General features: G+C 72.1%; 110 protein-coding genes, 2 tRNA genes and 1 other RNA gene (1 of these 113 running past the window's edge). 62 read left to right on the top strand and 51 right to left on the bottom strand.

The features are described from left to right. Window positions 1–941: the 5' portion of a zinc-dependent metalloprotease gene (locus ACQUQ1_RS08380; RefSeq protein WP_435063826.1), read on the bottom strand. The gene continues 61 nt to the left of window position 1, outside the view; the window shows 941 of its 1,002 coding nt (coding positions 1–941); it begins with the start codon at window positions 939–941; its stop codon lies beyond the left edge, outside the window. Window positions 942–1,062: 121 nt separating this feature from the next. Between ACQUQ1_RS08380 and ACQUQ1_RS08375 the strand changes: the two genes are divergently transcribed. Both ACQUQ1_RS08375 and ACQUQ1_RS08370 read left to right on the top strand, forming a co-directional pair. Next, window positions 1,063–2,451 carry an NAD(P)/FAD-dependent oxidoreductase gene (locus ACQUQ1_RS08375; RefSeq protein WP_435063825.1) on the top strand — a complete coding sequence of 463 codons (1,389 nt, stop codon included), beginning with the start codon at window positions 1,063–1,065 and terminating at the stop codon, window positions 2,449–2,451. Between the two features lie 91 nt (window positions 2,452–2,542). After that, on the top strand, window positions 2,543–3,145 hold the full coding sequence (locus ACQUQ1_RS08370; protein ID WP_435063824.1) for a GNAT family N-acetyltransferase: 603 nt from the start codon (window positions 2,543–2,545) through the stop codon (window positions 3,143–3,145). Between the two features lie 51 nt (window positions 3,146–3,196). Here ACQUQ1_RS08370 and ACQUQ1_RS08365 read toward each other — a convergent pair whose 3' ends face one another. From ACQUQ1_RS08365 to ACQUQ1_RS08355, 3 genes are all read right to left on the bottom strand, one after another. Further along, window positions 3,197–3,469 carry a DUF7111 family protein gene (locus ACQUQ1_RS08365; protein WP_435063823.1) on the bottom strand — a complete coding sequence of 91 codons (273 nt, stop codon included), beginning with the start codon at window positions 3,467–3,469 and terminating at the stop codon, window positions 3,197–3,199. 115 nt (window positions 3,470–3,584) lie between these two features. Beyond that, window positions 3,585–3,899: signal recognition particle sRNA (ffs, locus tag ACQUQ1_RS08360), an RNA gene on the bottom strand. Between the two features lie 173 nt (window positions 3,900–4,072). Then, on the bottom strand, window positions 4,073–4,486 hold the full coding sequence (locus ACQUQ1_RS08355) for a DUF7548 family protein (protein ID WP_435063822.1): 414 nt from the start codon (window positions 4,484–4,486) through the stop codon (window positions 4,073–4,075). A 144-nt stretch (window positions 4,487–4,630) separates the two neighbouring features. Here ACQUQ1_RS08355 and ACQUQ1_RS08350 point away from each other — a divergent pair, with 144 nt between their 5' ends. The 3 genes from ACQUQ1_RS08350 to ACQUQ1_RS08340 are packed head-to-tail and all read left to right on the top strand — an operon-like array spanning window position 4,631 to window position 6,634. After that, on the top strand, window positions 4,631–5,788 hold the full coding sequence (locus ACQUQ1_RS08350) for a thiolase C-terminal domain-containing protein (RefSeq protein WP_435063821.1): 1,158 nt from the start codon (window positions 4,631–4,633) through the stop codon (window positions 5,786–5,788). Continuing rightward, entirely contained in the window at window positions 5,785–6,225 is a 441-nt protein-coding gene (locus ACQUQ1_RS08345) for a nucleic acid-binding protein (protein ID WP_435063820.1), read from the top strand. The genes ACQUQ1_RS08350 and ACQUQ1_RS08345 overlap by 4 nt, the downstream gene beginning before the upstream one ends. Window positions 6,226–6,229: 4 nt before the next feature. Beyond that, window positions 6,230–6,634 (top strand): hypothetical protein, encoded by a 405-nt coding sequence (locus ACQUQ1_RS08340; protein ID WP_435063819.1) that lies wholly within the window; start codon window positions 6,230–6,232, stop codon window positions 6,632–6,634. Here ACQUQ1_RS08340 and ACQUQ1_RS08335 read toward each other — a convergent pair whose 3' ends face one another. Both ACQUQ1_RS08335 and ACQUQ1_RS08330 read right to left on the bottom strand, forming a co-directional pair. Beyond that, window positions 6,635–7,594: a DUF7547 family protein gene (locus ACQUQ1_RS08335; protein ID WP_435063818.1), complete on the bottom strand. Its 960-nt coding sequence runs from the start codon at window positions 7,592–7,594 to the stop codon at window positions 6,635–6,637. 185 nt (window positions 7,595–7,779) lie between these two features. Continuing rightward, on the bottom strand, window positions 7,780–8,877 hold the full coding sequence (locus ACQUQ1_RS08330) for an NADH:flavin oxidoreductase/NADH oxidase (RefSeq protein ID WP_435063817.1): 1,098 nt from the start codon (window positions 8,875–8,877) through the stop codon (window positions 7,780–7,782). A 224-nt stretch (window positions 8,878–9,101) separates the two neighbouring features. Here ACQUQ1_RS08330 and ACQUQ1_RS08325 point away from each other — a divergent pair, with 224 nt between their 5' ends. Both ACQUQ1_RS08325 and ACQUQ1_RS08320 read left to right on the top strand, forming a co-directional pair. Beyond that, the gene (locus ACQUQ1_RS08325) at window positions 9,102–9,941 is read left to right on the top strand and encodes a hypothetical protein (protein WP_435063816.1); all 840 of its coding nucleotides are present in this window, start codon (window positions 9,102–9,104) and stop codon (window positions 9,939–9,941) included. Between the two features lie 79 nt (window positions 9,942–10,020). Then, window positions 10,021–10,194, top strand: a complete 174-nt coding sequence (locus tag ACQUQ1_RS08320) for a hypothetical protein (protein WP_435063815.1) — start codon at window positions 10,021–10,023, stop codon at window positions 10,192–10,194. A 175-nt stretch (window positions 10,195–10,369) separates the two neighbouring features. Here ACQUQ1_RS08320 and dpsA read toward each other — a convergent pair whose 3' ends face one another. Both dpsA and ACQUQ1_RS08310 read right to left on the bottom strand, forming a co-directional pair. Next, complete coding sequence (gene dpsA, locus ACQUQ1_RS08315; RefSeq protein ID WP_435063814.1) at window positions 10,370–10,918, bottom strand: DNA starvation/stationary phase protection protein DpsA; 549 nt, start codon at window positions 10,916–10,918, stop codon at window positions 10,370–10,372. 123 nt (window positions 10,919–11,041) lie between these two features. Next, a complete protein-coding gene (locus ACQUQ1_RS08310) occupies window positions 11,042–11,905 on the bottom strand; it encodes a carbon-nitrogen hydrolase family protein (RefSeq protein ID WP_435063813.1) in 864 nt (287 codons plus the stop codon). A 171-nt stretch (window positions 11,906–12,076) separates the two neighbouring features. On the opposite strand from ACQUQ1_RS08310, the gene ACQUQ1_RS08305 reads away from it, so the two are divergent. After that, the gene (locus ACQUQ1_RS08305) at window positions 12,077–13,384 is read left to right on the top strand and encodes a HEAT repeat domain-containing protein (protein WP_435063812.1); all 1,308 of its coding nucleotides are present in this window, start codon (window positions 12,077–12,079) and stop codon (window positions 13,382–13,384) included. Between the two features lie 93 nt (window positions 13,385–13,477). On the opposite strand, the gene ACQUQ1_RS08300 is transcribed toward ACQUQ1_RS08305, so the two are convergent. Beyond that, a complete protein-coding gene (locus ACQUQ1_RS08300) occupies window positions 13,478–13,717 on the bottom strand; it encodes a hypothetical protein (protein WP_435063811.1) in 240 nt (79 codons plus the stop codon). Window positions 13,718–13,835: 118 nt separating this feature from the next. Between ACQUQ1_RS08300 and ACQUQ1_RS08295 the strand changes: the two genes are divergently transcribed. After that, complete coding sequence (locus tag ACQUQ1_RS08295) at window positions 13,836–15,554, top strand: phospholipase D-like domain-containing protein (protein WP_435063810.1); 1,719 nt, start codon at window positions 13,836–13,838, stop codon at window positions 15,552–15,554. A 48-nt stretch (window positions 15,555–15,602) separates the two neighbouring features. Here the strand turns inward: ACQUQ1_RS08295 and ACQUQ1_RS08290 are convergent, their stop codons facing one another. Continuing rightward, window positions 15,603–17,519, bottom strand: a complete 1,917-nt coding sequence (locus ACQUQ1_RS08290) for a DHH family phosphoesterase (protein ID WP_435063809.1) — start codon at window positions 17,517–17,519, stop codon at window positions 15,603–15,605. Between the two features lie 181 nt (window positions 17,520–17,700). Here ACQUQ1_RS08290 and ACQUQ1_RS08285 point away from each other — a divergent pair, with 181 nt between their 5' ends. Both ACQUQ1_RS08285 and ACQUQ1_RS08280 read left to right on the top strand, forming a co-directional pair. After that, window positions 17,701–18,189 carry a Mov34/MPN/PAD-1 family protein gene (locus ACQUQ1_RS08285; protein ID WP_435063808.1) on the top strand — a complete coding sequence of 163 codons (489 nt, stop codon included), beginning with the start codon at window positions 17,701–17,703 and terminating at the stop codon, window positions 18,187–18,189. Further along, the gene (locus ACQUQ1_RS08280; protein ID WP_435063807.1) at window positions 18,182–18,685 is read left to right on the top strand and encodes an adenylyltransferase/cytidyltransferase family protein; all 504 of its coding nucleotides are present in this window, start codon (window positions 18,182–18,184) and stop codon (window positions 18,683–18,685) included. Before ACQUQ1_RS08285 ends, ACQUQ1_RS08280 begins: the two co-directional genes overlap by 8 nt. Before the next feature lie 40 nt (window positions 18,686–18,725). On the opposite strand, the gene ACQUQ1_RS08275 is transcribed toward ACQUQ1_RS08280, so the two are convergent. From ACQUQ1_RS08275 to ACQUQ1_RS08260, 4 genes are all read right to left on the bottom strand, one after another. Beyond that, window positions 18,726–19,052 carry a hypothetical protein gene (locus ACQUQ1_RS08275; RefSeq protein WP_435063806.1) on the bottom strand — a complete coding sequence of 109 codons (327 nt, stop codon included), beginning with the start codon at window positions 19,050–19,052 and terminating at the stop codon, window positions 18,726–18,728. A 107-nt stretch (window positions 19,053–19,159) separates the two neighbouring features. Then, window positions 19,160–20,071 carry a DUF1028 domain-containing protein gene (locus tag ACQUQ1_RS08270; RefSeq protein ID WP_435063805.1) on the bottom strand — a complete coding sequence of 304 codons (912 nt, stop codon included), beginning with the start codon at window positions 20,069–20,071 and terminating at the stop codon, window positions 19,160–19,162. An 84-nt stretch (window positions 20,072–20,155) separates the two neighbouring features. Further along, a complete protein-coding gene (locus tag ACQUQ1_RS08265) occupies window positions 20,156–20,566 on the bottom strand; it encodes a DUF7528 family protein (protein ID WP_435063804.1) in 411 nt (136 codons plus the stop codon). A 308-nt stretch (window positions 20,567–20,874) separates the two neighbouring features. Beyond that, window positions 20,875–21,276 carry a VOC family protein gene (locus tag ACQUQ1_RS08260; protein ID WP_435063803.1) on the bottom strand — a complete coding sequence of 134 codons (402 nt, stop codon included), beginning with the start codon at window positions 21,274–21,276 and terminating at the stop codon, window positions 20,875–20,877. A 122-nt stretch (window positions 21,277–21,398) separates the two neighbouring features. Here ACQUQ1_RS08260 and ACQUQ1_RS08255 point away from each other — a divergent pair, with 122 nt between their 5' ends. After that, window positions 21,399–22,163: a DUF7117 family protein gene (locus ACQUQ1_RS08255; RefSeq protein ID WP_435063802.1), complete on the top strand. Its 765-nt coding sequence runs from the start codon at window positions 21,399–21,401 to the stop codon at window positions 22,161–22,163. Between the two features lie 18 nt (window positions 22,164–22,181). On the opposite strand, the gene ACQUQ1_RS08250 is transcribed toward ACQUQ1_RS08255, so the two are convergent. From ACQUQ1_RS08250 to glyA, 5 genes are all read right to left on the bottom strand, one after another. Next, on the bottom strand, window positions 22,182–22,973 hold the full coding sequence (locus ACQUQ1_RS08250) for a methyltransferase domain-containing protein (RefSeq protein ID WP_435063801.1): 792 nt from the start codon (window positions 22,971–22,973) through the stop codon (window positions 22,182–22,184). Next, window positions 22,970–23,971 carry an alpha/beta hydrolase gene (locus ACQUQ1_RS08245; RefSeq protein WP_435063800.1) on the bottom strand — a complete coding sequence of 334 codons (1,002 nt, stop codon included), beginning with the start codon at window positions 23,969–23,971 and terminating at the stop codon, window positions 22,970–22,972. Before ACQUQ1_RS08245 ends, ACQUQ1_RS08250 begins: the two co-directional genes overlap by 4 nt. A gap of 79 nt (window positions 23,972–24,050) precedes the next feature. Continuing rightward, a complete protein-coding gene (locus ACQUQ1_RS08240) occupies window positions 24,051–24,821 on the bottom strand; it encodes an enoyl-CoA hydratase/isomerase family protein (protein WP_435063799.1) in 771 nt (256 codons plus the stop codon). A 189-nt stretch (window positions 24,822–25,010) separates the two neighbouring features. Continuing rightward, complete coding sequence (locus ACQUQ1_RS08235) at window positions 25,011–25,895, bottom strand: tetrahydrofolate dehydrogenase/cyclohydrolase catalytic domain-containing protein (RefSeq protein WP_435063798.1); 885 nt, start codon at window positions 25,893–25,895, stop codon at window positions 25,011–25,013. 115 nt (window positions 25,896–26,010) lie between these two features. Next, window positions 26,011–27,258 (bottom strand): serine hydroxymethyltransferase, encoded by a 1,248-nt coding sequence (glyA, locus tag ACQUQ1_RS08230; RefSeq protein WP_435063797.1) that lies wholly within the window; start codon window positions 27,256–27,258, stop codon window positions 26,011–26,013. Between the two features lie 99 nt (window positions 27,259–27,357). Here glyA and ACQUQ1_RS08225 point away from each other — a divergent pair, with 99 nt between their 5' ends. After that, the gene (locus ACQUQ1_RS08225) at window positions 27,358–29,439 is read left to right on the top strand and encodes a hypothetical protein (RefSeq protein WP_435063796.1); all 2,082 of its coding nucleotides are present in this window, start codon (window positions 27,358–27,360) and stop codon (window positions 29,437–29,439) included. A gap of 65 nt (window positions 29,440–29,504) precedes the next feature. Here the strand turns inward: ACQUQ1_RS08225 and ACQUQ1_RS08220 are convergent, their stop codons facing one another. Then, entirely contained in the window at window positions 29,505–29,687 is a 183-nt protein-coding gene (locus ACQUQ1_RS08220; protein WP_435063795.1) for a hypothetical protein, read from the bottom strand. Between the two features lie 150 nt (window positions 29,688–29,837). Here ACQUQ1_RS08220 and tbsP point away from each other — a divergent pair, with 150 nt between their 5' ends. The 5 genes from tbsP to ACQUQ1_RS08195 all read left to right on the top strand — a co-directional run bounded on the left by tbsP (window position 29,838) and on the right by ACQUQ1_RS08195 (window position 35,747). Next, window positions 29,838–30,656 (top strand): transcriptional regulator TbsP, encoded by an 819-nt coding sequence (gene tbsP, locus ACQUQ1_RS08215; protein ID WP_435063794.1) that lies wholly within the window; start codon window positions 29,838–29,840, stop codon window positions 30,654–30,656. Between the two features lie 119 nt (window positions 30,657–30,775). After that, window positions 30,776–32,494 carry a YcaO-like family protein gene (locus ACQUQ1_RS08210; RefSeq protein ID WP_435063793.1) on the top strand — a complete coding sequence of 573 codons (1,719 nt, stop codon included), beginning with the start codon at window positions 30,776–30,778 and terminating at the stop codon, window positions 32,492–32,494. Window positions 32,495–32,584: 90 nt separating this feature from the next. Next, on the top strand, window positions 32,585–34,123 hold the full coding sequence (locus ACQUQ1_RS08205) for a bifunctional metallophosphatase/5'-nucleotidase (protein WP_435063792.1): 1,539 nt from the start codon (window positions 32,585–32,587) through the stop codon (window positions 34,121–34,123). Between the two features lie 146 nt (window positions 34,124–34,269). Next, window positions 34,270–34,722, top strand: a complete 453-nt coding sequence (locus tag ACQUQ1_RS08200; protein ID WP_435063791.1) for a universal stress protein — start codon at window positions 34,270–34,272, stop codon at window positions 34,720–34,722. Between the two features lie 83 nt (window positions 34,723–34,805). Next, entirely contained in the window at window positions 34,806–35,747 is a 942-nt protein-coding gene (locus ACQUQ1_RS08195; RefSeq protein ID WP_435064124.1) for a biotin--[acetyl-CoA-carboxylase] ligase, read from the top strand. 39 nt (window positions 35,748–35,786) lie between these two features. On the opposite strand, the gene ACQUQ1_RS08190 is transcribed toward ACQUQ1_RS08195, so the two are convergent. The 8 genes from ACQUQ1_RS08190 to ACQUQ1_RS08155 all read right to left on the bottom strand — a co-directional run bounded on the left by ACQUQ1_RS08190 (window position 35,787) and on the right by ACQUQ1_RS08155 (window position 41,280). Continuing rightward, entirely contained in the window at window positions 35,787–36,233 is a 447-nt protein-coding gene (locus tag ACQUQ1_RS08190) for a universal stress protein (protein WP_435063790.1), read from the bottom strand. Between the two features lie 258 nt (window positions 36,234–36,491). Further along, window positions 36,492–36,758, bottom strand: a complete 267-nt coding sequence (locus ACQUQ1_RS08185) for an elongation factor 1-beta (RefSeq protein ID WP_435063789.1) — start codon at window positions 36,756–36,758, stop codon at window positions 36,492–36,494. Window positions 36,759–36,760: 2 nt separating this feature from the next. Further along, window positions 36,761–36,946, bottom strand: a complete 186-nt coding sequence (locus ACQUQ1_RS08180) for an HVO_2753 family zinc finger protein (RefSeq protein ID WP_435063788.1) — start codon at window positions 36,944–36,946, stop codon at window positions 36,761–36,763. Between the two features lie 139 nt (window positions 36,947–37,085). Continuing rightward, window positions 37,086–38,318: a tripartite tricarboxylate transporter permease gene (locus tag ACQUQ1_RS08175; protein WP_435063787.1), complete on the bottom strand. Its 1,233-nt coding sequence runs from the start codon at window positions 38,316–38,318 to the stop codon at window positions 37,086–37,088. Window positions 38,319–38,444: 126 nt separating this feature from the next. Beyond that, complete coding sequence (gene rpl12p, locus ACQUQ1_RS08170; RefSeq protein WP_435063786.1) at window positions 38,445–38,792, bottom strand: 50S ribosomal protein P1; 348 nt, start codon at window positions 38,790–38,792, stop codon at window positions 38,445–38,447. A gap of 18 nt (window positions 38,793–38,810) precedes the next feature. Next, window positions 38,811–39,863 carry a 50S ribosomal protein L10 gene (locus ACQUQ1_RS08165; RefSeq protein WP_435063785.1) on the bottom strand — a complete coding sequence of 351 codons (1,053 nt, stop codon included), beginning with the start codon at window positions 39,861–39,863 and terminating at the stop codon, window positions 38,811–38,813. Continuing rightward, window positions 39,860–40,498 carry a 50S ribosomal protein L1 gene (locus ACQUQ1_RS08160; protein WP_435063784.1) on the bottom strand — a complete coding sequence of 213 codons (639 nt, stop codon included), beginning with the start codon at window positions 40,496–40,498 and terminating at the stop codon, window positions 39,860–39,862. The genes ACQUQ1_RS08165 and ACQUQ1_RS08160 overlap by 4 nt, the downstream gene beginning before the upstream one ends. Window positions 40,499–40,782: 284 nt before the next feature. After that, window positions 40,783–41,280, bottom strand: a complete 498-nt coding sequence (locus ACQUQ1_RS08155; RefSeq protein ID WP_435063783.1) for a 50S ribosomal protein L11 — start codon at window positions 41,278–41,280, stop codon at window positions 40,783–40,785. 162 nt (window positions 41,281–41,442) lie between these two features. On the opposite strand from ACQUQ1_RS08155, the gene ACQUQ1_RS08150 reads away from it, so the two are divergent. The 13 genes from ACQUQ1_RS08150 (at window position 41,443) to ACQUQ1_RS08090 (ending at window position 55,052) form a co-directional block, all read left to right on the top strand. Beyond that, a complete protein-coding gene (locus ACQUQ1_RS08150; RefSeq protein WP_435064123.1) occupies window positions 41,443–42,411 on the top strand; it encodes an aldo/keto reductase in 969 nt (322 codons plus the stop codon). 145 nt (window positions 42,412–42,556) lie between these two features. Then, complete coding sequence (locus ACQUQ1_RS08145) at window positions 42,557–43,534, top strand: aldo/keto reductase (RefSeq protein ID WP_435064122.1); 978 nt, start codon at window positions 42,557–42,559, stop codon at window positions 43,532–43,534. Window positions 43,535–43,641: 107 nt separating this feature from the next. Then, window positions 43,642–44,709 carry a TrmB family transcriptional regulator gene (locus tag ACQUQ1_RS08140; protein ID WP_435063782.1) on the top strand — a complete coding sequence of 356 codons (1,068 nt, stop codon included), beginning with the start codon at window positions 43,642–43,644 and terminating at the stop codon, window positions 44,707–44,709. Between the two features lie 154 nt (window positions 44,710–44,863). Further along, window positions 44,864–46,351 carry an extracellular solute-binding protein gene (locus ACQUQ1_RS08135; protein ID WP_435063781.1) on the top strand — a complete coding sequence of 496 codons (1,488 nt, stop codon included), beginning with the start codon at window positions 44,864–44,866 and terminating at the stop codon, window positions 46,349–46,351. A 162-nt stretch (window positions 46,352–46,513) separates the two neighbouring features. Continuing rightward, complete coding sequence (locus tag ACQUQ1_RS08130) at window positions 46,514–47,449, top strand: carbohydrate ABC transporter permease (protein WP_435064121.1); 936 nt, start codon at window positions 46,514–46,516, stop codon at window positions 47,447–47,449. Continuing rightward, a complete protein-coding gene (locus ACQUQ1_RS08125; RefSeq protein ID WP_435063780.1) occupies window positions 47,446–48,384 on the top strand; it encodes a carbohydrate ABC transporter permease in 939 nt (312 codons plus the stop codon). Before ACQUQ1_RS08130 ends, ACQUQ1_RS08125 begins: the two co-directional genes overlap by 4 nt. Before the next feature lie 4 nt (window positions 48,385–48,388). Next, window positions 48,389–49,567 carry an ABC transporter ATP-binding protein gene (locus ACQUQ1_RS08120; protein ID WP_435063779.1) on the top strand — a complete coding sequence of 393 codons (1,179 nt, stop codon included), beginning with the start codon at window positions 48,389–48,391 and terminating at the stop codon, window positions 49,565–49,567. A gap of 1 nt (window position 49,568) precedes the next feature. Further along, a complete protein-coding gene (locus ACQUQ1_RS08115; protein ID WP_435063778.1) occupies window positions 49,569–49,763 on the top strand; it encodes a hypothetical protein in 195 nt (64 codons plus the stop codon). 63 nt (window positions 49,764–49,826) lie between these two features. After that, entirely contained in the window at window positions 49,827–50,909 is a 1,083-nt protein-coding gene (locus ACQUQ1_RS08110) for a Gfo/Idh/MocA family protein (protein ID WP_435063777.1), read from the top strand. A gap of 146 nt (window positions 50,910–51,055) precedes the next feature. Beyond that, window positions 51,056–52,141 (top strand): CNNM domain-containing protein, encoded by a 1,086-nt coding sequence (locus ACQUQ1_RS08105; RefSeq protein WP_435064120.1) that lies wholly within the window; start codon window positions 51,056–51,058, stop codon window positions 52,139–52,141. Between the two features lie 138 nt (window positions 52,142–52,279). Further along, entirely contained in the window at window positions 52,280–53,248 is a 969-nt protein-coding gene (locus ACQUQ1_RS08100; RefSeq protein WP_435063776.1) for a sugar phosphate isomerase/epimerase family protein, read from the top strand. 27 nt (window positions 53,249–53,275) lie between these two features. Beyond that, window positions 53,276–54,400: a Gfo/Idh/MocA family protein gene (locus tag ACQUQ1_RS08095; RefSeq protein ID WP_435063775.1), complete on the top strand. Its 1,125-nt coding sequence runs from the start codon at window positions 53,276–53,278 to the stop codon at window positions 54,398–54,400. 166 nt (window positions 54,401–54,566) lie between these two features. Further along, a complete protein-coding gene (locus tag ACQUQ1_RS08090; protein WP_435063774.1) occupies window positions 54,567–55,052 on the top strand; it encodes a hypothetical protein in 486 nt (161 codons plus the stop codon). A 46-nt stretch (window positions 55,053–55,098) separates the two neighbouring features. On the opposite strand, the gene ACQUQ1_RS08085 is transcribed toward ACQUQ1_RS08090, so the two are convergent. After that, window positions 55,099–55,953 (bottom strand): translation initiation factor eIF-2B, encoded by an 855-nt coding sequence (locus ACQUQ1_RS08085; RefSeq protein ID WP_435063773.1) that lies wholly within the window; start codon window positions 55,951–55,953, stop codon window positions 55,099–55,101. 170 nt (window positions 55,954–56,123) lie between these two features. Between ACQUQ1_RS08085 and priS the strand changes: the two genes are divergently transcribed. The 3 genes from priS (at window position 56,124) to bcp (ending at window position 58,927) form a co-directional block, all read left to right on the top strand. Further along, window positions 56,124–57,290: a DNA primase small subunit PriS gene (priS, locus tag ACQUQ1_RS08080; RefSeq protein ID WP_435063772.1), complete on the top strand. Its 1,167-nt coding sequence runs from the start codon at window positions 56,124–56,126 to the stop codon at window positions 57,288–57,290. 1 nt (window position 57,291) lies between these two features. After that, window positions 57,292–58,344, top strand: a complete 1,053-nt coding sequence (locus tag ACQUQ1_RS08075; protein ID WP_435063771.1) for a hypothetical protein — start codon at window positions 57,292–57,294, stop codon at window positions 58,342–58,344. A 112-nt stretch (window positions 58,345–58,456) separates the two neighbouring features. Then, window positions 58,457–58,927, top strand: a complete 471-nt coding sequence (gene bcp, locus ACQUQ1_RS08070; RefSeq protein ID WP_435063770.1) for a thioredoxin-dependent thiol peroxidase — start codon at window positions 58,457–58,459, stop codon at window positions 58,925–58,927. Window positions 58,928–58,972: 45 nt separating this feature from the next. Here the strand turns inward: bcp and ACQUQ1_RS08065 are convergent, their stop codons facing one another. From ACQUQ1_RS08065 to ACQUQ1_RS08055, 3 genes are all read right to left on the bottom strand, one after another. After that, a complete protein-coding gene (locus ACQUQ1_RS08065; protein ID WP_435063769.1) occupies window positions 58,973–59,884 on the bottom strand; it encodes a DMT family transporter in 912 nt (303 codons plus the stop codon). A gap of 130 nt (window positions 59,885–60,014) precedes the next feature. Then, window positions 60,015–61,064, bottom strand: a complete 1,050-nt coding sequence (idsA3, locus tag ACQUQ1_RS08060) for a geranylfarnesyl diphosphate synthase (protein WP_435063768.1) — start codon at window positions 61,062–61,064, stop codon at window positions 60,015–60,017. A gap of 2 nt (window positions 61,065–61,066) precedes the next feature. Then, complete coding sequence (locus ACQUQ1_RS08055; protein WP_435063767.1) at window positions 61,067–62,419, bottom strand: RNase J family beta-CASP ribonuclease; 1,353 nt, start codon at window positions 62,417–62,419, stop codon at window positions 61,067–61,069. Window positions 62,420–62,745: 326 nt separating this feature from the next. On the opposite strand from ACQUQ1_RS08055, the gene ACQUQ1_RS08050 reads away from it, so the two are divergent. The 3 genes from ACQUQ1_RS08050 (at window position 62,746) to purF (ending at window position 64,949) form a co-directional block, all read left to right on the top strand. Next, window positions 62,746–62,961, top strand: coding sequence for an LSM domain-containing protein (locus ACQUQ1_RS08050; protein ID WP_435063766.1), 216 nt, complete (start codon window positions 62,746–62,748; stop codon window positions 62,959–62,961). Further along, window positions 62,958–63,134, top strand: coding sequence for a 50S ribosomal protein L37e (locus tag ACQUQ1_RS08045; RefSeq protein ID WP_435063765.1), 177 nt, complete (start codon window positions 62,958–62,960; stop codon window positions 63,132–63,134). Before ACQUQ1_RS08050 ends, ACQUQ1_RS08045 begins: the two co-directional genes overlap by 4 nt. A gap of 276 nt (window positions 63,135–63,410) precedes the next feature. After that, on the top strand, window positions 63,411–64,949 hold the full coding sequence (purF, locus tag ACQUQ1_RS08040) for an amidophosphoribosyltransferase (RefSeq protein ID WP_435063764.1): 1,539 nt from the start codon (window positions 63,411–63,413) through the stop codon (window positions 64,947–64,949). A gap of 383 nt (window positions 64,950–65,332) precedes the next feature. On the opposite strand, the gene ACQUQ1_RS08035 is transcribed toward purF, so the two are convergent. After that, a complete protein-coding gene (locus ACQUQ1_RS08035; protein WP_435063763.1) occupies window positions 65,333–65,926 on the bottom strand; it encodes a DUF420 domain-containing protein in 594 nt (197 codons plus the stop codon). A gap of 244 nt (window positions 65,927–66,170) precedes the next feature. On the opposite strand from ACQUQ1_RS08035, the gene ACQUQ1_RS08030 reads away from it, so the two are divergent. The 7 genes from ACQUQ1_RS08030 to ACQUQ1_RS08000 all read left to right on the top strand — a co-directional run bounded on the left by ACQUQ1_RS08030 (window position 66,171) and on the right by ACQUQ1_RS08000 (window position 74,201). Then, a tRNA-Leu gene (locus ACQUQ1_RS08030) sits at window positions 66,171–66,255 on the top strand. A gap of 189 nt (window positions 66,256–66,444) precedes the next feature. Continuing rightward, window positions 66,445–67,032 (top strand): thymidine kinase, encoded by a 588-nt coding sequence (locus tag ACQUQ1_RS08025; protein ID WP_435063762.1) that lies wholly within the window; start codon window positions 66,445–66,447, stop codon window positions 67,030–67,032. Window positions 67,033–67,116: 84 nt separating this feature from the next. Next, window positions 67,117–67,719 carry a YIP1 family protein gene (locus ACQUQ1_RS08020; RefSeq protein ID WP_435063761.1) on the top strand — a complete coding sequence of 201 codons (603 nt, stop codon included), beginning with the start codon at window positions 67,117–67,119 and terminating at the stop codon, window positions 67,717–67,719. A 189-nt stretch (window positions 67,720–67,908) separates the two neighbouring features. Then, entirely contained in the window at window positions 67,909–70,068 is a 2,160-nt protein-coding gene (locus ACQUQ1_RS08015) for a DHH family phosphoesterase (protein WP_435063760.1), read from the top strand. 166 nt (window positions 70,069–70,234) lie between these two features. Further along, window positions 70,235–71,974 carry a tRNA uridine(34) 5-carboxymethylaminomethyl modification radical SAM/GNAT enzyme Elp3 gene (locus tag ACQUQ1_RS08010; RefSeq protein WP_435063759.1) on the top strand — a complete coding sequence of 580 codons (1,740 nt, stop codon included), beginning with the start codon at window positions 70,235–70,237 and terminating at the stop codon, window positions 71,972–71,974. Window positions 71,975–72,090: 116 nt separating this feature from the next. After that, on the top strand, window positions 72,091–73,287 hold the full coding sequence (locus ACQUQ1_RS08005) for a mechanosensitive ion channel family protein (RefSeq protein WP_435063758.1): 1,197 nt from the start codon (window positions 72,091–72,093) through the stop codon (window positions 73,285–73,287). Between the two features lie 74 nt (window positions 73,288–73,361). Further along, window positions 73,362–74,201 (top strand): ZIP family metal transporter, encoded by an 840-nt coding sequence (locus ACQUQ1_RS08000; protein ID WP_435063757.1) that lies wholly within the window; start codon window positions 73,362–73,364, stop codon window positions 74,199–74,201. A 122-nt stretch (window positions 74,202–74,323) separates the two neighbouring features. Here the strand turns inward: ACQUQ1_RS08000 and ACQUQ1_RS07995 are convergent, their stop codons facing one another. Together ACQUQ1_RS07995 and ACQUQ1_RS07990 are read right to left on the bottom strand one after the other, a co-directional pair. Continuing rightward, the gene (locus ACQUQ1_RS07995) at window positions 74,324–74,623 is read right to left on the bottom strand and encodes a DUF4242 domain-containing protein (RefSeq protein WP_435063756.1); all 300 of its coding nucleotides are present in this window, start codon (window positions 74,621–74,623) and stop codon (window positions 74,324–74,326) included. A gap of 79 nt (window positions 74,624–74,702) precedes the next feature. Beyond that, a complete protein-coding gene (locus ACQUQ1_RS07990) occupies window positions 74,703–75,968 on the bottom strand; it encodes a M20 family metallo-hydrolase (protein ID WP_435063755.1) in 1,266 nt (421 codons plus the stop codon). 188 nt (window positions 75,969–76,156) lie between these two features. Between ACQUQ1_RS07990 and thrS the strand changes: the two genes are divergently transcribed. Both thrS and ACQUQ1_RS07980 read left to right on the top strand, forming a co-directional pair. After that, the gene (gene thrS, locus ACQUQ1_RS07985) at window positions 76,157–78,091 is read left to right on the top strand and encodes a threonine--tRNA ligase (protein ID WP_435063754.1); all 1,935 of its coding nucleotides are present in this window, start codon (window positions 76,157–76,159) and stop codon (window positions 78,089–78,091) included. Window positions 78,092–78,433: 342 nt separating this feature from the next. Continuing rightward, window positions 78,434–78,796 carry a hypothetical protein gene (locus ACQUQ1_RS07980; protein WP_435063753.1) on the top strand — a complete coding sequence of 121 codons (363 nt, stop codon included), beginning with the start codon at window positions 78,434–78,436 and terminating at the stop codon, window positions 78,794–78,796. Window positions 78,797–78,807: 11 nt separating this feature from the next. Here ACQUQ1_RS07980 and ACQUQ1_RS07975 read toward each other — a convergent pair whose 3' ends face one another. The 3 genes from ACQUQ1_RS07975 to ACQUQ1_RS07965 form a co-directional block, all read right to left on the bottom strand. After that, the gene (locus tag ACQUQ1_RS07975) at window positions 78,808–79,002 is read right to left on the bottom strand and encodes a cold-shock protein (protein ID WP_435063752.1); all 195 of its coding nucleotides are present in this window, start codon (window positions 79,000–79,002) and stop codon (window positions 78,808–78,810) included. Between the two features lie 407 nt (window positions 79,003–79,409). Continuing rightward, window positions 79,410–80,948 (bottom strand): zinc ribbon domain-containing protein, encoded by a 1,539-nt coding sequence (locus tag ACQUQ1_RS07970; protein WP_435063751.1) that lies wholly within the window; start codon window positions 80,946–80,948, stop codon window positions 79,410–79,412. Next, window positions 80,945–82,117, bottom strand: coding sequence for a thiolase C-terminal domain-containing protein (locus ACQUQ1_RS07965; RefSeq protein WP_435063750.1), 1,173 nt, complete (start codon window positions 82,115–82,117; stop codon window positions 80,945–80,947). Before ACQUQ1_RS07965 ends, ACQUQ1_RS07970 begins: the two co-directional genes overlap by 4 nt. Window positions 82,118–82,549: 432 nt before the next feature. Here ACQUQ1_RS07965 and ACQUQ1_RS07960 point away from each other — a divergent pair, with 432 nt between their 5' ends. Both ACQUQ1_RS07960 and ACQUQ1_RS07955 read left to right on the top strand, forming a co-directional pair. Continuing rightward, complete coding sequence (locus tag ACQUQ1_RS07960) at window positions 82,550–83,557, top strand: transcription initiation factor IIB (protein ID WP_435063749.1); 1,008 nt, start codon at window positions 82,550–82,552, stop codon at window positions 83,555–83,557. A gap of 176 nt (window positions 83,558–83,733) precedes the next feature. Continuing rightward, window positions 83,734–83,913 (top strand): hypothetical protein, encoded by a 180-nt coding sequence (locus ACQUQ1_RS07955; protein ID WP_435063748.1) that lies wholly within the window; start codon window positions 83,734–83,736, stop codon window positions 83,911–83,913. A 24-nt stretch (window positions 83,914–83,937) separates the two neighbouring features. On the opposite strand, the gene ACQUQ1_RS07950 is transcribed toward ACQUQ1_RS07955, so the two are convergent. Beyond that, window positions 83,938–84,342: a translation initiation factor IF-2 subunit beta gene (locus ACQUQ1_RS07950; RefSeq protein WP_435063747.1), complete on the bottom strand. Its 405-nt coding sequence runs from the start codon at window positions 84,340–84,342 to the stop codon at window positions 83,938–83,940. A gap of 258 nt (window positions 84,343–84,600) precedes the next feature. Between ACQUQ1_RS07950 and ACQUQ1_RS07945 the strand changes: the two genes are divergently transcribed. Then, window positions 84,601–84,840, top strand: coding sequence for a UPF0058 family protein (locus tag ACQUQ1_RS07945; RefSeq protein WP_435063746.1), 240 nt, complete (start codon window positions 84,601–84,603; stop codon window positions 84,838–84,840). A gap of 111 nt (window positions 84,841–84,951) precedes the next feature. Here ACQUQ1_RS07945 and ACQUQ1_RS07940 read toward each other — a convergent pair whose 3' ends face one another. Beyond that, window positions 84,952–85,428 (bottom strand): DUF555 domain-containing protein, encoded by a 477-nt coding sequence (locus ACQUQ1_RS07940; protein WP_435063745.1) that lies wholly within the window; start codon window positions 85,426–85,428, stop codon window positions 84,952–84,954. A 90-nt stretch (window positions 85,429–85,518) separates the two neighbouring features. On the opposite strand from ACQUQ1_RS07940, the gene ACQUQ1_RS07935 reads away from it, so the two are divergent. Continuing rightward, window positions 85,519–86,433: a sulfide-dependent adenosine diphosphate thiazole synthase gene (locus ACQUQ1_RS07935; protein WP_435063744.1), complete on the top strand. Its 915-nt coding sequence runs from the start codon at window positions 85,519–85,521 to the stop codon at window positions 86,431–86,433. A gap of 8 nt (window positions 86,434–86,441) precedes the next feature. Here ACQUQ1_RS07935 and ACQUQ1_RS07930 read toward each other — a convergent pair whose 3' ends face one another. The 3 genes from ACQUQ1_RS07930 to ACQUQ1_RS07920 all read right to left on the bottom strand — a co-directional run bounded on the left by ACQUQ1_RS07930 (window position 86,442) and on the right by ACQUQ1_RS07920 (window position 90,002). Next, entirely contained in the window at window positions 86,442–87,353 is a 912-nt protein-coding gene (locus ACQUQ1_RS07930; RefSeq protein ID WP_435063743.1) for a DNA-3-methyladenine glycosylase family protein, read from the bottom strand. A gap of 32 nt (window positions 87,354–87,385) precedes the next feature. Next, on the bottom strand, window positions 87,386–88,966 hold the full coding sequence (locus ACQUQ1_RS07925) for a hypothetical protein (protein ID WP_435063742.1): 1,581 nt from the start codon (window positions 88,964–88,966) through the stop codon (window positions 87,386–87,388). 73 nt (window positions 88,967–89,039) lie between these two features. Further along, entirely contained in the window at window positions 89,040–90,002 is a 963-nt protein-coding gene (locus tag ACQUQ1_RS07920) for a mechanosensitive ion channel family protein (RefSeq protein WP_435063741.1), read from the bottom strand. A 161-nt stretch (window positions 90,003–90,163) separates the two neighbouring features. Here ACQUQ1_RS07920 and ACQUQ1_RS07915 point away from each other — a divergent pair, with 161 nt between their 5' ends. From ACQUQ1_RS07915 to ACQUQ1_RS07905, 3 genes are all read left to right on the top strand, one after another. Beyond that, on the top strand, window positions 90,164–90,406 hold the full coding sequence (locus ACQUQ1_RS07915) for a hypothetical protein (protein WP_435063740.1): 243 nt from the start codon (window positions 90,164–90,166) through the stop codon (window positions 90,404–90,406). Between the two features lie 99 nt (window positions 90,407–90,505). Beyond that, window positions 90,506–91,510 (top strand): ornithine cyclodeaminase family protein, encoded by a 1,005-nt coding sequence (locus tag ACQUQ1_RS07910; protein WP_435063739.1) that lies wholly within the window; start codon window positions 90,506–90,508, stop codon window positions 91,508–91,510. Window positions 91,511–91,549: 39 nt separating this feature from the next. Further along, window positions 91,550–92,017: a hypothetical protein gene (locus ACQUQ1_RS07905; RefSeq protein WP_435063738.1), complete on the top strand. Its 468-nt coding sequence runs from the start codon at window positions 91,550–91,552 to the stop codon at window positions 92,015–92,017. A 33-nt stretch (window positions 92,018–92,050) separates the two neighbouring features. Here ACQUQ1_RS07905 and ACQUQ1_RS07900 read toward each other — a convergent pair whose 3' ends face one another. The 7 genes from ACQUQ1_RS07900 to ACQUQ1_RS07870 form a co-directional block, all read right to left on the bottom strand. After that, entirely contained in the window at window positions 92,051–93,361 is a 1,311-nt protein-coding gene (locus tag ACQUQ1_RS07900; RefSeq protein ID WP_435063737.1) for an MFS transporter, read from the bottom strand. 112 nt (window positions 93,362–93,473) lie between these two features. Then, on the bottom strand, window positions 93,474–94,025 hold the full coding sequence (locus tag ACQUQ1_RS07895; RefSeq protein WP_435064119.1) for a GNAT family N-acetyltransferase: 552 nt from the start codon (window positions 94,023–94,025) through the stop codon (window positions 93,474–93,476). A 2-nt stretch (window positions 94,026–94,027) separates the two neighbouring features. Beyond that, a complete protein-coding gene (locus ACQUQ1_RS07890; protein WP_435063736.1) occupies window positions 94,028–95,095 on the bottom strand; it encodes an mRNA surveillance protein pelota in 1,068 nt (355 codons plus the stop codon). Window positions 95,096–95,200: 105 nt separating this feature from the next. Further along, window positions 95,201–95,896: a DUF4013 domain-containing protein gene (locus ACQUQ1_RS07885; RefSeq protein WP_435063735.1), complete on the bottom strand. Its 696-nt coding sequence runs from the start codon at window positions 95,894–95,896 to the stop codon at window positions 95,201–95,203. Window positions 95,897–95,921: 25 nt separating this feature from the next. After that, complete coding sequence (locus tag ACQUQ1_RS07880) at window positions 95,922–96,617, bottom strand: DUF4013 domain-containing protein (protein WP_435063734.1); 696 nt, start codon at window positions 96,615–96,617, stop codon at window positions 95,922–95,924. Window positions 96,618–96,620: 3 nt separating this feature from the next. Beyond that, the gene (gene rqcH, locus ACQUQ1_RS07875) at window positions 96,621–98,732 is read right to left on the bottom strand and encodes a ribosome rescue protein RqcH (RefSeq protein WP_435063733.1); all 2,112 of its coding nucleotides are present in this window, start codon (window positions 98,730–98,732) and stop codon (window positions 96,621–96,623) included. 115 nt (window positions 98,733–98,847) lie between these two features. Next, a complete protein-coding gene (locus ACQUQ1_RS07870) occupies window positions 98,848–100,188 on the bottom strand; it encodes an MFS transporter (RefSeq protein WP_435063732.1) in 1,341 nt (446 codons plus the stop codon). A gap of 220 nt (window positions 100,189–100,408) precedes the next feature. On the opposite strand from ACQUQ1_RS07870, the gene ACQUQ1_RS07865 reads away from it, so the two are divergent. Further along, entirely contained in the window at window positions 100,409–100,777 is a 369-nt protein-coding gene (locus tag ACQUQ1_RS07865) for a hypothetical protein (protein WP_435063731.1), read from the top strand. A gap of 140 nt (window positions 100,778–100,917) precedes the next feature. Then, a complete protein-coding gene (locus ACQUQ1_RS07860; protein WP_435063730.1) occupies window positions 100,918–101,247 on the top strand; it encodes a DUF5785 family protein in 330 nt (109 codons plus the stop codon). Between the two features lie 15 nt (window positions 101,248–101,262). Here the strand turns inward: ACQUQ1_RS07860 and udk are convergent, their stop codons facing one another. Then, complete coding sequence (gene udk / locus ACQUQ1_RS07855) at window positions 101,263–101,970, bottom strand: uridine kinase (protein ID WP_435063729.1); 708 nt, start codon at window positions 101,968–101,970, stop codon at window positions 101,263–101,265. A 183-nt stretch (window positions 101,971–102,153) separates the two neighbouring features. Here udk and ACQUQ1_RS07850 point away from each other — a divergent pair, with 183 nt between their 5' ends. The 7 genes from ACQUQ1_RS07850 (at window position 102,154) to ACQUQ1_RS07820 (ending at window position 108,478) form a co-directional block, all read left to right on the top strand. Further along, entirely contained in the window at window positions 102,154–103,497 is a 1,344-nt protein-coding gene (locus ACQUQ1_RS07850; protein ID WP_435063728.1) for an ABC transporter substrate-binding protein, read from the top strand. 168 nt (window positions 103,498–103,665) lie between these two features. Next, the gene (locus ACQUQ1_RS07845; RefSeq protein WP_435063727.1) at window positions 103,666–104,814 is read left to right on the top strand and encodes an amidohydrolase family protein; all 1,149 of its coding nucleotides are present in this window, start codon (window positions 103,666–103,668) and stop codon (window positions 104,812–104,814) included. Between the two features lie 79 nt (window positions 104,815–104,893). Further along, the gene (locus ACQUQ1_RS07840) at window positions 104,894–105,049 is read left to right on the top strand and encodes a DUF7563 family protein (RefSeq protein WP_435063726.1); all 156 of its coding nucleotides are present in this window, start codon (window positions 104,894–104,896) and stop codon (window positions 105,047–105,049) included. Between the two features lie 128 nt (window positions 105,050–105,177). Beyond that, window positions 105,178–106,578: an amidase family protein gene (locus tag ACQUQ1_RS07835; protein ID WP_435063725.1), complete on the top strand. Its 1,401-nt coding sequence runs from the start codon at window positions 105,178–105,180 to the stop codon at window positions 106,576–106,578. 128 nt (window positions 106,579–106,706) lie between these two features. Then, a tRNA-Glu gene (locus ACQUQ1_RS07830) sits at window positions 106,707–106,781 on the top strand. A gap of 154 nt (window positions 106,782–106,935) precedes the next feature. Further along, on the top strand, window positions 106,936–107,160 hold the full coding sequence (locus ACQUQ1_RS07825; protein WP_435063724.1) for a DUF1328 domain-containing protein: 225 nt from the start codon (window positions 106,936–106,938) through the stop codon (window positions 107,158–107,160). Between the two features lie 118 nt (window positions 107,161–107,278). After that, complete coding sequence (locus tag ACQUQ1_RS07820) at window positions 107,279–108,478, top strand: alpha-hydroxy-acid oxidizing protein (protein ID WP_435063723.1); 1,200 nt, start codon at window positions 107,279–107,281, stop codon at window positions 108,476–108,478. The last annotated feature ends 163 nt before the right edge of the window (window positions 108,479–108,641 follow it).

The raw sequence follows: 108,641 nt of genomic DNA, 5'->3' as shown, positions 1-108,641 counted from the left end.
TCCGGACGCTCCCACACCAGCGAGGCCGTTCGGAGGTCCGTGGCGTCGGCGACGGCCGAGAAGAACTCCGCGCCGCGCTCGTACTGCCGGCGCTTCATCCCGAACCCGAGCAGGCGCTTGAGGAGGTTCGTGAGCGGGTCGCCGCCGCGGCGACGGGCGTCGAGTTTCGCGCGGAGGTCGTCGTACTCGTCGTCGAACGCGCGGTCCATCAGGAGCTCCGCGTACCCCTCGACGGCCGTCATCGCCGTGTTGAGCTCCGCGAACGCCTCCCTCGGTCCGCGGCCGTCGCCCCCGCCGGTACGGTCGATCACGTCGATGAGCGACGATCCGTCCGTCATCGACGCGATACCCTCCTCGACCCGCTCCTCCAGGTAGCCGGGCAGCCACGGGGCGGCGCCGAACTCGGCGGCGTGTGCCACCTCGTGGAAGGCGATCCAGCGGCGGAACCGCGGGTAGCCGACGTCGAGTTCGACGGCCGCGCTCCGGATGTTCGGCCGGACGAAGTACAGGCCGTGGTCGTCGCCGTCGGCGAGCAGCAGCGGGTCGTACTGCCCGAGGACGTTGCGCGCGAGGAAGGCGAGGGTGATCGCCATCGTCCCGGAGTTGACCGAGCGGGCGACGCCGGGGAAGACGCCGGCGCCGTGCTCCTCAAGCGGGCGCATCACCCGCCGGAAGGTGTCGACGTTGGCGTCGATCCAGTGGTGTCTGTGCTGCACCTCGACGCTCTCGGGCAGGTCGAACTCGACGCCCGAGGCGGTCCGGAGCCCGTCGCGGGCGGCGCGCACGTCGTCGGCGAACGCCTCGCGCTCGGCCGGCTCCATCCGCAGGTCGCCCGGCTCGCAGCCCCCCTTCGCCGCCTCCGCGACGGCGTCCCAGTCGACGACGCCGTCCGGCGCGTCGGCGGCGTCCGCGATCGCGCGAACGCTCCGCGAGAGATCCATACCCGAGTTCGGGGAGGCGTCGGGATAGGCCTTCTCCCCGTCGCTGCTCCGGAGGTGGGGGCGTCGGGGGATCCGGGCGCGCTTCGGGCGATTTAAGAGCGTTTGGCGGCCCCCTTGGGGCATGCACCGAGTCGACGTCGCCATCGTCGGCGGCGGGCCGGCGGGGTCGGCCGCCGCCCACGCCGCCGCCTCGCGCGGTGCCGACGCGCTCGTCCTCGAGAAGGGGGTGCCGCGCGCCGACCGCGACCGCCTCGGCCCCGACTCGACGGACGCCGCCGGCATCCTCGACTACTGGGTGGACATCATGGGCATCCACCCCGACGAGTTCCCCGAGGGCGTCCTCCAGGGGGAACTCGACCGCGCCGAGTTCGTCGGCCCGACCGAGGCGTGCACCCTCCGGTCGACGGGCATCGAGTCGAGCTACGACAACTTCGGCTACACGATGCACCGGGCCCGCTTCGACGACTTCCTGCGCGACCGGGCGGAGGAGGCCGGCGCCGAGTACCGCGTGCAGGCGTCGGTGAAGGACGTCGAGACGGACCTCTCGGTCGGCGGCGACGGCCCGCGTCACGTCCTCTCGGTCGCCTCCGGGGAGGAGGTCGGCGCCGACTTCCTGGTGCTCGCCGACGGCCCACAGCGGACCGTGACGAACCGGGTGCTCGACCGCTTCCTCCCCGAGGGCCGCGAGGCCTCCGAGCGCCTCGCCTCGACGAAGGCCAACCACATCGCCTACCAGGAGTACCGGCGCTTCCCCGAGGAGGTGTACGACGAGGTCGAGGGGGCCATCACGTTCTGGTGGGGCGTCATGCCCGGCCACACCGCGTATCCGTGGGTGTTCCCGAACGCCGACCGCGTCTGCCGCGTCGGGCTGACGATGCCCATCGGCCTCGACCTGGACGAGGTCGACGACCCCGGGGCGTACGCGCTGCTCCGCGAGGACGACGAGCGCGTCCCCTCGGGCGGCGAGTACGTCCGCCGCCTCCTCGAGCGCGAGTGGGGCGACGAGTACGACGTCGAGGAGGACTTCCCCGTCGTCGAGGACGCCGGGAAGTCGAAGGGAACCGAGACGTACCCCATCTCCTCGACGAGACCCATCGAGAGCCCCGTCGACGCCGGCGTCTGCGTGACGGGCGGGGCGATGGGTGCCACGAGCGCGTTCCACGAGGGCGGCGACCACGTCGCCGTCCGCACGGGCGCCATCGCGGGCGAGCTCGCCGCCGCTGGCGACGTCTCGGCCTACAACGACCGCTGGCAGGAGGCCATCGGCGACGAGGTGCTGCGCAACGTCGCCCTCGCGGAGCTGTGCCGCGACTACGACCCCGAGGACTGGGACGACGCCTTCCGGATCGCCCGGCGGATGCTCGCCGAGGAGCGGGGGTTCCGCATGTTCGAACAGAAGTTCGGCGCGGGGTGGGGGGCGACGAAGCTCCTCCTGCAGTACAAGTGGATCAAGTGGCAGCACCGCGACGGCGGGTACGTTCAGTTGACCGAGGACGAGTACGCGTACTGACGTCCCGTCTCACGTCTCTCCCGGGAGGTCCGCCGTCGCCTCGACGACCCCGGTGCGTGACGTTTTTCGTCCGCCCGCGCGGGCGGTGCGTATGGATATCGTCCCCCTCCGCGCCGACGAGGCGGCCGTCCGCCGGTTCGTCGCCGACCTGTGGCTCCCGCACCACCGCGACCTCGCCGCCGCCGTCGACCGGCACGCGCTGGCGGACCTCCCCGAGGAGGAACTCGTCGACGCCGAGACCGAGTTCCGCCTCGACCGCCTCTCCGACGACGGGTTCGCGACGTGGGTGGCCGTCCGCGACGCCCCCGACGGGGACGGGTCGGAGCGAGCGGACGGAGCCGGCAGAGCCGACGACGCGGTCGACAGGGCCGACGGGGATCCGGGCGGGACTGCCATCGCGGCGACCGACGCGCCGCTCGTCGGCTTCGTCACCTGCGAGACGGACCGCGCGCCGCGCGTGTTCGACCGCCCGGACCGCCTCGTCGTCGGCGACCTCTACGTCGACGCGGAACACCGGGGGACCGGGGTGGCGCGCGACCTGATCGACCGGGTCCGGGAACGGGCCGAGGAGACTGCCTGCGCGGAGCTGGCGCTCGACGTCGACGCGGACAACGACCGCGCGCTCGCGTTCTACCGAAAACTGGGCTTCGAACCGTATCGGCACCGGATGGCGGTCGGGACCGACGACCTGTAACAGCGGGAACGCGACCGCGGCGGCGCCGAGGGGCGGAGCCCCCGACCCGGCTTACATCCCCATGTCCTCGGCGTCCTCCGGGATCGGCAGGTCGTGGACCGCGACGCCGAGGAGTTCGGCGACGTGGTCCAGGGCCATGTCGAGGCCGTAGTAGCGCTCCAGTTCGTCGCCGTCGGCGCCGCCATCGCGCACCTTCAGCATGGCGTACCCCTCGAGGTTCTGTGCGACCGCGGCGCGGCGGCCGTCCCGTTCGAACGTCAGCAGGCGCTCGGCGTCGGTCTCGCGGTACGTCGCGGCGACGTCGTCGGACTCGGCGCTGCTCATACCCGTGCCTGGGCCGGGAGGTACTCGGCGGTTGCGGTCCGGCGCGGCGGGCGTCGCCGCTCGGCGGTCCGCACGCGTGACGGCCGCGTCGCTGGCGCGGTGAAAACGGGATGAATGGCGGACGGGCCGGCGTTGCCCGGGAGTTCCGCCGGGGGGAGTCCCGGTCGCTGACTCCGCCCCGCGACCCGACGAGCGACGAACGTTCGGCGGTGGGCTGCTCGCTTCCGCGCCTGACCCGGTGCCGCCGACGAACCGCGGGCGGGCACCCCTGCGGGTGCGGCCCGGCGGACCGCCGTCCCCGGCGGACGAGGCTTCTCCGCCAGCTTCCGGGGCCCCCGGCGGGCTCCCCGGACGCGTCCGGCGTTCGGTCCCCGCTGAAGACTCTATGGCGGGAGACGAGCAGGGCCTAACTGCCCGACCTAGTCCATCCGAACGTTACCCGGAGTCACTTATGGGCCTTGCGGTCCGCCGCGAGGGTCGGCGGACGAAACCGAGAGAGGGAACGGCGGTAGAACCCCGTCGACACGCGGCCGGCGCGGGAACGCTCGGCCCGCCGTTCCGTCCGCGGCACCGGCGTCGTCCACCTCAGCGGCGTCGCCCCGGCTACAGCACAGCTCGCGCGTACGCGCCGGCGCTGGCGGGCACCAGCGCCGCCAGCGCGAGGACGACCCACCGGTGGTTAAGGATCCAGCTGGCCGAGGCGGGGAACGAGTAGAGGTTCTGCACGTCGACCGCGAGCGCCCAGGCGGCCGTGAGCGCGAACAGGGCGAGGCTCGCGACGACGGCGACGCCCGCGACCGTGTCCGGGGGGCGCCGCTCCTGCTTGCCCGAGAGGAACACGACGATCAGCAGGAGCGCGAGGAAGCCGACGCCGCCGACCCCGAGCGCTCCGGAGGCGTAGTAGACGCCGAGCCCGGTTCCCGGGTCGGCGACGAGCACGAACGGCGCGACCAGCGCGAGCAGGAGGGCGACGCAGGCGGCGATGCCGGCGGTCGGCGCGACGTCGGCGAGGTCCATATCCCCGGCTCGGGGCGGGTCACACTTAACGGCCGTCGATCCCGGCGCGCCACCGCCGTCGGGCGGCAGACGGACGCCGCGTCGCCGGGCTGCCGCGTCACCGGAAGGGGAACGCCGAAGTGGTCCGCCGCGGAGGGGGGAGGTATGGAAGACGTCGCGATCATCGGCGCGTCCATGACCCGGTTCGGGGAACGCGACGCGTGGATACGGGAGCTGTTGGCCGAGGCGGGCCAGGCCTGCCTCGCGGACGCCGGCGTGCCCGCCGACGCCGTCGAGCACCTCTACGTCTCGAACATGGCCAGCGGCGAGTTCGAGGGACAGACGGGCGTCCCGAACGCGCTCGCACACGACCTGCAGGCGGTACCGGCCTACACCGCCCGCGTCGACCAGACCTCCTCCTCGGGCGGCGCGGGCATCTACGCCGCGTGGCAGTCGGTCGCCTCCGGCGCCTCCGACATGACGCTGCTCGTCGGCGGCGAGAAGATGACCCACCGCACGACCGCGGAGGCGACGGACGTGATCGCCTCGCTCACCCACCCCTGCGAGTATAAGCACGGCCTCACCCTCCCGAGCTTCGCCGGGCTCACCGCGCGGCTGTACCTCGACACCTACGACGCGCCCCGGGAGAGCCTCGGCAAGGTGGCCGTGAAGAACCACCGCAACGGGGTCGACAACCCCCACGCGCAGTTCCGCAAGGAGGTCGACCTGGAGACGGTGCTGGAGTCGCCCATCGTCGCCGACCCGCTGCGCCTGTACGACTTCTGTCCCATCACGGACGGCTCGGCGGCGCTGCTGCTGTGCCCGGCCTCGGTCGCCGAGGAGCACGCCGACGAGTACGTCCGAATCTCGGGCATCGGCGGCGCCACCGACACCCACGTGGTCCACGAGCGCGCGGACCCGACGACGATGCGCGGCGTCGTCGAGTCCAGCGACCGGGCCTACGAGATGGCCGACCTGTCGCCCGAGGACGTGGACGTGGCCGAGCTCCACGACATGTTCACGATCCTGGAGTTCCTCCAGTTCGAGGACCTCGGCTTCGCCGAGAAGGGCGAGGGCTGGAAGGCGGTCGAGGAGGGACGCACCGCCCGCGACGGCGACCTCCCGATCAACACCTCCGGCGGCCTGAAATCGAAGGGCCACCCGCTGGGAGCCTCGGGCGTCGCGCAGGCGTACGAGGTCGTCCAGCAGCTCCGCGGCAACGCCGGGAAGCGACAGGTCGACGCCGACGTCGGCCTCGCGTGCAACGTCGGCGGGTTCGGGAACTGCGTCACCACCGCCGTCTTCGAGGGGGTGGACGCATGAGCGACGACGACCCGACGGGGACCGACGCGGTCGCCACGGACGGCGGCGAGGCGGGCGAGGACGCCGACGACGCCCCCGCCTTCGAGGCGGCGCGCTACCCGGACGGCTCGATCACCTACCCGCCGCACCCGGTCGGCCCGGACGGCGAGGAGCCCGTGGGGACGGTCGACCTGAGCGCGTACACCGCCGAGGTCGTCACCTGGACCACGTCGACGGCGACGCCGCCGGGCGTCCGCGAGCCGAACCACGTCGTCGTCGTGGAGTTCGACGTGGACGGCGTGCCCGTCCGCGCCATCGGACAGGCGACGACGGGGGATCTGGCGATCGGCGACGAGGTCGAGCCGGTGTACTGCGAGGAGCTACGGGACCCGGAGGCCGGCATCCGCGAGCCCGCGAGCCAGGAGTGGGACGGCTTCCGGTTCCGACCGGTGGAGTAGGACCGTGTCCGAGGGAGACGGCGCGCGGATCCGCGTGCGAACGGCCGTGCTCGTCGGCGTCCTCGTCTCGCTAGTCGCCGTCCGCCTCGCGCTGGCGCTGTTCGTCCCGGTCGACCCCGGCCCGGCGATGGGCCTGTACCTGCTCGTCGGCGCGGTCGTCGCCGGCGCGGTCGGCGGGTGGGCGCGCGCGAGCCGCGGGCTGATCGCACCCGCGGCCGTCCCGTCCGTCGTCTTCCTCGGGGCCGCTGTCGCGACCTGGGGGCAGTACGTCGCCCCCGCGACGACGCCGACGCCGGCCGACCGGACGCCGCTGTGGTGGGTACTGCTCGCCTGGCCGGCGGTCGTCCTCGTCGGCGCCGCCGTCGGGGCCGTCGAACTGTTCACCGGGACGCGCGACGGCGACGATTGATCAGGGGGACGGACCGTCGCCGTCGGTTCCGTTCCCCCCGCCGTCGCGCTCCTCGGCGTCCTCGACGTCCCCGCCGTCGGTGCCGTCCCCGACGCCGCCCCGTTCCTCCTCGCCGTCGGCGTCCGCGTTCACCTGCCGCTTGATCGACTCCAGTTCCGCGTCCACATCCACCTCGGGAGCGTCGCCGTCCCCGCCGTCTTCCGATCGCTCGGCTTCTTCGTCGCCGTCGTTCCCGTCGGAGGGCCCCTCGTCCGCCGAGTGGCCGGGTTCGCCGACGGCGATGGTGACCGGGCCGCCGTCGTCTCCCCCGTCGCCGCCGCGGTCCGCGCGCCGTTCGCGTTCGCGCTCCCGGTCGACCGCGTCGCGGGACTCCCGGACCCGCCGCTCCAGTTCGGCGCTCAGCTCGCGGGCGTCGGCGACGAGGTCGCGGCTCTCCCCGTCCTCGGGGAGGTCCGCCTCCGAGAGCGTGTCCCGGAGCCGGGCGAGCGCGTCGGCCGCGTCCGTGGCCGCCCGGTCGGTCGCGGAGGTGACGCCGTCGGCCAGCGCGTCCGAGAGCATCGACCGGCCGGCCCCGCGGCCGCCGCGCCCGCGTCGGCGCGTGCGCCGCTCCGGCGTCTCTCCGGGCGCGGCCAGGTCCATCACCCCCTGAAGCAGTTCCAGCGCCTCGATGGTCGCCTCCAGCACGGCGACGACCGTGGGGATCGTGTAGTCCGAAGTGAACCGGAACAGCTCGCCGACCCGGGGCGGGCGCGGACGGTTCCTTCCCCGGCTACGGTCCCGTCGGACGGTTCGATCCCGGCTCTCAGGGTCGTTCCATCCGTCGCCGCCGTCGCGGGGGGAGCGACGCTCCCGGGGTTCGTCGAGTTCGGCCCGGAGTTCCGAGAGCGTCGCCTCCAACTCGGAGACGAGCGTCCGCAGGTCCTCGACGTCCCGGTCGCCGCCGCGGGAGGGGGATGTCATTGCCCCGGTCTTGTGCGCGTCCGAACAAAAGGGTTCACTCAGCGGGGGTGCTGGCTGTCGAGGACGGTCACTCGGTGAGGGCGGTCGCCGTCGAGGGCGTCCACCCTCCGGTTCGACCTCGCCGGCGTCGCCGCCCGCGACACTCACCGAGGGCGGTTCGACACTCACGGCGGCCCCGCTCGCCGCTACTGCGGCTTCGCCCGTCGGTACTGTACCGGCCACTCGATCTCCTCGTCGAGTTCGTGGGCCGCGTGCAGGGGCCAGTACGGCGACCGGAGGAACTCCCGCGCCATGAGCACCGCGTCGGCACGCCCGTTGGCGACGATCTCCTGTGCCTGCTTGGGCTCGCTAATCCCCCCGACCGAGGCGACGGCGATGTCCGCGTCGGTCTCCTCGACGTGCTCGCGGATGACCTCCGCGTAGGGGAGTTGGTAGCTCGGGCCCGTGTACGGCACCTCCTGTGCGGGCGAGATGCCGCCGGAGCTCACGTCCACGAGATCCGCCCCGGCCTCCGCGAGCAGGGGAGCCAGCCTGGCGGACTGCTCGACGTCCCACGACTCGCGGCCGTCGATCCAGTCGGTCACGGAGATCCGGACGAACACCGGTTTGTCGTCGGGCCACGCCGACCGGACCGCGCTCGTCACCTCGCGCAGCAGGCGCGTTCGGTTCTCGAAGGAGCCGCCGTACTCGTCGTCGCGGTCGTTCGCCACGGGCGAGAGGAACTCGTGGAGGAGGTAGCCGTGTGCCGCGTGGACCTCCGCGACCTCGAAGCCCGCCTCGAGCGCGCGCTCGGCGGCGTCGGCGAAGTCGGCGACCACGTCCTCGATCTCGCCCGTCGTGAGGCTCCGAGTCGGCTGTTCGTCGCCCCCGCGGGGATACGGCCCCGACGGGGCGACGACCTTCCAGCCGCCGTCCTCCGGCGGGATCGGGTCCCCGCCCTCCCACGGGCGGCGAGTGGACGCCTTCCGCCCGGCGTGGGCGAGCTGGATCGCCGGGACGGACCCCTGCGAGCGGACGAACTCGGCGATCGGCGCGAGCGCGTCGCGCTGCTCGTCGGTCCAGATCCCGAGGTCCTGCGGCGTGATCCGGCCCTCCGGCGACACGGCCGTCGCCTCGGACATCACGAGGCCGGCGCCGCCGACGGCGCGCGACCCGAGGTGGACCAAGTGCCAGTCGGTGGCCAGGCCCTCCGGTGAGGAGTACTGGCACATCGGGGAGACGAACACGCGGTTCGGGATCTCCGTCCCGCGGAGCGTCAGCGGCGAGAACAGCGTATCGACCATGGGAACGGTACGCCCGTATCGGTACAAACCCCTGGCGACGAGCGACGGGCTTGCCACTTCCGGGGACGGAGCGGCGGCGGCCCCGCGGGGACGAGGCGACACCCGTGTCGGGCTCCCCGCCCGGACCCCTCCCCGCAGGTCGCTCCCGCGCGGGCACTGGGCGGTAGCCCGCACGGACTTCCCCTACCCGTGTGTTTTCACTATGCGTCCCGATGGTGGTCGGTATGGGTCTTTCGACCGCCGAGATCATGCAGATCAGCCTCGACCTGGTCGGCTGGGACGACGTGCCCGCCGACAGCACCGTGTACGTCCCCGGCGAGGACGTCGAGACGGCGCTGGTCGGCATCGACCTCGAGTCCGCGGAGATCAAACTCGCGCACGACCTCGGGTACGACCTGGCGCTGGCACACCACCCGACGGGGATGTCCGCGCGACTGGACTTCCCCGAGGTGCTCGACACGCAGGTCGAGTTCATGACCGACCACGGCGTCCCCCGGGAGGTCGCCGAGGACGCCGTCTCCGACCTCCGGTCGCGGATGGACCACGGGGCCCACTCCGACAACTACCGACACGACCCCAGCGTCGCGGAGCTACTCGACCAGCCGTACCTCAACACCCACCTCGCGCCCGACGAGTACGGCCGCCGCGTCTTCCGCGAGGTAGCCGACGGGATGGCCGACGACGCCACGGCCGGCGACTTCGTCGACGCGCTCGGCGGGATTCCCGAACTGGCCGCGGCCGACACGGAGGTCCGCCTTCGCGTCGGCGACCGGGGCAACGACCTCGGGGAGGTGGCCGTCCACCACGCCGCCGGCACGAACGGCGGCGCGTCCGTCGCGCGGGCGTACTTCGAGCACGGCGTCGACACCGTCCTCTACATCCACGTCGGCGCCGGCGACACTGCCGACCTCCGCGAGGAGTTCGGCGACGAGGGGAAGAACCTGGTCGTCACCGGCCACGTCGCCAGCGACGCGATCGGCATGAACGCGCTCGTCGACGCGCTCGAGGAGCGCGGCGTCGAGTGCGACACCATCTCGGGGTGCGGCATCGGCCGCGACGAGTGACGGTCGCCGGTCGTTTAGGTCGGCCTACCGTTTAGGGGTACCAAAACCTATATGCCCTCGGGGGCGTGAGACACCGGTAATGACGCACGATGTGCTCGCAGGTCGGGAGGAAGCGGAGACGCCCGAGCGCGGCTCCGCCCCGGAGACCGACGTCGCCGCCCTCCGCACGTGCCCGGACAGGACCGTGTTCACGGAGAACGGTAACTCGGACGGCTGGATATCCACGGACCTGACGGTCGACCTCGAACGGTAGCCGGGCCGTCGTTCCCGCGTCACCCGAGGCCGAACGAACGGCGTCGACTGCTTCTCGCGCGGTCCTTCTCCCCCGTCACGGCAGCGACCGCTCTCGCGGGCCCCACGGCTCTCGGGGTCGGGTAGAAAACGAAGAGAACGGAGGCGAGGGAACGACCCGCGATCCGGTCGCCGGCTTAGTGCATCGCGCCCTCGAAGACGAGGGTGTCGTCCTCGAGGTAGTGCTCGATGTGGTGTGCGTCCTCCTCGACCTGCACGATGTTCTTGCGCAGGATCTCGCCGGTCGCGGGGTCGCCGAGGCCGTCCGCGAGCTCGACGTGCTCGCGGAGCGTCTCGATGATGTCGCCGTACATCTCCATGTCGTTCTCCAGCGACGTGCGGATGTCGTAGACGTCCTCGTCCTCGGGCTCGACGGGGGCCTCCTCCTGCAGCGTCTCCATCGACGCGTGCGGGACGCCGCCCAGCGCCTGCAGGCGCTCTGCGATCTCGTCGGCGAACGCCTCGGCGTTCTCGGCGGCCTCGCCGAGGAAGATGTGCAGGTCGCGGAACTCCGCGCCCTCCACGTTCCAGTGGTGCTTGCGGAGCTGGTGGTAGAGGACGTACGTCGCCGCCAGATCCGTGTTCAGTGCGTCGACGACCTGCTCGGCCTTCTCGGCGTCCATCCGCAGCGCTTCGCTTCCTTCCACGTCGCCGGCCGATTTGAGTACGCGCTTCTGTGTGCTCATCTGTACCCCGACGTAGGGGCCGGACCCCCATAAAACCCGGTGTCACGTGAACTTCTTTTTCGGAATCCCTAAATTCAGTTTCTTGTGAGACAATGACGTGGGGGTGCCGCCGGGGACCGCGCGTCACCCGGTCGGCTCGTCGAGCACGGGGATGAACGCGCGCTGCTCGGCCAGCACCCCGGGGTCGAGCTCGGCGATCAGGTCGCGCTCGTCGCGGTTGCACGCGGCCGCGACGTGTCCGTCCGGGCGCACGACCGCCGAGCGACCCGCGTACTCCGTCCGGGGCGCGTCGGCGACCTCGCGGGCGCCGGTCCGGCCGGCGCCGACGACCCAGCGGACGCCGTCGAGCGCCCTGGCCCGCAGGAGGAGCCGCCAGTTCTCCGAGTGCGCCGCCGGCCACGCGCCGGCGACGAACAGCGCGTCGACGCGGTCGGCGGCGAAGGCCGCGCTGTCGGCGACGAAGTTGAGGTCGTAGCAGGTGAGCAGGCCCGTCCGGCCGACCGGCGTCTCGACGGTCACGCGTCCCTGGCCCCGTGCCAGTACGGACGACTCGTTCCCCCAGAGGTGGCGCTTGCGGTAGACCGTCGTCCCACCGTCGGGCGCGACGTACGCGAGCGCGTTATACAGCGGCGGGTCCACGTCGGCGTCCGCGTCGTCGACGTCCGGGCCCTCGGCGTCCGCCTCGTCGTCGGTCCGCTCGTTCCCGCCCGGAGCTACCGATCCGGATCCCCGTTCGACGAACCCGGCGAGCACGGCGGTGTCGTAGGTTCCCGCGATGTCGCGGACCCTGTCTAGCTCCGGGCCGTCGCGGTCGAGCGCGACCGCCCGCGCGCGGCCGTCGGCCACGAAGCCGGTGAGCGCGTACTCCGGGAACAGCGCGACCTCGACGTCGTCGGGGAGGCCGGCGACCCGATCGGCGACGGTCGCGAGGTTGGCCTCGACGTCGAGATCCGAGACGGACACCTGCGGGACGGCGACGGTCGGCATGCCCCGACGCTCGCCGTCAACCGAAATAACATCCATGGTTGACCGGCGGCGTCCGCGGTCGACTGGGACCGCGCCCGGCGTGGGTGATCCCGGCTCGGTCCCCGCCCGCGCGGACGACGCCTCGCCCGGAATATGGAAACGCCCTTGTAGGCGACACGCCCACCATCGGGCATGAGCGACGACGATCCGGCCGAGGAGTCCAGCGACCCCGAGGACGGCGACGGGACGGACATCGTCCCCGAGGTGTCCGCCGAGGACCTGGAGGCCCGCCTGGACGAGGCCGCCGAGGCGCTGGAGGCCGCCGAGACCGAGTCGGACCTGGACGACGTGGAGGCCGACCTCGACGAGATCGAATCGGACCTCGAGCGCGCCGACCTCCCGGAACCGGACGAGGACGACGACGACGCCGAGGACCCCCGCGAGGAACTGGAGTCGCGCCTCTCGGACCTGCGCGACGACCTGGCCGACCAGCGTGGCCCGTACGCCTCGGACGTCGTGGACGACGTCGAGTCCGCGCAGGCGACGATCCGCGACACCCGGTGGACGGAGTCCGGGGAGGCCGACCTGCCGGCCGTCGTGGACGCCTTCCTCGCGGACGTGAACGAGGCGCTGGGGGCAGACCTCGACCGGACGGGCGAGGACGACCCCGAGTCGCTCGCGGACGCCCTCGCCGACGCCGTCGAGGCCGTCGAGGACGCCGACCTGGACGCCGACGAGGACGCCGAGACCATCGCCGCGCTGCTGGAGGCGACGGACGACCTGGAGGCCGGCGTCGAGGACGCCGAGGAGTGGGACGACCTCGAGACCCACGAACAGCTGCAGGCGCAGGGCTTCTACGACGTGCTCGGCCACTACAAGGACTTCCCGCCGGAGCTGGCGGCCCTGAAGGAACACGAGCAGCAGGGCAACGTGGAGATGGTGCTGCTCGCGCTCGACTCGCTCCAGTCGGAGTTCATGGAGGAGCACTGCCTCGACGCGCTGACGCGGATGAACGACCAGGGGGCCTTCGAGGCGATGCACCAGCGCGCCGGGAAGCGCGACCGACCGGCGATCCGCGCGCTCGGAAAGATGGCCGCCGAGGACGCCGTCGAGACGCTCGTCGAGTACGTTGACGCCGACTCCGACCCGGCGCTGCAGAAGGTGACGTTCAAGGCGCTCGGGGAGATCGGCCACCCCGACGCGGTCCAGCCGCTCGCGAACAAGCTGGCGATGGACAACGACGACGTCCGCCCCTACGCCGCCCGCGCGCTCGGCCTGATCGGCGACACCCGCGCGGTCGAGCCGCTGGCGGACGCCGCCGCCGAGGACGACGCCGACACCGTCCGCGCGGCCGCCCTCTGGGCGCTCCGGCAGATCGGAACCGAGGGGGCGCTGGAGGCCGCCGCGGAGTTCGACGACGACCGCGCGTTCATCGTCCAGACCGAGGCCGAGAAGGCCCGCGACGCGCTCGGCGCCGACGCCGAGGAAGCCGCGGCCTGAGGCGCTCGATCGGGTCCGTCGCGGCGTCCCCCCGCGCGCTCCGCCCCTGTTCCCTCCGTTCGTGCCGTCCTCCCGACCGCGTACTCGCGACGGTTACATCAGCTCTCCGAGGAACAGCAACGCGAACCCCAGCGAGACGAGCAGCCCGCCGACGCGTCCGAGGTTCGTGTGCTCGGTTACCTCGTCGGGCGCGATGTCGATGTCGTAGCTGTTCCACTCCTCCTGATAACTGACGTACGAGGGCATCTGGAAGAACTCCAGCGCGACGAGGGCGCCGCCGACGGCACCCAGGGCGGCGCCGGTCAGCCGGATCCCTTCGGCGAGAGCGACCATACCGACTCCCGCCGTCGTCGGGGCAAAAACGCTCCGGAGCGCGCTCGCCCGTCGCGAGGGGTCGGACGGCGTTCGACGGACGAACGTTCAAGTACGAACCCGGGCCCAGACCGTCGCGGTGACACGTGCCGCCGCCGCGCTCGCGCTCGCGCTCCTCCTCGCAGCGCTCGCTCCGGTCGGCGCGGCCGCGACCGCACCCGTTGCCGCGTCCGTCGACGGTGCCGGCGCCGCGCTCGCGACCGGGCCGTCCGGACCGCCCGCCGGACCCGTCCCGGCCGTCGATGAATCACGCATCGTCGAGCTCCTGCCGAACCCCGTCGCCGCCGGCGACGCCGGCGAGTACGTCCTCGTGGCGCTCCCGGTCGGGAACTGGACCGTCGACGACGGCGAATCGCGCGTCACGGTTCGACAGAACCGCGCCGGCCGGGTGGTCCTCACGGACGACCCCGACGCGCCGGTCGCCCCCCCGGAGGGGCGCGTCGTCGGCTCCGGACTGTCGCTGTCGAACGCGGGCGAGCGGGTCGCCCTCCGCCGGGGCGGCCCCGACGGCCCGGTCGTCGACGCCGTCGAGTACGGCCGCGCGCCGGAGGGTGAGCGGTGGCTCCGGTGGACGGACCCCCCGTGGCGGCCGGTCGGCCTCGAGCCGCGACCGCCGGTCGACTTCCGTCCGACGAACGCGACCGCCTTCCTGCTTCCGGACGCGCCGGGTCCGCCGGTCGAGGCGATCCGGAACGCCGACCGCAGGGTGCTGCTCGCGGGGTACACCTTCGGCTCCGAGCGCGTCGCGGACGAACTGATCGCCGCACACCGCCGCGGTGCCCGCGTTCGGGTGTTGGTCGAGGGCGACCCCGTCGGCGGGACCGACGCGCGACAGGCGCGCCTCCTCGACCGCCTCGCCGCCGGCGGCGTCGAGGTCCGCGTCGTCGCCGGTCCGCACGCGCGGGTCCGGTTCCACCACGCGAAGTACGCCGTCGCCGACGGCCGGGCCGTCGTGCTCACGGAGAACTGGAAGCCGAGCGGGACCGGCGGCGCCGACAGCCGCGGGTGGGGCGTGGTCCTCCGTTCGCCTGCGGCGGCGGACGCGCTCGCGTCGCTGTTCCGCGCCGACGCCGGCTGGCGGGACGCCGTCGCGTGGCGGGAATTCCGTGCGGGCCGGACGTTCCGGGTCGACGAGCCGGCGACCGGACGCTATCCGACGCGGCATCCGCCAGCCGACGTTCGGGTCGAGCGGACGACGCTCCTGACCGCCCCCGGAAACGCCGAGGACGGGGTCGTGTCGGTCGTCGACGCCGCGGACGACCGCGTCGACGTGATCCAGCCGACGGTCGCCGACGGCCCGCTGCTCGCGTCGGTCCGGCGGGCGGCCGAACGCGGCGTGACGGTCCGGCTGCTGCTGTCGAACGCGTGGTACGTCCGCGAGGAGAACGAGGCGCTCGCGGGTCGGCTGAACAGGTGGGCCGACGGCGCGGGCGTCCCGTTCGAGGCGCGCGTCGCCGACCCGGCGGGGCGATACGGGAAGGTCCACGCGAAGGGCGTCGTCGCGGACGACGTGGCCGTCGTGGGATCGCTCAACTGGAACCCCACGAGCGCGCGCGAGAACCGCGAGGTCGTCGTCGCGCTGGAGGGCGAGGCGGTCGCCGACTACTACCGCGAGAGCTTCGCGGCCGACTGGCGCGCGAGCGGCGAACGTGGCGGCCTCCGGTCGCTCTCGCCCTCGCTGGCGGTCGCGGCAGTGGCAGGGGCCGCGGCGGCGACGCTGTTCGTGCGGCGGCGCTTCGAACTCGCGAGCGGCCGGTCGGGCGACGGGGAATCCGAGGAGACCGGGCCGATCGGATGAACCGCGAGAGCGGAAGACGCAGGCCGAGCGGGGTCGCCTCCGCGTCGCTCAGTCGTCGAGGTCGACCGTCGTCGACAGCTCCTCGTCGAGTTCGGCGTCGGCCATCTTCTCGACGAGCGCGTCGATGACGTCCTCGCGGCGCCCCTCGACGAACTTGATCGAGCCGACGACGAGGTGGCCGCCGCCCGAGACGCCCCCGCCGACGACCTCCTCGTTGAGTTCGGTGACCATCTGCGGGATGTCGAGGCGGACCCCGTCGCTGCGGAGGACGGCGAAGTCCGGCCCGTAGCCGATGGTGATCACCGGCTCGCCCGTCGCGCGGACCTTCCGGTCGTGGAGTTCGCCGGTGGTCTTCCCGGGCGCGGGGTAGGTGAACCGCTTGGCGAAGTTCTCCAGGTCGATGCGGTAGAGGTGCGCCTCGGAGTCGAGGCGCTCGTGTTCGACGTGGGGCTCGACGGCGTCGAGCTGTTCCTCCACGTCCTCCTCGGCGCTCTCGGCGAGGAACTCGACCAGCTCGCGGTGGCGCTCGGAGTCGTCACAGCCCACGTCGAGCACGTCGCCGACGAGCGTCTTGCCCTCGCTGTAGCGGAGCCAGTGGGCGGCGTAGTCGAGCGCCTCGCCGATGTCCTCGATGTGCCCGCGGTCGTAGCCGGCATCCGAGGCGAGCGCGAGGTACTCGTCCATGACCTCGGCCTTCGAGCGGTCCGACAGCCCCGCGACCGCCGGGACGTGGCGGAGTTCGTCGGTCACGTCGGGGTCGATCAGGCGCGCGAGCTCGACGCACATCATCCCGGTCGTGATCCGGTAGTCCTCGTCGTGGATGTACGGGTTGACGTGGTGGTCGAGCAGGTCGTTCACCGCCTCCGGGTCGGGGTGGTGGTGGTCGACGACCGCGATGGGCACGTCGTAGTGGGCGAGGTTCTTGTAGGCGGGAACGTCCTCCTCCGTCGAGCCGTTGTCGAGCATCAGGAGGAACGGGAGCTTCTGCCCGTGCCGGGCGCGCCCCTCCAGCGCGAAGTTCAGGTCGCGGGTGACGTCCTCCATCTCGTAGAACGGCGCCTTGCTCGGGAGGCGCTTGAGGTTGTGTCGGGCCGCGTCGTCGCCCTCGTGGACCTCCTCGATGAAGTTCTCCAGCGCGAGCTGCAGCGGGATCGACGCGCACATCCCGTCGCCGTCGGCGTGATGTCGGATCCGGATCGGCCGCCCCTCCAGCACTGTCCGGCGCAGCGTCCGCGCCAGGTCCTCCAGTTCGGGTCGGAGCTTTTCGAACGCCTCCCACTCGACGAGCGGGTCGACCGGATCCGGCTCCGAACGCTCGGCCAGCGCCTCGTCGAGGCGCTCGCGGGCGGCCTCGGCCGTCTCCCCCTCGAGGCGGGTCACGTCGCCGACCTCCAGTTGGGTGGCGCCGTCGTGGCGCTCGACGCTCCCGGAGACGCGGACGACGTCGCCGATCTCCACCTCGGGGTACGCGCGCACGCCGGCCTCCTCGAAGGCGGCGGCCGCGAGGACGCCCGACTCGTCGGCGACGTGGAGGATGGTCGGGCCGCCCGTCTGCTTGATCTGGACGACCTCGCCCTCGACGGTCACGTCGTCGCCGACGGCGACGTCGCCGGCCAGGGTGATCTCCGGTTCGTGCTCGACGGCGAGCACGTCGGCCTCCGAGAGGTCGACGTCGGCGAGGTCGAAGGAGACGTCGCCGTTGTCCTTCAGTTCCTCGAGGCGGACGACCAGTTCGTCGCCGACCTCGAAGGACTCGCCGTCGAGGTTGGACTCGTGGACCAGCCCCGAGACGTGCTCGGAGACGTCGACGAAGACGCCGTAGTCGACCACGCCGTTGACGACGGCGCGGTAGCGGGCCCCCACGTCCACGTCGGTGCGTGTACACGCGGGGTCGAGATCGTGAACCACGGGGCGGGAACCCCCCTCCCCGTTCTCGCCGGGATCTCCGGCGGCGGAATCGGTCATGTCACACGGTGAGTGACGGCCGGTGTTAAGGGTTGTAGTATCGATCGAGCGGGTCGTTCGCGGCGCGCCGGGCGGACGACGGGGACGGCGTCAGCCGGGGCGGCGGCGGGCGTCGTCGCCCGACGGGAGGGGAGGTGACCGCATCGACACCCTTAGTTGTCGCGCCGACCGAGTTCGGCCAATGCGACTGTTCCGGTCGAGCGAGCTGCTCGGCATCGCGTCCGAGACGCTCACGTTCGCGCTGGAGGCCTCCCGGGACACCCACCCGAACGAGTACATGGGTTTCCTGCGCGCGACCGACGCCCGCGACCTCGGACTGGACCGGCGGGGGCAGGTGATCACCGACGTGCTCGTCATCCCCGGCACCACCTCGACGCCGGAGTCGGCCACCGTCAAGGAGAACATGCGGCCGAACTCGACGAACGCCGTCGGCTCGGTTCACTCCCACCCCAACGGCGTCCTCCGGCCGTCCGACGCCGACCTCGCGACGTTCCACGCCGGCGAGGTCCACATCATCATCGGCGCGCCGTACGACCGGGACTGCTGGCGGGCGTTCGACTCGAACGGCGACCCCCGCGACCTCGACGTGATCGACGTGGCGCTGCCCGACGACGAGGCGTTCTTCGACTTCGACCAGACGGACATCGACGCGGAGCTGTACGATGAGTGAGGACGGGGACGACCACGGAGGCGAGGACGGAACCGCCGGGGGCGGGGACAGGGCCGACCCCGACGCCCCCCGGATCGCGCTCGCGCAGGGGACCTTCGACATCGTCCACCCGGGGCACCTCCACTACCTCGAGGACGCCGCCGCCCGCGGCGACGAGCTCCACGTCATCGTCGCCCGACGGGAGAACGTCACCCACAAGCCGAAGCCGGTGTGCCCCGACAGACAGCGCCGCGACGTGGTCGCCGCCCTCGAGGTGGTCGACGAGGCGCACCTCGGCCACCCGGAGGACTTCTTCGTCCCCGTGCGTGCGATCGACCCCGACGTGATCGTGCTGGGGTTCGACCAGCACCACGACGAGACGGCGATCGCCGAGGCGCTCGCGGCCGAGGGGATCGACGCGGAGGTCGCCCGCGCGAGCGGGCGCGAACCCCGATACGAGGGCGAACTGCTCTCCACCGGGGAGATCATCGACAGGCTGCTCGAACAGCGCGGGTGAGCTGACGGCGACGACGGCGACGGGACGGCCGGGGAGACGGTCACGGGGCGTCGAGCGTCGCCCGCCAGAGGTACGCGGGTGCGGCGCACACGGCGGCCAGGCCCGCGACGACGCCGACGAGACCGAGCGCCCGCGCCGTCGGCGCCCCGGCGAGCGTCGACCGGAAGACCGCGGGGACACCGGTCGCCAGCAGGACCGCGCCGACCGACCACAGCCCGTAGGCCCGCCGGGTCGTCGCCTCGGCGACGCCGTCCCCGAGGCGGGCCGACACCGCGACGAGGCCGATCCCGCCGGCGAGCGCGATTCCGGCGCCCACGAACGCCAGAAGGACGGTGAGGAGGCCGACCGTCGGCAGGTGTCCGGTCATCTCATCGCCCCGCCGCCGCGGCGACGCGGCTCCCTCGCCGAGGCGGCGGCGCCCCGGTCGACCGCAGCCGTGTCGCGTCGGCGGTCGCGGTACGGTCGGTCACTGCGTTACGTGCGGGCGTAGTGCCGGAGGCCGTGCCAGATGGCGTCGACCATCCTGACCTCGCCCTCCCCGTCGGCGTCGTCCCACCCCCGCGCGAGGGCGTCCTCCACGACCGCGAGCGAGTGGTTCTCGAAGTTGTTCATCCCGCGGAAGTCCTCCAGCGCCGCCCGCTCGGCCTCGTCGAACGTCGCAGAGGGCGAGCCGTCGAGGAAGCCCAGATCCGCGAGCACCTCCGACACCGCCCGCGCCCGCTCGCCCGCGAGTTCCCGCGGGTCGTCGGGCTCCTCGCGCGACAGGAGGGTCACGTCGTACAGCTTGAACACCCGCTCCAGTTCGTCGATCGGCGCGTCGTGGTCGTCGACGCGCACGTCCACCCAGCGGTCGTTCTTCCCGTCGTAGCCGCCCTCGGGCTTGGCGACGTACAGCGCCGCGGACTGCTCGCCGCGGGAGTCGCCCCCCGCCTCGTTGCCGGCGTGCAGCGCCGCGATCAGCCGCTCGGGGAGGCCGCCCTCGCCGTCCTCGAACGCGTCAGCCATCGCGGTCAGCGTCTCCTCGTTCTCCAGGATGTTGCCCTGGACGGTGTAGTGCTCGCCCTGCAGGTCGCCGGCGACGTCGAAGCACTCCGCGCCGGTGAAGGCGGCCGGCTCCCCGTCGAGCCCGACGACGCCGACCTGCCGCCGTGGGTCCTCCTCGTCGGCGTCGGTGAGCCGCTCGACCACCTCGGCGGCGTCGTGGCCCTCCCGGAGCAGGTCGAGGCCGTCGGGGCCGTAGGCGACGTTGGCGAAGCTCTGCGTGGCGACGGCGCCGGCGTCGGCCGACACGAAGGGGACGACCGCGCCGACGGCGATGAACTTCGAGTGGACGGCGACCCCGACGGCGTCCGTCTCGGGGTCGCGCGCGGCGATGGAGAACGTCATTCGATCGCGTCTCCGCCGGGGGCGGCAAAAACGTGCCGGGGCGCGGCCGGCGACGCCGCCCCACCGGGACACCGCGGCCGCGCGCTACGCCTCGCCGGCGACACCCCCGCGTCCGGAGTCGCTCCCGCGCTTGCGGGCGGTGAGCGGCTGCCGGGAGACCAGCTCGCAGTCGAACGCCGGGTGCTCGGCGAGGTGGCGCACGAGCAGGTGGCGCCTGCCGCCGGTGAGGCCGGTCCGGCCGACCGCCTCGGCGGTGAACTCAGCGGGGAGCCGGTCGTACAGTCGGCGGAGCGCGGCGAACCGCTCGAACACCTTGCTGTGACCCGCCGAGTCGGCGGCGCGCCGCTCGACCACGTAGCTGCCGTCGGGGCGGTGCTCCCCCGCCGTGTGGAGGAACTCCCGGCGCGCCGTGAGCGCGTCGGCGAGGCCGTCCCGCAGGGCTATCGCCGCCTCGCGGTCCAGCCGGTGCGTCTCGCCGTCGAGCGTGACCGTCACGCACGTGCCGTCCGGCGTCGCGGCCGCCTCCGGTTGCGTGTCCGGCGCGCGCGTCGCGCCCGCGGCCGTCGCCGCCGCGGTCGAGTCGGGGTCGGCCTCGGACGTCGCCGTCGCTGTCCGGTCCGTAGCGTCGTCGCGAGAACCCCCGCGTCGCGCTCGCTCGTCGGCGGATCCGTCGCTACCGTCGAATTTCGCGGCCAGCCGCCTCGCGGCGACTTGGCCTATCCTCCCGCGTCGGTGGGACCGACATGGCGGCCGGTCGTAGCGGCCGCCGCGTGATAAGTCCGCCGGCGGACCGACCCGGAGGATCAGGAGACGTGCTCGATCAGTTCGACGACGGTCCCCGTCGGGTCGAGGAGGAACGCGATGCGGAGGTCGCCGAACCGCTCCGGGCCCATCACCCAGTCCACGTCCGGGCCGTCGACCGCCTCGCGGGCGGCGTCGACGTCGTCGACGACGAAGCCGAAGTGGAGCAGGCCGGTCGGCATCGGCTCCACGTCGCCGGTCGCCTCGTACGGCGCGCGGTCGAACACGTACACGCGCTTGTCGGCCACCTCCAGGGCGGCGTGCTCGACGGCGGTCGCGCCCTCGCCCTCGTCGGCGTGTCCCCGCTCGATCAGCGTCCCGTCGAACGCCTCCTCGTAGAACGCCGCGGTCGCGTCGACGTCGTCCGCTTTCAGCGCCACGTGAAAGAACGAGTTCGGTGTCACGGGCGGTTCGTCGGGCCCCGGGACCAAGGCGTTGCCGGCGGGGAGGAGCTCCCCGGCCGCGACGCGGACGGCGGCGCCGCGGCGACCGGGCGCTTTTCACCGTACCGACGGTACGGACGGGTATGGAAGTCCGCGGCGAGCGCGAGTGCACCGAGTGCGGCACCCGGTGGTCGTACTTCGAGACGGGGAGCGTCGCCTGCCCGGAGTGCGGGAGCCTCCGCAGCGTGGGCACGGGCGAGCGCCGCAGGCACACCGACGCGCCGGCGGAACTGGACCTCACGTCGGTGCTTGCGGCCCTCGACGAGGAGCCGCTGTCGGGGCTGGTCGAGGAGGTCAAGGAGGCCTGCAGGGGATACCTCCGCAGGCGGGGGTTCATCCGCGCGGGCGAGCTCGCCCCGCTGGACGACGCCTACCTCGCGGCCGCGGAGCTGAAGCACGCCGCCGACGTGTACGGTCGGATCGCCGGTCCAGGCGGCGGGCGCGCGGACGCGACCGTGGGCGGCCCCGACGGCGACGCGGGCGTCACCGACGACGAGGAGTGGTACGTGACGACCCTGCTGCGCGCCGCCGACACCGGCGAGCGGCCGAGCGCCCGCGAGGTGCCCCCGCGGATGCACGAGGCCCGCGGGCTGGCCGCCGCGGAGGCGGTGCTGGAGTACCGGACGGACGTGGCGACGTACCTCGACGACCACCCGGACCGCGAGGCCGCGCGGACGCTCGGCGCCGTCCGCGACCGCGCGAAGCGCGTCGAGGCGCTGGAGGGCGACGTGGCGCCCGCGGAGGCGGACGCGCTCGTCGACGCGGCGGTCGAGCTGGGTCGGTACCTCATCGCGGACGACCTCGACGCGCTGGCGAGCGCCCGCGACCGCCTCAACGACGCCGAGTGAGGCGAGCCGAGGCCGCGGTCAGTTCCCGGCCGGCGTCGGTTCGAGGAGGTAACAGTGTCCGGTGAGGCTCACGAAGGCTTCCCCGTCGTCCGCGGCCTCCCGGAGCGACTCGCGCCACGACGCCGCCTCGTCGGCGCCGACGGCGTCGTGGTCGGCGACGAACTCGGCGACGAACCCGAGCAGGTGCCGGGCGAACGCGTCGCCGGTCGGGTCGGGCTCCGAGAGCGCGTACGGCTCGACCGACGAGACCGCGAGGTCGACGCCGTCGAGGTGCTCGGGTAGCCGTGACCCCAGTGTCGGCCGGACGCAGTGGTCCGACCACGCCCCGAGGACGCGGTCCGTCCGGTCGGGGTCGGCGCCCCGGACGACGAACGTGTCCCAGTCGGCGAGGAACACCGCCGCCCGGCCGTCCGGAGCGAGCACCCTGGACAGCTCGGCGAGCGCGGGGTCGACCCGGTCGAGGTACTGGAACACCTGGACCGCGACCGCGGCGTCGGCGACGCCGTCGGCGACGGGCAGCCGCGTCGCGTCGCCCGCGACGACGCCGGCGTTCGGGACGGGAGCGAGTCGCTCCCGGGCGAGTGCGGTCATCGCTGGCGAGCGGTCGACGCCGAGCACCGAGCCGTCGGGACCGACAGCCTCGGCCAGTTCGCGCGGCTCGAACCCCGGGCCGCAGCCGACGGAGAGGATCCGGTCCCCGGTCGCCGGGTCCAGCGAGTCGCGGACGAACCGTCGTCGCTGCGCGGCCCCCGCCGTCTCGTAAGCCGCCTCCTCCGCCCGGGCGTCGGCCTCGTCGTAGTCCCCAGTCACGCGCGCTCCCCCGGCGCCCCGCCGAAGCCGTCGCGCAGCGCCGCGGCCGCGTCCGCCAGCACCTCGCGCGCCGCGCTCACGCCGGGGTCGCCGAGCATCCCCGCGACGCCGTGGATGAGCGACGGGTAGTGGAGGTGGTCGACGGGGACGCCGTCGTCCGCGAGCGCCTCGGCGTAGGCGACGCCCTCGTCGCGCAGCGGGTCGAACCCGCAGGTGACGACCGTCGCGGGCGGGAGGTCCGCGTGGCTGCAGGCCGTCAGCGGGCACGCGTAGGGGTTCGCGCGTTCGAGGTCGCTGCGCCAGTAGTGGTCCCCGAAGTAGTCGATGTCCCCGCGTTCGAGGTAGTATCCTTCCCCGTTCTCCTCGTACGACGGCCAGTCGGTCCCCGGGTCCACGACCGGGTAGATCAGCGTCTGATGGGCCAGATCCGGTCCGCCCCCGTCGCCCGCGCCCGCGCCCCCGTCGCGTGCGTGGAGCGCGACCGCGGCCGCGAGGTTCCCGCCCGCGCTGTCGCCGCCGACGGCGACGCGCCCGTCCACGTCCAGTTCGCCGGGGTCGCTCGCGGCCCACTCGGTCGCCGCGACGGCGTCCTCCAGTCCCGCGGGGAAGGGGTGCTCGGGGGCGAGTCGGTAGTCGACCGAGACGACGACGCAGTCGGCCTCGTCCGCGAGGACCCGGCAGATGCCGTCGGCCGTGTCGAGCGAGCCGATCACCCAGCCGCCCCCGTGGAAGTACACGAGCGTCGGGAACGGACCCGTCCCATCGGGGGTGTACGTTCTGACAGGCACTTCGGACGGGTCGCCGGCGCCGCCGTACCCGGGTATCGTCCGGTCCTCGACGGACGCGAGGTCGGGAACGTCGGTCGGTTCGCCGCGCCACTCGGCGAAGAACTCCCGCGCCTCCGGCGGCGAGAGGTCGCGGAGGTCTGGCATGTCCGCCGCTGCCATCGTCTCCAGCAGGTCCCGCGCCTCCGGGTGGAGGTCGTCGGCTCGGTCCATGTGGGATGCCGGCACCCCACGGGGATAAATCGGGGGTCCGCCGCGGTGCCCGGGAGTCGCACCGCGAGACGCTGGCCGTCTACCGCCACTCGGGTTCCCGGTCCTCCCGGTAGGCGGCCATCGCCTCCTCGAAATCGTGCGAGTCGTGTGCCTCCGCCTGTAGCTCCAGATACCGGTCGAGGAACGCCTCGTGATCGAGGTCGAACGCGCCGACCATCGCCTGTTTGGAGAGCCGACACCCCTCCGAGTTGGCGTCCATGTACCGGTCGATCCACCCGTCGAACTCGGCGCTCGGATCCTCGTCGTCGACCAGATGGTCGACCAGCCCGATCCGATGTGCCTCCTCCCCGTCGATGTCGTCCCCCAGGAGGGTCAGCCGCTTGGCGCGACCCATCCCGACGTAGCGCGCGAGCCGCATCGTCGCCAGCCCGGGGATGAGGCTCTCCTTGGTCGCGGGCAGGCCGAGCCGCGCCGAGGGGGTGGCGACGCGGATGTCGCAGGACAGCGCGAGTTGCAGGCCCCCGCCCAGCCCGTATCCGTGGACGAGACAGAGCACGAGCTTGTCCATCGTCTCGAACCGCCGCTTCGCCCGCTCGAACACGACGTGATAGCCGTGGTCGATCGCTCCGCTCGACAGCTCCTTGAGGTCGATCCCCGTACTGAACGCACGACCGGCCCCCCGGATCGCGACGAGTCTGATCTCCTCGTCGTCCGCGAGGAGTTGCGAGACCGCGTCCAGATCGCGGACGGTGGGGTAGTGCATGGCGTTGAGCCGGCCCGGTCGATCGAGCGTCACTCGCGCGACCGCGCCGTCCGTCTCGACTGTGAGGTGTTCGAGGTCGACGTGCATCGGGGATCACTCCGTCCGGAGACACGGTAGCATACCCCATGAATTTCTCTGCCGGGACCGGTCCGTCGGCGTCCCACGTCGTCCGTCTCGAACCCGTTCACCCCGTCTCAGCCAGCTCAGGGCCGTCTGCCGACCGGTTCGCGCCGACTGGCGTTCCCCCCCTATGATCGAGAACTCGCGGCGACGGGGCTACGGCAGGTCGATGTCGACGCCGTGCTGCTCGCTCGCGGCCTTCACCGTGTTGTACAGCAGCATCGCGCGCGTCATCGGACCGACGCCGCCGGGGACGGGGGTGATGGCGCCGGCTTTCTCCTTCACCTCGTCGTAGGCGACGTCGCCGACGAGCGTCGACTCGCCGTCGCGCTCGACGCGGTTGATCCCCACGTCGATGACGGTCGCGCCCTCGCGCACCATGTCGGCGGTGATCATCTCCGGGACGCCCGCGGCGGCGACGACGATGTCCGCCCGCCGGGTGTGCTCGGCGAGGTCCTCGGTCCGCGAGTGACACACCGTGGTCGTGGCGTTGCCGCCCTCGCCGCGGCCGAACAGGAGGTTCGCCATCGGCTTGCCGACGATGTCCGAGCGGCCGACGACGACCGCCTCCTTCCCCTCGGGATCCACGTCGGCCGACGCGAGCAGGCGCTGGATGCCGTGGGGCGTGCAGGGCTTGAACCGGGGGTTGCCCGCGACGAGGCGGCCGACGTTCTCCGGGTGGAAGCCGTCCACGTCCTTGGCGGGGTCGACCGAGCGGAGCACCCGGCGGGTGTCGACGTGGTCGACGACGGGCATCTGGACGAGGATGCCGTGGACCCCGTCGTCGGCGTTCAGGTCGTCGACGGTGTCGTACAGCTCCTCGGCGGGCGCGTCCTCGTCGATGTCGACGTGGATCCCCCGGATCCCGACCTCCTCGCAGTCGTCCTGCTTCATCGAGACGTACGTCTCGCTGGCGGGGTCGTCGCTCATCAGCACGGTCGCGAGCGCCGGCTCGACGCCCGCGTCCGTCAGCGTCTCCACGCAGTCGGCGACCCCCGAGCGGACCTCGGCGGCGACGGCGTTCCCGTCGATGTCGGTCATGTCCGAGGAGGGAACGCCGAGGCGTAAGAATCCTCGGATTCGTGCACACCTACGCGCTACTATTCCTCATTATACACAAGAACGTGTATATCCTCGCGGCCGGCTCCCGCGCGCCTCAGTCGTACAGCGGGTACTCGTCGGTCAGTTCGTCGACGCGCTCGCGCACCTCGGCGACGACGGACTCGTCCTCGACGTCGTCGACGACGCGGTAGATGAGGTCGCCGACCTCGCGCAGGGCCGCCTCGTCGAAGCCGCGGGTGGTGAGCGCCGGGGTCCCCGCGCGGATGCCGGAGGGGTCGAACGGCGAGCGCGTCTCGCCGGGCACCGTGTTCGCGTTCAGGACGATGCCGGCGTCGGCGAGGGCGTCCTCCGCGTCGCCGCCGGAGACGTCGGGGTGGGACTCGCGCAGGTCGACCAGCACGAGGTGGGTGTCGGTGCCGCCGGAGACGACCTCGAAGCCGTTGTCCGCGAACGACTCGGCCAGCGCCTCGGCGTTGTCGACGACCTGCCGCGCGTACTCCTCGAACTCCGGCTCCAGCGCCTCCTTGAAGCCGACGGCCTTGCCCGCGATGTTGTGCATGAGCGGGCCGCCCTGCCCGCCGGGGAACACCGCGGCGTCGACGTCGTCGGCGTGCTCCTCGCCGCACATGACGATGCCGCCGCGGCCCGCCCGGATCGTCTTGTGGGTGGAGCCGGTGACGAAGTCGGCGACGCCGACCGGCGAGTCGTGGACGCCGGCGGCGACGAGGCCGGTGATGTGGGCGATGTCCGCGAGGTGGTAGGCGTCGACCGACTCGGCCACCTCCTGGATGCGCCCCCACTCGACCTCGCGGGGGTACGCCGAGTAGCCCGAGACGACGATGTCCGGGTCGAACTCCGCCGCCTGCGCCGACAGCGCCTCGTAGTCGATGTAGCCCGTCTCCGGGTCGACGCGATACTGCTCCACGTCGAACAGCTGCCCGGTGAAGTTCGCGGGGTGGCCGTGGCTGAGGTGGCCGCCGTGCTCCAGTTCCAGCGAGAGGATCTTATCGCCCGGCTCCAGCGTCGCGAGGTACACCGCCATGTTCGCCTGCGTGCCCGAGTGGGGCTGGACGTTGACGTGCTCGGCGCCCCACAGCTCCTTCGCACGCTCGATGGCCAGTTCCTCGACCTCGTCGGCGTGCTCGCAGCCGGCGTAGTAGCGCTTGCCGGGGTAGCCCTCGGCGTACTTGTTCGTCAGCGCGCTGCCCTGCGCCTCCAGCACGGCCTCCGAGACGTGGTTCTCGGAGGCGATCATCGCCAGCGTGTCCTGCTGTCGCTCCACCTCGCCGGCGAGCGCGTCGGCGACGGCCGGGTCCGTCTCGCGTACCTCGGGGTACTCCATACGAACGCTCCGGTCAGCGGTCACAAAAAGGCATCCGTACCCGCCCGACCCGCCGGCGACAGGGCTAAATGGAGCGACTCCGGACCTGTTCCCAGTCGGATGAAGGTGGAGACGACCGAGGAGGGCCTGCGCGCGGTCGACGCCGCGAAGAACTCGTTGACGGTCCACACCGAGGGGTGGAGTCCCGGGGGGTCCGCCCCGTCGCTGGACGCCGCGCTGCGGTCCCTCGGGCTGGCCGACTCGTGGGCCCCCGACGTGGTGCTGTCCGGGACGGTCGAACGGCTCGGCTTCCCGGCCGTGTACACCCCGGTCCACGACGTCGACACCGGCGAGACGTACGACCTCGGGAGCGGGACGGGCCCCCTGACCGTCCCGGACGGCTCGTACGTGCTCCACGCGGAGACCCGCGTCGACGCCTACGTCCGCTTCGACGGGCGCGCGACGCTGGAGAAGCCGGACTACGAGCGCGTCACCGTGACCTTTCCCGAGGAGACCGCCGTCTCCGTGGGCTTCCGGACGGTCCTGCAGGCCGACCCGGACGTCGTCACGGTGCCCCGGACGGTCGAGGGGGTCGCGACGGCGCTGTCGACGTTCCCGGCCGGCCACCGGACCGCGACGGCCGACCGGTCGTTCGCCACGATGCGCGGGCGTCCGCCGCGCGTGGAGTTCGGCGAGTCGACGGGGATCCCCGACGCGGTCGACGAGCGGTGCGACGACGCCGACGTGCGGGTCGTCGTGCCGGACGACCTCGGGTACCTGTTCCCCGTCGCCTCGTTCGCCCACTACGTCGGCGCGGAGGTCGCCGTCGAACCGGGCGCGCAGCCGCGGGTCGAGACGCCGGGGAGAACACGCCTACTGCCGACGCTGCCGGCGTTCCAGGACGAGGTCGGGAGGCTGCTCGAACGGACGTTCTACCTCGACTGCGTCGTCCGCGACGCGGGGCCGCACGGCTCCGGGCTGTCGGTGGTCTCCGTCGCCGACGACCTCGGCCTCGACGCCGACTCCCTGTACGCCGCCTCGCCCGGGGGGCGGCTGGAGGCGTACCTCGACGTGCCGTTCGAGGAGGCGTCCGACCGCTTTCCCGAGTGGCACCTCTCGATGGCGATCGACCCCCGGTACGAGCACGTCCCGACGCTCTCGCACCTCCTCTCCAACGTGCCGCACGTCCGCCTCGCGTCGTCGACGGCGCTGGCCGAGACGGAGTGGCTGGACAACTCGCTGTCGGACTTCTACCGCGGCGGCGCCCGCGAGGTCGCCTCGGTGGAGCTGGTCCAGCCGGACCTCGGGCCGGGGAGAACCCACGGCTGGCTGGCCGACGGCGTCCCGATAGACACGTTCAAGACGCTCACCGAGGCGTACGACAACCGAGCGCGGTACCTCGACGCCGCCGGCGACCCCATCTCGGTCGTCGCCATCCTGAACGACACCGAGATGCGCGAGGAGCACGACGAGGTCGCCGACCACTACCGCCGGCGGGCCGAGGCGCTGGACCTGGACATCACGCTCCGGGAGCACCTCACGGTCGACGAACTCGCGTCCGTGTTCGAGTCGCGGACGGACCTCGTCCACTACGTCGGCCACTGCGAGCGCGACGGGCTCCGGTGTGCCGACGGCTACCTCTCGGCGTCGAGCCTGTCGGAGTCGAACGCCCAGACGTTCTTCCTGAACGCCTGCGGCTCCTACCACGAGGGGATCGAGCTGATCCGGAAGGGGAGCGTCGCCGGCGGCGTCACGTTCGACGAGGTGCTCGACAGCCAGGCGGCGACGGTCGGCGCGATGTTCGCGCGCCTGATGATGAACGGCTACTGCGTGGAGCGGGCGCTCGACAAGTCGCGCCGCCGCATCATGACCGGGAAGGACTACGCGGTCGTCGGCGACGGCACCCACGTGCTGACCCAGACGGACGACCTGGTGGGCACGGACATCCGGGTCGACCGGCGCGACGACGGCCGCTACGACGTGCGCCTCCGAATGGGGGCGCCGTGGATCGCCGGCGGGTTCTACCGACCGTACATTCAGGACGGCGACGAGACCCACCTGATGGGGACCGAACTGGAGTTCACGGTGTCCCGGACCGTCCTGCTGGACTACCTCTCGTACGCGGACGGTCCGGTCGTGTTCGACGGCGATCTCCGGTGGTCGGACGCCGTGGCCGACGCGCTCGATTCGTCCGACCGCTGAGAGCGTCTCCTCCCCGCGGGACCGGTTCCCGCGCGGGCTCCCCGGCTACGGACCCGTGTTCGCGGCTACGGACCCTTGCTCGCGTCGCCCGAACCCGTCGTGCCGACGTCGATCTCCGCCGCGGCCGTGTCCCCCGCGGCGAGGAACGCGAACACAAGCACGAGCGTGAGGACCGCCCTCGGACGGCGGCAGAGGGCGGCGACGATACCCGACCCGACCACGCGACTGGCTAACGTACGACGTGACATGGCAGGGTCCAACGCGTGAACTCACTTAAAATTCACGCAGAGCGCGGGTTCCATACACCGGCTCGCCGCTCGTATTCTCGGGGTAGAGCGCTTGATTCCCCTGTATTCCCGTTAGTATTAAATATGTTCCAACCGTCGTGACGTGTAGAAATGACCGCGAACCTGCTCGAACGATCCACGCCGGACATCCTCCGCGCGCTGCTGGACCGGACGGCCGGCGACCTCGTGATCGTCGACCCCAACGCCGACGTGATGGAGTCGCTCGTCGATATCGCCGCCGACTACGGCGACGACCTGCCGACGCTGAACGTCCTCGCGGACGGCCGCCTGCTGAAGGACGTGATGGACGACTTCCTCGTGGCCGCCGACGCCGCCGACCTCGTCGACGCCGGGCACATGACCCTGCGGGAACTGGAGACCGAGGCGGACAACACCCTCGTCGTCGGCGGGGACGACCTGTACGCGCTCGTCTCGGCCGGCGAGCACGTCGCCGCGCTGGCGGCCGACGACGAGGAGTTCGTCGCCGACGCCTACGAGACGTACCGCGGCCGGTGGGAGGAGGCCGAGGCGTTCAACCTCCGGACCCCGGCGCTGTCGCGCGTCCGCTCGACGCTCGACGAGGACATCGGCGAGGCCGTTCGCGCCGACTTCGACAGCGTCCTCGACTCGCTTGAGACGGCCCGCGGCGACGGCGACGGCCTCGACGAGGTGACCATCTCGCTGCTCGTGGCCGCCAAGAACGACGTGCTCCTGTACGACATCAGCAAGTGGGGCGAGGACGTCGGCATCGCCTCGAAGGCGACGTTCTCGCGGACGAAGACCCGCCTGGAGGACATGGGCCTCATCGACACCGAGAAGGTGCCCATCGACGTGGGGCGTCCGCGCCTGCGCCTGAAGCTCGGCGACGACCGCCTCCGCGAGGCCGACGGCGACGAGCTCGCGAGCGTCGCCTACCGGATGCTGAACTGAGCGGGATCGGACCGAGCGGGAACGACGTGGCCGGCCGACCGGCCCCGGTCGCCGCACGGAGCGGGTCGCGGTCGCCGTGACCGACCACCTTTTTGTGCGAATCGCACCACGGGCGCCGCATGGACATCGCCATCGTCGGCCCCGAGCCCGCGGTCGAGCCCCTGCGCGGCGCGTTCGCCGACATCGAGGCGAACGTGATGGAGGTCGAGGTCGGGCTGCTGGACGGCTTCGACTTCGCGGTCGTCGCGGGGACGACCGGCGACGACGCGTTCCGCACCGCGACGCGCCTCGTCGACGACTGGGTCGCCGTCGAGGTCGGCGGGGTCGGCGGCCGGGCGATCGAGGAGGTCGACGCCGCCGTCTCGGTGTTCTCGCCGGAGACGGGGTGCTACGACTGCCTCCGCGACCGCGTCCGCGCCAACGTCCCCGCGACCGACGCGACACCGCGGGGCACCCGCAGCGCCGTCCGCTTCGCCGGCGCGCTGGCGGGGCGGCGCGCCATCCAGCACCTGTCGGACGAGCCGGTCGCCGGCACCGTCACCGAGATCGACGGGCTCGAACGGCGGTTCCTCCCCTCGCCCGACTGCGACTGCGGCGCGGTGTCGACGGGGTTCGACCTCCGCGCGGCCGACCCCGAGGTCGACCTCGACGACGCGGTCGACCGGATGGACCGGGCCGTCGACGACCGCCTCGGCCTGGTCACCGAGGTCGGGGAGCGGGAGTCGGTGCCGGCGCCGTACTACATCGCGCGGACGACCGACACGGCCGCGTTCGCTGACACGCGGTGCGCGGAGTTCGCCGCCGGCGTCGCCGAGGGGTGGGACGCCGCCTACGCAAAGGCCGTGGGCGAGGCGCTGGAGCGCTACTGCGCCGGCGTGTACCGCGCGTCCGCCTTCCGGTCGGCGCCGACGGAGGGCGTCATCGACGCCGTCCCGGTCGACCGGTTCGTCCGCCCCGACGGCGCGGCGACGCCGGCCCCGGACGACCACATCCCGTGGGTGGACGGAACGGACCTCGCCACGCGGGAGTCGGCGTCGCTGCCGGCGGAGTTCGTCGTGTTCCCGCCGCCCGAGGAGCGGTACGCCCCCGCGATCACGACCGGGCTGGGCCTGGGGAACTCGACGGCCGAGGCGGTGCTGTCGGGGCTGTACGAGACGGTCGAGCGCGACGCGACGATGCTGTCGTGGTACTCGACGTTCGAGCCCATGGGGCTCGCCGTCGCGGACGAGGGGTTCGAGGCGCTCCGCAAGCGGGCGCGCTCGGAGGACCTCTCGGCGACCGCCCTCCTGCTCACCCAGGACGTGGACGTGCCCGTCGTCGGTGTGGCGGTCCACCGCGACCCGGAGGAGGGCGACTGGCCGCGGTTCGCGATGGGGTCGGCCGCGGACCTGGACGCCGCGGCGGCCGCCCGCGGGGCGCTGGCGGAGGCCCTCCAGAACTGGATGGAGCTTCGCGCGATGGGCCCGGAACAGGCCGACTCGGAGGAGGGCGCCATCGGCGCGTACGCCGGCTTCCCCGAACGCGTCCGGGAGTTCGTCGACCCGGAGGTGACCGTTCCCGCAGCGGACGTGACCGACGACGCCGCCGCGGCGCTGTCGGGCGTCGAGGAGGTCGAGGCGGTGGTCGAGCGCCTCGGGGCCGCCGACCTCGACGCCTACGCCGCCCGGCTGACGACCCGCGACGTGGCCGCCCTCGGGTTCGAGGGCGTGCGCGTGCTCGTCCCCGAGGCGCAGCCGCTGTTCACCGGGGAGCCGTACTTCGGCGACCGGCTGGCGGCCGTCTCGGCGTCGATGGGGTTTGAGCCGCGGCCGGGGCGGGCGTACCACCCGTTCCCGTGAGGCGACGGCCGGGTCCCGCCCGGACGACCGGCCCGATCGGCGGAAGCCGGAGCGTTCTTCCCCGCCACCCCCCACCACACGGTCACTCGAATGCCGCGCTTCGTCCACTACTCCGACATCGAGAACGTCTACGACGACCCCGAGCGCGCGGGGCGCCTCGCCGGCCTGATCGCCGGCCTCGACGGGCCGGGCGCGCTCGTCGTCGGCGCCGGCGACGACACCTCGCCGGGGGTCGCCGCGACCGTCTCGGAGGGCCGGCAGGCGGTCGACTTCTACCGCGCCGTCGACACGGACGTGGAGACGTTCGGCAACCACGACTTCGACTTCGGCGCCGACGCGGCCCGCGCGGTCGTCGCCGACTCCCCGCAGACGTGGGTCTCGGCGAACGTGTACGACGCGGACGGCGAGCGGTTCGGCCGCGAGGAGGGCGTCGTCCCGTGGACCGTGACGCGAGTCGACGGCGAGCGCGTCGGCCTGTTCGGCGTCACCGACCCGACGACCGACTCGCTGAACCCGATGGCCGCCGACCTCGGCTTCGGCGACCCGTACGAGGCCGCCCGCGAGGCCGTCGCCGACCTCCGCGCCGAGGGGGTCGACCGGATCGTCGCCGTCTCCCACCTCGGCGGCGGCGACGACGACCTCGCGCGGATCGACGGCGTCGACCTCGTCCTCGGCGGCCACGTCCACAGCGAGCGCGTCGACGCGGTCGACGGCACCCCCTGTACCCGGCCCGGCGTCAACGGCGAGGCCGTGCTTGAGGTGACGGTCGGCGGGGACGAGGACCCGGTCGTGAGCGACGACGCCGACGACGCCGGCGGCGACGCCGACACCCGGACCGTGGGCGGCGCCCGCGTGACCCGTCACACGCCCGAAGGCGCGCCCGTGGACGAGCGCGTCGCCGACGCCCTGCGCGAGCGCATCGCCGCCGCCGGCCTGGACGAGCCGGTCGGCCACGTCGACGAGCCGATCGAGCGCACCGAGGCCGCGATCCACGGGGGAGAGTGTCGGATCGGCAACCTCGTCGCCGACGCCTACCGGGAGGCGGCCGACGCGGACGTGGGCCTCCAGAACGCCGGGGGGCTCCGGCTGGGGCACGACCTCGCGGGCGAGGTCACCGAGGCCGACCTCCTCTCGGTGCTCCCGTTCGAGGAGCCGATCGTCCTGGTGGAGGTCACGGGCGAGGAACTGCTCGACGTCTTCCGCCAGATGTCCGCCGCCGTCGTCGACTTCGGCGAGGACGACTGGTGGCACGGCCACCTCAGCGGCGCCGCGGTCGTCTGGGACGACGACCGCGAGGAACTCGTCTCGGCGACCGTCGGCGGCGAGGCAGTCGACCCGGACCGGCTGTACCGCGTCGCGACCCCGGAGTACATCCTCCACTCCGATCACGAGTTCCCGGCCATCGACGAGCGCCACCGCGCCGGCGAGCACGGCATCCAGCACGAGGTGCTGGCCGCGTACGTCCGCGAGCACGGCATCGACCCGCGGGTCGAGGGACGAATCCGGCGCGTCTCGGAAGTCGACGGCGACGAGCCCGGCGACGCCGCGGAGGAACCCGTCGGCTCCGCCGCCGACCGGGACGGGCCCGCCGGCGGGTCCGCCGGCGTCGGGACCGGCGCCGACGAGTGAGTGGTCGGCGCGACCGAGCAGGGGGTCGGCAGATCGGCGAGTCGCCGACCCGGCCGGGCGACGACCCGACCGGCCGGCGAGACGACGAGTGGCACGGCAGTGAGACAAGAGGAAGTGTTTACACGTCCGCCCGCGAGGATCCGGCAATGACGTTGGTCGTCGTGCCGGTCCGGTACCCCCTCTCGAAACACTCCAAGGCGACACTCGGGGAGGCGATCCGGATCGCGGAGGAGCGTGACGCGGAGCTGACGGTGCTCCACGTCAACCTGTATCAGGACGGCAAGGAAGTGACCCGGACGGACCTGAAGCGGGCCGTCGAGCGGGAGTTCGGCCGCCTGCCGAACGTCCGGTACGTCGTCCGGCGGGGCTTCCTCGTCGAGGAGACCATCCTCGACGAGGTGGCCGCCGAGGAGGCGGACGTGGTCGTCATCGGCGCCAAGCAGGCGAGCCGGTGGCGCCGCACCCTCCGGAAACTGTTCTCCGACCCCGACATCGAGTCGTTCCTGAAGGGGAAGCTCGACGCGACGGTCATCACGGTCGACGTGAACGGGGGGACGGCCGAGTACGCATCCGCGAACGGCGGACGGGAGGACCGGTGACCGGGGGCGACGACGCGACGGCGGACCCGGCCGGGAACGCGCACACGCCGGAGGGCGTCGGGGTCCCGGCGACGCGCCGGGCGCTGCTCGACGCGCTCGCGGACGGACCGGTCGCCGGTCCGGAGCTGGCGGCCGACCTCGACGTGTCGCGGGCGGCGGTGTGGAACCACGTCGAGGCGCTGCGCGAGGCGGGCGTCGCCGTCGAGAGCACCGACGACGGCTACGCGGTGACGGACGTGACCGGCTACTCCGCGGAGGCGCTCGCGTTCGGGCTGGACGCGCCGTTCGCCGTCGAGTACCGCGACAGCGTCGGCTCCACGAACGACCTGGCGCGCGACCTCGCCGCCGAGGGCGCCGGCGACGTTGCCGTCGTCGCCGACGAGCAGACCGCCTCCCGCGGCCGGCTCGACCGCGAGTGGGTGTCGCCGCCGGGCGGCGTCTGGCTGTCGGTCGTCTGCCGGCCCGACGTGCCGCCGGCGCACGCGCCAGCCTACACCCTCGCGATGGCCGTCGCCGTCGCGCGCGCCTGCCGGGAGGCCGGCGTCGACGCACGGATCAAGTGGCCCAACGACGTGCTCGCCGGCGACGACGGCGGCGCCCGGGGCGGGCGGAAGCTGTGCGGCGTCCTCACCGAGATGGAGGGGGAAGCGGACCGGATCTCGTGGCTCGTCGTCGGCGTCGGCCTGAACGCGAACGTCGACCCCGACGACCTCCCGGCGGGCGCCGACGCGACGAGCCTGCTCGCCGAGCGCGGCGACCCCGTCGACCGCCGGGTGCTCGTCCAGCGGGTGCTCGAGGGGTTCGACGACCTCCGCGGCGACCTCCGCGGCGCGGTGTCGGCGTGGGAGGAGTACGCCGACACGGTGGGCCGCCGCGTCCGGGTCGACACGCCCGGCGGCGTCGTCGAGGGCGAGGCCGTCGGGGTGGAGTTCCCCGGCGCGCTCGTCGTCGACACCGGCGCGGAGACGGTGCGGGTGACCGCCGGCGACTGCGAGCACCTCCGGCCGGTCGACGGCGGGGACTGACTCGGTCGGCGGCCACGGGACCCACCGCCGGCCGTCGAGTCAGGCGTTCTCGGTGACCCGAACCGTGAGGACCGGGACCGAGGAGCTGCGGACGACCTTCTCGGCGACGCTCCCCAGCAGGAGGCGGTCGATGCCGCCGCGGCCGTGGGTGCCCATCACGATCAGGTCGCAGTCGTTGTCCTCGGCGTAGCGGACGATCTCCGCGCTCGGGGAACCGTCGACGATAGCCGTCTCGACGGGCACCTCGTAGTCGTCGCCCAGTCCCTCGACCAGCGCGACGGCGTCCTCGGCGTCGCGTCTGAGCATCTCGTCGATCCCCTCCCAGCTCGACTCCATCGGCATCCCGGCGTAGGAGGCCGAGTTGACGACGTACAGCGCGTGGACGGTCGCCCCGTGCTGGACCGCGAGGTCGACCGCGTGGCGCACCGCCCGCTCCACGCCGTCGGAGCCGTCCGTCGGGACGAGGATCCGGTCGTACATCCCCATGTGAACGTCTGACGTACCCCTGACCCGGGGCCGCATTAAGCCTTCCCACGACCGAGCCGCCGTCTCGCGGTTTCGATTCGTAACTTCCCGTACGACCCGGCGGCGGCGCGACCGGGCTCGGGACCGGGATCGACCGCTACCGGGCGGGGATCGATCGAGGTCGGACGGGACACGATCGACGACGAACGGCGCCGCGGCTACGTCGTTCGCGGACGACGGGAGAAGTTCGGAACCTGGTCCCGGTTCCGGCGCGGCCGGCTACAGGCGGCCGACTTCCTCGACCTTCACGCTCTCGACGCCCTCGACGCCGGAGAACGCCTCCTCGACGGCCTCGGTGCCGCCGGCGTCGTCGGGGACGACGACCATCGGCAGGAGCGCGACGAGGCCGAACGCGACGTCGTCGCGCTCGACGTTCCGGATCTCCGCACCGCCCGGGAGCGACTCCTCCAGTTTCTGCTGGAGCTCGTCGAGGTCGATCTCGGGGCTCTGCGGCATGACCTTCATCTTCGCGGCGACCTTCCCCATGGTCAGGGCCCCCGGAAGCCGCAGTCGGGACACTCGTAGAGGTTGCTCTGCTTGCGGCACTTCGAACAGCGGCTGATCTGCGTGCCGCAGTCGGGGCATTTGAACGTCGCCGCGGCCGTCCCGGCGACGTTGATGCCACAGGAGACGCAGCGCCGCTCGGAGCGCCGGTCCGACTCTGACTGGCTCATACGCTCTTGAACCGGCGCGCGGGTTTTAACGGTTGTCTTTCACCCGGCGCGAACCCCGGTACGCGGGTCGCAGCCGTGCGGTCAGTTCCCGTAGTCGTTCGTGTCCGGCCGGAGGACCGGTTCCCGCCACGCGGCGCGCTCACGCGAGGATCAGCGGCCCGAGCAGCACGCCCATCAGGTGGACGCGGCGACACCGGAGGCGGACCGGAACGAACCCGACGACGGCCGCCGCGCCGAGGACGGCGACCCCGAACGCCCCGGCGAACAGCCACGAGAGCGCTACCAGCCCGAGGAGGACTGTCGCGACGAGCGGGGCGTACGGGAGCGCCCCGACCGCGCGCAGCGTCGCGTCGCCGAGCACGACCACCCCGACCGTTCCGGCGGCCCCTGCGAACACGGCGACAGCGAGCAGGGGCGGGAGCGCGGCCGGGACCCCGGCGTCGCGCATCGCCACGAGCACGCCCGAGCGGGGCGCGTCGAACGCGTGATACGCGAACAGCGCGAACACCGCGGTCGCCGTGTTCGCCCCGCTGGTCGCGACGACGTACTCCCGGGCCGGGTCGCGGCCGGCGGTCGCCGGGAGCGCGAGCACGGCCGCGACGCCCGCCGAGACCCCGGGCAGGTAGCCGACCGCGGCCCCGCCGCCGGCGCCCGCGGCCGCCGCGGCGCCCAGTTCCCGGCCCGATAGCCCGAGTCGCGCGTCGGCCTGCGGCGGCACCCCGTCGCCGCCGAGCGCGTCGACCAGCACGGGGACGCCGAACAGGCCCGCGAACAGCGGCGCGAGGATACCGCCCGCGGAGACGAGCGGATCGGTCGGCGCGTCGAGCGCGACGACCCCCAGCGCGGCCGCGAGCGCGAACGCGACGGCGCCGGCCGCCCGCCGGCGGTTCGTCGACTCCGTGAGCACCAGCAGGAGCGCCACGCCCGCGAGGACGACGGGGAGCCACGCCCGGAGGTGCGGGTACGCGACCCGCATCGCCGCGGTGACGCCGACGGCGGCCGGGAGCGCGAGCAGCAGCGCCAGCCCCGAGCCGACGGCCGACAGCCTGAGCGCCTCGCGCCCGCGCCCCTCCGCGACCAGGCGGTGGCCGGGGAGCGCCGCCGCCGCCATCGCGGCGTCGGGGACGCCGAACGCGAACGAGGGCACCACGTCGAGGAACGTGTGGACGACGCCGGCGGCCAACATGGCACAGCCGAGCGGCAGCGGCGGCGCATCCAGCGACGGGGCCGCCGCCGCCAGCAGGAACGCGAAGTTGTTCGCGTGTAGGCCGGGGAGCAGACCGCTACAGCAGCCGAGGACGCAGCCGCCGAGCGTGTACGCGAGGAGGGTCGCGCCCGGTACGCCCGGCGCGACGCCCGTGATCGGGAACACCGGACCGGAGTGGAGCCGGCATGGGATTTGAACCCTCGTCGTCGCCGGCGCCGCCGCTGGGGGTCGCGGCGTCGAAAGAAGTCGTGATCTGCGGGTGGAGCGAACGGGAGGAGCTGAGCCCCGGCGTCAGCCGAAGAGCTCGCCCAGGCCCTCGCCCGAGGCGTCCTCGTCGTCGTCATCGTCCTCGGCGGCCTCGTCGGCGGCCTCCTCCTCGTCGGCCTCGTCGTCGCCGTCGTCGGCCTCGGCCTCGTCGGCGGAGCCTGCGGCGGCGCCGCCCGCGGCGCCCGCGGCGGGCGCGGCGGCGGCCGTGTCGATGGCCTCCTCGATGTCGACGTCCTCCAGCGCGGCCACGAGGGCCTTCACGCGGGACTCCTCGACGTCGACGCCGGCGGCTTCCAGCACCGCCGTGACGTTGTCCTCGTTGATCTCCTCGCCCGTCTCGTTCAGGATGAGTGCAGCGTAAACGTATTCCATTGTCCTGTGTAGTTGTGTTTATCCGAACATCGCGCCGAGGCCCTCGGCACCGTCGCCGCCGTCGTCGTCATCGTCGTCGGCGTCGGTGTCGTCGGGCTCGGCTTCCGTGTCCTCGTCGTCGCTCGATTCGTCCGTCTCCTCGGCCTCGGCGGCCGGCTCGGCCGCGGGCGCCTCGACGCCGCGGAGCTCCTCGGGGAGCGCCTCGTCGTCGTCGATGGCGGCCGCGAGCGAGCGCAGCTGCGCGTCCGCGCGGGCCACGAGGTCGGGGAGCAGCTCCTCGTCCTCGATGGCGGCGAACAGGCCGACGGCCTTCGCGTCGCCGGCGGCCTTGCCGAGCAGGGTGCCCGCGGTGCGGGCGGTCGGGTAGGCGGCGTTGACCGAGAGGTTGCGCGCCGCCGTCGCGGCGGACTCGACGTCCGCGCGGTACTCGTCCACGTCGATGGCGAGCTCGTCCGGCTCGAACACCACGCCGTCGGCGAAGACGGCGCGCAGGTCGAGCCCGACCTCCTTCGGCTCGATGCCGAGCTCGCCCAGCACGTTGGCGAGCTCGTCGGAGACCTCCTCGCCGGCGTCGAGGACGTGCGAGTCCGAGAGCACCTGGATGGAGCCCTCCTGGATGCGCGCGTCCGCGCCGACCTGCTGGAGCTCGCCGACGAACGGCCCGGGGTCGACCCCCGTGTCGCCCTCCGGGATGACGATGTCGTTCGGGGCGACCTCGCCCGCGCCGATGGGGGCGGAGGTCTTCGACGCCTCGAGCTGCTTGAACAGCCCGAAGGGGTTGTCGTTCGTCCCGATGAGGCCGACGTGGCCCGAGACGAACGCCTTCAGCTCCTCGACGCCCTCGTCCACCTCGTCGAGCGCGCGCTCGATGAGGGTGTTGCGGGACATCCGCAGCTCGGCCTGCCCGTGCAGGTCGCGCCGCATGTCCTGGAGCTGCCGGCTCGGGATGCCGGTGAGGTCGACGACGCCGACGGCGTCGTAGGAGCCGACGAACTCGGTCAGCTCGGCGACCTCCTCGCGCTTCCACTCCGGGATCGTCTCGGTCTTGCGCGCCTCTGCGGAACTGCTCATACGGGCACCTCCACGGACGGCCCCATCGTCGTCTTGACGTAGATGCCGTCGATGTTGAGCGGCCCCTTCTCGAGGTCCGCCTCCAGCCGCCGGACGATCACGTCGATGTTGTCGGCGATCTCGTCGGCGGTCATGTCCTCGGCGCCGACGCGCGTGTGGAACGTGCGGCGGTCGCGGGACCGAAGCTGGACGGTGTTTTTCATGCGGTTGACGGTCTCGACGACGTCGTCGTCGGGCTGGAGCGGCGTCGGCATCTTGCCGCGCGGCCCCAGGATGCGTCCGAGGTTGGACGCGACGTCCTGCATCATGTCGGCCTCGGCGATGAAGAAGTCGGTCTCCTCGGCGAGGTCCTTGGCTTCGTCCTCGTCGGATGCCAGCTCCGAGAGGTCGTCGCCCGACAGGACGTCGTCCGCGACGTCTTCCGCACGGAGGGCTGTCTCACCCTCCGCGATGACGACGATCTGTGTCTCCTGGCCGGTTCCGGCCGGGAGCACCACTTCGTCGTCGACTCGATTCGACGGGTCGTTGAGGTCCAAGTCCCGGAGGTTGATCGCCAAATCCACCGTCTCGCGGAAGTTGCGAGGGGGGGCGTCCTCCAGTGCTTGGGATACTGCGTCCTCGATTGAATCTGCCATTTTTCACCTCCGTAGTACGCAGGAACGCTCCTACGGGTCAGTGAAACAGGCGTAGGCCTGTCTCACCGTCGAATCCGCCCACGCGACACTTAAGACCGTCGAAGGGCCCGGGCCCGCGGCTCGCGTTCACACGGGCGACGCGGGCGGGGCACGCGGACCGTGCGCGGCCGGGGCGGCGTGCGAGCGCGGCGGCCCGACCGACGGCGCCGGCGCTCGCCGGCGCGCGGGAGCGAGCCGGTCGCCGAGCACCGGCGACCGGGCGGAGAAGTGGAACCGGACCGGGGTTACGCCGTCGCCTCGGCCTCGTCGTCGACGAGGACGTCGTCGTACTCGCCGGCGTCGACGCGGTCGTCGAACGTCCGGGCGTCCTCGCCGTCGATGGTGACGCCGAGGGACGCGCACGTGCCGCCGACCTCCTTGGCGGCGGCCTTCACGTCGTACGCGAGCAGGTCGGACATCTTCTGCTCGGCGACCTTCCGCACCTGTTCGACGGTCATGTCGGCGACGAAGTCCGTCTGCGGCTCGCCCGAGCCCGTCTCGAACCCGGCCTCGTCCTTGATGAGTTCCGCCGTCGGCGGGACGCCGACCTCGATGCTGAAGGAGCCGTCGTCGTCGTACTCGACGGTGACGGGCACCTCCATGCCGTCGAAGGCGGCGGTCCGCTCGTTGATCTCCGAGACGACGTCCTGTACGTCGACCGGCGTCGGGCCGAGCTCGGGACCGAGCGGCGGGCCGGGGTTGGCCTCGCCGCCGGGAACGAGCACTTCGATGGTTCCAGCCATACGTTCGGGTTCCCCGTCGCGTCGTTTAAGGATTGTCTTTGCGACCGCCTCGGCGGGTTTCCGTGCGTGAGAACCGCTGACAACCGCGTTCGGGATCGCCGGACGTTATGGGTCGTGCCCGCGGGCACTGGGCGTATGCGCGCCGCCGCCGACGGACGTGAGATGGCGTACACCCGCCTGGGCGACACCGGCCTGGAGGTCTCCCGCCTGTGTCTCGGCTGCATGAACTTCGGGAGCGAGCGGCCGTGGATGGTGAACGACAGGGACGAAAGCGTCGACCTGATCCACGAGGCGCTGGATCTGGGCATCAACTTCCTCGACACGGCGAACGTCTACTCGACCGGCGAGAGCGAGGAGATCGTGGGAGAAGCCGTCGCCTCCGCGAACCGCGACGAACTCGTCCTCGCCACCAAGGTGTACGGCGAGATGCGCGACGGTCCCAACGGGGGCGGCCTCTCCCGAAAGCACGTTCTCGACCAGGTGGAGGCGAGCCTCGACCGCCTCGACACCGACTACATCGACCTCTACCAGATCCACCGGTGGGACGACGAGACGCCGATCGAGGAGACCCTCTCCGCGCTCGATCACCTCGTGGAGACGGGGCGTGTGCGGTACGTCGGCGCCTCCACCATGACCGCCTACCAGTTCACGAAGGCGCTGTACACCAGCGACATCGAGGACTACGAGCGCTTCGCCTGTATGCAACCGGAGTACTCGGCGGTGGCTCGGCACGAGGAGGCGAACCTGCTGGAGGTCTGTGCGGGCGAGGGCGTGGCCGTGATCCCGTGGTCGCCGCTGGCCGGCGGCTTCCTCACCGGCAAGTACGAGCGCGACGCCGACCCCGACGACGGCACCCGCGGGGCCGCCTCCGAGTCGGTCCGCGGCTACTTCACGGAGGAGAACTGGGCCGTGCTGGACGCCGTCCGGTCGGTCGCCGGGGAGGTCGACGCGACGCCCGCGCAGGTCGCGCTGGCGTGGCTGCTCGAACGGGACGTGGTCACCGCCCCCATCGTCGGGCCCCGCACGAGCGAGCACCTCCGCGAGAACGTCGGCGCGCTCTCGGTCGACCTGACCCCCGAGCAGGTCGAGCGCATCGCCGCGCCCAAGACGCCGCGGTACCCGAGCGCGTAGGGGCCGGTCCCGACTCCGGGCCGCGGCCGTCGGTCTCGGGCACGTCGACGCGGCAGTTCCCGACGTCGCGAGCGCGGATGCTGCCCCCGCCGGGACGCTTATCGAACCACGGGCGCTCTCATCCGCCGTGAGCGACGAACACGAGATGGCGTACACGCGCCTCGGGAGCACCGGGCTGGAGGTGTCGCGGCTGTGTCTGGGCTGCATGAACTTCGGGTCCGGCGAGCCGTGGATGATGAACGACCGCGACGCGAGCGTGGACCTGATCCACGAGGCGCTGGATCTGGGCATCAACTTCCTCGACACGGCGAACGTCTACTCGACCGGCGAGAGCGAGGAGATCGTCGGCGAGACCGTCGCCTCCGCGAACCGCGACGAACTCGTCCTCGCCACCAAGGTGTACTGGGACATGTTCGACGGGCCGAACGGGAGCGGGCTCTCGCGAAAACACGTCCTCGACCAGGTGGAGGCGAGCCTCGACCGCCTCGACACCGACTACATCGATCTCTACCAGATCCATCGCTGGGACGAGAACACCCCCATCGAGGAGACCCTCTCCGCGCTCGATCACCTCGTCGAGACCGGCCGGGTGCGGTACATCGGCGCCTCCACCATGACCGCCTATCAGTTCACGAAAGCTCTCTACACGAGCGATATCGAGGACTACGAGCGGTTCACCTGCATGCAGCCAGAGTACAACGCTGTCGACCGCCACGAGGAGGCGAACCTCCTCCCCGTCTGTGCGGGCGAGGACGTGGGCGTGATCCCGTGGTCGCCGCTGGCCGGCGGCTTCCTCACCGGCAAGTACGAGCGCGACGCCGACCCCGAGGAGGGGTACCGGGCGGAGGCGGACGAGTACACCCGGAACCGGTTCACCGAGGAGAACTGGGCCGTGCTGGACGTGATCCGCGACATCGCCGACGAGCGGGACGCGACGCCCGCGCAGGTGTCGCTCTCGTGGCTGCTCCACAAGGACGTGGTCGACGCGCCGATCATCGGCCCGCGGACGAGCGAGCACCTCCGCGAGAACGTCGGCGCGCTCTCGGTCGACCTGACCGACGAGGACCTCGCGCGGATCGAGGCGCCGAAGACCCCCCGCTGGCCCGCGCCGGGGAAGGACTGAGTCGTCGCGACCGCGGGACCGCCCACGCCCGCTTCGGGCCCGCCCCCGCGATCCGGCGCGGCGCCCGCAGACGGTACGGTTTTCCCCGAGCACCACACCCACCCCCTATGGAGACCGAGTCGCTCGTCGAGACGCTGGAGGCGGCGGGCCTCTCCCCGTACCAGGCGGACGCGTACGTCGCGCTGCTCGAACTGGGGACCGCGTCGGCGACCGACGTGGCCGACGCCAGCGGCGTGCCGGCCCCCCGCATCTACGACGTGCTGCGGTCGCTGGAGGAGCGCGAGTACGTCGAGACCTACGAGGAGGGATCGCTGCGCGCGCGGGCGCACAGCCCGTCGGTCGTGCTGAACGACCTCCGGAGCCGGGCGAACCGGCTCGAGGCCGCCGCCGAGGAGGTCGAACAGCGCTGGGAACAGCCGGAGTTGGAGGCCGGCGACGCGAGCATCGTCACGCGCTTCCGGACGGTCATCGAGCGCGCGGAGGCGTTCATCCGGAACGCGAACCACCAGATCCTCCTGTCGACGACGACCGGGAACCTCCGCCGCCTCGCGCCGGCCCTCCGGGACGCCGTCGGCCGGGGCGTCTCCGTGCGCGTGTCGGTCCACACCGGCGAGGACGAGGCGCCGCCCGACCCCGACCTGTTCGAGGGCGTCTGTATCGAGGCGCGCCACCGCCCGCTGCCGGCGCCGTTCGTCGCGCTCGCCGACCGCAGGCAGGCGTCGTTCGCCCACCACCCCGACTCCTACGACCGCTACGGCGTGCTCGTCAACGACCGCACGCACACGTACGTGTTCTACTGGTACTTCCTGACGGTCCTGTGGGAGCCGTGGGAGACGGTGTACGAGGCGGCGAGCGAGGGGCTGCCCGCCGAGTACCTCGACATCCGCCACCTCGTGCGCGCCCTCCGGGAACTCGACTGGCGGGACGGGCCCGTCCGGCTCCGGGTCGAGGGGTACGAGACCGGAACCGGCGAGGAGCGCACCGTCGAGGGGACGGTCGTCGACGTCAGGGTCCCGTACGCGTCGAAGACCCGGTCCGGGTTCGAGCTGGCGGGACAGGTCACCATCGACCTCGACGCCGGCGGGGACCACGTGAGCGTCGGCGGGTGGGGCGCCCTCGTGGAGGACATCGAGGGGACGCGGCTCACCATCGTCGACGCGCCGTCGACGCCGTAGCCGCCGGGTCGCGTCCTGTCGCCGGGACGAACCGAACCCCCGAGGAGACGCCGGTAGCGACCCGGACCCCGGGAAACCGCCCGCCAGCGTTTATTTACAACGGCGGTTGTAAAACCCGGAGGCTATATTAATGATTGTTCCCTATTACTCGCCGATGTCCGACGACAACACACGGAACGGCGTATCGCGGCGGGCGTACCTCGCCGCCGCGGGCGGATCCGGCGCGACGCTGGGGCTGTCAGGCTGTCTGGGTGGCGGCGGCGGCGGCGACGACGGAACCGCGGAGCCGATCGACACCGAGCCGCCCGAGGAGGATGTGACGATCCAGATCGCGGCGGACTCGAACTTCAAGAACGCGTCCGACGAGATCGTCAAGACGCTCCGGGAGGACGGCGGTCTCCCGGACAACATCACGATCGAGTTCCTGGCGGGGTCGTTCACGACGGGCGACCGCCGGTCGCAGTACCAGCAGATCCTCTCGGCGGGGCAGGAGAAGCCGACGGTCCTGATGATGGACAACGGGTGGACGATCCCGTTCATCGCCCGGGGGCAGCTGGCGAACCTGAGCGAGACGCTCCCGTCCTCGATCACCAGTCAGGTCACGGAGAACTACCTGGACACGATGGTCGCGACCGCGCAGGGGAACGACGGCGACCTGTTCGGGATCCCGCTGTTCGCGGACTTCCCGACGATCCAGTACCGCAAGGACCTGATGCGGGAGGCGGGGTACTCCGACTCCGACTTCGAGACGTGGGCGACCGAGCCGATGACCTGGAAGAAGTTCTCGCAGGTCGTCAAGGAGACGATGGACGCGACCGACGTCTCGAACGGCTTCCACTGGCAGGGCGCCGCCTACGAGGGGCTGTCCTGCTGTGACTTCATCGAGTTCATGGGCTCGCACGGCGGGTCGTACTTCGGCGCGTTCGAGAACTACTTCGGACCCGTCGGCGACCGGCCGATCACCGTCGACAGCCAGAACGTGATCAACGCGATCCGCATGATGCGGACGTTCATCTACGGCAGCGACGACTCCGTCGCGCTCGACGGCTATGCCGATATCTCGCCCGACGCCGTCGTGCAGTACAAGGAGGAGTCCTCGCGCAAGCCGTTCACCAACGGCGACGTCGTCGCGCTGCGCAACTGGCCGTACTCGATCAACATCAACGCCGCCGAGGACGTCTTCGGGGAGGACCTCGGCGTGATGCCGATCCCGTACACCGTCCCCCAGAGCGAGTCGGAGTACGACAAGATCGGCGGCTCCACCTCCGCGCTGGGCGGTTGGCACCTCACGCTCAACCCGAACGCGTCGGACGTGCGCAAGCGTGCGGCGGTCCAGTTGTTCAAGGCGCTCCAGGAGGACGCCGTCCGCCTGCGCATGTTCGAGATCGGCGGATGGATCCCCCCGATCCCGGATCTCATCGCCACCGATCGGACCCGCCAGCTCGACGTCATCGGCCGGTACGTCGACAGCCTGCAGGTCGCCGGCGAGAACGCGCTCCCGCGTCCGGTAACCGCGGTCTGGCCCCAGGAGTCGACCCAGATCGCGAAGGAAGTCAACGCCAGTATCCGTCAGCAGAAGACCCCGAGCAAGGCGATGAGCGACCTGAAATCGTCGCTCGAGTCCATCGAGAGTCAGGCGTAACGGCCCACACCGACCACACACTTATTATCGCCATGAACAATTGGTACCAAGTGTCATGAACTTCGAACGACCGATCGACCGAGCGTCATGAGCACCGAACAACCGACGGGGGAGGTCCCCGGGCGGGAGCGGACGGGCCCGTACGTGTCGGCGGTGCGCTGGATGGAGAACCTGTCGGAGGCCCAGTACGCGTATCTCCTCCTGACGCCGGCGATGCTGCTGTTGGCCGCGATCGCGTTCTGGCCGCTGCTTTCGACGTTCCGGCTGTCGCTGTTCGCCGACAGCCTCGGTCAGGCGAACGTGGGCGAGTTCGTCGGGATCACCAACTACGTCGCCATCCTCACCGGCGAACGGACGGCGCTGCTGCCGTCCCCGTTCCTGCCGGAGTCGCTCACGGTCGGCGCGATGTTCAACAGCGCGCTCGCGGTGACGCTGGTGTTCACGGTCATCAGCGTGTTCTTCGAGACGATCATCGGATTCGTACAGGCGCTCGTGCTCGACCAGGAGTTCCGCGGGCGTCGGTGGGTCCGCGTGGCGATCATCCTCCCGTGGGCGATCCCGATCGTCGTCCAGGGGATGATCTTCTTCCTGATGTTCCAGCCGAACATCGGCTTCCTGGTCGGCACCTCGGAGAACCCGGCGCTGCTGAACCAACTCGGCCTGTTGACGACGACGCCGCTGGCGAACGCCCAGGACGCCACGATGATCGTCATCGTGGCCGACGTGTGGAAGACGACGGCGTTCATGGCGCTGCTCATCCTCGCGGGGATGCAGTCGATCGACCGGAACCTCTACGACGTGGCGAAGGTCGCGGGGGCGTCGCCGTGGCAGCGGTTCAAGCTCATCACGCTGCCCATCATCCTCCCGACGGTGATGGTGGCGATGTTGTTCCGGACGATCCAGGCGATGCGGATCTACGGGCTCATCGAGACGGTCGCGGGCTGTACGACGATCCCGTCGCTGTCCTGTCTCGTGATCACGACGTTCAACAACCGGATGCTCGGCTCGTCGGCGACGATCGCGTTCATCACGGCCGCGATCATCGCCGTCGTGGTGTCGTTCTACATCTTCGGGTACGCCCGGGGTGGTGACCTGTGAGCCGAGACGACGCCAGGACTGACGGCGGGGCCCACGGCGAGCCGGACCTGAAACGGGGGCCGCTCCAGCGGTGGGTCGCGAAGACGATCAAGGACCCCGAGCGGGCCTACCGCGCGATGTTCTACGTGGCGACGCTGTTCTTCCTCGTCACGACGCTGTTCCCCTTCTACTTCCTGCTGGTGCTGGGAGTGACCCCCGAGTCGGCGGGCCTTCAGCTGGTGCCCACCGCCGTCGACTTCGGCGTCTTCCTCGAGGTGTTCCGTCAGATCAACTTCCTGCGATACATGTTCAACAGCATCGTGCTGGCGCTGTCGACGACGGCGATCGTGTTGCTGCTGGCGAGCCTCGCGGGGTACGTGTTCGGCCGGCTGGAGTTCCCCGGGCGGGCGCCGCTGATGCTGCTCGTGTTGGCGATCAGCTACTTCCCGCCGGCGGCGTTCTTCGTCCCGCTCTACCGGCTGTTCACCGGGAACGTGATCTCCGGGCTCAACCTCTACAACACGCCGGGGGCGATGATCCTGCCGTTCAGTTCGCTGTTCATGCCGCTGTCCATCTTCATCCTCACGACGTTCTACGGGCAGATCCCCGACGGGCTGGAGGACGCCGCGCGGGTCGAGGGGACGACGCGGCTCGGCGCGCTGTTCCGGGTCATCATCCCCCTGTCGGCGCCGGGCGTGGCGACGGCGGGCGTGCTGACGTTCATCGCCGTCTACAACGAGTTCTTCTTCAGCCAGCTGATGAACAACGGACAGCCGGAGAACTGGGCCCCCATCGTGGGCGGCCTGCTGAGCCTCCAGCGCGCCGGCCAGTTCGAGGTGACGTACGGCATCATGGCCGCGGGCAGCATCATCGCCGTGGTGCCGGTCGCGATCCTCGTCGTCGTCGCGCAGGAGAAGATCGTGAGCGGGCTGACTGCGGGCGCACTCAAGGAGTAAGACAATGGCACGAGTTCAACTCACCGACGTGACGAAACGCTACGATGACGTGACCGCGGTCGAGGCCATGAACCTCGACATCGAGGATGGCGAGTTCATCACGCTCGTCGGCCCGTCCGGCTGTGGGAAGTCCACGACGATGGAGATGATCGCCGGACTGACCACCCCAAGCGAGGGAACGGTGATGATCGGCGACCGCGACGTGACGACGCTTCCGCCGAAGGACAGGGGCATCTCGATGGTGTTCCAGAACATCGCCCTGTTCCCGCACATGGACGTGTACGACAACATCTCCTTCGGGTTGCGCCTGCGCAACTACGAGAAGGAGGAGATCGACCGTCGCGTCGAGGACGCCGCCCGGATCGTCCAGATGGAGGGGATGCTCGACCGAATGCCGGACGAGATGTCGGGCGGACAGCGCCAGCGCGTCGCCATCGCCCGCGCCATCGTGCGCGAGCCGGAGGTGTTCCTGATGGACGAGCCGCTGGCGAACCTGGACGCGAAGTTGCGCGTCCACATGCGCACCGAGCTCCAGCGCCTCCACAAGGAACTGGAGACGACGATCATCTACGTCACCCACGACCAGGCGGAGGCGATGACGATGTCCGACCGGATCGCCGTCCTCAACGAGGGGGAGCTCCAGCAGTTCGCGGCGCCGCTGACCTGCTACAACGAGCCCGCCAACGAGTTCGTCGCCGGCTTCATCGGGTCGCCCGCGATGAACTTCACCCACGGGGATCTGACCGGCTCCGGCTTCTCGTCGGCCCACTACGACGTCACGTTCGCGACCGACGGCGTCGGGATCCCCCCCGGGACGCCGGTGACGCTCGGGGTCCGCCCGGAGGACGTCTACCCCGAGGAGTTCATCGACGACGCCGTCGACCCGACGGAGCTGATCGACGCCGAGGTCGACGTCCTCGAGCCGATGGGCGACGAGATCTTCGTCTACCTTATGCTCGCCGAGGACGCCGAGACCGGGATGGGCGGCGACGTGAGCGGCGACGACAGCCTCCTGATGAGCGTCTCGCCCGATAGCACTCTCGAGGAGGGCGACCGTGTCGACGTGGCCCTCGACCGCGCGAAGGTCCACCTCTTCGACGACGACACCGGGGAGGCATTGGTCCACGGGGTCGCTCGGACCACGGAGGCGACCGCCGACGCGACCGGGGAGGAGGCCGAGTAGGATGCTGGACGCCCTGTACCTCCTCGCGGTGACGATGCTGTTCGTCCCGTGGGTGTACGGGCTCTACGCGCTGGTTCGGGACGGGAAGAACCGCTTCCTGCCGCTGGCGCGCCGGTACCTCCGCGGCCGTCGCCGCCTCAGCGAGCGGGAGGAGGCCGACCGCGAGCGGGAGGAACAGGAACGACAACTATACTGACCCCCCTCTCCTTCCCCCGATCGAGATGAGTTACTCGTATTCGAGTAGTTTCGAGGTGCGTCGATGACGCTCGTCGACGGCTTCGACCCGTCCGACGTACGGGTCGGCATCATCGGCCTCGGCGGCATCGGACACCACCACGCGGAGCGTCTGGAGTCGCTGGGCGCGGATCTGGTGGGCGGGATGGACGTCGACGCGGAGGCCCGCGAGCGGTTCGTCGGACGCTTCGACGCCCACGCCTTCGAGGACGCGGGCGAGCTGTTCGACCTGGTCGACGCCGTCTTCATCACCACCCCGAACCGCTTCCACGAGGACTACGCCGTCTCCGCGCTGGAGTGGGGCCTCGACGTCCTCCTGGAGAAGCCGCTGGCACACACGCTGGAGTCGGCGCGGCGGATCGCGGACGCCGCCCGCGACGCCGAGGGGTTCTGCATGGTGGGGTTCAACAACCGCTTCGCCGCGCCCGTCGAGGTGCTGAAACACTACCAGGACCAGGGCCGGTTCGGCGAGGTGACCCACGTGGAGGCGAACTACGTCCGCCGGCGGGGCGTCCCGGGCCGGGGGTCGTGGTTCACGAGCAAGGAGGTGTCCGGCGGCGGGAGCCTCATCGACATCGGCGTCCACGCGATCGACCTGGCGCTGCACTTCCTCGACTTTCCGGAGGTCGTCGAGGTGTCGGGCGTCGCCCGCTCGGAGTTCGGCGGCCGCGACGACTACACCTACATCGACATGTGGGGCGAGGACTCCGGCCCCGAGGACTTCGACGTGGACGACTCCGTGTCGGCGTTCGTCCGCACGGCCGGGGGCAAGACGATCTCGCTGGAGGCGGCGTGGGCGACGAACCGCCCCGCGAACAACGACTTCTTCGTCCGCGGGACGGAGGCGGGCGCCCGCTTCGACCGGGCCACCGACGAGCTGACGCTGTTCGAGAACGGCGTCGGCGGCGGGCACCACCTCACCGACACCGCCGTCGACACCCGCGAGGTCGACACCCACCGCGCCGAGCAGGCGACGTTCCTCGAGGCCGTCGCCGCCGGCGAGCCGCCGGGGCGCAACACCATCGACGAGGCGCTGTCGGTCCAGCGCGTCATCGACGGCATCTACCGCTCCACCGAGGCGGGGCGCGCGGTCCGCCTGGACGAGTAGCGGCGCCCGCACGGTCGCGTCGGCGTCGGCGGCCGCGGAGCGCTCGGCGGCGGCGACGAACCGCGATCGGTCGCACGCGGCGGGCCTCGGCCGTCCAGTTTTTGTTCCCTCGTCGGGAACGGGAGGCCGAGATGGTCACGACAGCGATGAGCACGCCGGAGGTGGTCGTGCGGCTGATCGCGGGGGCCGGACTCATCCTCGCGAACGGCTTCTTCGTCGCGATCGAGTTCGCGCTCACGCGGGCGCGGCAGTTCACCGAGTCGGAGTTCGTCGGCGACAACCCGGCGCTGGAACGCGCCTGGGAGATGACCGGGAACCTCGAGATCTACCTGACGACCTGCCAGGTCGGCATCACGGCCTCGAGCATCGCCGTCGGGATCGTCGCCGAGCCCGCGCTTGCGGCGCTGTTCGCGCCGCTGTTCGAGAACACCGCGCTCGCGGGGGTGGGGACCGGGGCGTTCATCGCGTTCCTGATCATCAACCTCCTGCACCTCACCCACGGCGAGCAGACGCCGACGTACCTGGGCGTCGAGCGCTCGCGGATGGTCTCCCGGTACGGCGCGACGCCGCTGTACTACTTCCACAAGTTGATCTCGCCGATCATCACCTTCGGCGACTGGGTCGCCAAGGCGACCCTGAAGCTGTTCGGGATCGAGATGACCGGCGCGTGGCTGGAGACCGAGGAGGACGTCATCGAGTCGCGGGCGGACCTTCGGCGGGAGCTCTCCTCGACGCTGGAGGAGGGTGACCTCCCGGAGGAGCGGCGCGAGGAGGTGATCAACGCCCTCCGGGTCGGCGAGCGGACCGTCGAGGAGATCATGGTCCCGGCCGAGGACATCGTGTCCCTCTCGACCGGGGACTCCTGGGGGGAGAACCTCGCGCGGATGCGCGAGCACCCGCACACGCGGTTCCCGCTCCTTGGCGACGACGGCGAGGAGTTCCTCGGCATCGTGTACGTCCCCGCGTTCATCCGCGAGGTCGACCGGATCGCGGACCCCGACCCCGACCTCCGGGAGGTCGCGGCGCCGCCGATGACGCTCTCGCCCGACGCGACCGTCTCGGACGCGATCGACCGCTTCCAGGTCGAGGGCCAGGAGCTCGCGCTCGTGGTGTCCGACGGCGAGATCCGCGGGCTGGTGACCGCCACGGACGCCTTCGAGGAGGTCATGGGCGACCTGGAGGACCCGATGGACCGGCGGGCCGAGGAACGGTCGGCGGCCGGCGGGGCGTAGCGCGGCCGACGCGGACGACCCGACGGCGCTCGTCGCTCCTCACACCGCGTCGGGCGAGCCGTCGCCCGCCCCGCCGCGAGACCTTCGGTCGTCGCGTCGACACACAGATTTATTCGGACTGTTGTACAAACCGCGAGCATGGACATCGGCGTACTGACCGTACCGCTCGGTGGCGAACCGCGAACGGACGCGTTCGAGTACCTCGCCGGCATCGGCGTCGACGCGGTCGAGCTCGGCGTCGGCGGCTGGCCGGGCGAGGACCACGTCGACCGCGAGCGACTGCTCGGGGACGCGGAGGCCCGCGAGTCGCTGCGCGCGGACCTCGACGAGTACGGCCTCCGGGTGAGCGCGTTCGCGACGCACAACAACCCCCTCCACCCCGACGACGACCGGGCGGCGGAGGCCGACCGGGAACTCCGCGAGGCCGTCGAGCTCGCCGACGAGTTCGGCGTCGGGACCGTTACCTGCTTCTCGGGGCTGCCCGCCGGCGGCCCGAACGACGAGGTGCCCAACTGGGTCACGGCGCCGTGGCCGACGGAGCACGCCGACGCCGAGGCGTACCAGTGGGAGGTCGCCGAGGACTACTGGAGCGACCTGGCCGCCCACGCCGACCACCACGGCGTCGACCTCGCGATCGAGATGCACCCGAACATGCTCGTGTACGAGCCCCACGGCATGCTGAGGCTCCGCGACCTGACGAACGAGCGCGTCGGCGCGAACTTCGACCCCTCCCACCTCTACTGGCAGGGGGTCGACGTGACGGAGGCGATCCGCGTGCTCGGCGAGCGCGACGCGATCCACCACGTCCACGCCAAGGACACGAAGGTGTACGAGTCGAACGCCCGAGAGAAGGGCGTGCTCGACACGACCGACTACGCCGACGGCGCGAACCGCTCGTGGCTGTTCCGGTCGGTGGGGTACGGCCACGGCGAGGAGCACTGGAAGGACGTCGTGAGCACCCTCCGGATGGTCGACTACGACGGCGCACTCTCCATCGAGCACGAGGACGCGCTCACCTCCTCGCGGGAGGGGCTGGAGAAGGCCGTCGACCTGCTGGACCGCGCGATATTCGAGACGACGCCCGGCGAGGCGTACTGGGCGGAGTAATCTCACGAGGACCACGGAGACACCGACATGACCGACGAACCCATCGACATCGGCGTGCTGGGGTACCGCTTCATGGGGAAGGCGCACGCGAACGCGCTGGACCGCCTGCCCATGTTCTTCGAGGACGCGCCCGCGACCAACCGCCACACGGTCGTCGGCCGAGACGAGGAGGCGCTGGCCGAGGCCGCCGACACCCTCGGGTTCGATCACGTCGCGACGGACTGGCGCGACGTGGTCGACGAGGTGGACGCCTTCTACAACCTCGGGCCGAACCACCTCCACGTCGAGCCCTCGGTCGCCGCGCTGGAGGCGGGTACGCCCGTCCTCTGTGAGAAGCCGCTGGCGCCGACGCTGGCGGGGGCCGAGCGGATGCGCGAGGCCGCCGCCGACGCCGACGTGCCCGCCGCCTGCGCGTTCAACTACCGGTTCGTCCCGGCGATCCGCTACGCGAAGCGGCTGATCGACGCGGGCGAGCTCGGCGAGATCCGGCAGGTCCGCGGCCGCTACCTGCAGGACTGGCTGTCGGACCCGGAGGCGCCGTGGAGCTGGCGCAACGACGAGGACATGGCCGGCTCGGGCGCGCTCGGCGACCTCGGGGCGCACACGGTCGACCTCGCGCGCTTCCTCGTCGGCGACCGCGTCGGCGAGGCCGCGAGCGTCTCGGGGCGGCTCACGACGTTCACCGAGGAGCGCCCCGTCGAGGGCGAGGAGGGCGAGACCCGCCCGGTCACCGTCGACGACGCCTACTCGGCGCAGGTCGAGTACGAGTCGGGTGCCGTCGGGACGTTCGAGGCGTCCCGGGTGGCCGAGGGCCACAAGAACGACCACGCGATCGCCGTCCACGGGAGCGAGGGGAGCCTGCGCTTCTCGCTGGAGCGCCTGAACGAGCTGGAGGTGCTGACCGGCGACGCCCGCGGGTACGAGACGGTCCTCGTCACCGACGAGGACGACCCGTACATCGACCACTGGTGGCCGCCGGGGCACGTCATCGGCTGGGAGCACACCTTCGTCCACGAGAACTACGAGTTCCTCCGGGCCGTCGCCGACGGCGGGGAGTTCCGCCCGGACTTCGACGACGCCTACGAGGTCCAGCGCGTGCTCGACGCGGTCGAGCGCTCCGACGCCGAGGGCGTCCGGGTCGAACCGAGGTGAACTGAACGGGCCGGGACGGCGACCCGACGCCCCCGGGGCCGGCCCGTCGCAGTCGTGCCGCCCCCGCCGCGGTCCCGTCGGCACCGCGGGCCGAGGGTCCCGCCCGGGGGGCTGTGATGCGTCACCCACCCACAAGACATATTCCGTTGCTCGCGGACTCTCGGCCGTGACTCCGATCCAGTTCGGCACGCCGGGGATGGACGGCCTCGGCCTCGCGGCGCGCGCGGCCGGGCACCTCCTCGCCTGCCTGGTCGCCGTCGCCGTCGGCGAGGGCGCCTCCCGCCGACGGATCGAGCCGCGGCGCGTGTTCGCCGGCGGCGCGGTGGTCGCTATCGCGACTCCCTTGCTCGTGGTCGTCGGGATCCGCACCGACGCTCTCGCGCCGCTCGTCGCGGTCGCCGGGAGCGAGGCGGTCCCGTACGCGGTCGGCGCGTCGGCGCTCGTCCTCGGCCTCGTCGCGGTCGCGGACGCGGCGTCGGGGCGGGGGCGACCCCGGCGGTGGACGCCCGAGCGGCTCGGAGCGGACGGCGCCGCGGACCGGCCGTCGCGGGCCGGCGGCGCCGCACGCGACCTGGCCGTCGGCGTCCTCGCGGCGACGACGGCGCTGTTGGCCGGCGAACACGTCGCGGTCGCGCTGACGGCCGCCCTGTAACCGGGGCGGCGACGGGGACCGGCGGGCCGGCCGGTCGCCGCGGACCTCAGAACTCGCGGACGCCCTCGTCGGTGATGACCTCGTCCACGAGGTCGATCGGCGTCGCGTCGTAGGCGGGGTTCTCGACGGCGATGCCCTCGGCGGGTTCGAGCATCACCTCGCTGGGCGGGCGGAACTCGTTCTCGAACCGGAACTCGTCGTCGATCACCTTCGCGCCCGAGCCGACGACGACGACCGGGACGCCGACCTGCGCGGCGGCGGCGGCGACGGGGAACGTCCCGACGCGGTTGTAGAGGGTGTCGCGCACGATGCAGTCCATCCCGATCACCACGCGGTCGGGGGCGGCCTCCCGGAGGAGGTGGCCGGCGGCGGCGTCGACCGCGAGGTGCGGCTCCACGCGGTCGAGCGCCGCGAGCGTGCGGGCGGTCTTGCGCCCCAGGTAGCGCGGCCTGGCCTCCGTCACGTAGGCGGTCATGTGCGCGCCGTCGGCGGCGGCGGCCTCGACGGCCTCCAGGACGGTCGAGGAGTAGTCGTGCGTGAGAAACGTCTCGCCGTCGGCGAACGTCTCGGCGGCGTTCGCGGCCGCCTCCGTCTTGCCGGTCTCGACCCGCTCGACCTCCCGGTCGACCGCGTCGGCGAGGAGGGACTTTCCCCCCTCGACGGAGTCGGCCTCCCCGAGGACGGCGTCGGTGACGGCGCGCATCGTCCGGTGGAGGCTCGCGTGGGAGGGGTTCGCACGCCGGAGGGCGCCTGCGTTGTGTTCGAGGTCGCGCTCGAACTCGTCGAGGGTGGCGTACTCCCGGTCGAGGAGCTCGCGCAGCGCCCGCGCCGCCTTCACCGCGACGACAGACGAGGAGTGCGTCTGCATCTCGCGGATCTCGGCGACCGTCTCGTCTATCATGCGTGCGGGGTCGGGCGTTTCGGGGTTAGGTGTTCCGGGACCCGCCCCGCTCCCGCGCGGCGCCCGGTTCGAGCAGGGGAAGCCGACGGACGCGGTCGGCGGGAGTTCTCACGAGCCGAACCCAGACGGCAACACTCATACCGCCGTCGCCACTATCGGAGCCCCGTCAGATGAACCGCCGCACCCGCGAGTACCTGAAGGGCCGCTTCGGCGACTACTACCGGAGCGCGAGCGTCTCCCCGCCGCCGCAGGCCAACGAGCGCGAGTGGGGCCACATCCCCTTCACCGCGGGCGACGGCACCACGATGGTCCGCCACCAGTCGCTACTCGACATCGGCGAGGTGAGCGAGTTCCTCGCGCGCGAGACGCCGCGCCACGCCTACTTCTCGGCCGCCCGGTACGACGACCCCGCGAACAAGCGGATGAGCGACAAGGGGTGGCGCGCCGCGGACCTCGTGTTCGACCTCGACGCCGACCACCTCCCCGGCGTCGACCCCGAGGCGACGAGCTACGCCGACATGCTCGCCGCCTGTAAGGGGGAGCTGCTGGACCTGCTCGACCTGCTGGAGGCGGACTTCGGCTTCGACGACGACGATCTCCGGGTGGTCTTCTCCGGCGGGCGCGGCTACCACGTCCACGTCCGCGACGAGGCGGTCGCCGGCCTCGACTCGACGGCGCGCCGGGAGGTCGTCGACTACGTCCGCGCGGTCGACCTCAACTACGACGGCCTCATCGAGAAGCGCCCGAACGAGCGCGGCACCCTGCAGAAGACGCTGCGCGTCGAGGGGGGCTGGGGACGGCGCGTCCACGCCGAACTCGTCACGTACGCCGAGGAACTGCGCGCGATGGACGAGGAGGAGGCGCTCGCGACGCTGCAGGAACTCGACGGCGTCGGCGAGAAGACCGCCCGGACCATCCACGGCGTGCTCGAACGCAACCCCGAGGGGGTGAAGGCCGGGAACGTCGAACTCGGCCCGGGCGCGTCGACGCTCGTGCGCGCGATAGCCGAGCGCGTCACCGCCGAGCAGACCGCCCCCATCGACGAGCCCGTCACGACCGACGTCCGGCGGCTCATCCGCCTGCCGGGGAGCATCCACGGCGGGAGCGGCCTGGTCGTCCGGCCGCTGGAGCGGGGGGAGGTGGCGTCGTTCGATCCCCTGACCGACGCCGTCCCCGACCGCTTCCGCGGGCGCGACATCCTCGTCGACGTGCACGAGCCCGGGCCGGTCGACGTGGGCGACGACAGAGATAAGGCGGAGGAGGGTATCGTGTCCGTACCGGAGTACGTCGGCGTGTTCCTGATGGCACGCGGACGCGCGGAGAAGGCGAGGGAGTGAGATGGACCTGGACGAGCTACGATCCGTACAGTCGAAGGAACGCAGGAAGGACAGCCTCCAGCACCTGCGGGACTCCTTCTACGAGGACGTGGCCGCCTACCTCGCCGAGCGGAAGCGGCAGCGCGACGAGCGCGCGGCCGCCGTCGACAACCCCTTCGCCGACGAGCAGGTGCGGAAGCTCTCCGACGAGATCGAGACGGCCGAGGAGGTCGTCGAGTCGCTGTACGAGCGCCGCGTCGGCAAGGTGGTGAAGCTGTCCTCGTTCGCCGCCGCGGGCGCCCCGACCGACACCGAGGGGATGACCGTTCAGGAGGCGGAGCTGTTCGAGGACCTCGTCGTCCGCATCGAGCAGAACAAGGGCCGCGTCCTCGACGTGCTCGACAACGACGCCGAGGGTGCCGACGGCGACGTGGACGTCGGCTTCGACGCGGCGCAGGAGGAGGTCCCCGCCGTCGCGTCGGGGTCGGGACCGCCCGGCAGCGACCAGACGGGCGACACGGCCGATCGGGTCGACGGGACCCCCGGCGCCCCCGCCGACGCTCTCCCGTCGGACGGATCGATCGGGGCCGACGATCCGGGCGACCCGAGTTCCGACGGCGACGCCGGGTCCGGCGTCCTCGCGGACGCGATGGGGACGACCGGCTCCCCGTCCGACACCGACGCGGGGTCGGGGTCCGACGGTCCGGTCGCCCCGCCCGAGTCGCCGCCGGACGCCGGCGCGTCCGATCCGGGTTCGGACGGCGACTCGGCGCGCGCCGCGGCCGCCGAGGACGGCGGCGAGTTCGTCCCCGGATCGGAGCCGGACCGCGCGGGCGAGGCCCCGGCCGACACCGACCCCGGGGCTGCCGACGCGCCCGCGGAGGGAGGACGGGCGACCGGCGACGCACGCGACGACGGCGCGGACAGGCGGACCGTCCGCATCACCAGCGACGTGGGGCGGATCCTCGGCGTCGACGACATCGAGTACGACCTCGCGAGCGACGACGTGGTGACGCTCCCCGCGACGAACGCCGAGCCGCTGGTGGAGCGCGACGCCGCCGAGCCGATCGAGTAGCGAGCGGCCGCCGTCGCCGTTACCGTCGCCGTTCGCCGTCGGCGCGACCCCGCTCACGGTTCCGCGTTCCACAACCGACACGGCTTTTCCGTCCCCGGCCGCACCCCCGTGCATGCTCGACACCGGCACCGAGGCGCCCGGGTTCACGCTCCCCGACCACGTGGGCCGCGAGGTCTCGCTCGACGAGTTCGAGGGCCGCCGCGTCGTCCTCTACTTCTACCCGCGCGCGGACACCCCGGGGTGCACGACGGAGGCGTGCGGCTTCCGCGACGCCTACGACGAGTTCGAGGAGCGCGACACGGCGGTCCTCGGCGTCAGCGACGACCCGGTCGAGGACCTGGAGGCGTTCGCCCGGAAGCACGACCTGCCGTTCCCGTTGCTCTCGGACGAGGACGGCGCCGTCGCGTCAGCGTACGACTCCTACGGCGAGAAGAACGTCTTCGGCAACGTCGTCGAGGGCGTCTTCCGGAACACGTACCTGATCGGCCCCGACGGGCGGATCGAGCGCGCCTACGAGGGCGTCTCGCCCGAGGACCACGCCGAGGAGCTGCTCTCGGACATCGACGACCTCCGAGGGGAGTGACCGCCGCGGGACGTCGGCCGGGCGGGGGCGCCCGAGGCTCCCGGCTCACCACGTCCGTCCGCGAAGCCGCTTTCTGATCGCGTCGCGCTTGACGAGCGCGAACCCGACGACGACGACGACGAACCCGACGAGCGTGAGCGGCGTCACCGGCTCCGAGAGCAGGAGCGCCCCGGCGACCGTGGCGACGACGGGGACGACGTAGCTGACGAGGTTGATCTCGAACGGCCCGAGGAGGTCGAGGAGGCCGAAGTAGATGGCGTAGCCGAGCGCCGAGGCGAACACGCCCAGGAACAACAGCGAGCCGATCACGGCCGGCGAAAGCGTGGAGGGGCCCGGCTGCGGCTCGCCGGCGAGGACGCTGAGGACGTGGAGCACGACCGCGCCCAGCGCCATCCCCCACGCGGTTCGGGGGAGCGCCTCCGACTCCGGTTCGAGCCAGCGGGTCGCGACGCTGCCGAAGGAGACGGCGACGGCCGCGACGAACACGAGCGCGACGCCGATCGTGGTGTCGCCGGCCAGATCCGAGGGCGAGGGCTGTGCGACGAGCGCCACGCCGACGACGCCGAGTACGACGCCGACGTAGCCGCGGAGGTCGAGGCTCCCCTCGCCGAGCAGCCACACGGCGAAGAACGTCGTCAGGATGGGGTTGAGGCTGTAGACGATGGCAGCGATGCCGCCGGTGGTGTACACCTGACCGTACGCGAGGAAGACGATGTTGACGACGACGAACAGGAGACCGGCCACGAGGACGGCCCAGACGTCCGCCCGGGCACGGGGGAGGGGATCCTCGGAGCGCCAGAACACGTACCCGAGCATGACGAGCGCGCCCACGTCGAAGCGGTACGCGCCGATCAGGATCGGGCTCAGCTCCCGCAGGGCGACCTCGATGGCGGGGAAGCTCCCGCCCCAGAAGACGCCGAGGGCGAGAAAGAGGGCGGCGTTGCGGACGGAGCTCACGGGAGGGTCACACCCGACTGCGCGGGCGGGGACGACTTCGGCGTTTCCGTTCCGGTCGGTCGCGCCGGAAGGGAGTCGTTCGGATCCCCCGGAGCCGGGGAGCGGGACCCGCGAGCCGCCCCGGCCGTGTTCAGTAGCCGCGGGTAATGAGGTAGTCCGCGAGGTCGGCGAGCGTGTCGCGGGCGGGGCCCTCGGGGAGCACGTCGAGGCGCTCCTTCGAACGCGCCGTGAGGTCCTCGGCCATCTCGCGGGCGTAGTCGATCGAGCCGGCGTCCTCCAGCACCGCGACGGCGTCGTCGACCTCGGCCTCGCTCACCTCGGCCGGCGTCTCCGCGGTCACCAGCCCGTCCACGTCGACGCCCTGCTGGCGCGCGTGGAGGGTGATGAGCGTCTCCTTCCCCTCGACGAGGTCGGAGCCGCGCTGTTTGCCCAACCGCTCGGAGGGCACCGTCAGGTCGAGCACGTCGTCCTGGATCTGGAACGCCCGGCCGGAGTCGACGCCGTACTCGTACAGCGACTGCACGGTCGCGTCGTCGGCCCCCATGAGCACCGCCGGGATGGCCGCCGACGCCCCGTACAGGACGGCGGTCTTCAGCTCGACCATCTCGAGGTACTCATCCGGCGTCACGTCGTCGCGGTTCTCGAAGTCGACGTCGAGCGACTGTCCCTCGCAGATCCGGGTGCACGCGGAGGCGAGGCGGTTGACCGCGTCGACCGTGTTCCCGGGGGCGGCGCCGGTGTCCGAGAGCAGCTCGAACGCCTTGGCGTACAGCGTGTCGCCCGCGAGGATCGCCGTCTCGGTGTCGTACGCTCGGTGGACCGCCGGCTCGCCGCGCCGGAGATCGTCGTCGTCCATGATGTCGTCGTGGATGAGCGTGAACGACTGGATGACCTCGACGCTGACCGCCGTGCGCATGAGGTCGAACGTCGACCCGTCGAGGGCGGGGAACGACCGGTAGTCGGTCGACCCGTCGGCGTCGACGCCCGCGAGCGCCTCGCCGACGAGCAGCGCGGCCGTCGGCCGGAGCCGCTTGCCCCCCGCCTCGAGGATGTACCGGGTGGCCTCGTAGAGCCGCTCGGGCTCCGCCATCGGGAGGTCCCCGTCGATGGCGTCGTTGACTCGCTCGCGGCGCTGTTCGATCGCCGCGAGCACCCGTTCGGCGGTCGCGTCCTGCGTCATCGTCACTCGGTCAGCTGGATCATGTTCCCGTTCTGGGTGACGTGGAGGTCCCGCCCGACCTTGTAGCCCTTCCTGCTGGCGAGGTCCACGTACGGGGCGAAGCCCTTCATGTCCTGGTGGGCCGGGATGACGTGCCGGGGCTCGAGCGCGTCGAGCATCTGGTAGTGCCCCTCCTCACGGAGGTGGCCCGACACGTGGATGTCGTCGTAAATGCGCGCGCCCTGCATCTTCAGGAGGCGCTCGGACTGGTAGCGCTGACCCTCGTTCGTCGGCTCGGGAATGACCCGCGCCGAGAAGATGACCTTGTCGCCGTCGTCCAGTTCGTAGGGGGTCTCGCCGCGGCCCATCCGGGTGAGCATCGCGCGCGGCTCGCCCTGGTGGCCCGTGACGATGGGGAGGTACTTCTCCTTGCCCTCCTGCATGATCCGCTTGAACGTCCGGTCGACGGACTTGCGGTGGCCGTACATCCCGAGGTCGTCCGGGAAGTCCACGAAGTCCAGCCGCTCGGCGGTGCCGGAGTACTTCTCCATCGAGCGACCCAGCAGCACCGGCTCGCGGCCGATCTCCTGGGCGAACTCGACGAGCGAGGAGACGCGCGAGACGTGCGAGGAGAACGTGGTGGCGACGATGCCGCCGTCGTAGTCCTCGACGGACGTGAGCACGTCCTTCAGGTGGCGTCGGGCGACGGACTCGGAGGGCGTGCGGCCCTTCCGGCCGGCGTTCGTACAGTCCTCGATGTACGCGAGCACGCCGTTGCCCTCGCGGCCGATCTCCCGGAAGCGTTCCATGTCGATCGGGTCCTCGAGGACCGGCGAGTGGTCCATCCGCTTGTCGAGGCCGTAGACGACCGCGCCCTCGGGGGTGTGGAGGACCGGATTGATCGCGTCGATGATGGAGTGGGTCACGTGGACGAACTCCAGTTCGACGTTGCCCGAGTCGCCGATGGACATCGTCTCGCCCGCCTCCATCTTGACGAGGTCGTTGTCGACGTTGAACTTGTTCTCGCCCTTCACCTGCTGTTTGACCAGCTCGATGGTGAACGGCGCGGAGACGACGGGCGCGTCGTACCGGTGGGCCAGTTTCGAGATGGCGCCGATGTGGTCGAGGTGGCCGTGCGTCGGCACGATGGCCTGCACGTCGCCCTCCATGTCGCTCATGACCCGGTCGTCCGGGATGGCGCCCATGTCGATGAGGTCCAGGCTGTGCATCTTCTCCGTCTCGACGTTGTCGTGGATCAGGACCTGACTCAGGTTGAGGCCCATGTCGAACACGACGATGTCGTTCCCTGCGCGAACTGCCGTCATCTGGCGGCCGACTTCCTCGTAGCCGCCGATCGTTGCGATTTCTACTTCCATATGTTCGGTCTGTCTGTGTTGCGAGCGTGAATCCCGCGCGTCGCGCGCGGCCGATGCTCGTACGGAAAGCCCCGGCACGGGTCGCTGTGGACCCCGGCGTCTTGCAGCGCGTCGGTCCGCAATCCCGCAATACGGGGATCGGTCCCCGTACTTACCCGCGGGCTCGTGGTGATTGTATCCTACAGGCCATCTGTTAAAACTGCTCGGGTTCGCCCGTCCCGCGACGGGGACGAGGGGGAGAACCCCGCGACCGTATCCGAGTCGTCGACTCTCGCCGTCCGATCCCGTCCGGTACTCTTAAACCCGATTCGGCCGACGGGGCGAACATGCCAGGCCGTCCGCTCGACGTGCTCGAGGAGGCGCTCGACACGCCGGTGACCGTCCACCTCAAGGACGGCACCGCGCACTTCGGCGTCCTCGCGGGCTACGACCAGCACATGAACGTCGTGCTCGACCCCACCGAACTGGAGGGCTCGGCCGACGACGAGGTCGAAGACACAACGATTATCCGTGGCGACAACGTCGTTTCCATCAACGCATGACCGGAGCCGGTACGCCGTCTCAAGGGAAGAAGAACAAGACGACGCACGTCAAGTGTCGACGCTGCGGCGAGAAGTCCTACCACGTGAAGAAGAAGAAGTGCGCCTCGTGCGGCTTCGGCAAGTCCGCCAAGCGGCGCGACTACGAGTGGCAGTCGAAGGCCGGCGACAACTGACGCTCCTCTCTCCTCTCTCGAACTCAACGAGCCGGTAGCCGCCGCGCCGGTCGACCGGGTTCGGATCGGTCCCCGACCGAGCCCCGGTGACCCCCTCTCGCGGTGACGGATCCGACGCGACAGTTCCGCGCGCGAGGTTCGGGTCCGCCGCCGACTGTCGTCTCCCCGCATCGCCGCCCCGGTGTCTGTTCAAATTTGTGCATACATCCTCCCGAGTCGTCGCCGACCTACGCACGATAACGAGGGTTTTTGTGAAGCGGGACCCCAGTATCGCCCATGGCAAACGGCGATCCCGGGGACGGTGCGGCGGCACCGGTCACATCGCTCACCGAACCGCTCGGCGACGGCTCGCGCGAGCCGACCCCCGTCGACGGCCCGACCGAGAAGTGCGGCGTCGTCGGCGTCTCGCTGGCCGACCGGGCCGCCGCCCGCCCGCTGTACTACTCGCTGTACGCGCTCCAGCACCGCGGACAGGACTCCGCCGGGATCGCCACCCACGACGGCTTCCAGCAGCACAGCCACGTGGAGATGGGGCTCGTCGGCGACGCCTTCTCGCAGTCGGATCTCGACAGCCTCGCGGGCTCGGCGGGCATCGGTCACGTCCGCTATCCCACCGCCGGCGGCGTCAACGCCTGCTGTGCCCAACCGTTCTCGGTGTCGTTCAAGTCCGGCGCGCTCGGGCTCGCGCACAACGGAAACCTCGTCAACGCCGACGAGATCCGCGAGGAACTCGCGTCCTCGGGGCACGCGTTCACCTCGCAGGGGGACACGGAGGTCATCGCCCACGACCTCGCGCGCAACCTCCTCGAGTCCGATCTCATCCGCGCGGTCAAGCGGACGATGGACCGCGTCCACGGCTCCTACTCGCTGACCGTGATGCACGACGACACCGTGATCGGCGTCCGCGACCCCCAGGGAAACCGACCGCTGTGCATCGGCGAACTGGATGACGGCTACGTCATCGCGAGCGAGTCCGCGGCCATCGACACGCTCGACGGCGACCTCGTTCGCGACGTGAAGCCGGGTGAACTAGTCGTGCTGGAGGCCGACGGCAGCGGCTTCGACTCGTATCGGCTGTTCGAGGAGGAACACTCTGCCCACTGTTTCTTCGAGCACGTCTACTTCGCGCGCCCGGACTCGGTCATCGACGACACGCTCGTCTACGAGGCTCGACGCGACCTCGGACGGGCGCTGTGGGAGGAGTCCGGCGTCGACTCGGACGTCGTAATGCCGGTCCCCGACTCCGGCCGGGCGTTCGCCTCCGGCTACGCCGACGCCGCCGCCGAGGACGGCGCGGACGTGGAGTTCGCCGAGGGGCTGATGAAGAACCGGTACGTCGGCCGGACGTTCATCATGCCCTCGCAGGACGAGCGCGAGCGGGCGGTACGGCTGAAGCTGAACCCGATCCGCTCGACGGTCGAGGGGAAGACCGTGACGCTCATCGACGACTCCATCGTCCGCGGCACCACCTCGACGCAGTTGGTCGAGTTGCTCCGCGACGCCGGCGCCGAGGAGGTCCACGTCCGCATCGGAGCCCCGGCCATCGTCGCCCCCTGCTACATGGGGATCGATATGGCGACGCGGGAGGAACTGATCGCGGCCGACCGGTCGGTCGAGGAGGTCCGCGAGGCGGTGGGCGCGGACTCGCTGTCGTACCTGTCGGTCGACGCCGTCGCCGGCGCGCTCAAATCGACGAAGGCTGACCTGTGTCTGGGCTGCGTCACCGGCGAGTACCCGTACGACATCGACGGCGAGGAGACCGATCGCGACGTGACCCGGCCGACGGTCGGGGAGCCGTCGCCCGCCGACGATTGACGCGAGGGCGAGCGAAGCGAGCCCTCGACTCACCGCGGCGAGGTCGCCGGGCCGAGGCGCGCACAGAAGACGCGAGGGCGAGCGAAGCGCGGTCGAGCGGAGCGAGACCGCGACGGAGAACGGCGACCGAAGGGAGCCGTGAGCGAAGCGAGCACTCGACTCACCGCGGCGAGGTAGCCGTGTTGGGTCGTCAGGCACCGACGGCAGTCCGATGCGACGCTGTTCACGTGGCTGACAGGCGACACCCGAACCGCCCGCGGACCGTCGTGTCGCACACCCGCTCCCGGCCCGCGGCGACGTTCACCGCATCGGGGCGTCTGGTCCCGTCACCCTATTTGAACCCTCGCGAACGCGGAGCGTCGGTCGGCGCCGGCCCGTGACGGTCAGTAGACGTGATACAGCAGCACGTAGACGACGACCCCGAGCGCGAACGAGACGAGCCACAGCGACGCCGCGACCCGGCCGACCCGGGCGTGGGCCGTGTCGAACAGGTCGCGTTTCGGGCGCGTGGTCGCGAGCGTGAGCACGTACAGGACGAGCGGGACGCAGACGACTGCGAGGATGATGTGAACGGTAAGCAGCGGGAGGTAGACGAACCGCTCGACGACGGTCGGACCGCCGAAGTCGGTCGTCCCGACCAGCGCGATCCGGTAGAGGTACATCGCGAGGAACGCGGCGAACAGCCCCGTCGACGCGAGCATGAACCGCCGGTGGGTCTCGAAGTCGCGGCCGCGGGCGGCGCGGACCCCGGCGGCGATGGTCCCGATCGCGGCCAGCGAGACGGCGGCGTTGAGCGTCGGGATCGCCTCGATGACGGGCTTCGGGGCGCGGGGGAGGAACGCGGCGGGGACGACGCCGCCGCCGACCGCGAACACGAGGGCGAGCGCGACCCCCGAGAGCAGGGCGGCGACGCCGAGACTGTGTTCGCGAGCGAACCCGCGGACCCGCGCGACCGGTGCCGCTGTGTCCGTGCTCATACGTCCCCGGAGGGACGGCGGATGTATAGCCGTTGTCCGATCGGAACGGCATGGCCGCGTCGTCGACACCGGGTGCCGCTCCGGGGGGTCGAGTCGTGCACGACTCTCCTGACCGTCGACCGGGAGGGGCCCGGACGGGCGGGATCACCCCGCCGCTGCGTGCGGGTCTCACCCGAAGCCCCGCCCGAATGGAAAGCCCTTTATTTGTAACCGGGATACGTCGTAGTGCGTACTGACGCACGATGCGTGGGTAGCCAAGCCAGGCCAACGGCGCAGCGTTGAGGGCGCTGTCCTGTAGAGGTCCGCCGGTTCAAATCCGGTCCCACGCATCTCACGCGGCGGCTTCCCGCCGCTCGGATGCGGGTGCTGTGCGCCCTTCGGGGCGCCCTACAGACAGCACCCACGCACAATCCTTCCGACCGCTACACCGAGTAGCGATCGCCCCGTCGCGGGCCGACCGGCGGCGGTCGGCCGACAGAGGGCAACGGTTTTCCGGGGAGCACACGGCCTCCACTGGTATGCACGCGATCACCGGCTCCGGGTGGATCGAGGTCATCTCGGGGTCGATGTTCTCCGGGAAGACCGAGGAACTCCTGCGGCGCCTCAGACGCGCGGAGATCGCCGGCCAGGACATCGCCGTCTTTTCGCCCGCGATGGACGAGCGGTACGGCGAGACGACGATCGGGACCCACAACGGCCGCTCGTGGGAGGCGACCGTCGTCGACAGCGAGGGGGACGGGCCGTGGGACATCCTCGACACGCTGAACGGCGAGCGGGTCGTCGCGGTCGACGAGGCCAACTTCTTCTCGGACGCCCTCGTCGAGGTGTGTCAGACCCTGGCCGAGGACGACCGTCGGGTGATCGTCTCCGGGACCGACCAGACGTACCGCGGCGAGCCGTTCGATCCCCTCCCCGACCTGATGGCCGTCGCCGAGTACGTCGACAAGCTCCAGGCCATCTGCGCGGTCTGCGGGGAGCCGGCGACCCGGAACCAGCGCCTCATCGAGGGCGAACCCGCCCACGAGGACGACCCGACGATCCTCGTCGGCGCCGAGGAGAGCTACCAGGCCAGGTGTCGCGACTGCCACGTCGTCGACCGGGACTGAGGCCGCCCGCGGCGGGAGCCCGTCGCCCCGTGACGTCCCGTTCTCTACCGGAATCGTCATGACCGCGCCGGCACAACGCCGGGTGTGACGACCTGGGTAGAGAACCCCGAGGGGGGACGGGCGCGCGGGCCGGCCGCCGTCGCCCGCGCCTGGGCGGAGGTGCTGGTCAGGCCGACGCGCTTCTTCCGAACGGGCGTCGCGCCCGGCGACCAGGCGCCCGGGCTCGTGTTCGCGGTCTGCGTCGCGGTCTGTTTCGCCGGCGGCCGGTTCCTGTTCGCGCCGGCGACGATCCCGACCGCGTTCGGCGGCCCCGGCGTGTCGGCGGTCGTGTCGCTGCTGTTCGTGGCCGTGTTCCTCGCGCCCGCCGCGCTCCACCTGACGGCCGCGCTTCAGACCGTCCTGCTCATCGCGCTCGTCAGGGACCGCGCCGGGATCAGCGAGACGGTCCAGGTGGTCGCGTACGCGAGCGCGCCGTGCGCGCTCGCCGGGCCGCCGGTCCCAGAGCTCCGAGCGGCGTGCGCGCTGTACGGGGCGGGGCTGCTCGCGCTCGGGATCCGCGAGGTGCACGCCACGTCGAGCGAGCGCGCGGTCGCCGCCACGGCGGTGCCCGCGGCGCTCGTGTTCGGCTACGGCTTCCGCGGGTTCGACGCCGCGGCGACGCTGCTGACCCGCTGGTACATCATCTGAGCCGCTGCGGGTCGACGCGGGACCCGCTCGGCCGTTCGACCGGCCGGCCGGGGCCCCCGATCCGGGGCCGGCGTGCGAACGCGGGACGCCCGACGGGACGGAATCGCCGACGGCGGCGGGACGCCCGACGGGGCCAGGTCCGTCGGCGTTTCGACAACCGTTTTAGGCAGGGGGCACTGGCTCCAACAAATGGGTACGTGTATCATCTGTGGTGCGTCCGTGGACGGGCGCATCTGCTCCTCACACGAGGAGGACGTCGTCTTCGAGTTCCGCGGCAACGACCCCGACCAGCTCGTCCCGAATCGCTTCTACAGCGGCATCGTCGACGGCTACGCCGACTTCGGCGTGTTCATCGACCTGTCGTCGAACGTCACCGGCCTGCTCCACCGCTCGGAGCTCGACCGGCGGATCGAGTCGCTCGACTGGGAGCCCGGCGACGAGGTGTTCGTCCAGGTGAAGAACGTCCGCGACAACGGGGACGTGGACCTCGCGTGGTCGATCCGCCAGTCCGAGCGGGAGTTCCGCGGCGTGCTCGTCCAGGAGGGGACGACCGAACGCGAGCGCGAGCCGGACGACGATGACGACGACGACGACGGTCCCGTCGTGACGCACACCCCGACCCCAGATAGCCCGGGCGGAGGCGACGAGAACGGCGAGGGCGACGAAGGGTCGGTCGACGAAACCGACGCCGACGCCGGCGGCGAATCCGGCGGCCGAGGTTCCGCCGACTCCGGCGGGTCGGGCGCGGCGAGCGCGGCCGCCGTCGAGGAGGAGGCGGCCGACGAGGAGTCCGGGGACGACGTCGAGGAGATCCGCGAGCGAAACCAGTCGCGGCCGGAGGGCGAGGCCGAGCGCGTCGGCATCGGCACGCTCTCGAACCGCGTGGGCGAGACGGTCCGCATCGAGGGCGAGGTCGTCGGCGCGCGCCAGACGGGCGGACCGACGGTGTTCGAGCTCCGCGACGAGACGGGCGTCGTCGACTGCGCGGCCTTCGTGCAGGCGGGCGTTCGCGCCTACCCGGACATCGAGGTCGGCGACATCGTGCGCCTCGACGGAGAGGTCGAGGTCCGGCGCAACGAGATCCAGGTGGAGACCGAGGCGCTCGCGGCCCTGGAGGGGGAGGAGGCCGAGGCGGTACAACGACGGTTAGCTGACGCCCTCACCGACGAGGCCCGCCCCGACGAGGTCGCCACCCTGGGCGAGCACCCGGCCGTCGAGGCGGTCGGCGACGACCTGCTCGACGCCGCCGAGGCGATCCGCCGCGCGGTCATCGAGTCGCGCCCCGTCGTCGTCCGGCACGCCGCGACCGCCGACGGCTACGTCGCCGGCGCCGCCATCGAGCGCGCCGTCCTCCCGCTCGTGCGCGAGGAGCACTCCAAGAGCGACGCCGAGTACCACTACTTCACCCGCCGGCCGCTCGACGAGCCGGTGTACGACATGGACGCCGCGACGAACGACGCGACGCGGATGCTCCAGGACCGCGACCGTCACGGCGAGCAGCTCCCGCTCGTCCTGCTCGTGGGCACGGGGTCGACCGTCGAGTCCGAGGACGGCCTCGACCTCCTGGGGGTCTACGGGGCGCGTCGCGTCGTCGTCGACGCCGCGACCGCCGACCCCGAGATCGCCGACGCCGTCGCGACGCTCGTCAACCCCGGGCTCGCCGACGGCGACGCGGACGCGGACGACCTGACCACCGGCGCGCTCGCGTCGGTCCTCGCGGCGACGGTCAACGACGACGTCGCCGACGACCTGGCGCACCTCCCCGCCGTCAGCTACTGGGAGGGGACGCCCGAGACGTACGCCGACCTCGCGCGCGAGGCGGGCGTCGACGAGGACCGCGTCGCGGACCTCCGCGAGGCCGTCGCGCTCGAGGCGTACTACCAGAGCTACGAGGACAAGCGCGAGCTCATCGCGGACATCCTGTTCGACTCCGAGGGCGGCGACCTCGCGGGCCACATCGCCGGCCAGTTCCGCGAGAAGCTCGAGACCGAACTCGAGACCGCCGAGGCGAACATCGAGGAGCGCGAGGTCGAGGGCCGCACGTTCGCGACGCTGGACGCCGACGCGTACAGCCACCGCTTCGATTTCCCGTCGACGACCCTCCTCGCGGACGAGCTCCAGCGCCGCGGCGACCGAGACGCCACGGTCGTCTACGGCACCGACGAGCTGTACGTTCGGGCTGACGACGACGTGGACGTGCGCGAGGCCGCCGGCGACGCCGCGATGGCGGTGCCGGACGCGGGCGTCACCGCCGTCGGCGTCCGCCAGGGCCGCGTGGAGTACCTCGCGGGCCGCCGCGACGAGGTCACCGACGCCGTCGTCGACGCGGTCGCCGGGCAGCTGAACTGAGCGCGGATCCCCCCGTTTCTGCCGTCCGTCCGCTGCCGGCTCGCGAGCGGGGCCGTCGAACTCCCGCGAGCCCGTGCGCCCGACGGCGACGCGTGGGACGGCCGGGCGCGCGGATCGACCCGCGCGAACGAAACTCTTACCCACCGAACGCGACCACTCACACCCAATGAGCGGCACCGCGGGGTCGGACCCCGAGCTCTCCGAGTACGCGCGGGAGTCCGACGAGCCGGAGGCGTTCGAGCGGGCCTGCCAGCGACTCGTCGAGCGGATCCTCGACGGCGAGGTCGACCGCGACGACCTCGAGTCCGCCAAGCTCGACGCCTGCTCGGAGTTCTCCTCCCCGAAGGTGCCGCAGAACACCGACCTGCTTCAGCGCGCCCCGGAGGGTCGTCGCGAGGAGGTGCGCGAGGTGGTGCGGCGCAAGCCCGTCCGGACCGCCTCGGGGGTCTCGCCGATCGCGATCATGACCTCGCCGCACACCTGCCCGCACGGGAAGTGCCTCTACTGCCCCGGCGGGCCGGCCTCGGAGTTCGACTCCGCCCAGAGCTACACCGGCCACGAGCCCGCGGCCGCCCGCGGCAAGCAGAACGACTACGACCCGTACGGCCAGGTGACGCTCCGGCTCGAACAGCTCCGCCACATCGGCCACCCCGTCGACAAGGCCGAACTCATCCTGATGGGCGGGACGATGACCGCGCGCTCGCACGACTACCAGGAGTGGTTCGTCAAGCGCGCGCTGCGGGCGATGAACGAGTACGACGTGAACGGGCGGCCCGACCCCGCCGAGGGCCGGAGCTTCGCGCAGGACCCGGACGAGTACGAGTTCGCGTACCTGGAGGACGTGAAGAGCCGCAACGAGTCCGCCGACGTGCGCTGCGTCGGCATCACGTTCGAGACGAAGCCCGACTGGTGCGACCCCGAGCAGATCGACCGGATGCTGCGCCTCGGCGGGACGAAGGTCGAAGTGGGCGTCCAGACGACCTACGAGCGCGTCAACCGCGAGATGCACCGCGGCCACGGCAACCAGGCCTCGGTCGACGCGAACCGCCGGCTACGCGATGCCGCATTCAAGGTGGGCTTCCACATGATGCCCGGCCAGCCGGGGATGACCCGGGAGATGTGCCGCGAGGACTTCCGACAGCTGTTCGAGAACCCCCAGTGGCGCCCGGACTACCTCAAGATCTACCCGACGCTCGTCGTGCGGGGGACGCGCGTATACGACCAGTGGCGCCGAGACGACTTCGAGCCGCTGGACAACGAGGAGGCGGCCGACCTCGTCGCCGAGGCGATGAACGAGATCCCGAAGTACTGCCGGCTCCAGCGCGTCCAGCGCGACATCCCCGCGGACTTCATCGACGCCGGCGTCTGGAAGTCGAACCTCCGCCAGCTCGCGGAACAGCGGGCCGTGGAGAGGGGGTACGAGCTCCGCGACATCCGCTCGCGGGAGGTCGGCCACAGCGACGCCGACCCGAACCCCGAGGACGTCGAACTCGACGTGCTGACGTACGAGTCCGGCGGCGGCGTCGAGCACTTCATCTCCTACGAGGACACCGAGCAGGACCTGCTCGTCGGGTTCTGTCGCCTCCGGTTCCCCTCCTACTCGCACGCCGCCCCCGGCGCGGGCCCCGCCGCCGACGGCGACCCCGTCCGCCGGGAGCTGGCCGACGCCGCGCTCGTTCGCGAGCTCCACGTGTACGGGTCGCCGGCGACGTTCGACGGCGACGACGGCGACGGCGACTGGCAGCACCGCGGCTACGGCCGCCGCCTGCTCCGCGAGGCCGAGGACCTCGCCGCCGACGCCGGCTTCCCGAAGCTGTCGGTCATCTCCGGGATCGGCGTCCGCGGCTACTACCGCGACAAGCTCGGGTACTACCAGGACGGCCCGTACGTGAGCAGGCGGCTGTGAGCCGGCCGGGCGGGGATCGCCGGCGGTCCCGCGGCGACGGTGACCACGCGGCACGGGAGAATCGAACCAGATAGCGCCACCGACGCGTTTTTGCGTCCCTGTTATCTCTCGGTCGTATGCAGTTCGCCTTCCTCGCCTCGCTCAGAGAGACCCTGGAGGGGTTCGTCACCGTGGAGGCGCGCGTTGCGGCGACCGTCGTCCTGGTGACGGCCGCGGCGGTCACCGCCCTCCTGTTGGCGCCGCGGACGGTCCGCGTCGTCCACCGGGTCGTCCGCGACCGGGTGCTCGGGGACGAGCGGGTGCCCGTCGAGGTGTCCGAGTCCGACTGGCGCCTGCCGGTCGCGGCCGTCGTGCGGACGCTCCAGTTCGCGGTGCTGCTCGGCGCCGGCCTCGCGACCCTCGTCGTGTGGGGGTACGTGGCCGTCGCGCTGGCGGCGGTCGACGCGATGGCGGCGGCGGTGCCGCGGATCCTCCGGCTGCTCGTGTCGGTCGGGCTCGTCGGCGCCGCGCTCGTCGCCATCGACGTGCTGGAGTCCCGACTCGACGACTACGCCGCCGAGTCGGAGGCGATCAACCAGCACCAGAAGGGGATCGTCTTCCGCGTGCTCCAGGTGTCCGTGCTGGTGGCGGCGCTCGTCGGGGGACTCACCGTCTGGGGCGTGAACCTCGGGGGCCTGCTCGTGGGCGCCGGCTTCCTCGGCATCGTCGTCGGCACCGCCGCGCGCACGACGATCGGCTCGCTCATCGCCGGGTTCGTGCTCATGTTCTCCCGCCCGTTCGAGCTGGGCGACTGGGTCGAGATCGACGGCGAGGAGGGGATCGTCGCCGACATCACCGTCATCAACACGCGCATCCGAACCGCCGGCGGCGAGGTGGTCGTGATCCCGAACGAGCGAGTGGCCAACGCCACCGTCTCGAACCGGACGCGGCTCGGCCAGCTCCGGCTGTCGACGGACGTGGGCGTCGATTACGACGCCGACCTCGCGACCGCGGAGGCGGTCGTGAGCGACGCGCTGGCGGACGTGAGCGAGATCGAGGACAACCCACCGCCGCAGGTGGTGCCGAAGTCGCTCGGCGACTCGGCGGTCGTGCTGGAGTGTCGGTTCTGGATCGACCGGCCGAGCGCGCCCAGGCGGGCGCTCGCGACCGCGGCGGTCGTCCGGGCGGTGAAGGCGGCGCTCGACGACGCGGGGATCAAGATCCCGTACCCCCAGCGGGAGGTCGCCGGGCGCGAGGAGACCGGCGGCTTCCGTATCGCGGAGGGGCGGGGCGACCCCCGCGACCTCGCCGCGCCCTCGACGGCCGAGGACTGACTCGCGCCGCGTCCCGCCGCCCACCGCCGTCTCCGACCGGTAGCTTTTGATGACCGCCGGTCGGTGGGGCGAACGTGTTCGAGGGACTCTTCGTCGACCTCGTCGGGACGAACCCCGTCGTGCAGGCGCTGGCGGGCGGGCTCGTCATCGCGGGGATGAACATGGTCGGCGCGCTGCTGGTGCTGGTCGTCCGCGACCCGTCCGAGCGGGCGCTCGACGGCGCCCTCGGGTTCGCCGCGGGCGTGATGCTCGCGGCGTCGTTCACCTCGCTCATCGTCCCCGGGGTGGACCTGACGGAGATCGTCGTCCCGGGCGTGCCCGCGACGGGCCTGCTCGCGCCGGTCCCCGTGCTGGCGGGCATCGTGCTCGGGGTGCTGGTGCTCGACCAGGCGGACCACTGGGTCCCGCACGTCCACGTCCTCGTCACGGGCCAGTCGCGCCCCGACCAGACCGTCGTGGACGCGAAGGTCGCGTCGGTGATCCTGTTCATCGTCGCCATCACCATCCACAACATGCCGGAGGGGCTCGCCGTCGGCGTGGGGTTCGGCTCGGGGGACGTCGCCAACGGCCTCTCGCTCATGCTCGCCATCGGCCTCCAGAACGTCCCCGAGGGGCTGGCGGTGTCCGTCGCCGCGGTCAACGCGGGGTTCGACCGCCGGACCTACGCCGTGCTCACCGGCATCCGCTCGGGACTCGTCGAGATCCCCCTCACCGTCATCGGCGCGGTCGCCGTCGCCATCGCCGCGCCGGTGCTCCCGTACGCGATGGGCTTCGCCGCCGGCGGCATGCTGTTCGTCATCTCCGACGAGATCCTCCCGGAGACGCACTCGCGGGGCCACGAGCGCGTCGCGACGCTGGGGACGATGCTCGGCGTGGTCGTGATGCTGTACCTCGACGTCGCGCTCGCGGCGTGAGCCGGAGCGTCCGCGGCACCGTCGAGACCCCCGCGACCGGGGGATCGAACCGCCGGAGATTGGGGTCGGAACCCGGGGTGGCGACGCCCTCGGCGGACGGCCGCCCGGTCGGGCTGGCGGTCCTACTCGCCCGCTAACGGTCGGCCGCGTCGGTCGAGACGCGTCACGGGGAGCCCGGCCCGCTCGGCGTGCTCGCGGACGGCGGCTTCGCTCTCGGCCCGGTAGTGACAGAAGGTTCCCGTGACCAGTCCCTCATCGTCCGTCAGCACGTCCGATTCCACCCACCGTATCCCGACGCCCTCCCCTCGGAGTTCCTCGAGGACCTCGCCGGACCGCTCGGCCGCCTCGTCGAGTTCCCGTTTTGCGATCGGTTCGTCCAGTTCTCGGAGGACGAGGAAGTCCTCCAGTTCCTCGTCGGACATATCTGCCACCGGTTAGGAACCGAACCGTGTTAACAGTTCACAGTATCGGGGGCCGCGGGCGGTCGCGGGGTCCGGGCGGCTAGTCCGCGCCCGCGCCGGCGACGTCCGCGATGGCCCCCGCGAGCACCCGCGTCGCGGCCGCGCAGTCGTCCCAGTCGGTCCACTCGCGGGGGTTGTGGCTGATGCCGTCGCGCGAGGGGGCGAACAGCAGCGCCGCGTCCGTCACGTCCGCGACGTGCATCGTGTCGTGGGCGGCCCCCGAGTGGAGGTCGAGCGTGTCGAGGCCGGCGTCCGCGCCCGCCCGGTGGGCGGCCTCGCGCAGGCGCTCGGCCATCGGCGTCGGCCGGAGGTCGAACGGGCGGGCGAACTCGGTGTCGACGCCGCGCTCGTCCTCGACCCGGGCGAGGGTGTCGCGGACGGCCTCGACCACGGTCTCCATCGAGTCGTACTCGACGTCGCGGACGTCGACGCCCGCCTCGACCAGCCCGGGGACGACGTTCGTCGCGTTCGGCGACACGTCCAGCGAGCCGACCGTCCCGACGGCGGAGTCGCTGGACGTGGCGACGACGCCGTTCGCGGCCGCCTCCACGTCGAGGACGAGCTCGGCGGCCGCCGCGAGCGCGTCGGTCCGGTCGTCCATGTGGGTGGCGCCGGCGTGGTTCGCCTCCCCGCGGATCGTCACCTCGCAGTGGGTGATCCCGGTGATGGTCGTGACGACGCCCACCGGGACGCCCGCCTCCTCCAGGGTCGTGTCCTGCTCGACGTGGAGTTCGTACCAGGCGTCCCACTCGGCGGCGTCGAGGCGGCCCTCGCCGCGGAAGCCGATCCCCTCCAAGGCCGCCTCCAGCGAGACGCCGTCGTCGTCCGTCAGCGCGAGCGCCTCCTCGACCGTGCGCTCGCCGGCGGCGACGGAGGAGCCGAGCAGGCCGTCGGCGAACCGCTGGCCCTCCTCCTCGGTGAACGAGACGACCGTGACCGGGCGGTCCGGCGAGACGCCGGCCTCCCGCATCGCGCGGACCGCCTCCAGCGCCGCGTAGACGCCGAGGGGGCCGTCGAAGATGCCGCCCTCGGGCACCGAGTCGAGGTGGCTCCCCGCGGCGACCGGGGCCGCGTCCGGGTCGACGCCGTCGGGCACCCACGTCCCGGCGACGTTGCCGACGGCGTCGACGGTCACGTCGAGTCCGGCGTCCGCCATGCGGTCGACGAGGTACTCGCGCGCCCGGCGATTCGGCTCGGTCCCGGCGAGGACCGTCCGGCCGCGACCCTCCGCGGCGTCGATGTCCCCGAAGGCGGCGGTCGCTTCGATGTCGTCGCGGAGGCGGTCGGCGTCGACTGAGATGGTCACGGGGGCGGGTTCGGCTCGCGCGGTGTTGGCTCTTTCCGAAGCGGGCCGAGCGACGAGCCGGATCGAGTCGCTGCCGACGACGGCGACGACCGCGCGGACGACGACGAGACCGCCCGCCTCATCCGCACACGCGGACGCGTTCACACGCTTCGACAAGACTTATTCGCGCGCCCCGGCACCGGTCGCGTATGAGCGACATCGTCGTCACCCTGCCGGACGGCTCGGAGCTGTCCGTCCCGGAGGGTGCCTCCGTCGAGGACGTGGCGTACGAGATCGGGCCGGGCCTCGGGTCGGACACCGTCGCCGGCGTCGTCGACGGGGAACTCGTCGACAAGGTCGACCCGGTCCACGACGGCGCGCGGGTCGAGATCGTCACCGATCAGTCCGAGGAGTACCTGCGCGTCCTGCGCCACTCGGCGGCCCACGTGTTCGCGCAGGCGCTCCAGCGGCTGTACCCGGAGGCGAAGCTGGCGATCGGGCCGCCGACCGACGAGGGGTTCTACTACGACGTCGCCGGCGTCGACCTCGACGAGGACGACTTCGAGGCGCTGGAGGCGGAGATGCGCGACATCGTCGAGGCGGACTACGACATCCGCCGCATCGAGCTCCCGCGCGAGGAGGCGTTCGCCGAGTACGAGGACAACGAGTACAAACGCGAGATCCTCGACGACGAGGCCGCCGACGAGGACGCGGTCTCCTTCTACGAGCAGGACGACTGGCGGGACCTGTGCAAGGGCCCTCACGTCGAGTCGACGGGCGAGATCGGCGCGGTGAAGCTGCTGTCTATCTCGTCGGCCTACTGGCGCGGCGACGAGGAGAACGACCAGCTCACCAGGGTGTACGGCACGGCCTTCGAGTCCGAGTCGGACCTGGAGGAGTTCCTGGAGATGCGCGAGGAGGCCGAGGAGCGCGACCACCGGAAGATCGCCCGGGAGATGGACCTGTTCTCCATCCCGACGATCACCGGCCCCGGGCTCCCGCTGTATCACCCCGCCGGCAAGACCGTCCTCTCCGAGCTCGAGGCCTACGTGGACGAGCTCAACGACGAGGCGGGCTACGGGAAGGTGGAGACGCCGCACGTGTTCCGCACCGAGCTGTGGGAGGAGTCGGGCCACTACGAGAACTACGAGGACGACATGTTCCTCTTCGACGTGAACGACGAGGAGTACGGCCTGAAGCCGATGAACTGCCCCGGGCACGCGACCATCTTCGATCAGGGCTCGTGGTCGTACCGCGACCTCCCGGTGCGCTACGCCGAACACGGGAAGGTGTACCGCAAGGAGCAGCGCGGCGAGCTGTCGGGCCTGTCGCGCACCTGGGCGTTCACCATCGACGACGGCCACCTGTTCGTCCGCCCCGACCAGATCGAAGCGGAGGTCCGACAGGTGATGGACGGCATCGAGCAGGTGCTCGAGACGTTCGATCTGGACGTGTCCGTCGACCTGGCGACGCGCCCGGAGAAGTCCGTCGGCAGTGACGAGGTGTGGGAGCAGGCCGAGTCGCAACTGGAGGCGGTGCTAGAGTCCTCGTCGCTGGAGTGGGGGATCGAGCCCGGCGACGGCGCCTTCTACGGCCCGAAGATCGACTTCTCGTTCGAGGACGCCCTCGGACGGTCGTGGGACGGTCCGACCGTCCAGCTCGATTTCACCATGCCCGAGCGGTTCGACCTCACCTACACGGGCGAGGACAACGAGGAGCACCGCCCGGTGATGATCCACCGCGCGCTGTACGGGAGCTACGAGCGCTTCTTCATGGTGCTCATCGAGCACTTCGGCGGCGACTTCCCGTTCTGGCTGGCGCCCGAACAGGTTCGGATCCTCCCCATCTCCGACGACAACCTCGGGTACGCCCACCGCGTGAAGAACGAGCTCTCGGAGTTCCGGGTCGAGGTCGAGGACCGCGACATGACCGTCGGCCGGAAGATCCGCGCGGCCCACGACGACCGCGTCCCCTACATGGTGATCGTCGGCGGCGACGAGGAGGAGGCCGAGACCATCTCGGTGCGCGACCGCTTCGAGAACGAGCGCAACGACGTCGAGGTGAGCGAGTTCGTCGAGCACCTGCGCGGCGAGGTCGACGGGAAGACCGTGAAGCCGGATTTCGTGACCGACCACGACGAGTAACGCCGGTCGGGGAGTTCTCCCCGTGAACCCGCTCCCGTACGGGGACGACCGGCCGATCCTTCGACGAGTTCCGCCCCCGGAGCGGCGCGACCCCCGTGGGTCCCGACGACGCGGTCGTGGACGGACGCGGGGACGGTCGGTACCCGGCTCCCGCAAATATCACGCCGGCGAATCCGTGGTAACACTTAACACCGAAACGGGCCAACGATCGGCCGATGGTCGGACGCTCCTTCGTCTGTCGCGAGTGCGGCCACAGCGTCAGCGTCCTCTCGTACCGAGCCACGTGTCCCGACTGCGAGGGGCCGCTCGAACAGCGGACCTGGGAGACCGCCTGACGGACGCGTGAGCGAGCCGGACGGCACCGATCCCGCGGCGATCCGGTCGCTCGCGGTGACGACCGACGACGTGCTGGCGGCGCTGGAGGCCCGCGACCGCGGGCGCCGCGACACCGTGTTGCGGGTCACGCCACCGTTCTCCGGACGGATGCGCGCGCGCCTCCACGTCGAGGGCGCGGAGGGCGAGTACGACGGGGAGAGTGAGCCGGTCCACGTCGAACCGCGCGCGTTCCTCCCCGACGACTTCCCGCGGTTCCCCGGTCGGGGTGCCGAGCGCTGGCGCTCGGCGGCGCGCGACTCGCTGCAAGAACGGGTCGAGATCGACGGCTCCGGCGGACCGCTGACGGTCCGGGTTCGATACCTCGGGTAGCTCCGGCCCCGTTACAGGCGCTGGAGGTTCTTCGCTCGCGGACCTTTCTCGGCCTCCTCGATGTCGAACTCGACTTCCTGTCCTTCCTCGAGGTCCGGGCCGCCGACGTCCTCCATGTGGAAGAAGACGTCCTCGTCCGCGTCCTCGGTTTCGATGAATCCGTAACCGCCAGTGTCGTTGAAGAATGCAACCGTGCCTGTCGCCATTCGCGTGTACCTCGACCTGAGATATGGCGGCTCCGGTATAAATATCTGTGGGTGGCGGTGGCACGGGACCCGGTCCGACACACCGTCGTGGACGAGTTCCGGCGGCGCCGACGCGACGGAGCCGAGGCCCGGCCGGTGCCGCATCCCCTCGGTCAGGGCCCTCGCCACACGCGCCCCGGCGGAGAGGCCGGGACCGCGCGGGCGTGGCCGACCGGCACCGTAACGCTGATAGGTGATAGCTCTAACAGCTAGAACGCCTACGGACGGCCGTCCCGTCGTGTGCCTCTCTCATCCCCCCCAGGTACGACGTGGCCCCCGTGGGCACTTTTGATCTCTCCCCCGACGCGACGCCGGAAGCGCCGGCGTCGCGGTCGGATCCGGCCGATCACGCCGTTCCCCTCCGCTGCTCACCTCGAACCGTCGCCGATCGGACGCGCCTTCCGCCCGTACCTGACGACGCCCTCCCGCTCGTAGACCCGTCTGAACGCCGCGCGGACCGCGTCGCCGGCGGCCACCTCGTCCGGGTCGGCCTCGCACACCTGCATCGGGAGACTCGCCGCGCCCCCGTCGCGCTCGAACCGGACGACCGCGACCGGGTAATCCCCCCCGCGCTCTGCCTGCCTGACGAACTCCGGCGGGGCGCCGCCGGGCGAGACGCCCGTGACCGTCTCGACGGTTCCCGTCCCCGGCAGCGCGACCGACTCGAACTCGACGAGGGCGTGACAGTCCGGACACGCCCCCTCCGGGGGGAACGCGAGCGCGCCGCAGTCCGGACACCGTCCCGCCTCCAGCCGGTACCGGGCGGGCGTCGACCGCCGCCACGTCGGCACGGACACGGCCGCGCCGCCCCCGGCGGGCGGGTCGTCGCTCGTCGTCAGCCCGCGGAGCCGCATCGCCTCCGCGTAGCCCACCTCCCCGCCGCCGTCGGCACCGTCGCCGACCGCCGCGTCGGCGTCGTCGCCGCCGAGGTCCCCGCCCCCCTCGACGGGCGCGAGCCCCTCGACCACGAGCGCGTCCGCCCCGGCGCCGCTCCCCCACCCCACGAGCAGCGTCCGGGTCGCCCCCGCGTGTAGGGCCGCGGCGAGCCCCAGCAGCGGCGCGGCCGCGCCCGCGTCGCCGAGCGTCCGGACCGGCGTCGAGACGGCATCGGGGTCGAGTCCGATCCCGCCGGCGGCGCGGGCGGGGAGGTCGCCGTCCGGCGCCGTGACGGCCAGCGCGTCGGCCGTCGTCGGGTCCGGCGCGTCGGCGTCGGCCGCGAGCAGGTCCGCCGCGACGGCGACGGGGCGCACGAACGCGGCCCGGTCGTAGGTTGTGACGCCGAGGCCCTCGACGGTCTCGCGTCCCGGGCGGCGGTACCTGGTCCCGGGATACTCCGCTGCCGCCTCCGCATCGCCGACGAGGGCCGCGCCCGCGCCGCGGTCGTCCGTCAGGACGACCGCCGCCGCGCCGGCGCCGGCGGCGTGCCCCTCCGGGGCGTTCGGCTCCCCGCGCGGCGCGTCGGCGGCGACGACCAGCGCCGGGAACGCCCCGGCGTCGCGTGCGCCCCTGAGCGCCCGCGTGGCGGCCCGCGTGCTCCGCCCGGCGTAGCGCGTCGTCGCGTCCGCGGGGACGCCCAGGGCGGCCCCGAGCCGCGGCGTCAGGTCCTCCTCGGCCAGCGGCGGCGTCGTCGTGGCGAACGCGAGCCCCGACAGCGCGCCCGTCTCGACGCCCGCCGCCGCGAGCGCGCGTTCGGCGGCGGCGACGCCCATCGTGAGCGCGTCCTCGTCGGGCGCCGGCACCGCGACCGCGTCGACGCCGCGGGCGCGGAAGCGGCCGGTCGCGTCGGCGACCTCGGACGCCGGGAGCCTGGCGGTCGGGACGTACGCGCCGACGCCGCGGATCCGTGCGTCCGCGTCGGGGCGGTCCTCCGACGGTCCCGCTCCCGCCCCGGGATCGGGGGCGCTCACGCGCCGGTCACCCCCTCGGCCTCGAACACGTGAACCACGGCCGCGCCGCCGGAGCCGCCGACGTTGTGCGTCAGCCCGCGTACGGGGTCGTCGAGTTGCCGTTCCCCCGCGTTCCCGGTGAGCTGGTCGAACGCCTCGACCGCCTGCCCGGCGCCGGTCGCGCCGATGGGGTGGCCCTTCGATTTCAGCCCGCCGGAGGTGTTCACCGGGAGGTCGCCGTCGGCGTGCGTGACGCCGTCCGCGACGAGGTCGGGGGCGTCGCCTCGGCCGCAGAAGCCGAGGTCCTCGTAGGCGAGCAGCTCGGCGATCGCGAAGCAGTCGTGCACCTCCGCGAAGTCGAGTGCCCCGCGCGGGTCGGCGACGCCGGCGGCGTCGTATGCCGTCTCCCCGGCCGACTCGCTCGCGGGGACCGCGGTGTAGGTGTCGCGCTGGAACAGCCCGACCCGGTCGGAGGCGGCGCCGACGCCGGCGATCCGGACCCGGTCGTCGAAGGAGGCCGCGACCTCCTCGCTCGCGACGAACGCGGCGGCGGCGCCGTCGGTCGTCGGGCAGCAGTGGTACAGCGTGAGCGGCTCGGCGACGACGTCGGCGGACTCGGCGTCCTCGACGGAGCACTCGAACCCGAGGTGGGCCTTCGGGTTCAGCGCCCCGTTGGCGTGGTTCTTCGCCGCGACCTCCGAGAACGCCCGGCGTGGCGCGTCGTACTCGCGGAGGTACGCGTCGGCCATCTGGGCGTACACGCCGGCGAAGGTGGTGCCGGCCATGCGCTCCCACTCCGTCTCGCCGGAGACGCCGAGCCAGTACTTCGTCGCCTCCGCGGCGGTGTCGGTCATCACCTCGACGCCGCCCGCGAGCACGAGGTCGGCCATCCCCGACTCCACCGCCATGACGGCCTGCCGGAGCGCGTAGCCGGAGGCGGCGCAGGCGTTCTCCACGCGCGTGCAGGGGACGCCGTGGAGGCCGACGTGTTCGGTGACGGCCGGGCCCGGGAGCCCGATCTGCCTGCCGCCCACGCCGAGCGTGCCCACGAACGCCTCGTCCACGTCGTCGGGATCGAGGTCGGGGGGTGCGGCCGCCTCGTACGCCTCGCGAAACAGCGTCCGGTACGTCTCCTCGGGGTACGAACCGAACGAGGACTGGCCCGCCCCCACGAGGTAGGCGTCGGTCATGCCCGTGAGGGCTTCCGCGGGGAGCGTAAGTCTTGCCGGTCGGAGCCTCCCGGGCGGCGCGACCCGAGACGCGGTTCCCGCGGCCGCGGACGGCGTTCCCGGACCCCGACCGGATCCCGGACGAATTCCGGACGGAGTTCGGAAAACGTCCATTACCCGGGCGGTCCTCGCCGGAATCGGGAGGCCCCCGCTGGCGCCGCGGCGCGAGGACGAACCCCCCTCACTGAACCGAACGATTTTTATTGTGAAACTCCGCCGATATCTCGGACAGATCGACCGACGATACGGGCGTTTCCGGGCTCGATAGGCCTGTGTACGGTCGAATCACACCTGCGAAAGACTTAATATACTGTTGTACGTAACGAGTGGTAAGGACGACGCGCACAGGCGGCCATTTTTGCCCTCCGCCCGCCCGTCGATCCGGGAGTACCCATGAGCGAGTCAGAAACCACCATCAGCGCCTACACGGAGCGAGAACAGCCCCCCGACGAGCGGACCGAGGAGCAGGAGCGGGAGTCCGAGCGCACGTGTCCCGAGTGCGGCGGCGCCGTCGTCGCCGACGAGGAGCACGGCGAGACGGTCTGTCGCGACTGCGGGCTCGTCGTCGAGGAGGACGCCATCGACCGCGGCCCCGAGTGGCGGTCGTTCGACCGCGACGGCGAGAGCAAGTCGCGCGTCGGCGCCCCCACCACGAAGATGATGCACGACGACGGCCTGTCGACCAACATCGGCTGGCAGAACAAGGACGCCTACGGCAACGCGCTCTCGGCCGAGCGCCGCCAGCAGATGCAGCGCCTGCGCACCTGGCACGAGCGGTTCCGCACGCGCGACTCCAAGGAGCGCAACCTCAAGCAGGCGCTCGGCGAGATCGACCGCATGGCCAGCGCCCTGGGCCTGCCCGAGAACGTCCGCGAGACCGCCTCCGTCATCTACCGCCGCGCGCTCTCGGAGGACCTCCTGCCGGGGCGCTCCATCGAGGGCGTCGCCTCCGCGAGCCTCTACGCCGCGGCCCGGCAGGCGAACACGCCGCGCAGCCTCGACGAGCTGACGGCCGTCTCGCGCGTCGACCGGATGGAGCTGACCCGGACGTACCGCTACGTGGTGCGCGAGCTGAAGCTGGAGGTCGCCCCGGCCGACCCCGCGCAGTACGTGGGTCGGTTCGCCTCCGACCTCGGCCTCTCGGACGAGGGCGAGTGGCGCGCCCGCGAGCTGCTGAAGACCGCCGGAAAGACCGGCGTCACGAGCGGGAAGTCCCCGGTCGGCCTCGCGGCCGCCGCCGTCTACGCCGCCGCGCTGCTCACCAACGAGGCGCTGACCCAGAGCGAGGTCAGCGACGTGGCCGGCGTCAGCGAGGTGACGATCCGCAACCGCTACAAGGAGCTGCTGGAGGCCTCGGAGGTCGGCGACGCCGGCGGCGGCGCCGACCGCGCGAGCGCCTGATCCTCCCGGCTCCCGGTCGACGCGGTCCGGTCCTTCGCCGGGCGGGCCGCCCGTTTTCCGAGTACGATGCCGACGAGCAGACGGCTCGCGCGCCGGCGACCCGGCCGGTTCGGTTCCGTCGGCGACCCCGAAACGCCCGCAAGCCTTTATGCGCCGGCCGAGCAACGTCGGCGAGTATGGTCGAGGCCTTCGTCCGGCTGTTGTGCCCCGAGTGTTCGAAAGACTGGGAGGAGGGTCCCCACGACCTCCCGGGTCACCGGGAGAACTTCTCGTGTCCGTCGTGTCACGCGACCCGGCGGCTCGCGGAGTTCATGCGGACCGAACGCGACCTCGACACCGTCAAGCAGTTCGAGTGACCGCCGACGGCGCCGGCGGCCGCCTCACTCGCCGAGGCTGGTGATGGCGCCGCAGGCGTCGCACTTCAGCACCTCCGCGCCGCTCTGTTCGACGATCCGCGTGTCCGGCAGCCCGCACTCCGAGCAGATGACGTACCCCTCGGTGTAGGACTCGACGGCGTCGGCCACGCGGCGTCGCTTGAACTCGCCGGTGAGCCGCGCCCGGCCCGACTCGTCGATCCGCGCGGCCGTCCCGAGCTCGTCCTGCAGGAACTTCAGGACGTCCGACTCGTCGCGCGCGAGCGTGTCCACCAGCGTCTGGAAGTTCTCGACGACGGTGACGTTCCCCTCCGGACGCACCTCCGGGTCGGGCACCTCGAACCGCGACCCGCGCTCGTCGATGTCCGGCGTCTCGTCGATCGCGCGGTCGAGCATCTCGTCGTACTCCATGCGCGTGTGTCAGAACTCGCGCGGCAAAAAACGTTCACGGCCGCGGTCGGTCGCGCCCGGGGGCGGACGTCGGGGCGTGCGCGCGAGGCGGGGTCTCGACCGGCGGATCGAGCGTTTCGAACCGGTTAGTCCGAAATTATCGACCGGATAGTTTCAGGCGTCCAAGGGGTAAACTCGAATTACCTAAATCCGTCGAGAATCGTGCTAACGAGACTCAAGATAAGTCTTTAACCCTCGGGTTGCAAGCCGGATTCGTCCATGAAGAAGCAGGAGCTCATCCACCTGCACGGCCTTCTCAGCGAGGTACGCAGCGAGTACGAAGCGTGGGGAGCGGAACTCGACCTCACCGAGTACCAGGACCTCGGCGTGAAACCGACATCGATCCACCGATCGAAGACGGACCACAAGGCGGCCGTGTTCAAACTGGCGTCCGGCATCACAGCATCCGCGGAGGAGGAGGAGGCGACGACCGAGACCGTCGCGGCCTCCGCCGACTGAATCCTGAGGGGTAGTCCCCGCACCGTCCACCGAAGGCGTAGCGGCCGCGCCGTCGCGCGGGACCGACACGCGAACGCCCGATAGCGGCGCCGCCGTCGACCCGGCGGCCGGTCAGCGCTCCTCCTCGACCATCTCCTCGAACTCGGGGAGGAGGCCGTCGTCGTCGGACTCCTCGTCCTCGGGCGGGAGGTCGGCTTCGTCGTCGTCGTTCCCGTCGCCGCCGTCGTCGCCGTCCCCGCGGCGGCCGTCGCCCTCCTCGATCTGTTCGACGCTGAGGACCTTCAGCGGGATGTTGCGGAGTCGCTGGCCGATCTCCTTGCGGGCGATCCTGGCGGCGTGCTCCTCCCGCTCCACGTTGAACACCGACATCTCCAGCTCCAGCGCCACGAGCGCCTCGTCGGCGGCGACGAACGCCGGGGGAAGCTCCTCCCCCTCGGGGGAGGTGCGCGTCCCCATCGAGATCTCGACGTAGTTGAGGTCCGGGTTCAGCATCTCCCCGGTCTTCGAGATCGCGATCCGGACCGCCTCGTCGGTCGTCTCGACGTCGTACACCGGCACCGCGGCCTCGACGACGACCCTACAGTCCATGGTAGATCGTACCACGAGCGCCGGCATGAAACTTCGGCCGTCGCCGCGGTGAGAAACGGTCAATAGTGGGTGGTATTACTAGGTGTTCACATGGAGTTCGACGGCTTCACCGACGCGGACGAGGCGAGGGTAACCCGTGCCATCGCGGACTCGTGGCACGGCGAGTTCATGGACGGGACGGAGACGGACGTGATCGTCGTCGGCGGCGGTCCCTCGGGGCTCACCGCCGCGACGGAGCTGGCCGAGCGCGGCGTCGACGTGACCGTGGTCGAGAAGAACAACTACCTCGGGGGCGGCTTCTGGCTCGGCGGCTTCCTGATGAACACGCTGACCGTGCGGGAGCCGGCACACCGCGTGCTCGACGAGCGAGACGTCCCCTACGAGGAGTCCGAGGAGACGCCGGGACTCCACGTCGCGTCCGCGCCGCACTGCTCGTCGGCGCTGATCGAGGCGGCGTGTTCGACCGGCGCGCGGATCCAGAACATGACGGAGTTCACGGACGCGGTCGTGCGGGAGAACCACCGCGTCGCCGGCGTCGTGATGAACTGGACGCCGGTCCACTCGCTCCCGAGGGAGCTGACCTGCGTCGACCCCGTCGCCGTCGAGTCCGACCTCGTGATCGACGCGACGGGCCACGAGGCGGTCGTGGTCTCGAAGCTCCACGAGCGGGGGGTGATCGACGCGCCCGGCATCGCGCACGCCGCGGACAACGAGACGGGGATGGACACGACCGCCGACGGCGAGTACGGCGCGCCCGGCCACGACTCGATGTGGGTCAACGACAGCGAGGACAGGGTGGTCGAGGAGACCGGCGTCGTCCACGACGGCCTGATCGCGACGGGACTGGCGACGGCGACGGCCCACGGCCTCACCCGGATGGGGCCGACGTTCGGCGCGATGCTCGTCTCCGGCAAGCGCGCCGCCGAGGTCGCGCTCGACGAACTCGGCGTCGACGCCCCGGCGGTCGAGCTGGGCGGCTCGGCGCCCGCACCCGCCGACGACTGAGCGCCCGGCTACTCCCCGCCGGCGCGCAGGTAATAGAACACGTACGTCTGGGCGTACCCCGCGTACTCGCCGCCGAAGCGCTCGCGGATCGCCCGGCTCGTCTCGGCGTAGCCGCCGGCGTCGCACTCGGGGTAGTAGTCCGCGATGGCGGTCCGGATCCAGGTGTCCAGCGGCACGGCCTCGAGGAACCCCAGCGAGAACAGCAGCACGCAGTCGGCCACCTTGTCGCCGACGCCGACGAACCGGGTGAGGTACTCGCGCGCGTCCTCGTACGCCATCCCGCGCGCGGCGGCGGGGTCGGCCTCGCCGTCGGCGACCATCCCGGCCGTCCGCCGCACGTACGGCGCGCGGTAGCCCAGCGACAGGTCGCGCAGCTCCGCCTCGGTGCGCTCGGCGAGCTGCCCGGGCGTCGGGAACGCGTGGTACGTCCGACCGTCGAACTCGACGGGGTCGCCGTAGGACTCGGCCATCCGCGTCTGCATCCCGTGGATCCGGCTCACGCGCATCTGCGCCGAGCAGATGAACGAGATCAGACACGGGAACGGCGGGTCGCGCACGAGGCGCATCCCGCGGTACTCCTCGTAGGCCCGGCGCAGGAGCGGGAGGTCGGGCGTCGCCGCCAGGATCGCGTCGAGGTCGTCGTCCAGGCGCAGCAGGTGCGTCAGGATCGGCACCGCGTCCGTCGTGGACTCCCACTCCAGGCGGCCGTCGACCTGTCGCACCCGGACGACGGCCCGCTCGTCGCTCACGCCGTCGATCGGCGGAACCACCGTCTCGTACCAGTGGTCGCCCCCGTGGGCGGCCATCCGCTCGTACATGTTCCCGTCGGCGCGGTCCCAGAGGTACGTCTGGCCGCTCTCGACGGTCGCCTGCAGGTCGAACGGCCCGACCGACTCGAGGGGGATCGCCCCGGATTCCATCGTCGGACACAGGGCCGCCACGGGGTTGCGGGTTACGGTTCCGGCGCGACGTCGTCGGGGTCGCCGGACCCCGAGCGGTCCTCGTCCGTCGGCCGCCCGTCCAGCGGCGGCAGGGTCGCGCCCGCGGCCTCGCGGTAGTCCCGCAGGACGACGAGCAGGCCGAGCCCGAGGAGTTCCCAGGCGACGACGGCCGGGACGACGCCCCCCAGCGGGTCCGACACCAGCTCGAACTCGAACACTGCAAGCGCGACCCGATGGAGCGTCAGCCCGAGGGTCGTGGCTGGGTCGCTCGCGAGCGTGACGCCGAGCAGGGTACCCGCGACCGCGAGCGCGCCCGCGAACGCGAGGCGGCCGGGGAGGCCGGCCGGTCGGACCCCGCACTCGGCCCAGAGGTCCGGCCGTCGCGAGGGCATGGCGGCGGCCGTCGCCGCGACCGCCAGGTACGACACCGCGAGGCCGGGCACGGCGACGAACAGGGCGGGGGCGACCAGATCCGCGACCGCCAGCCCGGCGGCGACGCCGTAGACGGCGACGAGCGCGATCGCCGGCGGGTCCCGGGGCCCACGGGCGAGCGGGGGATACAGCTCCGCGAACCCCGCGAGCGTGCGCGCGGCGGGGACGCCCAGCGCGACCAGCGCGGCGAGGCCGGCGACCGCGGAGACGACGACGGTCAGTGCGGTCGGGTCGGCCGGGAGGTACGCGCCGATGGCGTCGGCGGCGGGAACGTCCGCGAGGTTGAGCCGGACCCAGTTGACGACCCCGAGCGCGACGAGCGCCGTCAGCGTCACGAGCGCGGCGGCGACGCCGGCGGCGACGACCGGGGCGGATCCCGCGTCCTCCCCGTCGGACTCGCCCGACCCGGCCGACCGCTCGGCCGCCACGGCGTAGGCGGCGGCCTCGACACCGACGAACGCGAACAGCCCGACCCCGACGCCCCGGATCAGGCTCCGAACCGGCGCCCGTCGGAGCCCGGACGTCGGGTACAGCGGGTCGAAGTTGCCCGCCACGAACTCGCCGACGCCGGGGACGAACGCCGCCGAGAGGAGCGCGCCGACGCCGAGGACGACCCCCCAGGCGGGGAGCGCGGCCGCGAGGGCCGCCCGACGCGTCCCCGCGAGATGGACCGCCAGCGCGAGCAGGCAACAGCCGACCGCGAGCGCGTCGCCCACCAGCGGGGGGGCGGGGCCGGTTCCGAGCAGCGCCGCGAGCCCCGTCGGTGCCCCGAGCGTACCGGTGACGTACGCGCTGGTGCGCTCGGGCAGGGGAGCGAGGCGCCCCAGCCACTCCGCCAACAGCGCGAGCAGCGCGACGTAGCCCGCGAGCGCCCCCCACGCCGCGAGGGCACCGAGGCGGCGCGAGCCCCACACGCGGGCGACGGCGCCGTACACCGGGCCGCGCTCGCCGAACGGGCCGGCGGCGACCACGGCGAAGGCGACGGCGAGGCAGACGGCGCCGCCCCCGGCGAGGAGGTACGACAGCGGCGCCTGCGGGCCGGCGCCCTGGGCGACGCCCGAGGGAACGTACAGCAGGCCGCCGCCGAGCGTCGCCGCGAGGCCGACGCCGGCCGGCCGGGCCGTCCCGCGGACCGCCCCGAGAACCCGCCCCGTGTCCATGCCCGGAGTGTGGGACGGAGTGGCAAAAGTCCGCGGGCGGATGGACGGCGTCGGCGGGCGAGCGGGGCGGCCCTCAGCGGTTCCGTCCGACGGGGAACGCAACCCGGTCCGGGTGCTCGGTGAACTCCGCGAGCACGCGCTCGTAGAGGTCGTTGCGGACGCGGGTCGCCCGGCGGTGGTGGACGAGGTAGCGCAGGCGGAGGTCGACCCACGACTCCCGCTGGACGACGTTCACCGAGGGGCCGTCCGCGACCTCCAGTTCGACGGCCGTCTCGGCCAGCCGGTCCCGGTAGCGGCCGACGCCGTCGGCCATCTCCTCGCCGAGGTAGTCGTCGGCGACGGCGGTCATGCGCTCGCGGGCGAACGCCAGGTCCGTCTCGTAGGCGACCTGCACCGACAGCTCGTTCCAGACGTACGGGAAGCCGTCGCCCGCGAAGTTCACCACCTCAGAGGAGAGCACCTGGCTGTTGGGGACGGTGACGACCCGGCCGGACGGCTGGTTCGTGGAGACGAGCGGGCCGTTGATCTCCCACAGCGTCGTCACGAAGAAGTCCACCTCGATCACGTCGCCGCTCACCTCGCCCATCTGGACGCGGTCGCCGACGGCATACGGGCGCTTCAGCATGAGGTAGAACCACCCGACGAGCGACAGCAGAGGCTGCTGGAGCGCGAACGTGATCGCGAAGCCGACGACCCCCAGCGAGACGAGGAGGCCGACCCACTGGTCGGTGAGCACGCCGAGCACGCCCGCGAGCGCGAGCGCGCCGAAGCAGAGGCGGAGGACGTTGCGCACGTCGTGGGCGCGGCGCTTCGTCGCCCGCCGGACGGCGAGCTCGTAGACGACGAAGTACGCCCCGTTGGCCGCCAGCACCACCGCCGCGGCCAACAGCGCCGTCGCCGCCGCCGCGTCCGGTGACGTGTCGCCGAGCGCGGGCACAGCCAGGTCCGAAAGCGGCGTCGTGGCCCGCACGACGCCCGCGGCCGCGGCCGCGACGAGGGCTGCGGCCACCGACGCGTAGCCGATCGGTCGTCGCACGGGCGGACCTGTCCCCGGGGGAGCAAAACCGTTGGCATCGACGGAGGGGGACGGCCGCGGTCCGTCATAAGTTATGGGATGGTTTGCTGTCGCCACGGGATTATCAACGGTACACCTATGAGAAAGAATTATATCACCCCCATTCATAGTACGAAATGTCTATGACCGGCTACCACGACTACGTCCTCGGCCTCATTCCCGCCGCGTTGCTCGGAACCACGTTCGCGCTCGAGGGGCTGGGCTTGTCGATGCAGGCGGCCGTCCCCGTCGGCGGCGCCGTCGCGGCCGGTCTCGTCGCGCACGCGATGTTCGTCCGCGGCCCCTCCACGGACCCGATGGTCGCGGACGCGCCGGCCCGCGCCGACGGCGGCGGGAGTCCCGGCGCACCGCCCAACGCCGACTGAACGCCCTTCGGGAGCGCACCGCCCGGTCGCGTCCGTCGGCGGTCACGCCGCCGCCGTCCCGCGGCCACGCTTTTCACGTCCCCCGCCGAACCGACGGCCATGACAGAGACGCTGTTCCTTACCAGCGACGAGGTCGCCGGCCTCGCCGAGCCCGCGGAGTACGTCGACGCCGTCCGCGACGCCTACCGGCAGGTCGGCGAGGGGGCGCCGGCGGAGCCGCGGACGAAGCTCGTGAACGGCGACCCGCCGGGCTTTCTGACCAGCTACACAGCGATCCTCCCGGAGACCGGCGCGATGGGCGGGTACACCTACGCGGCCGGCTTCGGCGAGCGCGACGCGTGGTTCATGACGCCGCTGTTCGACGCGGAGTCGGGCGAGCCGCTCGCGCTCCTCGACGGCGCGTCGATGAACCCGTTCAAGACGGGCGCCGCCGGCGCCGTCGGCGTCGACGCGCTCGCCCGCGAGGACGCCACCTCGCTGGCGCTCGTCGGCTCCGGAGCGCAGGCGCGGGGGCAGCTGAAGGCGGCCGCGACCGTCCGGGACCTGGAGACGGTGTGGGTGTACTCGCCGACGAAGGAGCACCGCGAGGCGTTCGCGGGGGACATGAACCCCGAACTCGACGCCTCCGTGGCCGCCGTCGCCAGCGCGGCCGCGGCCGTCGAGGACGCCGACGTGGTGATCACGGCGACGAACGCGACCGAGCCGGTGTTCGACGGCGACCTGCTCGAACCGGGCACCCACGTCACCGCCATGGGCCAGTACGACCGGAACAAGCGGGAGCTCGACCACGCGACGATCGAGCGTGCGAAGTACGTCCCGGATCTGCGCGCCCGCGCCGCGCCCGACGGCGACGCGGGGTCGTTCATCTCCGCGCTCGAGGCCGGCGTCGTCGACGGGGACCACGTCCACGCGGAGCTGGGCGAGGTGGTCGCGGGCGTCGAGCCCGGCCGCGAGGACGACGGGGAGATCACGGTCTTCGACTCCGGGGGCACCGGCATCGAGACCACGGCCGCGGCGTACATGCTGTACGAGAAGGCCCGCGAGGCCGGGCTGGGGGAGACGATCGAGTTCGCGCCCGCCAGCGAGGCGCTCACCGGCGAGTAGGGGGAAGGCTGATACGACGGGGCGTCGGTGGCTTCGGACGTGTCCCGAGACCTCGTCGCCGCCGCCAGGGCGTCGCCGCTCGTCGCCGCCTCGGGCGCGGTCGCGCTCGTCACCCTCCTCGCTGCGACCGTCGGCGTCGTCTCCGTCGCCGGCCCGGGCGCGCCGCCGGATCCGGGCGGCCGCCGCCTCGGAACCGCGATCCTCGCGACCGTCTCCGGGGTGGGCCTCCTCTGGCTCCTGTTCGTCGCCCGCGCGACCCGCGGCGTGATCGACTACGCGGACGGGGGCGGGCGGCCGACCGGCCCGCGGTTCGCGCTCGCCCTGGTCGAGGGGACGGTCGCGCTCGCGATGGTGGTCGTCGCGAGCGCGGCCGCGTCGCTCTCGCGGGGGTCCGACGCCGGCGACGAGATCCTCGCGGTCGGACTCTACGTCGTCGCGGCCATCGGGCTCGTCCTCGCGCTCGCGTCCCTGGCGCGCGCGGCGGTCGAGCTGCTCGGGCGCGACTAGACGGCCGCTCCGGGACGGGCGCCCCGGCGCCCCTCAGTCGTCGGTCGGGGTCGCGCCGGGCTCGGGCGTCGCCGGGCCGCGCCGGCGCTCGCGGACGTGGAGCGCCGCCGCACAGAGGGTCGCGACCACGCCGCCGAGGACGACGACGCCGAAGGCGACGCGGTAGCCGGTCACGGTGTACGCACGGGCGCCGTCGACGACGCGGCCGGTCCAGTAGGCGTCGAGGACGGCGCCGAGCACCGCGGGGAAGACGGCCGCCCCGAAGTACGCCATCCCGTTGATCGTCCCCGTGGCTGCGCCGCTGTCGTCGGCGTGGCGCTCCTTGGCGACGGTGTAGGCGATGGAGGCGCCGCCGGTGATGCCCATGCCGACGAACAGGACCAGCCCCACGACCGCCAGCGGCGGCGTCACCGTGAGGAAGACGACGCCGTACGCGAGCGTGAACGCGACACAGGAGCCGAGGATCACCCCAGTCCGGCGGCCGGTGTAGTCCGAGAGCGCGCCGAAGGCGGGCGACCCGAGCGCGAAGCCGACGTTCGCGGCCAGCACCGCCGTCGACGCCGTCGACACCGGGACGTCGTACACGTGGACGATGTAGGGGACGCCCCACAGGCCGACGACGGTGAAGTTGAGCCCGAAGATCAGGAACAGCATGGTCCCCATCAGCCACGTGTCGCCGTCGCCGAGCACCCGCCGCGCGCCCGCGATCACCTCCCGGAAGGAGTCGGGGTCCTCGCCGGAGTCGGCGCCCTCGGGGCGGTCGGCGGCGTTCGCGGGGCGGTCGCGGACGAACAGGCCGACCGCGAGCGCGGCGACGGCGACGCCGCCGGCGGAGGCGTACAGCACCGCCCGCCACCCGGTCGCGCCGGCCGCGACCGCCAGCGGCGTCGTCGCGAGGATCCCCCCGATCCCGGCGGCGGCGATGGTGAAGCCGGTCATCGTCGCGAACTCCTCGGGGGCGTACCAGTTGGCACAGAACCGGAGGACCGCCACGTAGATGGCCGCCCCGCTCAGGCCCGCGAGGAAGCGCGCGGCGAAGGCCACGGGGAACGTCCCCGCGGCGGCGAAGCCGGCGACCCCGACGGCCATCCCCGCGAGGCCGACCGAGACGACCCGGCGGGGGCCGTAGCGGTCGACGAGCAGGCCCGAGGGCAACTGCGCGGCCGCGTACACGTAGAAGAACGACGAGTGCAACAGGCCCAGTTCCGCCGCCGTCGCGTCGAAGACGGCCGCCAGGTCGCCCGCGAGCACGGCCGTGGAGTTGCGGAAGAAGTTGACGAACAGGAAGCCGAACGCGAGCGTCGCCCACATCAGGTGGCGACGGTACCGGCGGGGGATCGCCATGGGTATGTGCCGTGTGTGCCACACCGCGGCTTGTAGCTTCGGACTGCGGCGAGGCCGTGCGGTCGACGCGCGATCCCGTGAGGCCGGTCGAGCGACGACCGACGCCGCCGACTCAGAGCCGTTTTCGCATCCGGACGTGCTCGATGCCGTCCTCCTCGAACGCCCCGACCTCGTCGTCGACGGCGTACCCGAGGCGCTCGTAGAAGCCGGCCGCCCGCGTCTGCGCGTGCAACACGACCGCCGGGAGGTCGCGCTCGCGGGCGCGGTCCTCGGCCGCCCGCATCGCGCGCGCCCCCCACCCCTCGCCCCGGCGGTCGCGGGCGACGGCGACGCGCTCGACCTTGGCGACCCGGCCGTCGTCGTGCGCCGCCTCCTCGCTCCCGTACGCCGCGGCGTCGACGGCGCGGAGCCGTGCCACCGCGACCGCCTCGCCCGCCGCGTCGCGCACGAGCAGGTGGTCGACCGTCGACTCCAGCGGCGCCTCGTCGTGCTCGTCGAGTTCCAGGGGCTCGGGCACGCCCTGCTCGTCGACGAACACGGCCATCCGGAGGGCGACCGCGGCCTCCCAGTCGTCCTCGTCGGCGACGAGCGTCGCGGTCCCGTCGTCGCCGTCGCCGGCGGCGTTCACGTCGTCCCCGTCCCGGTCGGCGTCGCCTCCCGACATGGTCACTGGAGCCGGTACCGCAGGAGCGCTGCGACGCCGCCCAGGTTCCGGAGCTGTTGGCCGGGCGCGAACTCCGCCGAGAAGACGACCACGTCGCCCCCCTTCTGCTCGACGGTCCCCACGAGGTCGTTCACGTCGACGTCCCAGTCGCCCTCCCCCTGGCGCTCGGCCCGGAGGCGCTCGTCGACGATGAGGAGCGTCTCGACGGCGCCGAACTCGGCGGCCTCCATCGTCTCCTCGACGCCGTAGGTCGCCTTCGCGCCGTCGGCGATGCGCTCCGTCAGCTCGTCGATCAGCTCCGCCTCGCGGGCGATGCGCGTCTCGCGCTGGACGTCGGCGACGGCGCCGCGCTTGAGCACCTCGTGGACGCCGCGGTCGCCGGCGGCGGAGGTGTCGACCACCGTGATCCGGTCGGCGAGGTCGCGGTAGTTCTCGGCGACGTACTCCCGGGCGTCGTTCTTGGTGAACCCCGGTCCCGCGAGGATCACCGCCTCCGGGTCGAGGTGCGACAGCGCCGACCCGAGCTCCTCGAACAGTTCCTCGCGGGGGCGGGCGTAGTCGCCCTTCCCGGTGGGCTTCGTGAAACTGGCGTACTCCTCGGTGCCGTACTGCTGGACGGTGTGGACGAAGGCCGCCCCCTCCTCGACGGTCGCGATGGCGACGTCCGGGGCGTCCGTCGCCTCCTCGGCCTCCTCCAGACGCTCGACCTGGTCGGGCTGGAAGCGCTTCTCGATGGTGAGGTCCGACCGCTCCTCGACGTTGATCGTGTGGTGGTGGCCGATCTCGTCCTCGCGCGAGCAGCCGACGATGACGCCGCCGACGCGCAGGCGGTTGGCGAAGCGGGCGAACTCCACGTCCTCCACCTCGATGGTGACGTGCATGTGCTCGCGCTCGCCGCCCGTGTCCCGGAGCTGGTCGTCGTCGCGGGTGACCCGCCGGGTCGTGTCCGCCTCGACCAGATCCCCGGGTTCGAGGACGTGCGAGAGGTGCCACAGGTCGTCGGTCGTCTCGGGGACGACCGTCATCCGGTCGCGGCCCTCCTCGCCGCGGCCCCGCGAGTCGATTCGCATGGCCGGACCTGCGTCGGGCGCGTACAAAGGCCCTCCGAGACGGGCGGGGAGGGCGGCGGCGCGGGGAGGAACGCGCCGTCGTCGCCGGCGGCCGTCGAACCCGGCCTACAGCGTGTCCGTCGGCGTCGCCTCCGGCTCCGACGCGGCCGTGGCCCCGTACGTCCCGGTCGCCTCGGCGAACCCGCGGCCGAAGCAGTAGTAGGTGACGACCTGCCCGTAGAACAGCGCCGGGATGCCGATCAGCACCGCCGCGAACGGCGACGCGACGGTCTGGATGACGACCCCGACGACGACGCCGAGCAGGACGCCGACGAGGTACTTCGCTGAGAGCGCGGCCTCGCGGATCGCCGACAGGTCGAACGCCGCCCCGAGGTTCCCCTCCAGCGCGAAGTTCGTCAGCCCGGCCGGGAGGACGTACCCGACCGCGACCGCGACGAGCGTCGCCAGGAGGAACAGCAGGAGCCCGACGAGCCCGAACGCCGCGAGGCCGGCGTCGCTGCCGGTCAGCCCCCCGAGCCCGGCGACGAACACCGCCAGCAGGAACGGCACCGCGGCGACGATCCCGTAGACGAACAGGACCACGATCAGCTTCAGCCCGTTGACCAGCAGCTCCCCCCAGTCCGTGAACGAGGGGGCCGCCTCGTCGCCCCCGGCCGCCGAGCGGAGCACCCGGAGGAGGTATCCCTGCAGGACGAAGGCCGGGAGGATCAGGAAACTGAACACGAGCAACAGTCCGCCGATCACGAGCGTCGCCAGCCGGTCGTCGCTGTTCAGCGGGTACCGGAGCGCGTCCTCTAACATACCCGACCGGTCAGGAGCCCGGGAGTTAACGGTTTCCACCGACCCCGCGGCTCCAGGCGGCCGCCGCCGCGACCTCCAGGTAGAACAGCCCGAAGAAGCCGACGAGCCGCGCCGGTCGCGATCCCGCCCCCGCGAGCGCGAGGCCGAACAGGACGAGGACGGCGCCGACGGTCCACGCGTAGAAGTATCGTCCCGTGGAGACGACGCGCCGGAGGCGGCCCGGCGACAGCGCCGCCCGGACCCGCGCGAGCGTCCCGGCCTCGGGGTCCGCCCGGGCGTACGCCGCGAGCACCGCCGGCAGCGGGTACACGACCGCGACCGCGAGCAGGAGCGTGACGGTCCCGCCCACGAGCGTCACGCCGTAGCCGAGCGGCGTCGTCGGGTCGATCCCGGCGCCGCCGGCGCCCCCCGAGACGGCCCCGCCGAAGGTGACGGCGAGGACGACGACGGGGACGAGCAGGAACCCGACGGCGAGGAGGCTCCCGACGAGTCCGTCCCGCAGGAGGCTCCCGGCCGAGCGGAACGAGGGGAGCCGGGACGGGTCGTCGGCGTCGCCGGCGGCACCGAGCACGCGCACCAGGTAGCCGACGACGGGCACCAGCGGGAGCACCGGGACGAACGCCGAGAGCAGGTGCAACCCCCCGCCGACGGCGAGCGCCTCGGCGGCCGCGCCCCGGTCGTCCGGGTCGCCCAGGGGGAACCGGAGCGCCTCCCGGATCACGGGTCAGTCCCCGTGGACGTCGCTCTCGCCCGGCGGGAGGAACTCCTGGATCCGGTCGGCGGAGGCGACCTTGCGCACGAACGACTGGTCCGCGAAGCGGTCCTTCAGGATCCGGTAGCACTTCATCGCGGCGTCGTTCTGCGCGAACTGTCCGGGCGTGAGCCGGACCGTCGTCTCCGCCCGCGGCTCGATGGCGCTCGGCGGCCCCCCGATCACCCGGGTCTCCGGCTCCGTCTGCACGCCGACGGCGACCTCGGCCGGCACGTCCCGGTAGTAGTCGCGCTCGCCGCGGATGACGAACCCGCCCTTCTCTATGTACTCGCCCGACTCCGGCGTCTTCGACACCTGGTCCGGGGTGACCACGTACGCGTCGCCGGCGCCGCGGCCGTCCTTCCAGACCGACGAGTAGGAGACGGCGAACCGCGCCGCCTCCTCGCGCGACGACTCCGGGATCGTCACGTCGCGGGCGGCCTCCGAGGGGTCGGTCGCCTTGATCAGCGTGACCGGGCCGCCGTGGGCCTGCGCGTGACAGAACAGGTCGTCGCCCTCCATGTAGTTCTTCACCAGCTCCTCGTTCTGGTCGGCGTTGCGCCCGCCGATGACGAGGAAGCCGTCGCTGGTCTCGAACCAACGGAAGCGGTCGTACCAGTGGTCGTGCTGTCGCACGGGGACGGAGGGCCGCGAGAGCCAGTCGACGTCCTCGGCGTCCGCACCCTCGCCGTCCTCCGGCTCCTCCTCCTCCTCGGCCGGGTCGCCGTCGGCCGCCTCCCACTCGGCCTTGCGCTCCCTGACCGCCTCCAGCTCCTCGCGGGTGTTCTCGATGGCCTCCAGGGCGCCCTCCTTCTTCCCCTCGATGCGCTTGGCCTCCTTGTAGAGGCGGTCGGCGTTCTTCTCGGGGCCGGTCGTGGCGTCGAGCGTGACGACCGTCCCGTCGAGGTCGACGTCGACGGTCGCCTCCGAGCCGTCGACGCCGCGGACCGCCTCGGCCTCGGGGATGCCTCGGTCGGCGCCCTCGAGGAACGTCTCGTCGATCTCCTCCCAGCTCCGGCCCTCCTCGCGGGCGCGCTGGATCGTCGAGAGCACGTCGGCGACGAGGTCGTAGTGGGCGTAGACGGCCTCGGCCTTCTCGCGCTCGGCCTCGGCCCGCTCCTCGAAGTCCTCGATGGCGCCCTCCTGCTGGTCGATGATCCGCTGCTTCTTGGCGATCTCCGCCTCGAAGTCCGGCGAGTCGTCCGCCTCCTCGTCCTCGGTGAGGTCGAGCCGGCGGAAGTACTCGTCCAGCGCGGCGTTGAAGTCGTCGAACGCCTCCGACTCCAGCCCCGCGCGCTCCTCCAGCGGCAGGGGGGTCACGTCGACGACCGCGCCGTCCTCCAGATACACGCGCGGGTCGAGGTCGCCCGAGCGGAGCCGCTCGCCCATCCGCCCGATGGCGTCGTAGACGGCGCGGTACTCCGCCTCGCCGGCGTCGGCGATGTCGAGCGCCTTCTCGACGCCCGCGCGGGTGCAGAACTCCTCGGCGTACAGCCCCCCCATGTTCAGCTGGGTCGCGAGCGTCCGCACCACGTCCGTGTCGGAGTCCTCCATCCGGGCGGCGAACGCCTCGAAGTCGACGTCGAAGGGGTTGATCCGCGACTGGGGGTACTCGTACTGGCTCCCCGGGGCGACCGTCCGCGACTTCAGGCGGACGGTCTCCAGGCTGCGCTGGACCTCCCCCGTCTCGTCGAGGACGGCGACGTTGCCCTCGCCGAACAGCTCGGCGACGACGCGGGTGTTCCCGTCGGGGCGCTCGAAGTCGAACGAGAGGATGCGGTCGAACTCGTACTGCTCGACGGCCGCGAGTTCGCCGCCCGCCAGCCGCGATCGGAGCGTCTTGGCGAACTCCGGGGGGCGGCCGGGCGCGTCGGGGACGTGCGCGGGGTCGGCGACGTGACACCGCTTCACGTCGCCCGTCTCGACGAGGAGCTCGACCCGGCCGCGGTCGTAGTCGCGGAGCTTGAAGCGGACGAGGTCGTCGCCGTAGAGGTAGACCTTGTCCACCTTCGCGCCCTCGTAGCGGGAGAGCTCCCCGACGAGGGCGGCGAGGTCGACGCTCGTCATCTCGGTTTTCGGGTCCATCTGGTTGCGTGTGGGTACTTGCGGCGGGTGTTTGGGCGTTGCGGGATCCGGGCCGCGCCGGCGGGCCCCGTCCCGGCCGAGTCCGACCCCGCGCCGCCGGCCGCGGCGGCCGGCCCTACTTCCGGGCCAGCACCACGCCCGTCGCCGACGCGACGAAGCCGAAGGCCGCGAGCACGGCGAACAGCGTCGGCGGGTTCGCGAACGTGAGGACCGTGCCGGCGACGGCGCCGCCGAGCGCGCCCACGCCGAACACGCCGAGGTAGGTGTACCCGTAGGAGAGCCCGCGCGTGCCGGCGGGCGTGTACTCGGCGACGGTCGCCTGGTAGAACGGCTGGACGACGAACAGCGAGACGCCGAGCACGGCGCCGAAGGCGACGAACGGCAGGAACCCGAGGCTCGCGACCGGCAGGAACAGCAGCGCGAGCACGCCCAGCACCCCGAACGCCATCGCGATGCCGCGCTCGACGGGGATCCGGTCGGTGAGCTTCCCGCCGACGTACTGGCCGACGACGCCGATCATCAGCAGGCCCGAGTAGACGTAGTTCGCCGGCGACAGCGTCCGCCCGTCGGCCCCGCCGGCGCCGACCGCGTCGGCGACCCCCGCGGGCAGCAGCGCCGTCAGCGGGACCGGGTCGAACCCCGGGAAGTCCGCGAGCAGCTCCGGCATGAACGTGAGGACGCCCCGGTAGTACAGCCCCGACATCATCACCACGAGGAAGACGAGCGCGAAGCTCCCGGTGAACAGCAGGCGCGACTCGGCGACGAACTCGCCGAGGGAGTCCACCCCGGCGGACGCCTTCGAGTCGCCGGCGTCGTCGCCGCCGTCGGTCGCGGGCTCGACGGCGGCCGTCTCGTCGAAGCTCGCGCGGACGGCGTACAGCGCCGCCAGCAGCGCCGGCACCGCGAGGACCCCGGCGACGGTCCGCCAGTCGAGGAACAGCAGCATGATCGTCGTGAGCAGCGGCCCCAGGCCGATGCCGAGGTTGCCCGCGATGCCGTGGTAGGCGAAGCCGGTGCCGCGCTTCCGGACGCCCTTGGAGAGCAGCGCCAGGCCCGCGGGGTGGTAGACGGACGCGGAGACGCCCCACACCACCATCGCGAGCGTGACCGCGACCAGCCCGGGCGCGGCCCCGAGCAGGAGGAAGGAGGCGGCCATCCCGACGAGGCAGGCGGTGATGAGCCGACGCGACCCCACGCGGTCGACGAGCACGCCGCCCGGGAGCGCGCCGAGACCGAACAGTCCGTACCCGACCGTGACGAGCAGGCCGAGCGTGGCGGAGGTGACCGCCACCTCGACGGGACCGAGCGCGACCACGTCGAACTCGGCCAGCCAGATGGGGATGAAGATGGGGACCGACAGTTCGTACGTGTGGACCATGCCGTGTGCGAGCATGGTCAGCCCGACGATGGATCGGTCGTTCCGGTTCACACTCCCAGGACTCTGCTGGCGCGTCATGTACGCGTCGGTGTCGGCACGTCCGGCCGAGGAGTCCGACGGCGCGAGCCGGGCCGTCGGCCGCCGCGGTCGTGCGGCCGGAACTCGTCCCCCCGCGGTCGGTATCGCTCCGGAGCGCAGGGGACCGCTCCGTTCGGTTTATGTGATACAGGTATCAGAAATGCGAAAACGTTATCTCCCGAACGCGAACACATCCGCTCAGGTCCGAACCGGAGGGACGATGCACTGTATCTACTGTCGCGCCCCCGTCCGCTACAACCGGGCGCTCGTGCGCGAACACGACGGCCGGACGCTCGCCGGACTGTGCGCCGACTGCGAGCGCGAGCAGTTCGGCCGGGTCCTCCGGGACGGGTACGCGGACCCCAGCGGGGCGTGTCTGTTCTGCTCGCGACCCGGCGGCCTCGCGCTCCCCGTCCACCGCATCGACCTGGGCGGGGGCCGCGACGACCGGCGCGAGACGCGGGGCTTCCCCGTGGAGTCGGGGACGCCCCGCCTGTGCGACCGGCACGCCGTCGAGGTGTTCGACCTGGACGCCGGAACGCTCAGGCCCGAGGCGACGCTCGCGACCTACGCCGTCGAGGACGACTGACCGGGCGGCGGTCGCCCCGCCGAGCGCGCGTCCGGGCCGGCGGCCACGGCGTGTGGCGCGACACGGGGCGGCCGACCGGGCGGGGGAGCCGACCGACGGGAACGAAACGACTAATCGCCCCCCATCACAACCCCGTGGTAATGAGTTCCCAGGAGTGGCCCCACGACCCCGACGGCGAGCAGGGCAGCGAGGGGCGTCGCAAGTACGGGCACGCGGTGATGGTCAAGAAGGTCGACGAGGAGGAGGACTTCCCGCTTCGCGCGGGCGACTACCGCGAGGAGTTCGGCGACCACCCCGTCCGCCTCGACGCGGACACGGTCGTCTCGGTCGAGGACGTGTTCCAGCACATCGACGACGACACCGAGTTCGAGGACATCGTCGCCTTCCACAAGGCCGTCGGGGAGGCGATGCGGGAGAACGGCCTCTGGACGTACGAGGGCGCCGAGGCGTTCACCCGGACGCGCGGGTAGCGCGGGTCGGCGGCGTCACTCGGGGGTCGGCGTCGGGTCGCGGTCGGCGGTCCGCTCGCCGCCGAGTTCGCGCTCCAGTTCCTCGCGCTCCCACGTGCGCACCCCCTCGCCCTCGACCTCGTTGCGGAGCTTCTCCTCGAGGAGGTTGATCGCCATCGAGTTCGCCCCCTCGGGGATGATCAGGTCGGCGTGTTTCTTCGTCGGCTCGATGAACTGCTCGTGCATCGGCTTCACCGTCGAGAGGTACTGGTCGATCACGCCGTCGAGGTCGCGGCCGCGGTCGATCACGTCGCGCTCGATGCGCCGGAGGATGCGCACGTCGGCGTCCGTCTCGACGTAGAGCCGCAGGTCGAGCATGTCGTTTATTTCGTCGTCGTACAGCGCGAGGATCCCCTCGACGACGATCACGTCGGTCGGTTCGACCGTCACCGTCTCGTCCTTGCGGTTGTGGATCTCGAAGTCGTACTGGGGCATCTCGACGGTGCCGCCCGACAGCAGGGTCCCGAGGTGATCGCGCAGCAGCTCCCACTCGAACGCCTCCGGGTGGTCGTAGTTCACCTCGGCCCGCTCCTCGAGGTCGAGATGCGAGAGGTCGCGGTAGTAGTTGTCCAGCGGGATGCGGGTCACCGAGTCGGCGACGCGCTCGGTGATGAGCCGCGAGACCGTCGTCTTTCCGGCGCCGGTCCCACCGGCGATGCCGACGACGAACGAGGGGTACGTCATCGACCGTTCCTCCCCCGCGCTCGTGCTTGGGCGTGTCGGTCCGCGCCGAGGGAGGCGTGCGCCGGGACGGCCACCCCTGACAGCGCCCCGGACGGACGTCGCCCCGGGACGGACACCGACGAGTCCAGTGTGAACAATACACGTTCGGTCAACTTTATAAACGGCTACGGCAATGGAGCACACATGGCACGCAATATCGATCGACGCGACGTCCTGAAGGGCGCCGGAACGGCCGGCGTCGTCGGATTGGCAGGCTGTATCACCCAGAACGGAGGCGGCGGCGGTGGCGGTGGCGGCGACGGCGGCGACACCGAAACCGAGGCGGACGACGGCGGGATGGAGACCACCGAGGAGGACGGCGGCTCCGGGTCGATGCGGACCGTCATGCACTCGGTGCTGATGCCGATCACGGGCGACCTCGGGTCGCTCGGCAAGCCCATCCGCGACGGCGGCACGCTCCCGGTGAAGCAGCTCCGGGCGGCCGGCGACATGCCCGTCGAGTTCGACCAGACCGTCGAGGACACCCAGACCGACCCGCAGGCGGGCATCCAGGCGGCGAACTCGCTCGCGAACGCCGGCTATCCCACGGTGTGTGGGCCGGCGTCCTCGGGCGTGAACCTGCAGGTCACCCGCGAGGTGTTCATCCCCAACGGGATGGTCGGCTGCTCGCCGTCCTCGACCTCGCCCAACGTGACGACGCTCGACGACAACGACCTGATCTTCCGGACGGCGCCCTCCGACGCGCTCCAGGGCCAGGTGATGGCGCAGGTCGCCGACGAGGAACTCGGCAACTCCAGCGCCGCCGTCATGTACGTGAACAACGACTACGGGCAAGCGCTGGCCGACTCCTTCGCTCAGTCCTACACCGAGAACCACTCCGGCACCGTGCAGACGCAGGTCGCCTTCACCAAGGAGAAGTCCAGCTACACCTCGGAGCTGTCGACCGCGATGAGCGGCTCCCCGCAGATGCTGGTCGTCATCGGATACCCCGCCTCCGGGATCCAGATCTTCCGAGACTACTACGCCAACTACAGCGACGACACGGACATCCTGGTGACCGACGGCCTCGTCGACTCCACGCTGCCCGACGAGGTCGGCAACGACATGTCCAACGTGTACGCGACGACGCCGCAGGCGACCGGTCCCGGACAGGAGGAGTTCGCCCAGCTGTACGAGGAGGAGTACGGCCGCGCCCCCGGCGTGTTCAACGCCCACGCGTACGACGCCTCCGCCGTCTGCCTGCTCGCGAACGTCAAGGCCGGCGAGAACGACGGCAACGTCATCAAGGAGGAGATGCGCGCGGTCGCCAACCCCACCGACGGCGGCACCGAGATCACCCCCGGGAACCTCCCGGAGGGACTCCGGATGGTCGCGAACGGCGAGGACGTCTACTACTCCGGGGCGTCCTCCTCGGTGAACTTCGACGAGAACGGCGACATGACGGCCGTCACGTACGCGTTCCTCCGGTTCAACACCGACGCCGAGGGGAACATCGAGACGATCAGCACGATCGACTTCCAGGCCTGAGCGGCCGGGCGGAGCCCGTCCGGTCTCGCCTTTTTCGGTCGCGTCCACGCGGTTCACAGTCGTCGGCACGTCCGGCGACCGCCTCCCCCTCCGTCCCGCGGCCCGTCGCAGCTCGCCTCGACCGCCGCGACCCACGCATTTAGGCTCTCCCCGGCCACAGTCGGTGGCATGCATGTACTCAGGAACGGCACGGTCGTCGACGCCGAGGGAACGCGGGAGGCCGACGTGGCGATCGAGGACGGCGAGATCGTCGCCGTCGGCGACGTCGGTCGGGGCGACTCCGAGACCGACGCGAGCGGACGGTACGTCGCTCCCGGGCTGATCGACGCGCACGTCCACCTGATGATGGACGGCCGCCCCGACGTGGCGACCGCCCAGGACGAGAGCGCGTTCGACCACGCCTACATCGCGGCCGCGAACCTCCGCGAGGCCGTCGAGGCCGGCGTGACGACCGTACGCGACCTGGGCGCGAACGGGTCGCTCGCGATCGACGCCGGCCGGGCGGTCGAGGAGGGCCGGATCGTCGGGCCCCGCGTGCTCGCCGCCGGCGAGAACGTGGTGATGACCGGCGGACACGGCCACTGGTTCGGCCGGGAGGCCGACGGCCCCGACGAGGTCCGGCGGGCCGCGCGCGAACAGCTCAAACGCGGCGCCGACGTGGTCAAGTGCATGGCCACCGGCGGCGTCCTCACCGAGGGCGCACAGACCGGCGCCCCGGAGCTCACCCCGGAGGAGCTGGAGGCGCTCGTCGACGCCGCGAGCGCGAAGGGCGTGCCGACCGCGGCCCACGCCCACGGCAAGGAGGGGCTGCTCAACGCCGTCGACGCCGGGATAACGAGCATCGAACACGGGACGTTCATGGACCGGGAGGCCGCCGAGGCGATGGCCGCCGAGGGGACCTACTGGGTGCCCACGGCGTCGGCGCTGAAGAACATCGTCGAGAACCCCGACGCGGGGATCCCCGAGTCGGCGATGGCGAAGGCCGAGGACGCCGCCGAGGCGTTCGCCTCCTCGTTCGACCACGCCGAGGCCGCCGGCGTGAAGGTCGCGATGGGCACCGACGCGGGCACGCCGTTCAACTACTTCCGGAACATCGCCGACGAGCTCGCGTACATGGCGGAGTTCGGCATGAGCCCGGAGGCGGCGCTGGAGGCCGCGACGGCGACCGCCGCGGAGCTGTGCGGGCTCGACGACGTGGGGTACGTCGCCGAGGGGTACCGGGCGGACCTGGTCGTCCTCGAGGGGAACCCCGCGGAGGACGCCGACGCGTGGGCGGACCCGGCGGCCGTGTTCGCCGACGGCGAGCGGGTCGCCTGAGCCGCGGGCGCGTCCGGCGGTTCCCGCCGGGCCGGATCGGGGCATGGATTTTTACTGATCAAGCGTTTGGGTCCGCTCGATGCCGGAGTGCACCAACTGTGGTGGGTTCGTGACGGAGCGGTACGTGCGGGTGTTCGCGCCGGACGGGCGTGAGAACGTCCGGGTCTGCCCCAACTGCGAGGACAAGCTCCGCGACGGCGCCGACGTGCGGGAGGCCCGCTCGAAGCGGAGCTGACGACGCCGATCCGAACGACGCCGATCCGACTCGACGACCGAAGCCGGTATCGCCGCGGTCGACGCCCCCGCGTCGGTTCGCTCGCCGCCCTCCGAAGAACTACCTTCCGACCCACGCAAGCCGTGGGCATGGCTATCGACCGATCCGGGGAGTCGCTCGCCGACCTCGCCGCCGCGCTCCGCGCCGGCGAGCGCGACCCCGCCGCCTACGCCGACACCGTCCGCGACCGCATCGACGACCGCGACCGACGCGTGCGCGCGTGGGTAGACGGGGGCAAGCCCCGGGGCTGGCTCCGCGAGGAGGCGGCCGAGCTCGCGAGACGACACGCCGGCGGCGACGCGGACGGCGACGGGACGGCCGACGCCGCGGACGGCGACCACGAAGCGGGCGGGAACCGACCGCCGCTGTTCGGCGTCCCGGTGGGCGTGAAGGACATCTTTCACGTGGACGGGCTGGCGACGCGCGCCGGTTCCGACCTCCCGCCGGACGTCCTCGCGGGGCCGGAGTCGACGGCCGTCCGGCGCCTCCGGGAGGCGGGCGCGCTCGTGGCGGGCAAGACGCACACGGCGGAGTTCGCCTACTTCTCGCCGCCGCCGACGCGCAACCCTCACGACCTCGATCACACGCCCGGCGGCTCCTCCAGCGGGTCGGCCGCGGCGGTCGCGAGCGGGACGGCGCCGCTGGCGCTGGGCACCCAGACAGTCGGGTCGGTGATCCGCCCGGCCGCCTTCTGCGGCGTCGTCGGCTTCAAGCCGACCCGCGGCCGGATCCCGACCGACGGGGTGATCCCGCTGTCGTCGTCCGTCGACCACGTGGGCCTGTTCACTCGCGACGTCGCGGGCGCGGAACTGGCGGCGTCGGTCCTGCTCGACGGGTGGACCGACGACGACGCCGACTGCGCCGATGCGGCGGCCGACGCGACGGGGCCCGAGGACGCCGCCCGTCCGACGCTCGGTGTCCCCGACGGCCCCTACCTTGAGCAGACCTCGCTCGCGGGGCGCGGGGCGTTCGCGGACGCCCTCGACGCGCTCGCGGGCGCGGGGTACGACCTCGTTCGCGTCGAGGCGTTTCCCGACATCGAGGCGGTGAACCGCCGGCACGACGCGCTCGTCGCCGCGGAGGCCGCGCTCGCCCACGGCGACTGGTACGACGCCTACCCCGAGCGCTACGCCGAGGAGACCGCCGCGCTCGTCGAGGAGGGCCGCGAATCGCCCGTCTCGACGCTCGTCCGCGGACGTCGCGGTCGGGGCGCCCTCCGGCGCTCGCTCGCCGCCACGGCCGCCGAGTACGGTATCGACGCCTGGGTCGCCCCCGCCGCCCCCGGGCCCGCGCCCGAGGGGATCGACGACACCGGCGACCCCGTGATGAACCTCCCGTGGACCCACGCCGGCCTCCCGACCGTCGCCCTCCCGGCGGGGCGGGCGCACGGCCTCCCGGTCGGCGTCCAGGTCGCCGGGGCGTTCGGCGCCGACGAGCGACTGCTCGCGTGGGCCGGGCCGCTCTCGGAGGCCGTACGCGACGCCGCCTGATCGTCGGGGGAGCGAGGGCACCGGCGGGACTACCCGGCACGGCAGATCCCCACACGGCGGCCCCGAACCGACACCGTTTTACTGTCCACTGGCCTACGCATGGATGCGTCGCGACGACGTCTCACCGCGCTCCGGTGGTGTAGTCCGGCCAATCATATTGCCCTCTCACGGCAATGACCAGGGTTCAAATCCCTGCCGGAGCACTTCTCGCGACGACCCTCGGCCCGTAGCCACCGCTTTCCTCCGCGTATCGCCGGACGCCGGCGTGGTACCGTCGCCCTCCTCAACTTCACACGACCCTACCGACCGTACGCGTGTGAGAACTAACCGGCTGGCCGGAGTCGGCCACCCGCACCGATGATTCCAGCTCCCGCGACCGCAGGCGTGCTCTCGGCGACCGGCATCGCGCTCCCGCTGCAGTTCTTCTCGGGGGAGTTCCTCCAGTACGCCGTCGTGTTCTTCGTTCTGGCGCTCGTCGCCGCCGTCCTCGGCGCCCGCGGCGTCGCCGGCGTGAGCATGACCATCGCGAAGTGGTTCGTCATCATCTTCATTGTGCTCGCGATCATCTCGCTGGTCCTGTAGCCGCGCTCGCGGGAGCGCCGGGGTACCCCGGCGCGACCCGGTCGGCCGGGCGGGCCCGCCCATGGGGCGTCCCTCGGCGGTACCGTTACTATCGGTCCGTCCCGTGACCCGTGCACACATGGTTCACGGCACGGGGAACCCCGGACCCGAACGGGTCGCCGAACTCGTCGGCGGCGACGAGCCGCCGGTCCCGATCGGGTTCGACGAGCTGCGGGCGGCGGCGATGGAGGCGATGGACGAGACCGCGGGGGCGTACGTCCCCGGCGGCGCCGGCTCCGAGGACACCGTCTCGCGGAACCGGTCGGCGTTCGACCGCTGGCGGATCGTCCCGCGGATGCTGCGGGGGGTCGCCGACCGCGACCTCACGGTCGAGCTCTTCGGCCGGTCGCAACCCCCGGTCGCGCTCGCGCCGATCGGCGCCCAGGACGCGATCCACGACGGGGGCGAGCTCGCGACCGCCCGCGGGGCACGCGAGGCGGGCGTGCCGATGTGCCTGTCGACCGTCTCCGGTGCGCCGATGGAGGAGGTCGCCGAGGAACTGGGGTCGACGCCGAAGTGGTTCCAGCTCTATTGGTCCTCCGAGCCGAGCGTCACGGCGTCGCTGCTCGACCGCGCGGCCGACGCCGGCTTCGACGCCGTCGTCCTCACCGTCGACACGCCGACGCTCGGCTGGCGCGAGCGCGTGCTCTCGGCCGGCGCGACGCCGTTCCAGGACGCCCACGGGATGGGGACGTACTTCTCGGACCCGGCGTTCCGCGACCTGCTCGACGCCCCGCCCGAGGAGGACCCCGACGCCGCGATCGAGCGGTTCAGCGAGGTGTTCGGCGACCCGTCGCTCACCTGGGACGACGTGGAGGCGGTCTGCGCCGAGGTCGACCTGCCGGTCGTCGTGAAGGGGGTGCTCCACCCCGACGACGCGCGCGAGGCGGTCGACCGCGGCGCGGCCGGGGTGAGCGTCTCGACGCACGGCGGCCGACAGGTCGACGGATCGGTGGCGGCGGTCGAGGCGCTCCCGGCCGTCGTGGACGCCGTCGGGTCGGACGCGACGGTGCTGCTGGACTCGGGGATCAGGCGCGGGAGCGACGTCTTCCGGGCGCTCGCGCTCGGTGCCGACGCGGTCATGGTCGGCCGCCCGTACGCGTACGGCCTCGCGGCCGGCGGCGCCGCGGGCGTGTGCTCGGTGTGTGCGAACCTCCTCGCGAGCCTCGACCTGATCGCCGGCCTGTGCGGCCGCCGGTCCGTGAGCGAGATCGGACGGGACGCGGTCGTCCACGAGCGACAGCTCGGGCCGGACGGACGGTGGCCCGCGAGCGGGTGAGGAGGGACGGGGCCCGCTATCGAGGCCCGCCGGGGGACGGGCGCGGCTTCCGGGGCCCGGTCACGGCTTCGGGGTCGCGACCGGCGCCGCCGCTGTCGGGCGGTGTTCGTGGGCGACGCGCGACTGCGTCGCCCTGTGTATATGAAAACAGCCCACCGGCGTG

The organism is Halobaculum sp. EA56 (assembly GCF_051195075.1).
In the GTDB taxonomy this organism is placed as follows: domain Archaea; phylum Halobacteriota; class Halobacteria; order Halobacteriales; family Haloferacaceae; genus Halobaculum.
The sequence above is the reverse complement of the archived record's forward strand: the minus strand, read 5'-3'. Positions and strand labels throughout refer to the sequence as shown.

What these genes read in the sequence shown, in the direction of transcription:
- ACQUQ1_RS08050 (WP_435063766.1), top strand. Translation starts at nt 62,746, where the DNA reads ATGCCAGGCCGTCCGCTCGACGTGCTCGAGGAGGCGCTCGACACGCCG.
- ACQUQ1_RS08075 (WP_435063771.1), top strand. Translation starts at nt 57,292, where the DNA reads ATGGACCTGGACGAGCTACGATCCGTACAGTCGAAGGAACGCAGGAAG.
- ACQUQ1_RS07870 (WP_435063732.1), bottom strand. Translation starts at nt 100,188, where the DNA reads ATGACGCGCCAGCAGAGTCCTGGGAGTGTGAACCGGAACGACCGATCC.
- dpsA (WP_435063814.1), bottom strand. Translation starts at nt 10,918, where the DNA reads ATGAGCACACAGAAGCGCGTACTCAAATCGGCCGGCGACGTGGAAGGA.
- ACQUQ1_RS08345 (WP_435063820.1), top strand. Translation starts at nt 5,785, where the DNA reads ATGAGCGACGACGACCCGACGGGGACCGACGCGGTCGCCACGGACGGC.
- ACQUQ1_RS08225 (WP_435063796.1), top strand. Translation starts at nt 27,358, where the DNA reads ATGAAGGTGGAGACGACCGAGGAGGGCCTGCGCGCGGTCGACGCCGCG.
- ACQUQ1_RS08270 (WP_435063805.1), bottom strand. Translation starts at nt 20,071, where the DNA reads ATGACGTTCTCCATCGCCGCGCGCGACCCCGAGACGGACGCCGTCGGG.
- ACQUQ1_RS08300 (WP_435063811.1), bottom strand. Translation starts at nt 13,717, where the DNA reads ATGGTCGCTCTCGCCGAAGGGATCCGGCTGACCGGCGCCGCCCTGGGT.
- ACQUQ1_RS07930 (WP_435063743.1), bottom strand. Translation starts at nt 87,353, where the DNA reads ATGGAATCCGGGGCGATCCCCCTCGAGTCGGTCGGGCCGTTCGACCTG.
- rpl12p (WP_435063786.1), bottom strand. Translation starts at nt 38,792, where the DNA reads ATGGAATACGTTTACGCTGCACTCATCCTGAACGAGACGGGCGAGGAG.
- ACQUQ1_RS08285 (WP_435063808.1), top strand. Translation starts at nt 17,701, where the DNA reads ATGCGACTGTTCCGGTCGAGCGAGCTGCTCGGCATCGCGTCCGAGACG.
- ACQUQ1_RS08145 (WP_435064122.1), top strand. Translation starts at nt 42,557, where the DNA reads ATGGCGTACACGCGCCTCGGGAGCACCGGGCTGGAGGTGTCGCGGCTG.
- ACQUQ1_RS07850 (WP_435063728.1), top strand. Translation starts at nt 102,154, where the DNA reads ATGGCACGCAATATCGATCGACGCGACGTCCTGAAGGGCGCCGGAACG.
- ACQUQ1_RS07820 (WP_435063723.1), top strand. Translation starts at nt 107,279, where the DNA reads ATGGTTCACGGCACGGGGAACCCCGGACCCGAACGGGTCGCCGAACTC.
- ACQUQ1_RS08055 (WP_435063767.1), bottom strand. Translation starts at nt 62,419, where the DNA reads ATGGAAGTAGAAATCGCAACGATCGGCGGCTACGAGGAAGTCGGCCGC.
- ACQUQ1_RS07935 (WP_435063744.1), top strand. Translation starts at nt 85,519, where the DNA reads ATGGAGTTCGACGGCTTCACCGACGCGGACGAGGCGAGGGTAACCCGT.
- ACQUQ1_RS08105 (WP_435064120.1), top strand. Translation starts at nt 51,056, where the DNA reads ATGAGCACGCCGGAGGTGGTCGTGCGGCTGATCGCGGGGGCCGGACTC.
- ACQUQ1_RS08160 (WP_435063784.1), bottom strand. Translation starts at nt 40,498, where the DNA reads ATGGCAGATTCAATCGAGGACGCAGTATCCCAAGCACTGGAGGACGCC.
- ACQUQ1_RS08200 (WP_435063791.1), top strand. Translation starts at nt 34,270, where the DNA reads ATGACGTTGGTCGTCGTGCCGGTCCGGTACCCCCTCTCGAAACACTCC.
- ACQUQ1_RS08135 (WP_435063781.1), top strand. Translation starts at nt 44,864, where the DNA reads ATGTCCGACGACAACACACGGAACGGCGTATCGCGGCGGGCGTACCTC.
- ACQUQ1_RS08325 (WP_435063816.1), top strand. Translation starts at nt 9,102, where the DNA reads ATGGGTCTTTCGACCGCCGAGATCATGCAGATCAGCCTCGACCTGGTC.
- ACQUQ1_RS07865 (WP_435063731.1), top strand. Translation starts at nt 100,409, where the DNA reads ATGCACTGTATCTACTGTCGCGCCCCCGTCCGCTACAACCGGGCGCTC.
- ACQUQ1_RS08330 (WP_435063817.1), bottom strand. Translation starts at nt 8,877, where the DNA reads ATGGTCGATACGCTGTTCTCGCCGCTGACGCTCCGCGGGACGGAGATC.
- ACQUQ1_RS08155 (WP_435063783.1), bottom strand. Translation starts at nt 41,280, where the DNA reads ATGGCTGGAACCATCGAAGTGCTCGTTCCCGGCGGCGAGGCCAACCCC.
- purF (WP_435063764.1), top strand. Translation starts at nt 63,411, where the DNA reads ATGGCAAACGGCGATCCCGGGGACGGTGCGGCGGCACCGGTCACATCG.
- ACQUQ1_RS08335 (WP_435063818.1), bottom strand. Translation starts at nt 7,594, where the DNA reads ATGACATCCCCCTCCCGCGGCGGCGACCGGGACGTCGAGGACCTGCGG.
- ACQUQ1_RS08275 (WP_435063806.1), bottom strand. Translation starts at nt 19,052, where the DNA reads ATGACCGGACACCTGCCGACGGTCGGCCTCCTCACCGTCCTTCTGGCG.
- idsA3 (WP_435063768.1), bottom strand. Translation starts at nt 61,064, where the DNA reads ATGACGCAGGACGCGACCGCCGAACGGGTGCTCGCGGCGATCGAACAG.
- ACQUQ1_RS07940 (WP_435063745.1), bottom strand. Translation starts at nt 85,428, where the DNA reads ATGGACTGTAGGGTCGTCGTCGAGGCCGCGGTGCCGGTGTACGACGTC.
- ACQUQ1_RS08015 (WP_435063760.1), top strand. Translation starts at nt 67,909, where the DNA reads ATGGGTACGTGTATCATCTGTGGTGCGTCCGTGGACGGGCGCATCTGC.
- ACQUQ1_RS07910 (WP_435063739.1), top strand. Translation starts at nt 90,506, where the DNA reads ATGACAGAGACGCTGTTCCTTACCAGCGACGAGGTCGCCGGCCTCGCC.
- ACQUQ1_RS07925 (WP_435063742.1), bottom strand. Translation starts at nt 88,966, where the DNA reads ATGGACACGGGGCGGGTTCTCGGGGCGGTCCGCGGGACGGCCCGGCCG.
- ACQUQ1_RS08010 (WP_435063759.1), top strand. Translation starts at nt 70,235, where the DNA reads ATGAGCGGCACCGCGGGGTCGGACCCCGAGCTCTCCGAGTACGCGCGG.
- ACQUQ1_RS07975 (WP_435063752.1), bottom strand. Translation starts at nt 79,002, where the DNA reads ATGGCGACAGGCACGGTTGCATTCTTCAACGACACTGGCGGTTACGGA.
- ACQUQ1_RS08190 (WP_435063790.1), bottom strand. Translation starts at nt 36,233, where the DNA reads ATGGGGATGTACGACCGGATCCTCGTCCCGACGGACGGCTCCGACGGC.
- ACQUQ1_RS08165 (WP_435063785.1), bottom strand. Translation starts at nt 39,863, where the DNA reads ATGAGCAGTTCCGCAGAGGCGCGCAAGACCGAGACGATCCCGGAGTGG.
- bcp (WP_435063770.1), top strand. Translation starts at nt 58,457, where the DNA reads ATGCTCGACACCGGCACCGAGGCGCCCGGGTTCACGCTCCCCGACCAC.
- ACQUQ1_RS07945 (WP_435063746.1), top strand. Translation starts at nt 84,601, where the DNA reads ATGAAGAAGCAGGAGCTCATCCACCTGCACGGCCTTCTCAGCGAGGTA.
- ACQUQ1_RS08235 (WP_435063798.1), bottom strand. Translation starts at nt 25,895, where the DNA reads ATGACCGACATCGACGGGAACGCCGTCGCCGCCGAGGTCCGCTCGGGG.
- ACQUQ1_RS08355 (WP_435063822.1), bottom strand. Translation starts at nt 4,486, where the DNA reads ATGGACCTCGCCGACGTCGCGCCGACCGCCGGCATCGCCGCCTGCGTC.
- ACQUQ1_RS08205 (WP_435063792.1), top strand. Translation starts at nt 32,585, where the DNA reads ATGCCGCGCTTCGTCCACTACTCCGACATCGAGAACGTCTACGACGAC.
- rqcH (WP_435063733.1), bottom strand. Translation starts at nt 98,732, where the DNA reads ATGGACCCGAAAACCGAGATGACGAGCGTCGACCTCGCCGCCCTCGTC.
- ACQUQ1_RS08095 (WP_435063775.1), top strand. Translation starts at nt 53,276, where the DNA reads ATGACCGACGAACCCATCGACATCGGCGTGCTGGGGTACCGCTTCATG.
- ACQUQ1_RS08210 (WP_435063793.1), top strand. Translation starts at nt 30,776, where the DNA reads ATGGACATCGCCATCGTCGGCCCCGAGCCCGCGGTCGAGCCCCTGCGC.
- ACQUQ1_RS08150 (WP_435064123.1), top strand. Translation starts at nt 41,443, where the DNA reads ATGGCGTACACCCGCCTGGGCGACACCGGCCTGGAGGTCTCCCGCCTG.
- ACQUQ1_RS08280 (WP_435063807.1), top strand. Translation starts at nt 18,182, where the DNA reads ATGAGTGAGGACGGGGACGACCACGGAGGCGAGGACGGAACCGCCGGG.
- ACQUQ1_RS08100 (WP_435063776.1), top strand. Translation starts at nt 52,280, where the DNA reads ATGGACATCGGCGTACTGACCGTACCGCTCGGTGGCGAACCGCGAACG.
- udk (WP_435063729.1), bottom strand. Translation starts at nt 101,970, where the DNA reads ATGACGTACCCCTCGTTCGTCGTCGGCATCGCCGGTGGGACCGGCGCC.
- ACQUQ1_RS07900 (WP_435063737.1), bottom strand. Translation starts at nt 93,361, where the DNA reads ATGGCGATCCCCCGCCGGTACCGTCGCCACCTGATGTGGGCGACGCTC.
- ACQUQ1_RS08320 (WP_435063815.1), top strand. Translation starts at nt 10,021, where the DNA reads ATGACGCACGATGTGCTCGCAGGTCGGGAGGAAGCGGAGACGCCCGAG.
- priS (WP_435063772.1), top strand. Translation starts at nt 56,124, where the DNA reads ATGAACCGCCGCACCCGCGAGTACCTGAAGGGCCGCTTCGGCGACTAC.
- ACQUQ1_RS07995 (WP_435063756.1), bottom strand. Translation starts at nt 74,623, where the DNA reads ATGTCCGACGAGGAACTGGAGGACTTCCTCGTCCTCCGAGAACTGGAC.
- ACQUQ1_RS08365 (WP_435063823.1), bottom strand. Translation starts at nt 3,469, where the DNA reads ATGAGCAGCGCCGAGTCCGACGACGTCGCCGCGACGTACCGCGAGACC.
- ACQUQ1_RS08255 (WP_435063802.1), top strand. Translation starts at nt 21,399, where the DNA reads ATGGAAGTCCGCGGCGAGCGCGAGTGCACCGAGTGCGGCACCCGGTGG.
- ACQUQ1_RS08110 (WP_435063777.1), top strand. Translation starts at nt 49,827, where the DNA reads ATGACGCTCGTCGACGGCTTCGACCCGTCCGACGTACGGGTCGGCATC.
- ACQUQ1_RS08130 (WP_435064121.1), top strand. Translation starts at nt 46,514, where the DNA reads ATGGAGAACCTGTCGGAGGCCCAGTACGCGTATCTCCTCCTGACGCCG.
- ACQUQ1_RS08350 (WP_435063821.1), top strand. Translation starts at nt 4,631, where the DNA reads ATGGAAGACGTCGCGATCATCGGCGCGTCCATGACCCGGTTCGGGGAA.
- ACQUQ1_RS07835 (WP_435063725.1), top strand. Translation starts at nt 105,178, where the DNA reads ATGGCTATCGACCGATCCGGGGAGTCGCTCGCCGACCTCGCCGCCGCG.
- ACQUQ1_RS07955 (WP_435063748.1), top strand. Translation starts at nt 83,734, where the DNA reads ATGGTCGAGGCCTTCGTCCGGCTGTTGTGCCCCGAGTGTTCGAAAGAC.
- ACQUQ1_RS07950 (WP_435063747.1), bottom strand. Translation starts at nt 84,342, where the DNA reads ATGGAGTACGACGAGATGCTCGACCGCGCGATCGACGAGACGCCGGAC.
- ACQUQ1_RS08025 (WP_435063762.1), top strand. Translation starts at nt 66,445, where the DNA reads ATGCACGCGATCACCGGCTCCGGGTGGATCGAGGTCATCTCGGGGTCG.
- ACQUQ1_RS07895 (WP_435064119.1), bottom strand. Translation starts at nt 94,025, where the DNA reads ATGTCGGGAGGCGACGCCGACCGGGACGGGGACGACGTGAACGCCGCC.
- ACQUQ1_RS08310 (WP_435063813.1), bottom strand. Translation starts at nt 11,905, where the DNA reads ATGCCGACCGTCGCCGTCCCGCAGGTGTCCGTCTCGGATCTCGACGTC.
- thrS (WP_435063754.1), top strand. Translation starts at nt 76,157, where the DNA reads ATGAGCGACATCGTCGTCACCCTGCCGGACGGCTCGGAGCTGTCCGTC.
- ACQUQ1_RS07965 (WP_435063750.1), bottom strand. Translation starts at nt 82,117, where the DNA reads ATGACCGACGCCTACCTCGTGGGGGCGGGCCAGTCCTCGTTCGGTTCG.
- ACQUQ1_RS08180 (WP_435063788.1), bottom strand. Translation starts at nt 36,946, where the DNA reads ATGAGCCAGTCAGAGTCGGACCGGCGCTCCGAGCGGCGCTGCGTCTCC.
- ACQUQ1_RS08045 (WP_435063765.1), top strand. Translation starts at nt 62,958, where the DNA reads ATGACCGGAGCCGGTACGCCGTCTCAAGGGAAGAAGAACAAGACGACG.
- ACQUQ1_RS08305 (WP_435063812.1), top strand. Translation starts at nt 12,077, where the DNA reads ATGAGCGACGACGATCCGGCCGAGGAGTCCAGCGACCCCGAGGACGGC.
- ACQUQ1_RS07845 (WP_435063727.1), top strand. Translation starts at nt 103,666, where the DNA reads ATGCATGTACTCAGGAACGGCACGGTCGTCGACGCCGAGGGAACGCGG.
- tbsP (WP_435063794.1), top strand. Translation starts at nt 29,838, where the DNA reads ATGACCGCGAACCTGCTCGAACGATCCACGCCGGACATCCTCCGCGCG.
- ACQUQ1_RS07890 (WP_435063736.1), bottom strand. Translation starts at nt 95,095, where the DNA reads ATGCGAATCGACTCGCGGGGCCGCGGCGAGGAGGGCCGCGACCGGATG.
- ACQUQ1_RS08375 (WP_435063825.1), top strand. Translation starts at nt 1,063, where the DNA reads ATGCACCGAGTCGACGTCGCCATCGTCGGCGGCGGGCCGGCGGGGTCG.
- ACQUQ1_RS07860 (WP_435063730.1), top strand. Translation starts at nt 100,918, where the DNA reads ATGAGTTCCCAGGAGTGGCCCCACGACCCCGACGGCGAGCAGGGCAGC.
- ACQUQ1_RS08120 (WP_435063779.1), top strand. Translation starts at nt 48,389, where the DNA reads ATGGCACGAGTTCAACTCACCGACGTGACGAAACGCTACGATGACGTG.
- ACQUQ1_RS08185 (WP_435063789.1), bottom strand. Translation starts at nt 36,758, where the DNA reads ATGGGGAAGGTCGCCGCGAAGATGAAGGTCATGCCGCAGAGCCCCGAG.
- ACQUQ1_RS07915 (WP_435063740.1), top strand. Translation starts at nt 90,164, where the DNA reads ATGACCGGCTACCACGACTACGTCCTCGGCCTCATTCCCGCCGCGTTG.
- ACQUQ1_RS08240 (WP_435063799.1), bottom strand. Translation starts at nt 24,821, where the DNA reads ATGCACGTCGACCTCGAACACCTCACAGTCGAGACGGACGGCGCGGTC.
- ACQUQ1_RS07960 (WP_435063749.1), top strand. Translation starts at nt 82,550, where the DNA reads ATGAGCGAGTCAGAAACCACCATCAGCGCCTACACGGAGCGAGAACAG.
- ACQUQ1_RS08115 (WP_435063778.1), top strand. Translation starts at nt 49,569, where the DNA reads ATGCTGGACGCCCTGTACCTCCTCGCGGTGACGATGCTGTTCGTCCCG.
- ACQUQ1_RS08085 (WP_435063773.1), bottom strand. Translation starts at nt 55,953, where the DNA reads ATGATAGACGAGACGGTCGCCGAGATCCGCGAGATGCAGACGCACTCC.
- ACQUQ1_RS08290 (WP_435063809.1), bottom strand. Translation starts at nt 17,519, where the DNA reads ATGACCGATTCCGCCGCCGGAGATCCCGGCGAGAACGGGGAGGGGGGT.
- ACQUQ1_RS07840 (WP_435063726.1), top strand. Translation starts at nt 104,894, where the DNA reads ATGCCGGAGTGCACCAACTGTGGTGGGTTCGTGACGGAGCGGTACGTG.
- ACQUQ1_RS08140 (WP_435063782.1), top strand. Translation starts at nt 43,642, where the DNA reads ATGGAGACCGAGTCGCTCGTCGAGACGCTGGAGGCGGCGGGCCTCTCC.
- ACQUQ1_RS08005 (WP_435063758.1), top strand. Translation starts at nt 72,091, where the DNA reads ATGCAGTTCGCCTTCCTCGCCTCGCTCAGAGAGACCCTGGAGGGGTTC.
- ACQUQ1_RS08220 (WP_435063795.1), bottom strand. Translation starts at nt 29,687, where the DNA reads ATGTCACGTCGTACGTTAGCCAGTCGCGTGGTCGGGTCGGGTATCGTC.
- glyA (WP_435063797.1), bottom strand. Translation starts at nt 27,258, where the DNA reads ATGGAGTACCCCGAGGTACGCGAGACGGACCCGGCCGTCGCCGACGCG.
- ACQUQ1_RS08245 (WP_435063800.1), bottom strand. Translation starts at nt 23,971, where the DNA reads ATGGACCGAGCCGACGACCTCCACCCGGAGGCGCGGGACCTGCTGGAG.
- ACQUQ1_RS07885 (WP_435063735.1), bottom strand. Translation starts at nt 95,896, where the DNA reads ATGTTAGAGGACGCGCTCCGGTACCCGCTGAACAGCGACGACCGGCTG.
- ACQUQ1_RS08035 (WP_435063763.1), bottom strand. Translation starts at nt 65,926, where the DNA reads ATGAGCACGGACACAGCGGCACCGGTCGCGCGGGTCCGCGGGTTCGCT.
- ACQUQ1_RS08370 (WP_435063824.1), top strand. Translation starts at nt 2,543, where the DNA reads ATGGATATCGTCCCCCTCCGCGCCGACGAGGCGGCCGTCCGCCGGTTC.
- ACQUQ1_RS07825 (WP_435063724.1), top strand. Translation starts at nt 106,936, where the DNA reads ATGATTCCAGCTCCCGCGACCGCAGGCGTGCTCTCGGCGACCGGCATC.